The organism is Paenibacillus sp. AK002, from assembly GCF_053903045.1.
In genome coordinates this window covers 6,558,185-6,673,527 of sequence record NZ_CP096377.1, presented here as the reverse complement: position 1 = coordinate 6,673,527, position 115,343 = coordinate 6,558,185, and the positions used below count along the sequence as shown (strand labels likewise).

Sequence of the window (115,343 nt, the reverse complement as noted above, 5' to 3'; positions counted from 1 at the left end):
CAGCACTTTATATCAAGCGTGGCTGCAGTATGCGCCCATTAAGGACCGGGAGCTTGCTGCCGTGTACAGCCGGCTGTTAGGCACCGTGGTTGCGGATCTGCAGCAGTCGCGGGTGGCTAACGCTGCGATCCAGGAACTGAGGAATGCATGTCGATCCATGCTCGGCGTCGTACCGTCCATCACATCCGAGGCTAAAGCTTCATCCTATCTCGAGGTGCGAATTCATGCGGAAGACGCCGAAGAGGGCACGGGAGAAATTGGGGAAGATTCCATGGGAGCAGGGAGAGCCCGGCTGGGCGCAGAGGGTTTTCGGCTGGAGCATTCTGGCCATGGGCAGCAGGAGAAGCTGATCCTGACCGCCGGATCCGGGAAAGGCGTGTTATACGGGGTGTTTCATTTATTGAGATTGCTGGCATCCCACCACACGTTGACCGGTCTGAACGTAACCGAGCAGCCTGTGAACGGATTGCGGATGATAAATCAATGGGATAATGCCGACGGCTCAGTTGAACGGGGATACTCGGGCAACTCGATTTTTTACGAAAACGGACGGTTCACCGAAAATCTGGATCGCATAAGAGACTACGCCCGTCTGTTAGCTTCCGTGGGCCTGAATGCCATCTCCATTAATAACGTCAATGTGCATGAAATCGAGACGAAGTTCATTACCGCGGAATATTTGCCGACGATTGCAAAGATCGCGGATATCTTCCGGGAATATGGCATTATGCTGTACCTGAGCATAAACTTCGCCGCTCCGCTGCATATCGGCGGCGTACCCACGTCGGACCCGCTGAACGAAGAGGTTCGGCAGTGGTGGAAGGATACGGCGGATGAGATCTACGATCATATACCGGACTTCGGCGGCTTTGTGGTCAAGGCGGATTCGGAGCACCGGCCGGGGCCGTTCGCCTATGGCAGAGACCACGCCGATGGCGCCAATATGCTGGCCGAAGCGCTGGAACCGCATGGCGGGCTTGTCATCTGGCGCTGCTTCGTTTACAACTGCATGCAGGATTGGCGGGACCGCAGCACGGACCGCGCGCGGGCGGCCTATGATCATTTTACCCCGCTGGACGGACGGTTTAAGGACAATGTGCTGCTGCAGATCAAGAACGGACCGATGGATTTCCAAGTACGGGAGCCGGTATCCCCGCTGTTCGGCAGCATGAAACAGACCAATCAGGTGCTGGAGTTCCAGATCGCCCAGGAATATACCGGACAGCAGCGCCACGTATGCTATTTGGTGCCGCAGTGGAAAGAGGTGCTGGATTTCGATACCTACGCGAACGGAACGGGGTCCGAGGTTAAGAAGATCGTGGACGGTTCGCTGCACGGCATGAAATACAGCGGGATCGCCGCCGTTTCCAACATCGGGAATGATGAGAATTGGACGGGTCACACCTTGGCGCAGGCGAATCTGTATGGATTCGGCCGGCTGGTCTGGAACCCGGATATGTCCGCCGAAGGGATTGCGGAGGAATGGACGAGGCTGACCTTCGGCAATGATGAGACGGTGGTCGCCGTGGTGTGCGGCATGCTGATGCAATCGTGGCCGATCTATGAAAGCTACACCTCGCCGCTCGGGGTAGGCTGGATGATTACGCCGCATACGCATTACGGACCGGATGTGGACGGTTATGAATATTCAAGGTGGGGCACCTACCATTTCGCGGATCGGGACGGTATTGGGGTGGACCGCACGGTGGCGACGGGCACGGGGTACACCGCACAGTATTTCGAGCCGAATGCGGCCCGATATGATGCGCTGGAGGATTGTCCTGAAGAGCTGCTGCTGTTCTTTCATCATGCGCCGTACTCGCATGTGCTGAAATCCGGTAAAACGGTGATTCAGCATATCTATGACACGCACTTCGAAGGTGCGGAAGCTGCGGCCGGGCTCTTGAAAGCATGGACATCGCTCGAAGGCAAGGTCGATCTGGAGCGTTTAACCCAAGTCACCGAACGGTTAGCTGACCAGGCCGAGCATGCCAAGCACTGGCGGGATGTGATCAATACGTATTTTTACCGCAAATCCGGCGTGCCGGATGCGCAGGGGCGAACGATTTATTAAGGGAGCCCAGGTTTTTCCGCATGCGGAAATATAGGGGGTTGCCCCATCAGGCTGCTGACCTGATGGGGCAACCTTTTTCATGGGCCGAAAATTATCGCGGGTACAAGCATATACTGTAGATGACATGCCCCCACGGCAAAATGTTCCGCAATCTCATTCCATAAGCTGGGCTTTATAGGGTGGGGGGCTATATGATATACTAGGGTTAGAATAAGAAGAAGTAACGTGATCAAGGGGGGAATGGGTATGACAACCGAGAACCATGTACATGATGCATGCGCAGTAACCGGTGAACGGAAGAGCCATCATTCGGACAAAACGAAAAGCAATCTCATCAGCCGGTTGAACCGGATTGAAGGGCAGATCCGCGGCGTGAAGGGCTTAATTGAGAAGGATACGTACTGTGACGATGTGTTAAACCAGATTTCCTCGATCCAGTCGGCCTTGAACGGCGTCAGCAAATTGCTGCTCGAGCATCATATGAAGAGCTGTGTGGTGGAGCGCCTCCAGGAAGGCGACGATGAGGTCATTACCGAGCTGTTAACCACCATGAACAAGCTGATGAAGTAACGAAAGCTCCCTGCTGGGACTACCCGTTTGCGATGAATATCCATGGAGCTGCCACCTTTGGAAGGTGGCAGTAATGGTTTGGTGAAGTGAAGAAATACCCCACGGTTACGGGGTTTAATCATAGCGCGGCCATGTTTTTCAAAAAAAATGAGAAAACCCATTGACTAATTATAGGGTAGGGGGGTATACTAACATCAAGAAATGAGAACAAAGAGTTTGATAACTCTTCGGGGCTTGGCTGTTACAGAGCCCTAATAAATCCAATACCTAAAGGAGAGATTGATTATGGAACAGGTAACTATAAAAGTAGAAGGCATGTCCTGCATGCATTGCGTGAATTCCATCGAAGGAGCTTTAAAGAATGAGAACATCGAGGGACATGTGGATTTGAAGGCAGGCACGGTCTCCGTGAAATATGACGCAGGCAAAGTCAATTTGGATCAAATCAAAGAAATTATCGAGGAACAAGGATATAACGTAGTTTAACCAAACGGCACGAGGATGAAGAGGGGTGAGGAGAAGATGGGAGCAGAAGCAACAATGGAACAGAAGAAAACATCGCTGCAGTTAACGGGTATGACATGTGCCGCCTGTGCGAATCGGATTGAGAAGGGCCTTAGCAAAATGGAGGGCGTCCAGGAAGCGAATGTGAATTTTGCGCTGGAAAAAGCGTCGGTTACATTTGATCCGAATGTGGTTACCGTCCAGCAGATGGAAGAGAAAATCGAAAAGCTGGGTTACGGAACAGCAAAGGAAACGGTGGACCTTCAGCTGATTGGCATGTACTGTGCTGCCTGTGCTACGAAAATCGAGAAAGTGGTTAGCCGGATGCCAGGCGTGAATCAGGCCAACGTCAATTTTGCACTGGAGACGGCCCGGGTGGAATTCAATCCCGCCGAGGTCAGCCTTAGCGATATTCAACAGCGCGTGGAGAAGCTCGGGTATCAGGCGGTTTCCAAACAGGAAACGCTTGATCAGGAAGGTCACCGCAAGGAGGCCATCACCAAGCAAAAGCGGAAGCTGCTCCTGTCGGCGATTCTGTCGCTGCCGCTGCTCTGGGCCATGGTAAGCCATTTCTCCTTCACCTCCTGGATCTGGATGCCGGATCTGTTCATGAACCCTTGGTTCCAGCTGATCCTGGCAACGCCGGTACAGTTTTTTATCGGGAAACAGTTCTATGTGGGAGCTTATAAGGCCCTCCGCAACAAAAGCGCCAATATGGACGTTCTGGTCGCACTCGGTACCTCGGCAGCCTATTTCTACAGTCTGTATTTAACGATCGATTGGGCCGCTGCCGGAGCAAACGCACACCATGGGCCTGAAATGTACTATGAAACTAGTGCGGTGCTGATCACGCTGGTCATTATGGGGAAACTGTTCGAATCCCTGGCCAAAGGCCGTACCTCGGAGGCCATTAAAACCCTGATGGGTCTTCAAGCCAAAACGGCACTGGTCGTTCGTGACGGTCAGGAGATGACCATCCCGGTGGAACAGGTCCTGGTGGGTGATTTAGTACTGGTAAAGCCGGGTGAGAAAATCCCGGTGGACGGTAAAGTCGTGGAGGGCACGTCGGCGGTAGATGAGTCAATGCTGACAGGTGAAAGCATTCCGGTTGAGAAAAAAGCGGGCGATGCTGTTATCGGCGCCACCATAAACAAGAACGGACGCTTGACTTTGGAAGCGACGAAAGTGGGTAAGGAGACCGCTCTAGCCCAAATTATCAAGGTGGTTGAGGAAGCGCAAGGCTCCAAAGCTCCGATTCAGCGGGTAGCTGATGTCATCTCCGGCATTTTCGTTCCGATCGTGGTCGGCATTGCAATTGCTGCCTTCCTCGTGTGGTACTTCTGGGTAACGCCTGGTAATTTCGCGCAATCGTTAGAAATTGCCATTGCGATCCTGGTTATTGCTTGTCCGTGTGCGCTGGGTCTGGCTACGCCGACCTCGATCATGGCGGGTTCGGGCCGAGCTGCAGAGCTGGGCGTTCTGTTCAAGGGCGGGGAGCATCTGGAGTCCACGCACAAAATCGACGCGATTATTCTGGACAAAACAGGAACGGTCACGAAAGGCAAGCCCGAGCTGACCGATGTGGAAGTCGATAACATCGATCAGGAGCTGTTCCTGCGTTTGGTCGGAGCTGCCGAGAAGAGCTCCGAGCATCCGCTTGCCGAAGCGATCGTGGCCGGGATTGAGGCGAAAGGGACGAAGCTTCCGACTGCCGAGCATTTTGAGGCGATTCCAGGCTACGGCATCCAGGCCAGCGTGGAAGGACACGAAGTTCTGGTCGGTACTCGCAAGCTGATGGCACTGCATAACGTGCCGGTCGATGCGGTCCTGGCCAGAATGTCGGAGCTGGAAACCGAGGGTAAGACCGCTATGCTTACCGCGGTAGACGGCCGATATGCCGGTCTTGTGGCCGTAGCGGATACCATCAAGGAGACGTCTAAGGCTGCTGTAGCAAGGCTGAAGCAAATGGGTATTGAAGTGATCATGATTACCGGCGACAACGAACGCACGGCTCAGGCCATTGCCAAGCAGGTTGGTATTGACCATGTGCTTGCCGAGGTACTGCCGGAGGGCAAAGCGGATGAAGTGAAGAAACTCCAGCAGCAGGGCAAGAAGGTCGCCATGGTCGGCGATGGCATTAACGATGCGCCAGCCCTTGCGGTTGCCGATATCGGCATGGCCATCGGCACAGGCACGGATGTGGCCATGGAAGCCGCCGACGTTACGCTGATGAAGGGCGACCTGAACAGCATTCCGGACGCCATCTACATGAGCCGCAAGACGATGAGCAACATCCGTCAGAACCTGTTCTGGGCCTTGGGCTACAATTCGCTCGGCATTCCGATTGCCGCCATCGGGCTGCTGGCGCCTTGGGTGGCCGGGGCTGCCATGGCACTTAGCTCCGTATCGGTCGTGCTGAATGCCCTTCGTCTGCAGCGGATGAAGGTATAACGGGAGGCAGGCAGACCTTTTATATACAGTATGGTTTGTAACCAAGCAAGAAAACGATATTAGGGTGACTTGATGGGAGTGTAGACATTTGGCCATGCAAAAATTTGCTGTGACCCCCGGCTTTGAAGTGGGCGGAACGCTGTTCCGCCCGGATCAGCTGGCCGTATTGGGCTCCATCGTAGGCGAAGATGCCCGCATCGAGATGACAACCTTCAAGCAGCTGTACGTGGAGATGGATGAAGAGCGGGTGGAGGAAGCCAAGGCGAAGCTGGAAGCCGCCGGCCTTCAGGTACATCCCGCCGGCTTCGTCTCCAAGAGCCTGATTACCTGCAACTTTTGCCGGGGGGCGGAGGATTCGGGATTGGATATTGCCAAGATGCTGGATGAAGCCATCGCTGACCATCCCGTACCCAATCCGCTAAAGATCGGGTACGCAGGCTGCGCGCTTGGCACCAGCGAGCCGCTGCTGAAGGATATTGCCGTTATTAAGATGCGAAATACCTACGATATCTATGTAGGCGGGGAGCCGAGAGGCTTGAAGGCTTCGCTGGCGAAGCAGCTGCATGCGGATTTGACGCCGGAGCAGCTGGCTCCGATCATCTTGAAGCTGATCGCCATCTATCAGGAGCACGGCAAGAAAAAAGAGAAGTTCTCGCGTTTCGTTGAGCGCATGACACTGGATCATCTCCGCCAATCCACGGTGGCTGAGCGGATGGATACGGCAGGATGAATTAAGTACTACGAAAGGCATCACCTCAGGGTGGTGCCTTTTTTTGTGGGTGGAGGCTGGACCCTGGGGTTCCGCCCATTCGTCGGAGTCCAACTGGGCGCCACCATGACATCTTCTTTATTCTTCAAGGTAACATCTATAGTTCGGGGGGATACGCCGAAGCAACGATGGATATACTTTCAAGAGCACCTGCGGGTGCTCTTTTTCTATTTAGCAGATTTGTAGTGCAGCAGCATCTTTGTCCATCCTGGCCAAGCTGAATTATTTTTAATATAGACGGGTCTCCATCGGGCTCGAATGTGGGAATAACCACCAAATCGGGCATTTTATCGTGGTTGACGAGCCATGTGAAAGGGTATACAATTTGAATTGTTAAAAGCTTTTAACTATTTAAATTTGTAATATATAAGTGAGGGACTTCGTTAAGCATCGAGGTGATGAAACTGGATAAGCGGGAGCATTTATCTAACATGGTAGCCCGTCAGATGATGACGCTTGTGGCGAACTATGCCAAGATTCTGGACAATGATTTGACCGGCCCCCAGTATTACGTGCTTCAGACCTTGGCGTATGAGGGGCAGCAGACCAGCTCATATTTTGCCAATGCCCTGAATGTTACGCTGTCGGCTGTCACCAACTTGAGCAACAAGCTGGTAAGCAAGGGTTATATTGAACGGGTAGCGTCGAGCGAGGACAGGCGTCAAGTCTATCTTAGGATCACGGAGCAGGGACGCGAGGTGGAAGCCCGGATGATTGCGAAGTACCGTGAATTGAATGAAGGCTTATGGTCGGATTTCTCGGATCAGGAGATGGATGTCTTGATCGCTTCGTACGAGAAGATGATCGAGCATTTGCAGCTTAAGATCGGGCAGTCCCATATGGACAGCCAATCCAACGACTAACATTAGGAGGTATTTATATGGGGAGATTAGACAATAAAGTAGCGATTATTACGGGTGCGGCTGGAGGCATGGGTAAAGCTGATGCTCTTTTGTTTGTGCAAGAGGGGGCCAAGGTAGCGATTACGGACCTTCAGGAGGATAAAATCAAAGACGTCGTCGCTGAGATTGAAGCGCTCGGCGGCGAAGCGCTGGGGATCAAGCATAACGTTGCTTCCGAAGAAGATTGGGTCCGCGTCGTGGACGAAACGGTTCAAAAATTCGGCAAAATCGACATTCTGGTCAACAATGCCGGTGTCTCCAATGCAACGCCGTTCATGGATTTGACGGTCGAAGGCTGGGAGAAGACGATGTCGATCAACGTTACGAGCATATTCCTCGGCCAAAAATATGTCATTCCGCACATGATCGAAGCCGGCGGCGGTTCCATCGTCAACATCTCCTCCATTGCCGGCCTGACGGGCGGAAGCGGCGCCGGTCCTTACACGGCAAGCAAAGGCGCGGTACGCATGCTGACCAAAGCCACGGCCGTTGACTTTGCGAAGCATAACATCCGCTGCAACTCGGTACACCCGGGCTATATCGAAACGCCAATGACCGTGGATCTCTTCAAAGACGAAAAAATGATGCAGTGGTTCCAATCCCAGACGCCGTTGCCACGACTCGGCAAAGCGGAAGATATCGCGCGCGGCGTGCTGTTCTTGGCATCCGACGAGTCCTCTTACATTACGGGCGTCGAGCTGCCGATCGACGGCGGGTATTTCGCGAAGTAAGCCGGACATTCATTCGGCTTGTTCCTAAGCTGTCGATGTTTTGAATCATAAGGACACAAGCTCAGTCAGACGTTATATTTATTTTCATCAAGGGGAGTGTTGTTTCATGTCCGATAACCAACAGATTGCTGTCATTACCGGCGCGGCCAGCGGGATCGGCAGAGCCACCAGCCTGAAATTGGCTGAGAACGGTGCCGCGGTTGTGCTCGTGGATTTCAACAAGGAAGCCGGCGAAGAGACGCTGCGCTTGATTAAGGAGCAAGGCGGAGAGGGAATCTTCGTGCAGGCGGATGTGACAAAAACCGAGGATGTTCAGAACTATGTGAACAAGGCGGTTGAAGCTTACGGCCGAATCGATTTCTTCTTCAACAATGCAGGTATCGTGCAGAAGTTCTCCATGCTGGACGATATCGACGAGAACGAATTTGACCGTCAAATGTCCGTGAATGTGAAGGGCGCTTTCCTTGGCATGAAGTATGTTTTGAAGGTCATGAAGGAACAGGGCAGCGGACATATCGTGAACACGGCTTCCACGGCGGGCATCCGCAGTGAACACAGTGCCGCCGCATATTCGGCAAGCAAGCACGCGGTTGTGGGCTTGACCAAGGCAGCTGCGTTGGAATACGTGAAGCAGGGCATTCGCGTGAACGCCATCTGCCCTGGCGGCGTTCAGACGCCGCTGACCGCAGCGGTGGCCAAGTCCTTCATGGAAGGCGGCTATGTGCCTGAGGAAGTGGGCAACATGCGGATGGGCCGTCCGGCTGAGGCGGACGAAATCGCAAACGTGGTTGCCTTCCTGGCTTCCCCGGGCTCCAGTTACATGACAGGCTCGCTGGTTACGATTGATGGCGGGCTGACGCTGTAATATCCGGATTGAAAAAAAAGACCAGTCAGGCACCGGAGTTCCGGGTTTGACTGGTCTTTTTGGCATGGCATTTATTTGATGCCGACGGCTTCCGCCAGCAGCTCATATGAACGGAGGCGCGCCTGATGATCATAGATCGCGGCCGCGACAATGATTTCGTCCGCGTCCGTCGACTGCTGGAACTGCTCCAGCTGCGCGCGGACGGTTGCGGGACTGCCGATGGCGGAAAAACTGAGCTGGCGCTTCACGATGGCCTGCTCCTGCAGGTTCCACAGGTCATCCATGCTGTCCACCGGCGGACTCAGCTGGCCGGTGCGGCCCCGGATGATGTTCAGGAACTGCTGGTACGGCGAGGTAGCCAGGCGCTGCGCTTCCTCATCCGTGTCGGCGCAGATCACGTTCACGCCGATCATGGCATACGGCTGGCTCAGCTCGGATGAAGGGCGGAAGCTGGTCCGGTACAGATCGAGCGCCGCCATTAGATAGTCCGGAGCAAAGTGGCTCGCAAAAGAGAACGGAAGCCCCAGCTGCCCTGCCAGCTGCGCACTGAAACCGCTGGAGCCGAGCAGCCAGATCGGAACATGCAGGCCTTCCCCCGGAATCGCCCGGATGCGCATGGACGAGCCGGAGGTAGGCTGGAAGTAATTCCGCAGCTCGCCGAGGCGGTCCGGGAAGTCCTGGCCGTCGCTGCCAGGGCCGCGGCGGAGCGCCCGGGAGGTCAGCTGATCCGAACCCGGCGCACGGCCAAGACCGAGATCGATCCGGCCGGGATACAAGGATTCGAGGGTGCCGAACTGTTCGGCAATGACAAGCGGAGCATGGTTCGGCAGCATAATGCCGCCGGAACCGACGCGAATCTTGCTGGTGCCCCCGGCCACATGGCCTATGACCACCGAAGTGGCCGAGCTGGCGATCCCCGGCATGTTGTGATGTTCGGCAAGCCAGTAGCGGTTATAACCCCACTTCTCGGCATGTTGAGCGAGATCGAGCGTATTCCGCAGCGACTGTGCAGCTGTGCTGCCCGCTGTAATCGGCGCCAGATCGAGGATGGAAATCGGGATATCGCGAAGCGTTTTGGACGCTGTATGGTCAAGATTTGCTTCTGTCATACGGAATGACCTCCTTATTCGTGCACGGCACGGTAAGTATTCTATATAGAGACGGGTACCCGGTCGAACGGACGCCGGACATGAAATCCATCTATCGAAAATGGTATCTCTATATAACGAACATTATATACCTACTTAATCCATAAGAAAAATGTACATCGAAGAATCCCCAGAGAAGCCAGACCGCGTTTAGCGGAAATTTTTCTTGCGATGATCGAATGGTCCAGCTTTGGGGAAGCTTGCAGAGTCGGCATACAGCTCATCCATATAGTATATGCTTTTTAAGCTGGTCTAAGTATCGCTAAACTCTCTTCTTGCATTTTTTAATGAAGGAGCGGGGGTGCAAAGCTTCTCTTAAAATATGAGTTCCAAAACCACAACAACGCAGCCATTCAATGGCTGCGTTGTTGAACGTTAGATAATAAATTGATGGTATCCTTATTCCGTTCTGTTCTCCGTTCCGTTCGGAAGCTCAATTCGCTCCATCCCGTTCATGTAAGGCCTGAGCGCCTTCGGAATGAGGATCGAGCCGTCGGGCTGCTGATGGTTCTCCAGCAGCGGGATAAGAATCCGCGGCGAAGCCACGGCCGTATTGTTCAAGGTGTGGCAGTAGCGCAGCTTGCCTTTCGCGTCCCGGTAGCGGATGTTCGAGCGGCGCGCCTGGAAGTCGAGCAGATTCGACGACGAGTGGGTCTCTCCATAAGCTCCGCGGCTTGGCATCCATGTCTCGATGTCGTATTGTTTGTACGTTTTCTGCGACATGTCCCCGGTACAGACGGCAACGACCCGGTAAGGCAATTCGAGCTTCTGCAGCAGCTCCTCGGCATTGGCCGTAATCTCTTGCAGAAGCAGCTCCGAGGCCTCCGTGCTGGCTTCGCAAAGAACGACCTGCTCCACCTTCGCGAACTGGTGCACCCGATAGAGGCCATGGACGTCCCGACCGCCCGAGCCAACCTCGCTCCGGAAGCAGAGCGACGCTGCTGCCAGGCGAATCGGCTCCGCTACATCGACAACTTCACCGCTATAGAACGATACCAACGGCACCTCCGAGGTACCGACGAGCCACTTATCTTGCTCCGTAATTTGAAAGGCCTGATCCTGACCGAGCGGGAAGAAGGCCGTATGCTGCATGGCCTCCGTCCTTACCGTCAACGGCACGTCCATGAGGGTGAAACCCTTGGCGACGAGCATATCCACCGCAAGCTGCTGAACGGCACGGTGGAGCATTGCGCCGATGCCGGTCAGGTAGTAGCTGCGCGTGCCTGCGGTTTTGACGCCACGGGGAATGTCGATCATGCGATGCAGCTCGCCGAGCGTGACATGGTCCCTGAATTGATAATCAAACACGGGGAGCTCGCCGACTCGTCTGATCTCCACATTGTCCTCATCCGAGGCCCCCACAGGCGTGTCCGGCGACACGATATTCGGCACGAGTATAAGCAGCTCGTTATAAGCTTCGTCAACCTCCCGATATAACGCTTCCTGCTGACCTAGCTCATCATTGATGGTTTTGACCTGCTGTTTTTGCCGTTCCGCTTCATCTGGTTTGCCTTGCCGCACCAGGTCACTGATCTCTTGCGAGATCGCATTGCGCTTCTGGCGCAATGCTTCCACGGCCAACAGCAGCGTACGCCGCTGGTCATCCAGCTTGACAAGCTCGGCAACCGAAAGGGCGATGCCTTTCCGGTCAGCCACCTGCTGCAATTCTTCCTGATGATCCGCGCTCTCCCGGATCCATTTCATATCTAACATAATCACCGCGCTCCTTTGCCCTATAAAAATAAAAAAGCGTCCTAGTCCATATGGGACGAGGGACGCTTATGCGCTCGCGGTGCCACCCAAATTGATTGAACCGTAACCTGACCAAGGAACATGTCGGCCCGCGTTCAATCCACTTTGATTCCGCGGTAACGGGCGGGTCCGGTTAACTTAGGGGGAAGGCTGATCGGGTGTAGATCGAATCCCCTTGACGAGAACGCCTCAAAGTTGGAAGCTCATCATCGGCCTGATACTGATATTGTTGTTCAGTATACCGCATGAGATGTCTTTTATACAAGGGGTTAACCGGATTTTTGTACGCGGTCACGTCGACGCCGCTTTCTTCGCGGATCCCTGCCTCCAGTTGACAGGCTGCTCTGCGTCCCCGCGGAAGGTCCATGCCGCCGCACCGAGAATGAGGATCGTAAAGCCGGCCAGGATGAGGAGCGGCATCCATATGCCGGCGATATTTGTCCAATATATATATCCAATGTTGGCTATAGACCGAAAATGAAAGCCGCAGCAGAAGCTGAGGCTTATTCTTGAACGATTGCAATGATCTTGTGGAGAAAGGCGATGTCTTGTTCCAAAATCGAAATCGCATTATCGAAGGTGGCAAGGGCGATCTTGGATAAGCCGTACTGGCCCTTGATTTCCTTGCCCGAACGCCACTGGGCCAGCGATTCCTCCACTTGCTTAAGATTTTGCTCCAGCAATTCCACCGCTTCTTCCTTCGGAATGTTCTCGATCCAGACCAAACCGAGCGAAAAGTCGGATTTAACGGTGTGGGGGGGAAGCGTCAACGTCTCGCGGATCATCTGCTGGAACAGCTTCTCGCCTTCATCCGTGATGCTGTAAATTTTGCGGAGTCTCGCGCCGGTTCGCTCTTCGGCAGTGGCTGCAATCAACCCCTCGCTTTCCATCTTGTTCAGCGCGTAATAGATCGAACCGGACAGGATATTCGTCCACAGGTCCATACGGCTGGCCTGAATGAGCTGCTGGATTTCATATCCGTGCATAGGACGCTGGCGAAGAAATGAAAGCAGGATGAGGTTGGTCATGTAGGATCACTTCCTTAGGATGTGTGTGAAGAATCGTGAGTTCCATTACTGGATATCCAACGTTGGTCATTATTGATTGTTATTATAAAGACGATGGAATCATTTGTCAACGATCCCCGATGAAATAGATATATGATATATGGATTGAATGAAAGCGATTTAACGTTTAGTCTAGTAGTGTGAACTAGTATGGCAGTTGGATGAGGAGGCTATAACGTCGATGAATTACAGACAATTGGGAAATACGGAGCTTCACATTAGCGAGGTCAGCTTCGGAACATGGGCGATCGGAGGCTCATGGGGGCAGACCGATGATCATGAAGCATTGAAGGGATTGGATCGCGCCATCGGCGAGGGCGTAAACTTCTTCGATACGGCCGACGTCTATGGAGACGGGCATGCCGAGGATCTGCTCGCGCGCGCAACCAAAGGGAAGGAAGATACCGTGCATGTGGCCACCAAGTTTTGCCGCGCCGGTGATATTCATGATCTTCAGACCTATTCCGAAGCGTCGATCCGCCGTTATTGCGAGGGCAGTCTGAAGCGGCTGCAGCGGGAGCGGATTGATCTCTATCAGGTTCACTGTCCTCCCTTCGAAGTATTAAAGGACGGACGGGTGTTTGAAGTGCTGGACAAGCTGCAGGCCGAGGGGAAAATCCGGCATTACGGCGTCAGCGTGGAGACGGTGGAGGAAGGACTGTTCTGTCTTGGGGTACCAGGGGTGAGGTCCCTGCAGGTGATCTTCAATCTGTTCCGCCAAAAACCGCTGGCCCAGCTGCTCCCGAAGGCCAAAGCATCGGGCGTCGGCATCTTGGTGCGCTTGCCGCTCGCGAGCGGTTTGCTAACCGGAAAATTTACGGAGAGCACTACCTTCAGCGAGGGGGATCACCGGAATTTCAACGCCAACGGCGAGCAGTTTAACGTAGGCGAGACTTTTGCCGGCCTCCGATTCGAAAAGGGTGTCGAGCTCGCCAGAGAGCTCGCCTGGATTGCCGAGGGCCGAGGCGACATGGCCCGTGCATCCATGCGCTGGATTCTGGATTGCCCGGAGGTCACTGCCGTGATTCCCGGCTTCCGCAACGTCCGCCAGATCGAAGACAACCTGGGCACGCTGGACGTGCCTTCGTTCAGCATGGAGGAGAAAGAACGCCTTGCGCTTTTCTATCAGGAGCAGGTAGCCATGCACATCCGCGGCGCCTATTAAGCCGATTTCGAGAATAAATAGCAGAGAAGCCTCCCGATCACCGGGAGGCTTTTTGTTGCGGGCGATGAGTTGGAATCAAACGAATGGAGGCTGCTGCAGCGCTGCTTTAAAGCATATCCTATGCTTTATCATGGAAATGATACTATAATATAGGCAAAGATTCTGAATCGGAATGTGTTCAGCAGGAGGATTGTCGATTTGAATGATTTGTTGAAGCGGGAGCATGACATTATCAAGGTCTGCTTGTTAGCAGGCAAAATCATGCTGCAGAGCGGCGCGGAGACCTATCGGGTCGAGGATACGATGATGCGGATCGCCGCGGCTTTTGGCGTGGAGAACAGCCACAGCTATATGACTCCGACGGGCATTATCTTCTCGGTGGAGGAGCCGCAGCATATTACGCGGCTTATTCGTATTTCGGATCGGACAACCAATCTCCATAAGATCGATCAGGTCAACAGCGTGTCCCGGAGCGTCAGTCTCGGCGAGCTGACGATGGAAGAGGCTTACCGGGCCCTGGAGCGAATCGAGCATGAGCAGGCCATTTATCCGACATGGGTGCTGATTCTACTGTCATCGATCGCAAGCGGGTGCTTTCTCATCATGTTTCGCGGCATCTGGCCGGATTTCGTACCGGCGGCCGTTGCGGGCGGCCTGGGCTTCTCCTGCTTCGTGTTCATGCATCGGGTCATTCCCGTCCGGTTCTTCGCCGAATTCTCGGGGGCGCTCGTCATCGGCATAACTTCCGTTTGGATGGTCAGATTCGGATTCGGCCATCAGCTGGATACGATCATCATCAGTTCCGTGATGCCGCTTGTACCGGGCTTGCTGATCACGAATGCCATTCGCGATCTGATGGCAGGGCATCTGATATCCGGCTTGTCCAAAGGGGCAGAGGCTTTTGTTACGTCCTTTGCCATCGGCGCGGGGATTGCGTTTACTTTGTCATTCTAAGAGATGAGAAGTATGGAGGGATAATGGTGGCAACCTTTTATATACAGCAGCTCATTACGAGTTTCGTTGCTTCGGCGGCATTCGGGATCATCTTTAACGTACCCAAAAAAGCACTGCTGCAGTGCGGGTTTGCCGGCATGGTGGGCTGGCTGCTCTACATCATGCTTCAGGATATGAGGGTTGAGCCGGTGACGGCCACGGTAGTCGCAGCATTTTGCGTGACGATGATCAGTCATTTTTTCGCCAAAAAATACAAAACTCCTATCATCGTGTTCAGCGTGTCGGGGATTATTCCGCTCGTACCGGGCGGTGTCGCCTATAATGCCCTTCGCCATGTGGCCCAGAATCAATTCGATCAGGCCGTCCAGCTGGGGGCCCAGGCGTTCATGATTTCAGGCGCCATCGCGCTGGGGTTGCTGCTGTCGGAGGTGACCAATCAGGTCATAAGGAAATGGTCGATAACCCGATAGCCCGATAAACCAGTAACCTTGAACATTGAAGCCCGGACCCCGACAACCCGAAGCGAACCCGTTTTTATGCGAGGCATGCGATCCAATCCGACGGGAAATGCCTTGCTCTGACTTGTTGTCATCCGGGGGAGGAGCTCCTATGCGTGTGTAATTGAATTGATGAACCAGCCGTATATACGCATTATGCGGGATACGGTTTTTTTGCGCGCTCGCCAAGCCGTGAATATCCTCCCCTCCTTCATGCATTTTTTTACATTAGTTTCATGTTATGCCTTTTTATTGTCCAAATCCACACCATGCTATATAATCTTTCTTGCAAAAATGAAACCGTATTCAAAGGTGTTCTTTCCGTATCTACAGCGTTACCGAACGTCAGATGAGGATTCGATTCGAAGTCCATCAAAAAAGAGGGATGTCCATGCAGGAGCTGACGCTGCATTTGTTCGAACGGATGGGCATGCTGCTCATCCTGACTTTTATACTGACGAGAATTCCGCTGTTCCGCCAATTGCTGGACCGCAAAGAGATGTCCGGCATGCGGATGTTCATCTATTCCGGCCTATTCGGGCTCTTCGGCATCCTGGGGACCTATGCTGGCGTTGTCGTGGAGAACGGCGAGTCCAGTTCCTCCTTCTGGCTGATGCGGCTGACCGGGGAGCAGGCGCTGGCCCACTCTGCCCTGGTCGGGGTGGTGATCGGCGGACTGATCGGCGGTCCCCGCGTTGGCATCGGGGGCGGGCTCCTGGCAGGAGCCCACCTCCTGTATATCGGCGGTGCCACGGGGCTGGCAGGCGCAATCGCCGTGCCGTTAACGGGAGCGCTCGCAGGAGGCGTGGCCCGATTCTTCTCGCAGGAGCGGGTCATCTCGCCGGCGAAAGCGTTATTTGTCGGCATGTTCGCTCCGATCCTGCTCATGGGGATGATTTTGATCTGTGCGGATGAGCCGGATCGTGCAGTGGAACTGGTCAACCTGATCGGCCTGCCGATGGTGCTGACGAACAGCATCTCCATTGCAATCTTTACGACGATGCTGAGGGTCGCGCTCACCGAGGAGGAACGTGCAGCCGCGTATGAGACGGAGAAGGCATTCCATATCGCGGAATCGGCGCTCCCGCATCTGAAGCAGGGACTGACGTACCGTACGGCTCAGGCCGTGGCGGCCTTGCTGCTGCGAGAGCTGAAAACAGCGGCCGTCGCCATTACCGATACGGAGCGGTTCCTGGCCCATGCCGGCACAGCAAGCCGTACCCTTGATCCCGGAGAAGAGATCCAATCGGACTTGACCAAGAGCGTCATCGCGACCGGCGAGCTTCGGATCATCGAGAATGCGGAAGAGATCCAGCCCCGGCATCCGGCGCTCGGCGCCGCCATCCTTGTCCCGATCATAGAGGCAGGCCAGGTCGTGGGCGTCATTCAATTCTACTTCAAGCGGCCGGAGGATATCCGGCGCGTCGAGCTGGTGATGGCCCAGGGGCTGGGACAGCTGATTTCCTATCAGCTCGGGGCCACCGCACACGAGAAGATGAGCCATTTAATGAAAGAGGCGGAGCTCAAGCTGCTGCAGGCCCAGATCAATCCGCACTTTCTATTCAATACCCTCAATGCGATTCATTCGTTGATCCGCACCGATCCGCTGCTGGCACGACATGCGACGATGCAGCTGGGGGCGTTCATGCGCCTGAACGTCAAGGTCATGGCTTCCCGCAGAACGACCATTCGCGAGGAGATGGAGCTGTTGAATGCCTATCTGGACATTATACAGATCCGGTTCGAGGATCAGTTCACGTTTGAGTGCCGGCTCGATCCCGCGCTTGGCGAGCTTATGATTCCGCCGGCGACGCTGCAAATGCTGGTGGAGAACAGCATCAAGCACGGCCTGCGCGACAAAGCGAGCGGAGGCGTCATTCGGCTGACCCTAAGCCGGGCCGGTGATATGGCGGTTATTCAACTGCGGGACAACGGGATCGGCATTTCGCCGGAAGTGCTGGACAGCCTAGGCGATCAACCGATCATCGGCAGCGAGGGTACGGGAAACGGCATTTACAATATCAATCAGCGTTTAATCAGCATGTTTGGCAAGGAGGCCAGACTTATCGTGGAGAATCTTGCAGAGGGCGGCTGCAGCATATCCTTCAGCATCCCCTGCAGCTTGTCGGAAGGGAGCCGGTACCGTGAAGCGAATTAAAACGATGATAGCGGAAGACGAACGATTGGCAAGGGAGGAGCTGGCTTACCTGCTGGAACAGGAGCCCGATATCGAGCTGCTTCCGCATGCCGCGAACGGACGGGAGCTGCTGGAGCTTGTCCCCTTGCGGCAGCCGGATGTCGTCTTTCTCGACGTTCATATGCCGGAGCTGGAAGGATTGCAGGCTGCGCGCATGCTGAAGGCCTCCCCGATCTCGCCCTTGATTGTGTTTACGACGGCCTACGACGAGTATGCCGTTGAAGCGTTTGGCCTGAACGCGATCGATTACCTGCTGAAGCCTTACAGCCATATGCGATTGAAGGAAACCCTGCAGCGAATTCGAAGCAGGATTCAGGAAGGGAAAGCCTTCCCGAAACAGGAGGCTCAAGATGCTATTCAGGCCGCTTCCTATCCATCCACGGAGGCTGCCGCCCGCAGCATGCGCGGCAAACTTCTGTTCGACGACGGGGATAAACATGTGCTGGTTGATCCCGAGACGATCCTGTACGCGGTGCGCGAGGAACGTGTCATTCGCGTATGGACGGCGGAAGGCCAGCGGATTACGATCAAAAGCACCCTGCAGGAGCTGGAGGAGAAGCTTGCGGGTTACTCATTCTTTCGCCCTCATCGCAGTTATCTGGTTAACGTGAACTGGATCGCGGAGCTCTCCCCTTGGCAGAATGGGGCTTATAATATCGTGCTGAAGGATGAGCAGCGGTCGATGATTCCATTGTCCCGGGAGGCTGCACGGGATTTGTTCCGGTTGCTTAGGGAGGTTTGAAAAAGGACAAAGAATAGCGTTCAAGTATGGCGGTTGCCTCCCGGTTCGGGCGGCATATCCGCCCTTTCGCGCACCCTGCCGGACGTTTCGCGCAGGAGCTGTGGTCGATGTCGATCCTCCCGTATATAATCATTATAAAGCGCTTTCATTGATGAAAGACGCAATAGATCCTGATCGTTAATGGAGGGAAAGGCAATGGAAGAAAAAAGCTATACCGAAGTATGGCATTCCGAAAAATTCAAAACGCTGCTCTCCCGCAAGAAACGGTTCATTATTCCGATGACCGTCTTTTTTCTTCTGTTTTATTTTGCGCTGCCGATCCTTACTTCGTACACCGACGTGTTGAATCACCCGGCGATCGGCCCGATCACCTGGGCATGGGTATTTGCCTTCGCCCAATTCGTCATGACATGGGTTCTGTGCATTCTCTACTCCCGCAAGGCGGCCCAGTTTGACCGAATGGTAGACGATATCAAAAAGGATATGGGGGCGTAATCGACATGGCTATTGCGTTGTTTTGCGGAATTGTACTGCTTACGCTGATCATTACGTATTACGCTGCCAAGAAAACGACCAACACGAGCGATTTCTATACGGCAGGCGGAGGACTCAAGGGCTGGCAGAACGGGACAGCCATTGCCGGCGACTATATGTCTGCGGCCTCCTTCCTCGGGATCGCAGGCTCGATCGCGTTAGTCGGCTTTGACGGCTTCTTCTACAGCATCGGTTTCCTCGTGGCTTACCTGGTGGTGCTGTACCTTGTCGCCGAGCCGCTGCGGAACCTCGGCAAGTATACAGTGGCGGACATGATTGCCGCCCGTTTCTCCGATAAGAAGGTGCGGGGCGTGGCAGCATTGAACACGATTTCCATCTCCATCTTCTACATGATCGCGCAGCTGGTTGGAGCGGGCGCGCTGATTAAGCTGTTGTTAGGCCTGGACTATGTCACGTCCGTATTGATTGTGGGCGTGCTCATGACCATCTACGTTGTCTTCGGCGGCATGCATGCGACAAGCTGGGTTCAAATCTCGAAAGCTGTGCTGCTCATGGCCGGCACGTTCATCATCTCGCTGATCGTATTCGCCAAATTCGATTTCAGCCTGACCCAGATGTTCCACCATATGAAGACGGCCACCCCGCTGCAGGAGGCCTTCCTGAACCCGGGGAATAAATACAAAATCCCGCTCGAGACGCTGTCCCTCAACCTTGCCCTGGTACTCGGCACGGCAGGTCTGCCGCATATTTTGACCCGTTTCTTTACCGTTAAGGATGCGAAGACGGCGCGCAGCTCCGTGGTATACGCCACCTGGATTATCGGCATCTTCTATGTGATGACGATCTTTCTCGGGTTCGGGGCAGCCGCCTTCGTAGGCGCGGCCGATATTACCGAGGTCGATAAAGCGGGCAACATGGCAGCGCCGCTCCTGGCCAAAGCGATCGGCGGCGATTTCCTGTTCGCGCTCATCTCGGCGGTTGCTTTCGCGACGATCCTCGCGGTGGTTACGGGGCTTGTGCTGTCCGCCGCATCGGCCTTCGCCCATGATTTCTACGGCCAAATCGTGCGCCGCGGCGAATCGTCCGAGAAGGAGCAGCTGAAGATGGCGCGCTACGCTTCGATCGGCGTATCCGTCGTCTCGATCCTGCTTGCGTTGTTCGCCCAGAAGATGAACGTGGCGTTTCTGGTCTCGCTGGCCTTCGCCGTTGCAGCCAGCGCGAATTTACCGGTCATTCTCTTCACAGTGTTCTGGAAGAGATTTAATACGACGGGCGCAGTCACAGGGATGCTGACGGGTTTGATCAGCACGGTGATTCTCGTGGCCCTTAGCCCGAATATATGGGATCCGGCCGGGAAAGCGATTTTGGTAGGCGATCCGATCTTCCCGATGAGCAACCCGGGCATCGTCTCCATTCCGCTTGGCTTCCTGGCAGCCTATGTCGGCACGCTGCTCTCTTCTTCCAAGGATGAGGCGAAGTATGCCGAAGTGTTGGTTAAAGCGAATACGGGCGCGTAAACCCAACAACGGCTTCTTATGGAAAAAAGGGTGTACTCCGCTGGTTAACAGCGAAGGGAGTCGCCCTTTTTTTGCCATTTTATCGTAAAATAAAAGCAATAGCATTTTGGGGCCATGGCGGAAGGAGGCAGACAAGTGAACATATCCGGCATCGTTTTTTTTCTGGCGATTGTGGTCGGCACGTTAATGATTACGTATTATGCCGCCAAGCGAACAACAAACACGAATGATTTCTATGCAGCGGGCAATCGCCTGAGCGGGCTGCAAAACGGCTTGGCCATTTCCGGTGACTATATGAGCGCGGCTTCCTTCCTTGGCATCGCGGGCTCCATTGCGGTGTACGGCTTCGACGGCTTCTTCTATTCGATCGGCTTCCTTGCCTCCTATGTGATCGTGCAGTACATCATCGCCGAGCCCCTTCATAACCTGGGCAGGTATACGATGGCGGATGCGGTGGCGGTCCGGTTCGGCGAGAAACGGCTTCGCGGATGCATCGCCGTCAATAACATGATGATCACCGTCTTCTATATGATCGCCCAGCTCGTCGGCGCCGGGTGGCTCGTCCATTTGCTGTTCGGGCTGGAGACGTCGCTCGCCATCGTGCTGGTCGGCGGCTTAATGACCGTCTACGTGACGTTTGGCGGCATGCTCGCGACTTCCTGGGTGCAGATCGTCAAATCCATTTTGCTGGTGAGCAGCACCTTTATCGTGAGCCTCATCGTGCTGGCAAGGTTCGATTGGGATCTGCTTGGTTTATTTGAATCCATGAAGAGGGCGACCCCATTGCAGGAGCGGTTTCTGATGGCGGGCAACATGTTTGACCATCCGCTGGACATGCTGTCGTTTAATATGGCGCTGGTGTTAGGGACAGCGGGACTGCCGCATATTATTGCACGCTTTTACACGGTAAGGGACCCGCGTACGGTCCGTGCTTCGGTCAGAACGGCGACGTTTACGATCGGCGTCTTTTACGCCATGACGATTTTTCTTGGCTTTGGGGCGGCTGCCTTCGTTGATTGGTCCATATTGTCCGAGCGGGTGGAGCTGGCGGCCCCGCTGCTCGCAAGCGAGCTGGGCGGCGAATTCCTAATGGCCTTTGTATCCGCCGTTGCCTTCGCTACGATACTGGCCGTGATCTCCGGGCTTGTGCTGACGGCCTCCTCGGCGTTTGCCCATGACGTCTACAGCAGCATCTTCCGCAGCGGACGGGCGACCGAGGCGCAGCAGATGAGGGTGGCCAAGCTTTCGGCCATCGTCGTTGGCGCGGCTTCGATCGTGCTTGCGCTCGGGGCGCAGACGCTGAACGTGGCGTTCCTCGTGTCGTTTGCTTTCGCGGTTGCCGCCTCGGCTAACCTGCCGGTGCTGCTGTTCACGCTATTTTGGCGAAGATTTAATACGCAAGGCGCCATATCGAGCATTACGGCCGGCCTCTCGTCTTCTTTGCTGCTCATGGCTGTCGGGCCCAATGTAATGGACCCTGTGGCAGGCTGGATTCGGGCGGAAGCGATCTTCCCGCTTAAGCATCCGGGCATCGTCTCCATTCCGATTGGGTTCGCCGGCGGCATCGTCGGCACTCTGCTATCGCGTAAACGGGGTTCGAGCGGCCATTTCGAGCATATGCAGGCCGTTGCCCATGTCGCGCCGGGTGAAAACCGTTCCCGCGAATTGGGGTGACGGGTGTATACATAAAATGATGAAGGAAGGCAGGGGATAACGATGAAGCAGGATTATGTGATTGTACTGGCGCCCGATTCATTTAAAGAGAGCATGACTGCCAAAGAAGTCTGCGAAGCGATGGAAAGCGGCATCAAGAAGGGAAACCCGCATGTGACCTGTATCCATGTGCCCATGGCCGACGGCGGTGAGGGCACGATGCAATCGCTCGTTGACGCCACGGGCGGTACGGTACATACCGTAAAGGTGACGGGACCACTGGGTAATGAGGTGGAGGCATCCTACGGCATTTCGGGCGATGGCAGCACCGGAGTGCTGGAAATGGCCAGCGCAAGCGGGATTCATTTGGTCCCGCCGGCCCAGCGCAATCCGCTGGTGACAACAACCTATGGAACGGGCGAACTGATCAAGGCCTGTCTGGACCATGGCGTGAACCGACTGCTGATCGGCATTGGCGGCAGCGCGACAAACGATGGCGGAGCCGGGGTTGTTCAGGCGCTCGGCGGCAGACTGCTGGATGCGGAAGGGAAGGAGCTTGCTTTTGGTGGTGGGGAGCTCTGTCGTCTTGCAAGCTTTGACTTAAGCGGCTTGGATTCGCGGCTGCATCACGTCGAGGTCGAGGTCGCTTGCGATGTGACCAATCCCCTCTGCGGGAAGACGGGAGCCTCTCATGTATTTGGATCGCAAAAGGGGGCAACGCCGGAGATAATCGAGCAGCTGGATCGCAATCTTCGGAATTACGCCGGAGTGATCAAGCAGCAGTTAGGCAAAGATATCGCCGATTACCCCGGCGCCGGCGCGGCAGGCGGTCTTGGCGGGGGCCTTATGGTATTCCTGAACGGGACGCTGAAAAAGGGCATTGAACTGGTCATCGACTATACGGGACTTGAGGAGAAAGTGCGCATGGCGGATATGGTGTGGACCGGCGAAGGCGGGATGGACTTTCAGACGCAGTACGGCAAAACCCCGCTGGGTGTTGCGATGGTGGCGAAAAAGCACGGCAAGCCTGTTATCGCGCTTACCGGGCGGATCGGTGACGGAATCGACGTTCTGTATGATCAGGGGATAGACGCTATTTTTGGCATCGTGCCAGGCGCTGTTACGCTATCGGAGGCGCTTCACAACGGACGGCAGAACGTGGAGAGAACGTCGGAGAATATCATCCGGCTCATGACTTCCTTGTTTAGGAGTGAGTCGTCTAGGGAATAGGATGAGCTGACGATTCGCTAATGAAAAAGGCGCTCTGAGATGGTTCGGGTGAAACCCCAACCGCTCAGCCGCGCCCGTGATATTTCAAATCCCTCCCCGCAGGATGCTCGAGGACCTCGGGATTATCTCTTCGATGCTTCTTGTTTTATTTAATGCCAAGCCGCATGCGGTAGCTGAGCATCACGGGAAGCGTCCGCCCCTGGAAATGCTCCTCGACCAGCGCATGGAACTGCGCGATGTTGTCGTTCAATTCGTTTGGTTTCAGCTTGAATACGGTCTGGATGCCGCCTTGGCTGACGGCAAGGCCGGTATACCGGTCGGCGGTGAACGGCTCCATATGGTGGAACACGATCTCTTTGGAGAACCGGAACAGTCCGCTTTCCCGGATATGCTTCAGATGCTCGTTCTTATTTCCTTTATTGGCCTGCTCCTGAGGCTCCACATGGTCGTCGATGATGGCCTCTGCCCGTTCAATCAGCCCATGATAGGCTTGCTCCACTTTCCAGGTCAGGCTCGGCGGCCAATCGCAATCATATACCGCGAATATCCCTTCGTCACGCAGAACGCGGGAGACCTCCTTCAATGTGCTGGCCGGGTCCATCCAGTGAAAGGATTGGGAACAGGTGATGATGTCGGCGGACTGATCCTTCAGCGCCAATTGGTTGGAATAGCCGGAGACGAACTTGATGTCGGCGATATCCGCGCCGCTGCTGCGTGCTTCCTGTTCCAGCGTTTGCAATTTGGCGACGGCTTTGCCGCGCATATCATCATTCGGCTCAACCCCGATGACTTGATCCGCCGCGTCTTTCCATGCAAAGGAGGAAAGCCCCGTTCCGCATCCCAAGTCGACGACGACAGAGGGCTTGCGTTCCAAATACCCTGTCAGCAGGGCGACAACCTCCTGGGGGGCTTCGGGGCGATGCTGGTCGTAGGTATCCTCAAAGCCGGTAAAACGATCCACGTTGCTGGCACGGTTTCCCTCCGGAACAAAATCCTTGCTCCACACTTCGGTCATATCCTTGGTCATCGTTACTCATCTCCTTATCCGGGTACATGAATCAGGCATCAGGCATAACAAAAGGTGCTTTCTTGGCTTGCGCAATTACGGACGAAGGCTCCAATCGCCGGTTTCTGCCGCTGTAATGCCATCATATCATAGGAAAGGAACTTATTAACAGACGGGCTTGACCCGGGTAATGCCGATGCGGGTACAATAGAGGAATCGAATGAGGAAGAGGGATGAACATGAAGACACCAACAGCACCGAAGGGGATCTTCTTCGATGTGGATGATACATTGTATGACCATCTGGCGCCTTTTCGCGAGGCCGTGCAGGAGATTGCCAGTCCCGATGAGGCGTTTCCTTATGAAGCCGCCTACCACCGGATGCGCTATTACAGCGACAAGCTGTCCGTCGAGCTGGGAGGAGCCGGAACGGCAGCTTACGGGGATGCGGTCGAGGATATGCGCAGACGCCGGTTCCAGTTAGCGCTGGCCGAATTCGGCGTACGACTGACTCTTGAGGAGGCCGAAGCGGTACAGCAGACGTATCTGGACCTGCAGTATAACATCACGATGTTTGAGGGCGCCCGGGAGCTTCTGATGAAACTGGCGGATGCCGGGCATGTCGTAGGCCTGATTACCAATGGCCCGGCCGAACACCAGATGAACAAAATCGCGGCGATGAAGCTGGGCGGCCTGATACCGGAGGATCGGCTATTCGTATCCGGTGCCGTCGGCTGGGACAAGCCCGATCCGCGGATCTTCCACCATGTGAACAGGCAGACCGGGACGAAGCCGGAGAACTCTTATTACGTCGGGGACTCATGGCGCAATGACGTGGTCGGAGCCCTGGCTGCAGGCTGGCATGTAATTTGGTTCAATCACCGGAGCGTGGGGCCGGAATCGGAGCATCGGCCGCAGCATACCGTTGCGAGTTACGGAGAGCTCGAGCGGCTGCTGGAAGAGATTATCGGATAAAAAAATGGGCAGTCCCCCTGATCCGCTGCCCAAGCGGGCTGCTGACGCATTATTCGAATGGCTATGGTCAGGCTCTTTATACGAAGGGCTTGGCTTTTTTTGTTCTATATTCAACCGAATGGTTGACTTTATGAAATTTGCCCATTATAGTTAACCATATGGTTGAACAAAATAATGAAGAACAACTGGATCAGATCTTCCATGCTCTAGCTGACCCGACCCGAAGAGAGATGGTGCGCATGATCGCATCGCAGGAATGGACGGTATCTGAGCTGGCTGAACCGTTTGACATGTCGCTTGCGGCAGCCTCCAAGCATATCAAGGTGCTGGAGCGCTCCGGCCTGCTCGAACGGTCCATCCATGGACGGACGCATACCTGTCGTCTGAATCCGGGCGTCATGTCAAGAGCGATGGAATGGCTGCGATTCTACGAACGATTCTGGAACCGACAATTTGATGCGCTTGAACGCGAGCTGAACAAAGCGAAGAGGGAGGAGCACTAGAAGAATCCTTAGGAATACCGCTGAACATCCTGGACAACGATGAGTAACGCAGGGAAATAGACGCAATACCACTTTTGATAAGAGAAGGATGATTAACATTGGATAACGCCTCCACTACCACGCTGATCATGAAACGTCGATTTGAGGCAGCACCGGAAAGAGTATTTGATGCTTGGTTAAATCCCGACATGATGAGGAAATGGTTGTTTACGATGGAAACAACGAACAAAATCGCCCGCAACGACCCGCGCGTGGGCGGAAGCTGGGAGATTGTTGACGTGAGGGAAGGCAAGGAGTACCGGGCCATTGGAGAGTATCTGGTCATAGACCGGCCGCGCAAGCTGGTGCTCACCTTCAAGATGCCCCAGTTCAGCGACACCGTGGACCGCATTACGGTGGAGTTCAAAGCCGTGGACGCGGGATGCGAAATGACGTTCTCCCAGGAGATCGTTGTCCCTCATGAGGAAGACTGGACCGCAGAGGATATTGAAAAAGCGCTGACAGAATACCATGACCAAACCGAACATGGTTGGGGTTATATGTTTGAGGGGCTGAAGCAGCTGTTAGAGACAGGAACGATAAACTACCCATCTTAAACCGATGAATAAGGGAGCGTGTGTTATCGATGAAGAGTGTGACCCCGTTTTTAATGTTTCAGGGCAACGCGGAAGAAGCCATGAACCATTACATTTCCATAATTGAGGATTCCGAAATCATCAGCATTGCCCGTTATGGACCCAATCAGCCGGGAGCCGAGGGAAGCGTCATGCATGCGGCCTTTTCGTTGAAGGGACAAACGTTCATGTGCATCGACAGCAACGTGAAGCATGAGTTTACGTTCACGCCTTCCTTCTCCATCTATCTGACTTGCGAATCCGAAGCCGAGATCGAGAAGGTGTACGGTGCTTTGATCGATGGCGGAGGTGCGATGATGCCGCTGGATAACTATGGATTCAGCCAAAAGTTCGGCTGGATCGCGGACAAGTTCGGCGTATCCTGGCAGCTTAATCTGCCAAGCGAAGCGTAGCCTTTAGCAGTTGATTAATCTAGGGACGGGCCCGGAAGGGGCTTGTCCCTTTTTGCGCTGCAAGGAAGGCATTGCGCGGCTCGATGCTCTCGATCAAGAGCCGTGCTGTCCCTCACCGCTAATCCAACGAAAGAATATAACAATGTGCAGCCCCCAAATCCCATGAGGCTGCTTATGCTGCTTATTCCGTGTACTGCTTTCGAAATTGCAGCGGCGACAGGCCGAAACGCGCGGAGAAGCGGCGGGAGAAATAGGGAGGATATTGAAACCCCACATGCTCCGCGATCCGCGCCATGGACCACTGGGTGGTCAGGAGCAGCCGCTTCGCCTGGTCCAGGCGGTACTGCAGCAAGTATTCCGTTGGCGTCACGCCGTGCGATGCCTTCATGCAGCGCGTCAGGTAATTGTAGTGGAAATGAAGGTCAGTCGATAAACGTGCGTTGCTGATGGGCTCGCGGTAATGCATTTTGATATAGGATTCCACCTGCTCCGCGACTTTGCGCACCCGTGATTGCTCCTGATCGGACCGCGACGGATCCAGCAGCTCCAGCAGCTCGATAAACAGGGTCTGCTCACGCCAAAATGCCGTAGATCTCGGCTCCGTTGCCTGAAGGTGCAAGGAATCGAACAGCTGATAGGCTTGCTCCGGATAAGGGATATGACCTTGTCTGGGCAGCTTGATATTGTGTGAGATCGTCGCATGATCGCCAGTGCTCGGTGCCGCCGACTGAAAATGCAGCCAATAAAAGGAGGTTTCCTCCCGGCACTCTTGCACAGCGTAGTGGTGCGCGTCCGGCATCAATACGGCCATATCCCCGGCACGTAGTGCCCATTGCAGGTCCTCCTCGCCCAGAAACAAGCAGCCGCGTTGAACGAGGATGAGGTCGAAGACGCCAAGGTTTCTCCGGTTCGGATGCGATTCGCCCGGCATGTAGTGCGTTTTACCGGATTCAAGGAAGTAGGGCAGCGGCAGCGAGGGGAAGGAAAGCACGCTTTGTTCCGACATGGTAACACCTCCAAGGAAGTGTGAAATCGTATAAGAAATTAGGTCGATTCTGTTATCGTTTTCATCCTATCATAGATCGTAGAATGGGAAGTGTCGAGGCTTTATCCTATTCGAACCCCAAAAGGAGTGTATATCCGAGATGATGACTCTTACTACGCGTTCAGCTGCCGTACCTCTTAAGCAAGTGAAACTGACCGACCCTTTCTGGTCGAGTTACATAGAACTGGTAAGGGAAGTGGTGATTCCCTACCAATACGAGGCCCTGCATGATCGGATCCCGGGCATTGAGCCGAGCCATGGCGTATCCAATTTTCGCATTGCTGCCGGCAGGGGCGAGGGTGAATACGGGGGCATGGTGTTTCAGGACAGCGATGTCGCCAAATGGCTTGAGGCCGCGGCTTATTCGCTGGCCACTCATCCGGATCCGAAGCTGGAAGAACAGGTGGATGAGCTGATTGATCTGGTTGCCGACGCCCAGCAGCCGGATGGCTATCTGAATACGTATTTTACGGTGAAGGAGCCGGAAAAACGCTGGACCAATCTGACGGACTGCCATGAGCTGTACTGCGCCGGTCATATGATTGAAGCCGGAGTTGCTCACTACAGGGCGACGGGCAAGCGGAAACTGCTGGACGTGGTGTGCCGCTTGGCGGATCATATCGATACCGTTTTTGGACCCGAAGATGGGAAAATCCATGGGTTTGACGGCCATCAGGAGATTGAGCTGGCCCTGGTGAAATTGTATGAGGTGACTCAAGAGCCGAGATATTTGAGCCTGAGCCAATATTTCATCGATGAGCGCGGGACGGAACCCCACTTCTTCCTCCAGGAGTGGGAACAGCGCGGGAAGAAATCCTTCTATCGCTCGGTGCTGCACGCTCCGCATTTGGCTTATCATCAGAGCCATCTGCCCGTTAGGGAGCAGAAGGAGGCCGTCGGGCACTCGGTCCGGGCCGTATATATGTACACGGCGATGGCGGATCTGGCCGCCAGAACGAAGGACCCGGCTCTGCTTGAGGCTTGCGATACCTTGTGGCGCAACATGGTCCATAAACAGATGTACATTACCGGAGGGATCGGCTCCACTCATCACGGCGAGGCGTTTACGACGGATTATGATCTCCCGAACGATACCGTATACTCGGAAACCTGCGCATCCATTGGGCTGATCTTTTTTGCCCAGCGCATGCTGCAGCTGTCGCCCAAATCGGAGTATGCGGACGTGATGGAGCGCGCGCTGTTTAACACGGTCATTGGCAGCATGGCTCAGGACGGGCGGCATTTCTTCTATGTAAACCCGCTTGAGGTATGGCCTGCGGCCTGCCGCCATAATCCGGGCAAGGCCCATGTGAAGCCGGTTCGGCCGGGATGGTTCGCCTGCGCCTGCTGCCCGCCGAACGTGGCAAGGCTGCTGTCATCGCTGGGCGAATACGTGTATACGATGAATGACGATACGCTGTATGCCCATCTCTACATCGGCGGCGAAGCGGAGGTGCGGTTCGGGGACGTGCCTGTGAAGGTAATGCAGAACAGCGCGCTGCCATGGGACGGGGACGTTACGCTTACGCTTCAGCCTGAGCAGGCTGTCGAGTGGACGGTGGCCCTTCGCATTCCGGATTGGTCGCGCGGCAAAGCCAGCTTGCGCGTGAACGGGCAAGAAATGAACGTGGAGGATATTACTCAAGACGGCTATGCTTGCGTGAAGAGAGTATGGGCGCCGGGAGACACCGTGGAGTTGGCATTCTCCATGGAGATCCATCAGGTCAGAGCCAATCCGAATATACGGGGGAATGCCGGCAAGGCCGCGATTCAGCGCGGGCCGCTCGTATATTGCCTGGAAAGCGTCGATCATGGAGTGCCTGTATCCTCGCTATCGCTCGCGGGCGATCCGAAGCTTCGTTCGCGATTTGATCCGAATCTTCTCGGCGGAGCGGTTGTCATTGAAGGGGCCGGGTGGCTTGAAGAGTCTGACGATTGGGGCGATGAGCAGTTGTATCGTGCTTCTCCCAAAAAGATGCTTCCCGCATCATTAAAGGCTATTCCCTATTATTTATGGGGCAACCGCGGCGAAAATGAAATGGCCGTCTGGGTGCGCGAGCTGCCGCGCACGTTATAAGGCTGATATTGGCGGCCCATCCGGATAGCGATTGGAAACACAGCCGGACAATGCTGCATACCATAACCATGACGATGCCAAGCATCATAACATAAAGGGCTAGCCCAAGGTCGATGGACCTCGGGCTAGCCCTTTTTAGGTGAAAAGCAAACGGAGAATGGATCCTGTCCTGCATCCGTTTACAGCAGCTTCTTGATATCCTCTTCCATCTTCTCTGGAGTGTCCGTCGGTGCAAAGCGCTTGATCACCTTGCCGCTGCGGTCCACCAGAAATTTGGTGAAGTTCCATTTGATCGCCTTGATGCCCAGTGCGCCGGGGGCTTCACTGGTCAGGTATTTGTAAAGCGGATGAGCGTTCGTGCCGTTCACATCGATCTTGGAAAACAGCGGGAAGGTGACGCCGTGATTGAGCTTGCAGGCCTCTTCTATCGCGGCATCCTCCTCCAGCTCTTGATTCATGAATTGGCTGCTGGGGAAGCCGAGAACGGCCAATCCCTGGTCGCGGTAGGTTTGGTGCAGCTTCTCCAGACCGTCGAATTGAGGGGCAAAGCCGCATTTGGTCGCCGTATTGACGATCAGCATGACATCGCCTTTATAAGATTCCAGCGTTTGGGATTCGCCGCGTATCGTTTTTACTTCATATTCATAGATCGACATCGCCGTAGAAACCTCCTCCAATGAGATGTATTAAGTTCAGAGTATATCCTTTTACGGCGGATTGCAATTTGATAGGGCGACATCCAGGGTTTATGAGTGCAGGTACATGGCCATATATGAATTTCAATACCTGATGCGGAAATATCAAAAGTAAAATTTTGTATTTTCATCTGGACTTATTCAGGAGATGTATGATAGTAGTAGAATAAGTGCTTAATCGAATGAACCAAGAGGGGTACTACTGAAATCATGTGTGGGAGGACGGTATGAGATTAAAAACGCAAATGCTCAAAACGACGGTGACCAGCCTGCTGGCTTTTATGTTCATCGTCCTCATCGTCCTGGTTCCAAGGGATCTGAATCTGTCGCTGGACAGCAATTTATGGGTGACAAATTATTCCTTTGATCTGGGTGAGTATGTAACGCATATCCGGGATTATTTTGCAGCGGCGATTCAGAACGGGACGCTAGGGGAATCGCGATATAACGGCCAGTCTTCGGAAGCGGCCGCTTTCGGAGCCGTCGGCAAAAGCCTGCTCGTTATTGTATCCGCTTTATTCATAGGATTCGTGTTCGGCATTCTGAAGGGAGTCCTGGACTACAAATTGTCCAAGACCAAATTTAGCGCGCTGGGGCACTGGACGACATGGCTGTTCCAGTCCATTCCGGATTTTTTCCTGATGCTGATCGCACAGTGGGTGCTCATTAAGCATGTTCCGGCTATCCGTTATTTTGCGGTTGACGGCTGGGAGGCCTTCGTGCTGCCTTCGCTGCTTGTCTCGATTTACCCGATTTTCTTCATTGCCCGAATCACGTCGGCCTCGCTGCTCGCACAGGAAGGCAAGATGTACATACTGCTGGCTAAAGCCAAAGGTCTGAGCGACCGAAAGGTTGTCTACAAACATATGCTGCGCAACGGCATCGCGACCATCCTGACCCATCTTCCGGGCCTGCTTGTCTTCATCTTGTCCAACCTGCTCGTGGTGGAATATTACCGCAACTATCCAGGGGCGGCGTGGAGATTGTTTCTGGCACTGGATTTCAATACGTTCAGCGGCACCGGCGGCAATTATGAACCGGGTGTCATTATTTATATCGCATTTTCCTTCATGGTGCTGTTCATGATCGTCCAATGGATCAGTCATTCGGCACGCAAGTACTTTGATCCACGATAAAGATATGAGGTGAGTCGTCTTGAAGAACTTTCCTTTATGGATAGGCGGTATTTTGCTTGCTTTCTTTGTTTTCGTCATGCTGGCGGGGCCTTACATGCCCTTCATCGATAAGGATTTGAAGAATGAACCCTCCAGATGGGTGATGAAGGACGGGAAGCAGAAGCTGACCCTTCCGCCCTATAAGCCTTCCTCAAAGAATTGGCTTGGATCGGACAAGAGGGGGGTCGATAACCTGAGCAAGCTGGTTGTGACCGCCAAGGATACGATCCTGCTGGTGCTCGCGATTACGGCTGTCCGATATGCGATTGGGGTTCCCCTGGGATTGATTGCCCGCAAGAAAAAGGGGTTCACCCACCGGCTCATCACCTTTTGGAACCAGTTGTGCTCCTATTTGCCGCCGGTCTTTGCATCCGCGCTGCTGCTTGCGCTTCCGTTCTTTCTCTTCTCCCAGCAGCGGATGGGCTGGGCCATTCTGATTCTGGCTAGCGTCGAGGCCGGGCGAGTGGCCATCACGATTCAGCAGCAGGCCCACAAGATGGCAAGCGAGCCTTATATGGAGGCCGGAACCGCGTTAGGTCTTCGCACGAGGACGCTGACGAAGAATTACTATATCCCGGTCATGTTCCCCGAAGTGATCGTCAACTTCTGTTTGGATATGGGAAAGGTCATGCTCCTGCTCGGCCAGCTTGCGATCGTGAACATCTTCCTTGGTCATGAGTGGAAGGAAGTTAATTATTACGTCATGGAATTCGTGGAGACCGGGTATAACTGGGCGACGATTCTGTCCAAGCATCGGGCAGACATCTGGCTAGGGAAGTTCCAATTCGTGGTCTATCCGGCATTTGCCATGATGCTGCTGATCATCACGTTCAACCTGTTAGGCGAGGGTCTGCGCCGCCGTTTTCAGGTTAAGGGCTGATTAGGGGGCTCTGGCTGTTAACGCAAAAAACCGGAAGAATGAAAGCTTCTGCAGGTGCTTCCCATAAGGAGGCAAGCTTCTGCGGAAGCCGATTTCTTCCGGTCTTTTTATATCCATGCCTAATGCGGTTTGTCACGCTTCTACGGGGCTATCCGGGTGAGCCCAGACGGACACGCTGCCGCCGTTCACCGGGAACAGCCCGAAGCCGTCCTCGCCGATCGTTACGCGATCCTTCCGGGTGCGGGTCAGATCCACCCATACCTCTCCGGCGCGATGCTCGCCGACAAACATACGCTTATCCCCGGCTTCGCCGTTGGCGATGACCACCGCGCAGCCGGAGTGCTCGATTTCCTGAATGCCGCGGCGGACCCAACCTATCGTATTCGGGTGGTCAAAATAATCATCCTGCTCGCCGTACGCCCGATTCGCCCTGGCATACAACAACGGATCAATCGCTTCCCGTTTGCCGGGAATGGGGTTCTCGCCGCCGATTCCGTAATAATCGCCGTAGAAGACCGAAGGATAACCGTCCTTCCGCAGCAGAATCAACGCATAAGCGCTCTGCTTGAACCAATCCTCCACCCAGGATTCCAGCGATTCCTGCGGCTGCGAATCGTGATTGTCCACAAACGTGACGGCATTCATCGGATGTGATTGCACGAGCGTATCGTCGAAAATCGTCCGCAGATCGAAGGAGCGGCCGGCTTTCGAAGCCGCTTGGAGTTTATAGTGAAGAGACACGTCGAACAGATCGATTTTATAATCCACCGTATCCAGGAAATTCCGGCAGTCTTGAAGCTCGGGGTTCCAGAACTCCCCCACGATGTAAAAATCATCGCCGCGCTTTTTTTTCAGGGCTGCCGCAAATTCTTTGATGAAGTCATGATTGATGTGCTTGATCGCATCCAGCCGGAATCCGCTGCATTGCAGCGTATCCACCAGCCATTTTCCCCATGCAATCATTTCCTTGCGCACATCCGGATGGCTGTAATCAATGTTGGCAAACATCAGGTAGTCGTAATTGCCGAATTCATTATCCACCTTGTCGCTCCACGATTTATTCTCGCCGACGATGCGGTAAATGCCGGAACGTTTGTTGATTTCGTCGTAATCGGTCCCATTGAAATGAGTGAAGTTCCATTGGAAGTCAGAGTATTGATTCCCCCGGCCGGGGAACGTGAATTTGGTCCATCCCTCAATCTCGAACGGCTTCGATATATCCTTGGTCCGATCCATCTCGTCGACCTGTACCACCCGGAAACGCTCGGTCTCATCGGCGCCCGCCTTATGGTTCATCACCAGATCCACATAGACCGCGATCCCGTTCTTCTGGCAGGCCGCGATGGCATCGACCAATTCCTGCTTGGTTCCGTACTTCGTGCGAACCGTTCCCTTCTGATCGAATTCTCCCAGATCATACAGGTCGTAAACGCCGTAACCATTGTCCTCGGCGGACGATGCCTTTGTCACCGGAGGAATCCAAACCGCGTCGATCCCTGCCTTGCTCAGCTCCGGCGCTGCGTTCTTGAGCCGGTTCCAGTGGGAGCCGTCGGCTGCCACATGCCATTCGAAGAATTGCATAATCGTATGATTTCGCTGCATACTTCCATCTCCTCTATCCTGATCGATCTGCATGATGACTGCATACTAAGCTCAAATACCCAAGAAAGCGGGGGAGCTAAACCGTCCCCCCGGATCGGGCAGACCCCGCCCTTTTAGTTTTACCCTAAAATGGAAAGAAAAAGACGGGGCTGACCATGCTGCAAAAACCGGAGTGGGTCTAAATCCAACGCGAGGAGGATGGAAAGGGATTGGAGGCTTTCACCGCCAAAAAGCCATCCCCCGCGAGCAGGGAATGGCTTTTCGTTTCGTGCACTGGGCCGGTACCTGATTGCTTATGCCATGGCATAAGTCAGCAGGATCAGCAGCACGGTGGTGATGGACATGGCCAGCAGCGGCCGCCAGGCGCCGCGTATGTCCTTCAAGTGGACATTCAGGCCAAGTCCCACCATCGCCATGGCAAGGATGAAGGAGGCTGCCTGGGATATCGTATCCTTGATCGGCAGGGGAATGATCGGTTGTCCGGTAAATTCCCAGCTTCCCAGCAAGCTCGCTGCGATGAAGCCAAGCAGGAACCAGGGAAACTCCATCCGCGTTTGGCTCTGTAGACGTCCGGTCCGCTTCATCCAGACCATTAGCACGATGCTGAGCGGCACGAGCAGAAATACGCGGCCAAGCTTGGCAAGCAGGCTGATGGCAAGAGCATCTTCGCCTGCCGGAGCGGCTGCGAGTGCCACATGGGCGATCTCATGAAGACTTACGCCCGACCAGACGCCGTATTGGGTATCCGATAAGGGAAGCAGCGGCTGGATGAGGGTATAACCGATCGCGACGATGGTTCCGAGAAAGGCAATAAGCCCTGCTCCAAGCGCGGTGTCCTTTTCCTTGGCTTTCACGATCGGGGACACGGCGGCGATGGCCGCCGCGCCGCATACACCTGTTCCAATCCCGAGCAGAAGGGACAGGGACATATCGGCCTTCAGCCATTTGGCAATCAGCAGTGTAAGCCCGATCGCAAATACGACGCTGATGACATCTCTCAGCATTAAACCCAAGCCTTGCTGGAATACGACGCCGATATTCAGCTTTAGGCCATATAGAATGATCGCTAGGCGCAGCAGACGCTTGGCCGTGAATTGGATCCCGATGCGCAGTCTCTCCGGGTAACCGCGCAGCTGCCGGTATACAGCGGCGATCAGAATTGCCCAGGCTAGCTGGCCAAGATAGCCAAGGCCCGGCACGCTGGCTAATCCGTAACCGGTAAGGGCGATGACAAAGGTAAAGGCAATACCGCCTGCGGCGGCGGGCAGCGAATGCTGCGTCCATCGAACCAGACGACGGACATGCTCTTGAGATTTGGAATATGCGGGTTCAGCCATAAGACATAACCTCCGATTCGTTCGGTTGGTCTGAACCCATCGTATCCCATTGCTTAGAATAAGAAAAATAAATCATTATGATGATCATCATAAGTAATTTATTATGGTAGTATAACGCATAACCAAATATAGATCTGGAGCGAAGGGGGATAAAAGCGTGGATCAAGCACTGGAAGTATTCGTAGCCGTTGTAGACAAGGGGAATTTTACCCGCGCGGCCGAGGAACTGCTCATGACACAGCCGGCGGTAAGCCAGTATATCCAGGCGCTGGAGCGTTCCGTTGGCACCAAGCTGCTGGAGAGAACCAATAAATACGTCCGGCTTACGAAAGCGGGAGAGATCGTATACCATCATGCGAAGGACATTTTGGGCCTGTACACCCGCATGAATGCCCTTGTGGACGATTTGATGCATCGGGCAAGCGGCCATCTGTCCATCGGCTCCAGCTATACTTTCGGGGAGTACATGCTGCCGCATTTGATCGCATATATGAGGGAGCGTTATCCCTTGATCCGCCCGTCGATTACGATCGGGAACACCAAGGAGGTGGCGGAGATGATATTGCGACATGAGGCGGATATCGGGATCGTCGAGGGCGACTATCAGGATGAGAAGCTGCATATCGAGGCTTTCGCGGAGGATGAAATGGTGGTGATGGTCCCCCGTGACGGGCGGTACGACCATCTGCAGGAGGTGCCGCTGTCCGAGCTAGCGGATGAGACCTGGATTGTCAGGGAAGCCGGTTCGGGCACCCGCGAGGCAACAGAGCGGATGTTCTCCCGGTATCATGTTCATCCTAAGCATATCGTGGAGTTCGGAAGCACCCAGCTGATCAAGGAATCCGTGGAGGCAGGCCTTGGCGTCACGCTGTTGTCGAGGTGGGCGGTGCGCAAGGAGATTCGACTCGGAACGCTGCATATGCTGGTACCGGATGGCAAGCCGGTGGCGCGCCAGTTCTCATGGATTACGCAGAAGACGCCTTATCATACCAAGGCTGTTGAGATCCTTCTGGAGCTTCTGCGTCAACAGCGCGGATTTCCTAATGAAGTGTAGGGGAAGAAGGCAATTTCGTATCGAGTATCAAGGACATCCCGCTTAGGGATGTTTTTTTGTCCGACCATGATTATAAATGCAATTGTTGGTTAAAAATAGTTACCAGAATCTTTTTGAATAAACCATATAAGAAATGACGTGAAAAAAAGGGCGTAAGGAGGGTTAAACGATGAGAACATTTAATACCATCGCATTGCTGTTATTGATTATCGGAGGCATCAACTGGCTGCTCGTGGGTCTGTTTCAATACGACCTGGTCGCTGCATTGTTTGGTGGGCAGAGCTCTGTAGGCTCTCGCATCATCTATACGATTGTCGGACTGTGTGCACTGTACTCGATCCGCTTCTTCGGTGATGTTACGAATGACGACCGTTCAACAGCAAAGTAGGTTATATTTAGTGACATAAACATAACGCGAATGACGAGAAATGCCCATGTTTGCATAAGCCAAAAAGCCGGCCCCTATTGGGGACCGGCTTTTTTTGCTGTCCAAAACTCGAAACTGTCCGAGTGACGGCATGCTCATGTGAGGTGCAAAATCAACATATGCAGTATGAAATTCTCAGTATAAATAAGGGTTTTCGTGCTCTATAGCTATAGATAAAAACGACATATTTACGGAATTCGGAAGGAACTCATAGAATAAAGCCAAGTCATTGCAGCGCAAGAAGATGAAGTCAATTGCATGTTATAAAAAATAACGTGAGTCTCGTCTATCATCAGCTTTTCTAAGACATGTTGAAGGGAGTGAACCTGCTGCAGCTCGGGCAAGCCCGAATCCGATTAAGAATAAAAGGCTTTGTGCATGGCATTCAAAAGGCTGTGCGTTGCATCGCAGCTGTATTCCCAGAACATGATGCCGGCCAGCCCCTGCTCCTGTATGTATTTGCATTTATGAGTCAGGGATTCGGCGTCATCGTATGTGATGAAGCTGCTGCCGTCGAACAAGTAAGGCGCTTTGGCTTCGTCGTCCCAGTACCTCTTATAGGAAGGATTGCTTAAATACTCGGCAGCGAGCTGGGTATAGGTCGGGCCGTAACCTCCGGAGGAGGGAGCGACCTGGAGGTAGCCGTTGTTCACGTCCGGCACATTGTTCCACTTCCTGGAGTAGAATCCGGCGCCGATCACGATTTTTTCGCGCGGCACACCAGCCTGAGTAAACAGGCGGACGGATGCATCGACGCTGATTCGGAACAGATCGCCGGTGGAGGTGTACAGATTGGTGTGGTGGCCCGTCATCGTCTGGAATCCGCCGCGCATGTCGTACGTCATCAGCTGAATGAAGTCGAGATAGGGGTGGATGTCATTGATTTCGGTGCCGTCGATATAATATTGATCGGCGCCGGCCGCGATCGTGAGCAGATAGTGTGTCTCGCCCCGCCCGTACTGATCCAGCGTTTCCCGGAGCTCCTTTAGCAGCAGCGTAAAGTTCTCCTTGTCGTTTGGCGATGCCGCCGTTCCGGCGATCGAGTAGCATGGATACTCCCAGTCCAGGTCAATGCCGTCGAAGGGAAACTCTTGCAGCAGCTTGATCGCCGATTCGCACACGCTTTGTCTTCCTTCAGACGTGGCTGCCGCTTTCGAGAATCCGTCGGAGCCCCAGCCGCCAACGGACAACAATATGGTTAGTTCGGGATTGATGGATTTCAGGCGTTGGATCTCATGAATGGTGTTCGAATCGGTATACGTGATCTTGTCTTCTTGGATATGGGCAAAAGCGATGTTCAAGTGAGTGAGCCGCCGGGCATCTTCGGCCGTGATCTCGGATAAGACTTTGCGCCCTGCATAGCCGGCTAAAATCCAGGGTGATGGCTGCATGCGTAATACCTCATTTCTTTTAGAATATGTCAGTTTTGCTTTTACGGTTTATTTTTCCAACTTACGGTCAGATATGACATCTGTCAAGGATCATCCCGTTAGCGAGGATGACAATTTACCTTAGAAGGAGGGGTCAAAAACCACATGTTTTCCTGCCCGAAAACGACAATGACAAGACTGGCAAGGACGTGAAAAGCCCGTCATACCAATGGATGGCGCCGTTACAACCGGACGATTGAAAATGACATATTTACGGATGATGCCTTGATCCATACACTTGGGATGTAAGCGTTAACATTTCTGAAGCGGGCGAAAGCCGCACGCTAAAGGGTGGTCAGGAAGGCTCTTTCTTATACATTGAACAGGGATGCTTTTCCAAAAAAAATGGCCGGATTTTTCATTAGAGAAGGAGGGAGAAACCGATGCAGCAAAGTGGTAAGTCCGCCCTGTCGCCAAACTTATCGGTGAATACGATTCCGAATCGTAAAAAAAATACATTATGGAGGAGGATGATTCGAAACTGGGAGCTGTATTTGTTTATCGCCCCGGCATTTCTGTATTTTGTCATTTTCCATTATGGCCCGATGTACGGGATCCAGATCGCCTTCAAAAACTTCATCCCGACGTTGGGAATAACGGGAAGTCCGTGGGTCGGATTCGACCACTTCGAACGCTTCTTCAACTCTTATTACTTCTGGGACTTGCTCTGGAATACCCTCAGCATCAGCTTGTATGAGCTGGCGATCGGCTTTCCGCTTCCCATCATTCTGGCATTAGCCTTCAATGAAGTGAAGGATTCATTCTTCAAGCGTACGGTACAGACCGTCACGTATGCGCCGCATTTTATATCCGTTGTCGTTATGTCCGGCATGATCATTACCTTCTTGTCCCCTTCGTCGGGCATGATCGTTAATTTTGTGGAAATGCTCGGTTTCCAGCCGCCGCAATTCTTGACGGACCCTGCCTGGTTTAAGACCGTATACGTGCTGTCCGGCGTGTGGCAGAGTGCGGGCTGGGGTACCATCATCTATCTGGCCGCATTGTCGGGCGTCGATCCGCAGCTGCATGAGGCAGCCGTCGTGGACGGTGCGAGTCGGTTCAAGCGCATTCTGCACATCAATATTCCGGCGATCGTACCTACGATCACCATCCTGTTGATTCTGAATATGGGCAGCATTTTAGGAGTTGGATTCGAAAAAATCCTGCTGCTGCAAAACCCGCTGAACATGAGTTCTTCCGATGTCATCTCGACCTTCGTCTACCGGTCCGGTCTGGTCGATGCCCAGTACAGCTTCTCCACGGCCGTCGGATTGTTCAACTCGGTAATTAATGCGATACTGCTGATCGCGGTGAACCAAATTGCACGCCGCACCAGTGAAAACAGCCTGTGGTAGAAGGAGGGGAAACACATGTCATCCGCAGTTAAGGAAAGCAAAGGGGATAAAATATTCCTGCTATGCAACTACATCTATCTGACGATTGCACTGATCATCGTACTGTACCCGCTGCTGTACATTGTCAGTGCCTCCATCAGCGATCCGAAGTACGTAAGCTCAGGCGAAATGTGGCTGATCCCCAAAGGGATCACCTTCGACGGATATGCCCGCGTCTTTGAGAACGCCAATATATGGATCGGTTACAAGAACACGATTATTTATACGGTGATCGGCACGATCGTAAACCTCATTGTCACGCTGCCGGCAGCCTATGCGCTCAGCCGCTCGGACTTCGTGGGCAGGGGATTCTTCATGGCGATATTCCTGGTGACGATGTTCTTTGGCGGGGGGCTGGTTCCGAGCTACCTGCTTGTGAAGGATCTCGGCATGGTGAACAGCATGTGGGCGCTGATTCTTCCCGGAGCTGCATCGATCTGGAATATTATCGTGTCCCGGACATTCTTTCAATCCACCATTCCGAAGGAGCTGCAAGAAGCGGCCCATATCGATGGGTGTACCAACTTCCGGCTGTTCATCAAAATCGTTCTGCCGCTTTCGATGCCGATTATTGCGGTCATGGCCCTCTTCTACGGAGTCGGTCACTGGAACAGCTATTTCAGCGCGATGATTTATCTGAACGATGCGGCGAAGTATCCGCTGCAGCTCTTCCTGCGTCAAATCCTGGTGCTTCAGGAAATGGCGGCGCAGGGCGGCGGGGCGATTGATGCCTCCTCGGCGGCGGCGATGAATACCAAGGCGGAAATTGCCGCACTGGTCAAATATGCCGTCATTATCGTCGCAACCTTGCCAGTTATTGCCATCTATCCGTTTCTTCAGCGTTACTTTGTGCAGGGTGTTATGATTGGTTCCGTTAAGGGCTGATCTTAAACCATACAATCCACACCAAAAAAGGGGAGTTGTTGTAATGAAAAAGCTTCGTAAAGCATCATCCATTTTACTCTGCCTCACCCTCTCGGCATCACTGTTGGCCGCTTGCGGTTCCTCCAAAGGAGAAGGAGGGACGGCGTCTCCCGGGACGCCTAGCACGGAAGGCGTCAAAAAAGAAGGATTTCCGATCGTGGATGAACCGATCACGCTGAAGGTCATGTCACAGGACGCAGGTGTGGCGGACTGGAACACGATGCCGGTCCTCCAAGAAATGGAGAAATTAACAGGCATCAAACTGGAGTATCAGCTTTCGCCGATCGACAGCTTTGAAACGAAAAAGAATCTGGTGTTCGCGAGCGGTGACTTGCCGGATATGTTTTACGCGGCCGATCTGAAGCCTGCTGAGCAGGTAACCTACGGCAGCCAAGGCATCCTCATTCCGCTGGAGAAGTACATTGACGAAGGCTATGCACCGAACATCAAAAAGATATTGGATGAGAATCCGGATGTCCGCAAGTCCTTTACGACCCCGGACGGGCATATGTATGCGCTGCCGTTCGTCGACAAGGCCGCCGTATGGTACAGAGGCCCGATGTGGTACAACGGCAAGTTCCTAAAAGCGTTAAACGTGTCCGAACCTAAGACTACCGAGGAATTATATACGTTCTTGAAGCGCGTCAAGGAAGAAGATCCTAACGGAAACGGTAAGCAGGACGAGATTCCGCTGACTTCGGTGAAGCTGGATGACCTGCGCATGTACTTCTTCGGCTTCTGGGGCATGTACAACGAAGGCATCTATTCCGACAAGGACGGGAAAGTACACTATCCTTACCAAGAAGAAGGCTACAAGGGCTACCTGACGTTCATGAACCGTCTGTGGAAGGAAGAATTGCTGGATCATGAAACCTTCTCGCAAACGGGCGATCAGAAAAAAGCCAAGGGAGAAAACAACCAGCTGGCCTTGTTTAACGATTATCATGCGTACTTCACCCTGGGCGGCGAGCCTAGCAGCGAGCATCCGCTCATGACGCCGGTGAAGAGTGAAATCGCCGATTCTCCGGTATATGGCATGCATCCTGGCATGTCGGCAAGAGGCACATTCGCCATTTCAAGCAGCAACCCGAATCCGGAAGCTACCATGCGCTGGATCGATTACCTGTACAGCTATGAAGGCGCAACGCTGTTTAACCAAGGACCTGAAGGCACCCTGTGGAAATTCAAGGATGAGGCAAACCGCGTGAAAGAATGGCTCCCGGTACCAGGCGGCGGCGACCGTGAGGAATATCGCGGCAAAATCACGCCGAACTTCGGCATTCTGACGCCTGGCGTCAATGATCCGGAAGTTACGAAAGGTCTTCGCACCGAATTCGATGAGTGGATCGACCAGCAGAACCAAGAAAAGCTTGTGCCGATCGGTAAATCGCCGTTCCCTAACGTCTACTTGACGAATGAAGAGCAAAGCGAAGCTACCGCATTGTTGTCCGATTTGGAAACGTACGTGAAACAGATGGAAGCCAAATTCGTGACAGGCCAAGAGCCGCTTGAAAACTGGGATAAATATGTTGCACAAGTCAAGAAAATGGGCAGCGACCGTCTCGTCGAGCTGTATCAAGGCGCATACGACCGCTGGAACGCCGAGCAATAATCAGATGCATAGTTGAACAACAAAGGGCCAACGTATCCCGGTCGATTCTTGACCGGGGGTTGGCTATTGTTTTTAAGGGGCAGGCAAGGCTATTCAAACGGTCTTCCTAGTGCCGTTATCACAAATGAAATATGGAGGTACACCATGTCGGAGAACAAGCTGGTAGAGGAAGAGCAAGCGGTAGTGGAGCAGGGCGTGCATAATTTCAGCAGCGAGGACAAATGGGTCAAGCCGGAGGATCCGCTGCTCCTGGAGCGCCTGGAGTGGTTCAAGGACCAGAAGCTGGGCCTGATGATGCATTGGGGACCGTATTCCCAGCTGGGCCTGGTAGAATCATGGGCGCTCAGCGATAAAGACGCGGACTGGTCGCGTGACGGCATTGACTGGGATATCGATGCGGAGGAGCTTAAGCGGCAGTATTTCGATCTGAACAAGACGTTCAACCCGCTCCGCTTTCAGCCTGATCTATGGGCTGACCTGGCAGCGGATAACGGCTTCAAATATTTGAACTTTACGACCAAGCATCATGACGGGTTCTGCATGTGGGATACGCATACGACCGACTACCGCGTCACGGGACCGGACTGTCCGTTCCATACCCATAAGTACGCTGATATCACGAAGGAGCTATTCGATGCATTCCGTGCTAAAGGGCTCGGTATATCCGCCTATTTCTCCAAGGCCGACTGGCATACGCCGTACTACTGGGCGCCGGGAATGGAGGCGGGAAGCTTTACGTCTCGCGGACCCAGCTACGATCCGAAGAAATACCCATGGCTGTGGGAACAGTTCGTCCAGTTTACCCATGAGCAGATCATGGAATTGATGACCCGTTACGGCCGCATCGATGTGCTGTGGCTCGATGCGGGCTGGGTGAACGATTACCGGGACCAGAACATTCGATTGGGCGAAGCGGTGGAGAAGGCGCGCAAAATCCAGCCTTGGCTCCTCTCGGCGGACCGGACGGTCGGCGGGCCTTACGAGAATCTGATCACGCCGGAGCAGACCCTCCCTGAACGTGCTCTTCACGTGCCTTGGGAAAGCTGCATCACGATGGGAACCTCCTTCTCTTTCCGTTACGAAGATCGTTACAAATCGGTTCGTCAGCTCATCCATCTGCTGGTCGAGATCGTGGCCAAAGGCGGCAATCTCGCGCTGAACATAGGCCCGCAGCCGGATGGAAGACTGTCCGAGACGGCCATTTCAAGAATGAAGGGCATGGGCGCGTGGCTGAAGGTCTACGGAGAGGCCATCTATGGAACGCGTGTCTGCGAGCCGTATTCCTCCGGCGCGGTCCAGTTTACCCAAAAAGACGATACGACCTATGCCATCTATCTGTATCGTAATGAGCAAGAAGCCGCCCCTGAGGAGCTGTTCATTCCGATTCAGACGGCGTTCGGCCGCGTTGATCTGGTCGGGGGTCAGGAGGCACTGGATTATCGCCGCACGGACGATGGTGTCGCGGTCCGTCTTCCGGATCAGGAGCGTCAGGGAACGGCGCCGATCGCGCATGTACTGCGGTTTCGGTAAGAGGCGGGCTGCATAAACGATATCTCACGTATAACGACTTCAAGAAGAGGTGTGGACAGATATGCGGAAATGGTTCGAAGAAGCCAAGCTGGGGATCTTCATTCACTACGGCATCTATGCCGTGGACGGGGTCTCGGAATCCTGGTCCTTCTATAACGGGAGGATCACGTACGACGAGTACATGAAGCAGCTGGACGGTTTTACGGCATCGAAATTCAATGCGGAGAAATGGGCGGACTTGATCGAGAAATCCGGCGCCCGTTATGCCGTGCTGACAACGAAGCACCATGACGGCGTTGCCCTGTGGGATACGCAGTACAGCGATCTCAACGTGGTCAAGCGGACTCCGGCCAATCGGGACATCGTGCGGGAGTATGCGGAAGCGATCAGGGAGAAGGGGATTCGCCTGGGCATGTATTTCTCCCTGATCGACTGGTCGCATCCGGATTATCCGAGCGTGTTCGAAGGAGGCAGGGTGCCGGAGGATCTCAGCGGCGTCAACCCGCACACCAGTCCCGTGGACGGCGTTCAGGATCAGGAGAAGTGGCAGAAATTCCTGGAGTTCAACAACAACCAGCTGCGGGAGATCCTGACGAATTACGGGAAGGTGGATCTGCTGTGGTTCGACGGCGATTGGGAACGCAGCGCCGAGCAGTGGAATCTGCCGGAGTTCAAGCATTATCTGCAATCCTTCAATCCGGATATCATCATCAACTCGCGGCTTCAGGGCCACGGCGATTATAAAACGCCGGAGCAGGGCATTCCGATCACGAGGCCGGAGGGACCGTGGGAATTTTGCACCACGATCAACACTTCATGGGGTTATGTGCCGACAGACCATAAATACAAATCATTAAACCAGATCATTCGGATGTTCTGCGACTGCATCTCCATGGGCGGCAATATGCTCTTGGATATCGGTCCCCGCGAGGACGGCACCATCGATCCAAGGCAGGAGGACATTCTGCTTGGGTTGGGAGCTTGGATCCGAACTCATGAGGAGGCCGTATTCGGAACGGGCGAAGGCATAATGACCCGCTATTATCTGGGAGGAAGCACGATCTCCGAGGATCGAAAGACATTGTACTTATTTGTCTATGACGACCCGAAGGAGAATGTGTGCATCAAGGGACTGTGCAATCCGATCAAGAAAATTACCGTGCTGCACTCGGGCAAAGAGCTTGAACATGAAATCCATGGAGGCGTGCCTTGGTTCAACATCCCGGGGACGACGTGGATCAAGATGACGCCGGAAGACACGCATGAGCAGGTGACTGTCCTTAAGCTGGAGTTTGACGAAGAGCTGGAGATGTACGGCGGCTCGGGAGCCGTCGTCACCCATAACTAACCATATCACGGGGAGATAAACGCTAGATAGGCGCTTTAGCCTCCCTCACGAAGCGGAGAGAATGACATGAACAGAAGTGGAGTGCCGGAGCCGAGGATTGAGTATGCTCCCAAGCATTACATATGCAGGCGTGCGGGACAGCCGCTCGTGCTGGACGGGCGCGTGGATAAGGCATTCTGGGATGCGGCGGAATGGACCGACGATTTCGTTGATATCGAAGGGGATCTTCGCCCGAAGCCGGCCAAACGGACCCGGGTTAAAATGCTATGGGATGACGCCTATTTTTATTTTGCCGCCGAGCTGATCGAGGATCAGATTTGGGCGACCTTGACGGAACGCGATTCGGTTATTTTCTATGATAATGACTTTGAAATATTCATTGATCCGGACGGGGACAGCCATCAATATTACGAATTCGAGATCAACGCACTGAATACGGTATGGGACCTGCTGCTGGTGAAACCGTACCGGGATGGCGGGCCGCCGGTTAACGGCTGGGATATCAGCGGTCTCAAGACAGCGGTGTTTATCGATGGGGAGCTGAATCGGCCTGGCGCCGATAACCGGAAATGGAGCGTGGAGGTCGCGATTCCTTGGAACAGTCTGAAGGAATGCGCCGAAGACGGCCGCCCGCCGTTGCCGGGGGAGTTCTGGCGCGTCAACTTCTCGCGCGTCGAATGGCAGACCGAAGTGCAGGACGGGGAGTATCGCAAGGTGGTGAATCCGGAGACAGGCAAGCCTTTCCCGGAGGACAACTGGGTATGGTCGCCCATGGGCATCATCAATATGCATTATCCGGAGCTGTGGGGTTATGTCGTATTCGCCGACGGCGAGGAGGGGCATCAAGCGTTCACGCTTCCGGAAGACGAGCGGATCAAATGGGAGCTGCGCAGGCTCTATTACCGGCAGCGTAACCACTATGAAGCCCACGGTGAATTTGCGCGGGAAATGAAGGAGCTCATGGGCGAGGATTCGTGGAGCATCCAACCCGTGATTGAAACGACCCGCAGCCTGTTCCAGATGAGCGCGCCTTCTTCCGACGGCACGGCTCTGATCTGCATTCGGGAAGACGGAAAGCTATGGAGGGAGTGAACGGAGGATGACCAGCCAAACCATGGTGTTCTCGCTGGATTCGCAAACGCTGGAGCGGATCGAGCAGAAGTTTCAGGAGAAAATCGCTTTCGCGGAGGCCCGCAAGGATCAGCTGTTTCACGTATTTGAGCAGGAACTGACGGAAGAAGAGGCTTGGGCCTTGAAATATTTGTTTGCTTACATGCCGGTGAACGACTTGGCCGACTACGATGGTGCATTGTTCTTAAGCCATGTGCGCCAAGCCTTGGACATCCGTAAGCGCGTGCCTTGGGGCGAGCGTGTGCCGGATCATCTGTTCTTGCATTTTGTGCTTCCATATCGGGTCAATACGGAAAATATTGAGGATTTCCGCGGTATCCTTTACAACGAGCTGGCCGAACGGACGGCGCGGTTATCGATGGCAGACGCCATTCTGGAGACCAATTACTGGTGCCATGAGAAGGCCACCTACATCGGCAGCGATCTGCGAACGATTTCGCCGCTGACGTTGATCCGGAATGCGCGCGGACGCTGCGGCGAGGAGTCTACTTTGGCGGTGGCCGCGCTGCGAAGCATCGGCATTCCCGCGCGTCAGGTGTATACGCCGCGCTGGGCCCATTGCGACAGCAATCATGCCTGGGTGGAAGCATGGGCGGACGGCCAGTGGTATTACATCGGGGCATGCGAACCGGAAGCCCGATTGAACCAAGGTTGGTTCAGTCCACCGGCGCGCAGGGCCATGCTGATCAACACGCGAATTTTTGCCGATTACCCGGGGCCGGAGGATATTACCCTGAATGAGAAGGGATTTACGGAAATCAACTTGCTGGAGAACTATGCGCCGGCGCGTACCCTTGACGTGATCGTGAGGAACGAGCAGGGAGAGCCCGTATCCGGTGCAAGCGTCCGGTTTGAGCTGTACAATATGGCCGAATTTTATCCCATTGCCGAGATCAGGACCGATGAACGGGGAGTGGCTTCCTTCAAGACGGGTTATGGCGATCTCTTGATTCGCGCGGTCAGCGAAGGCAAGTGGAGCGAAATCTTATATAAGGCCAACGACAACGAACGTATTGAGCTTGTGCTTACTTCGTCCGAACAGCCGGCAGGAATCGTGGATTTCGATATGGTTCCTCCACCGGAAGGAGAAGGAGATGCCGCATCGGCGCTGCCGGAAGAGATCATCCGGGCTCATAACCGCCGTCTGGAGGAAGGGTCAAAGATCCGAACCGACTACGAGGGGACATTCCTGAGCGAGGAAAAGGCATTCGCGGTGGCCAAGACGCTAGGGCTGCCACCTGGACGGGTGTGGGACGTTCTGCAAAAAGCCAGGGGCAACAGCCGTGAAATCGCCGCTTTCCTGGAGGAGCGATCGGGCGAATATGGCGAGTGGCCGCTGCGGCTGCTGGAGTCGCTGAACGAAAAGGATTTGATTGATACCTTCCGGCAAACGCTGGATGATCATCTGATGGGCGCGATCTCCCGGCGCGGATCGTGGGATGAGGATACCTTCGTGAAGTACATCCTGTGCCCGCGGGTCTCTTATGAAATGCTGGTTCCGTATCGACGCGTATTCGACCATGCCTTTACGGCCGCGGAGGCAGAAGCGTTCAGGGAAAATCCATCGAAGCTTGCCGGTCATTTGGAGCAAGGCTATGCGTATCATGAAGATCTTCCCAACTTGAAGGGCAAGGGGAATCCGGCCGGCACGTACAGCCTGATGAAGGGAGACCAGCAGTCGCTGGATATTCTGTTCGTGGCGGTATGCCGCAGTCTGGGAATTCCTGCCCGGCTGCATCCGAGCGAGCAGAAGCCGCAGTACCTAGGTGATGGCGGTTGGGAAGATGCGGTATTCCGTCTGGCTTCCCATCGGAATCAGGAGGGATCAAGCTGGGGGATGCTGCAGCTCCTTAGGGACCCGAAGGTCTCGAAGGACGCGCCAACCGCATCCTATGCCGAGAATTTTACCTTCGCCCGCTTGGAAGATGGTGTGTACAAGACGCTGGTATACCCTTATGGCATGACCGATGTTTACGATGGGCCGTATGAGGTGGAGCCAGGTTCTTACCGCTTGACTTCGGGCGTCCGGCTGAAGGACGGAACGGTAAGCGTGCGCTTCACGTACTTTACCGTGCGAGCGGATGATACCGTAGAGGTAGCTCTGACTTATCGGGAAACGGCGGTCGACATTCCCGTGCTGGGCAAGCTCGAGACGGGCGGCGTTTTGACCCGGCTGGATGGAACCGGGGTCGTTCTGAAGGGGCTGTTGGGGTCAGAAGGAGCCGTCGCTGCCTGGATCGAACCGGAGCGGGAGCCGACCAAGCATCTGCTTCGCGAGCTGAGCGAGCTGGCTGAGCCGCTCAACAAGCTGGGATTGCCGATTGTGCTGGCAATCGGAGATGCGGAATGGACGGCTTCCTTTGATCCGGCCGGCTATCCCAAGCTGCCGGCACGCACGGTATTCGTGCGGGATTCCGGTTATGCTTCCTTATCGGGCTTCATCCCGGATCCTGCCGCGCATGAAGCCGGTTACCCTCATTTGTTCGTCCTGGACGGCCAGGACCAGATCCGTTATGCGGCTTCGGGATACAAGATCGGCACCGGGAAAGAAGCGCTGCAGATTGCAGCCGCGATATCACAACCCTAGAATGGATCGGAGTGAAGTGTAATGACGAAGTACATTGCGGCGGGATACGCCGTCGATTCGGCTCTTCCCGACATGACGCATGAGGATTTGACGAAGCTGACGCATCTGAACGTGGCCTTCGGCCATGTCAAGAACGATGAGATCACGACCGAGCATCTGAAGAATGGCGAGGTTGTCCGGAACATCAAACGGGATCACCCGGATCTTACGGTGCTGCTGTCCGTTGGCGGCTGGAGTGCGGGCGGTTTCTCGGAAGCCGCCTCAACTGAAGGGGGAAGGGGCCGCATGGCCGCATCCGCCATACGGGTGCTGGAGGAATACCCTTTTGACGGGATCGATCTGGACTGGGAATATCCTTGCTACGGGGAGGCCGGCATAGCGTCAAGTCCGGACGATAAACGGAATTTCACCCTGCTGCTCAAGACGATCCGGGAGGCTCTTGATGCCAAGGGCTCGCAAGACGGGCGTCACTACCTGCTTACGATAGCTGCAGGGGCCGACCAGTACTATGTAGACGGCACGGAGATGGCGGAGGTGCAGCAGTACCTGGATTTTGTGCAATTGATGACCTATGACATGCGCGGCGGGTTTCAGATCCTGACCGGGCATCATACGAATCTGTACACGCCCACCGGCGATCTGTTCCGAATCAGCACGGATGCTTCCGTGAACCTGTTCGTCCAAGCCGGCGTCCCGAAGGAGAAGATCGTCATCGGTGCCGCATTCTATTCCCGCGTATGGAATGAAGTGCCGGACCGGAACAACGGCCTTCACCAAATGGCCGGCAGCACGGGCGGTTATGGTCCGGCGTTCGCGGAGCTGGCTGCCGAGTACATCAACAAGAACGGCTACATCCGTTATTGGGATGAGGAGGCTTGTGCGCCGTATCTGTTTAATGGCACCAGCCTGATTTCTTATGACGATGAGGAATCGATTCAGTGCAAATGCCAATACGTGAAGGAGCAAGGCTTGGCCGGGATCATGTTCTGGGAATACGGATGCGACCCGACCCGTCGCCTGCTGACGGCCATGCATCAAGGACTTCAGAGCATCCCGGCCGGGAAATAGAAGATGCTGGCGGATGGATGGCTGATAGCGCCTTAAAACATACGAAAACCTCCCTTGGACCCTAGGGCCCAAGGGAGGTTTTCATTTAACCGGCCAAACCGTTACTCGACGCATTCCTTGACGTCATCGTCTGAGTCCGTTCTCTGATGCGCTTCTCGGCGCGACGTATGAAACCATAATCCGACGGCCTCCTCGGCGCCGACGTCCGAAACCGTTACCCGATGCACTCCTCGTCGTCATCGTCCGTGGAATCGGCTGCGTTGGGACTGTGCATTTTACGGTATTGGCCCGGCGTGTAACCCGTCTCTTTCTTGAATTTGCGGATGAAGTTCGGTGTATCCAGGTAACCGACCCGCGTAATGATATCCTTTAACGGGTCGGATGTGTGGAGCAGCTGCCGGATGACCTCGTCCATCCGTTTCTGCCAGATGTACTGCGTAAAGTTCATGCCGATCTTCTCTTTGAAGGAGCGGCTGAAATACGACGAGGAGATGGAGAACTTGGACGAAATCGTGCCGAGACTCAGGTCATAATCCGTGAAATTGGCATCGATGTAAGCGACGATTTCGTCCATCAGGGAGCTTTCTTCCGTCTCGCTCTTCGCCTCGACATGGGCGCAGATTTCGGCGGCAAGGCCTGCCAGCTTCTTCTCCAAATCCTCCAGCGAGTCATAGGAAGTAACGCGCGGCAGCTGATTGACCACATGATGGATGCCGAGCTCCGAAGCCGTCTTCAGCATCGTGTTGAGAATATCAAAGCATATGCAGCGCAGCAGCGGTACGGACGGCATTTCCGCCTTCAGGTTATTCAATGCGGTGGATACCATCTGAACCGCCACGTCGTAGCTGCCCTGCTTCAAGCTTTGTACCAGCTTCAGCAGCACATCCTTAGGGACCCAGAAGGAGGAATCCTGCGCACCGGAGCCTGAAAGAGCGTTAAAGAAGGTGCTGCTCCCCTGTCCATGCAGCATGGATGCTTCCAGGGCGGTCGTTGCCTCGATGAAGGACTGATTCAGCTGTTCCGGATAGCTGTAGCGGTTGCCTACCCCGATCGCGGGAGAGACGCCCGTGTGCTCGGCCGCGATCGATTGCAGCGCCAGGGCGATGGGCTCCATGCGGGCGTTAAGGCTCGCTTCATGGCCGGTTTCCGCATCGAATCCGACGATGAGGGCCAACTGATCGGGCTGCGGCAGCTCCACCCCATAAGCATAGGCGGAAAAAGCGGTCAGCTCCACATCGTTCATCAGCTGCATGACAGGCCGCCGTTCCGGATTGTCGCCGATGGGAAGGGCATGCGACTCCCAGCCCATGGTCACGACGAAATAGTGGGATCGGCTGAAGCGGATGCCCAGCTTCTCCGTATACTCGGCGGGGAATTCCCCGGTATGACCGTGCTTCAGCAGCATGAGCAGAATGTGATTTCGCGCATAGGGCTCTTGAAGGTCGACGCGCTGGCTGTAATCATGCAGCGTCTTCTTGATCCATTCCAGCTCGTTGCTGGGGGTGGACGGTTCGGGATCATTCTTCAATCGAATGAACTCCATCAAATCCGAAATCGGATGGTATTGCCTGCGGGCCAGCATGATCGCCAGAATGGTGCCCATCATCACCACGAAGGAGAATACCAGAACGATAAAAGTGCGAATATGCACGATGCGGCCGAAAAATTGGTTGCTTGGCATCGCGGTGACGTAAGTCCAGCCCGCATCGGATTTGACGGATACAACCGAATGGGGCTCCTGGTTCAACGAAAGGCTGTGCGTTCCCGGCTCAAGCGAGAACAGCGCGTTGACCTCCTGCTCGGTAATGGTCTCGCCTTTGTAATTGGCTGCCAGCACTTGTCCGTAATTATCGAAAATATAAGTCATCCCATGATAATCGCTGAGGATGGAGTCGATCAATCCCGTCAGATTGGATTCATGGATGAAGTACATGACGGTGCCGTGAGCCGGCGTATTGTTGGGTGCGATCGGCACAAGGTATGCCAGCATGGAATTCTGGGTTTTGGTCCCTTGCACGACTTGTTCCGCCGGACGCATGGTCGGGATCTGAACGGAGTTTAAATCCCGGACCATCTCCGTTTCGTTCCAGCTGTTGAATTTGTAGCGGTCGGTAAAGACGTTCAGGTTCTCAAAGCCTTGAGACGAGTAAATGCTGTTATCTCCGCGGAAGAAGAGGAACAGTTCATCGATGATGGAGCTAGTGGCTTTGTATTTGACCAAGGCCCCGATGGATTCCCGGCTGTAGTACGGATGGTGGGTCCAATAGCGGGTCAGCTGCTCGTCGTAGGCAATCCGAAACGCGATGTCCTGCAGCTCCTTCATGCGCTCATCGATGACGGTTTTGGCCTGGGTCAGTTGATTGACGTTGGTCTGCTCGATCTCGGAACGGAGCGTATCCACGGCATTGTGGTAAATGATGATGGTTAATATAACAAGAGGTATCAGGAAAATGGATATGTAGGACAGTGTGTATTTAAGCAGAAGCTTGGACTTGAAGTGATTCCATTTCATATCTGCAACCTCCCGGTATTTTAAGATTATGGAATGATACGTTTACAGCAAAGCTGAACCATTCGATAATCGCAAGAAAATCTCCTCTGGGCATAAGTCTATCATCTGCGAAGGTACGTCGATAGACGTTTGACCTTTTCCGCCATCTGATAGCGCTATCATAAATAAAGGCAAGGCTGTAGCTTTCATGATTACCCGCCGGATGTTCCTAATGAAAATACTAGGAGAACTTGACTAATAAATCAATGGATCATTACTAAAATTAATTGGAAACATGCCAAAAATTCAAAATCGCAATGTAAATAACGAAGGTAATGGATGCTTATAGGCCATTGGCGGGCTTCTATGGACGCGCATGTCTTATCATTGCAACGTAGCTTGAAAAAACCGGAGCCGCTGCGGCTCCGGTTGATTTGGGCTGGGCTGATCAGGCAGGTATTAAGGCTTGGCGACAAGCGTTGTGGCAACGCGATGCTTCGTTGCCTGCTCGTAGTCGTAGGCCATGCCGAGCAAGTCGGCTTCGCTCCACATTTTGCCGACAAAGGCGATGGAGAACGGAGAACCGCTCTTATAATATCCAGCCGGCACCGTGACGAGAGGAACGCCCGCGATGTTGATCTCGGGAACGGTAGTGTCGGCGATTTTGTCTTCGCTGTGAAGCAGCGGCGTTTCCTTATACATCTGAGGGAAGACGAGTGCATCCAGCTTGTGTTGATCCAGCACGTCGTTAAAAATATGGAGATACTTCGTTCGGATATCCGTGAATGTTGAGAGATCAGGGACGGCGCCAGGATTACTCAAGGCTTCCGGGTACCTGGCGAGCGCCGATGGGGTCTCGCCCGTCTTCTCGATCAGTTCATCCACCGACTGAATGGCGGCATTCGGACCCAGGCGCTTCAGATACTGCTCCATATCGTACACGATCGATTCAATGCCGATGGAGCCTGACGACTTGGCGAATTCGGCGAATTCCGTATCGGCGAACGGATCGGTAACCACGATGGCTCCCTGACTCTCCAGTTCCTTCACGGCCCGGTCATATAGTTTCTGGGTCTCCGCCGTCAGCTCTTCGCCAAGCCACCCCGGGCCATAGAGACCGATGCGTTTGTTCTTGAGGGCCAACGGATTCAGCTTGGAGGTGTAGCCTTTCTTGGGAATGTTGCCGATCGATGCAACGGTCTTGGCATCCTCGGCCGTATAGCCTGCGATGACGTCCAGCATGACGGCGGCGTCGTGAACCGTACGGGCATGCGGGCCGACAACGTCTCTGGTGCTTCCGGCGAGAGGCACGACCCCGGCATTCGGCACCAATCCGAAGGTTGGCTTGATGCCGACCAGCGCTTGGGCAGCCGCCGGATTCTGGATCGATCCGCCGGTTTCTTCGGCAATGCCGAGCACGGCAAAGTTGCCCGATATGGACATCGCCGTGCCGGAGCTGCTGGCGCCCGGAACCAGCTTTCGATCGATGGCGTTATAGGTGTCGCCAGCCCAGCTGGAGCTGGCGCGCGTACCGTCGGAGCTGAATGCCGGGATATTGGTCTTGCCCAGTATAATGGCGCCAGCCGCCTTCAAGCGGGCAACGACGGGGGCGTCCTTCTCCGGAATCAGCTCGATTCCGCCGAGCTCTTTGCTGAGCGGGGCCCAGCCGAAGGTGGACGGGAAGCCGGCGACGTCGACGGCTTCCTTGATGACAATCGGCACACCTGCAAGGGGGCCGAGCTTCTCGCCGGCCGACCGGCGCCGGTCAACCTCGCGGGCTTCCTGAAGCGCGCCCGCATTCATCATGGTGAACGCATTGTAATTGGATTCATAGATGCCGATCCGGTCGAGGTAGGCCTTCACAACCTCCTCGGTCTTGAACGTTCCTTCCGCGTAACCCTTCTCAAGCTCCTTCAATGTAATTTCCTCATAGGCAAACCGTTCAGCTGCCGCAGCGGTTATGCTGTTCATGGCCAATCCTAGCAGGAGTGCCATGGACAACACGCGTTTGAATATCTTGGTTTGTTTTTTCATCATTCATCATTTCCCCCATTCGTCGTTTTTTCGCATCTCCCATGCGATCTTAGAGACTATCAAGGAACTGAACCGTAATAACGTGAGTATTAATAACATGAATATGACAATCCCTAAGTGATTTAGAACATTCCACCTCCTGATTCATAACATTTAAATGACAAATTGGTGTTGAATTCGTTGTTAATTAGTAAAGTTAATGGTTTTTTTTGAAGGTGTCAATGATTTCATGAGATTTCAACAAAAAATAATGTAAGATAATCTTACACAAAAAAGAACCCGTGGTCACGACAACCTGCTTGCTTAGGCTGTCTGGTCACGGGTTCTTGAAGGTTCCGTCCAACTTCGGGGGAAACGGACGTGGATTAGGTTGCGCTGCCCTCCGCTTGAGCTAGCTGCAGCTGCTTGCGATAGATGAATCTGGAGATCGAAACGCTGATTTCGTACAGCAGGAACAGCGGGACGATCACGATCAGATCGGACATGATATCCGGCGGCGTAATGGTCACGGCCACGATGCAGAGCAGGAAGTAGGCTGATTTGCGCATCTTGGCCAGCCGGTGCGGATTCACGATGCCGAGCTTCGTCAGAAAAACGACGATGGCGGGCATTTCGAACAGAAATCCGAACGGTACGGTCATATGAATCATGAACGTGAAGTATTTTTGCGCGGTATACATCGTTTGGAAGGCTCCTTCGGCCATGCGCTGCATGAACTGCAGCACCATCGGGAACAGCACGAAGTATCCGAAGCAGATGCCGGCGATGAATAACACGCTGATGACGGGAATGAGCAGCATGGCGGAGCGGTGGGTTCCGTCCGGCAGCGCCGGCTGCACGAACCGCCATATTTGGTAAGCGGCAATGGGAAGCGTGACGGTAACGGCCACCACGCCTGCAATGATCATATACACCCACATCACTTCGGAGGGACCGAGCAGAACGAGCTGCTCGTCCATCCCGCGTACCAGCCAGTGATAGATCTTCTCGACGTAGATGAAGGCGGCCACCATCGCGACCAGAAACGCAATCAGCGTGCGGATCAGGCGCTTCCGCATTTCTTCCAGATGCTCGATCGCGCTTTGGTCGTTCGGATTAGCTGTGCTGCTTATCGACCGCTGCAGCAGTCTGCGGAGCATCGTCTTTTTTCCCATTCTCGTCCTCTCCGTTCATCAAGCCGCGGGTTGCGCCCTTAAATTCGCTTAAGGTTCGCCCGAAAGCGCGACCGAGCTCGGGAAGCTTGGAGGGACCGAATATGATGAGTGCGATAATCAAAATAAGAATTAAACCACCGATTCCAATGTTGCCAAACGGCATGATCCTCGCTCCTTTCGATTGGTATTATTCCAGTTTGAAGCCGCTAATCGCCACGACTGCGCAGCGTGCCATCTTTTCGCCGGAGCGGTGAGGCCATGTACTGGTTGGTTTGCTGAGGTCTTCCGTATTCTCGCCCGGGTGTTGAACGGACAGGAAGAGCGTCTGCTCGTCGGGAGTGAAGAAAGGGCCTGTCAGCTCGGACTCTACCGGCCCGGAAGCGAATTGCAGCGCAGTTCCTTGTTCCGGCCCGCTTGTTGGGATCACGAACAGTCCGTTGTTCATAAAGGATTTGTGAACGCCTTTGTTCTGGCTGCTGCTGGAGATGTCCGTCACGACCCACAGGTCGCCGTTCGAGTCGAACGCCAGGTTGTCCGGCGAGCTGAATCCGGATTGGCGTCCGCCGGCAGCAAAAATTTCGAAATCGAACTCCATGGCGGCCAGATCGTTGCCTGCTTCAAAGATACGCGTAATGTGACCATGGATGTTGCCGTGATTGTCGTTGTTCGTATGGCAGACAAACACGGTGTTATCGAATGGCGAGATTTCGATGTCTTCCGGACGGTCCGTCGGCGTTCCGCCGACAAGACGCGCAGCTTCCTGGCAGTAAGTCACAACGTCACCTTGGGACTTGAATTTGGCCTGGAGCTCTTTATCTTCTGCAGTGGCCTTGGCTACGGCTTCAAGGGTGACCGGCTGCCACTTACCCGATTTGAGGTTGGCGACGTACAGGGTTCCGTCTTCCAGAAGCGCAGAGTTGGCGCGCCCTTTGCTCTTATCGTATTTGTGCTTGCTGATGAATTTATAGACGCAGGCATCCTTCTTGTCGTCGCCCATATAGACAACGACCCGGCCGTCTGCGGCAAGGCCCATGGCGGTGTTTTCATGATTGAATCTGCCGAGGGCGGTATGCTTTTTCAAGAAGGATTTATCGAACGGATCTACCTCAACCACCCAGCCGTAATGGGTATCCGGAAGGTTCGAGACTGCCGCGGTGTCCTCGAAGTTCTCCTCGCAAGATAAAACCGTGTTCCACAGCGTCACGCCGCCGGAGCAGTTGGCAAACGTGCCGGTTGCCGTCGTGGCGCCCTTCAAAGCAGGGATGCCCTTAGCCGGACCGGTGATATCGAATTTGCTGAAGCCGTTGATGCGGCGGGCATGGGTGGAGGTGGTGTCCATTTTCCATACGCCCTTCTCGTCGCGGTATACCTCAATGACCGACATGCCTTGGTAATACAGGTTTTTATGGATTTGATCCGCCGTCATTTTCCCGTCCTTCACAGGTCCGATCGAGAAGATGGTGGAATACTCATGATTGTTGACCAGGAGGCCGCGGACATTGGAGCCCTTAAGCGGGAAAAATGCGTTGTAATCGCAGCCGGAGCCGAATTTTTCGCCAGCCGGATTGATTACGTCGTCGAATGCCGCAATGACATCATATTTAAAATTTTTAGGCAGGACGAGCTGGTCTGCTTTGGTTGGTTCGATTGGCTCGAAGTAGCCGCTGACCCGATTCGTTTTGAATCCGAACAGATGATTTGCGGTTCCGGACATGGCCGAAGCCTTTCCTTCCAATACGCCTAAGCCTGCAGAAGCGGCTGCCAATGCGGTTGCGCCCGTACCCAGATAAGACAGAAACGTTTTGCGGTCCATCGTTTTATTCAAGCTTATCCACCCCTAATGTATAAATTGCCATCAGGACAAGTTTATAGGGGAAATGTTATGGGAATATCATCGGTGAATGGTGGAAATGTAAAAATAAAGTAATCTAGGTATGGTACACGATTCTAGTTTTAATAACTTGGCCTAACTGCCAGTTGATGGTGCCAAAATGAACAGATTCAGTTATTTGGGCTTTAGGGTGAATTGATGGATTGCATTGATGGATTGTGTGGATCGACCGACCGTCCGACCGATTTGTAACGATTAACCTACTGTGTCGAACGGATAGAATGAATCGAAGGACGCGAATGGATTGATGGACGTATTGTATCGATAGGGCGAGGTTTGTTTGTCCGCGGAATACCAGGCGCTGCATGAGCGTGTTGACTGTTGTCATGATTTGAGGACAGAGGTTCCGCTATTACGTCTCGATTGGTTGGTTTGGGGTTAAATGAGGACACCAGATCCGTTATTACATAGAGTATGGCTGTTAATCGTGGTATTTATAGTAGATAGCGGATTCTGAGTCCGGAAGTACGGGGAAAGTTGCTTTTTTTTCGAAATAACGGATCTAGTGTCCATTAGTTTGTTTATTCGTCTCTTGGATATCTGCATGAACTGCAAGAACTGTTGCGTGCTCCCGGCAGTACTGCAATACAAGCGGAGTTTATAGGTACGGGCTTGTGTTGGACTGGTGCAACGTTTTGAGGATGGAGGATCCACACTTAGTGAGGATCAAGATATAGCAAGAAAGGGGTTCCCCTTTCAGTATAAAGAACCATATGGACTGATTCATCAGCTTATATGGTTCTTTATTATGTTTAATTAAGGTTATACCGCTGACGCATCTGATCAGCCATAAAGCGGATATCCTCGTCCCCAGGCATCGTAAACCTGGAAGCTGCTTCGGCCAAATCCTTGCCTGCTTGCCATCCTCGAATGACTTTTTTGACGGCTGACGTAAATTGGCGCACTGCTTCGAAGCCGCTGCCGATGTTGGTCAGCTCTTCGAGGCTGGCCGTGCTGTCGGCCTCTACCAGAGGGTACTGCTTGGGATCGGCTCCTTCAGCTGCGATATCATAGAAGGAACGAACCAGTCGGGCGCGCTCGCTGCCCGAACCCTCGGCAATGATGAAAGCCTGGATGATGAAGGCTTTCCGCTGCCGCCGCTGGGCAATACCGCAAAATTTGAGGCCGCCGATGCTTAGATCAAACGTTCCGGGGCAGAAGGCGCCGGCGATCTCGCCGGTATCCACCATTTGCCCGGTGTCCCGGAGGGCTTCCCGGATGAGCTCCACCATGATCTCAAAGTCTTGATGAAAATCTGGCGCCGGTCCGGCGGAGGAAAAGGGGAGGATGAGGGACAGGTTCACCACGCCGGCGTCCAAGGGTACCGCGGCACCGCCCGAATGGCGCACGGCGGTGTCATAGCCGAGGTAGCGAAGGTTGGCTTCCCCTTGAGGCGCCTCGGGCAGACGACTGTCGCGCACGCCCATGACAAAGGCGCGCGGATGCCGCCATAGATGGCAGATGGCGGGCCCGCCTTCTCCGGTTAGCCTGCATAATAGCTCGTCCAGCGCAAAATGATACAGCACGTCCTGATGCGATAAATTATCGGTCCGGTCGAGCAGCAGGACGGGTTGGTCTTCAGGTAGTATCAGCGGAATGTTCACGCTTGTTGCGCCTCCTTGAAATAGGGATAGGGTAAGGTAAAGCCCGATCAAATCATTTCCATGAACAGCATACCATAAATTCATAATGAAGCGGCGAGCCTAACCTGGCAGTGAGAGGGCTTCGCTCCTTGAGCTAGCATCCGGCAATCGGCGGCGTCAGCCTGACAGCTAATAGCATTTAACGAGGGTTCAATCTTAGTAAGCGGGGAACCCCCGTCGATCTCTGTCATCTGCGAATGTACGTCGATCAACGTTTTTGTTTAGATATCAGAAAGTATAAACTTCGAAGCATGATCTTCCTGATATCGCAAGAAAAACTTCATCTAACTGCGGTCTGTCATCTGTGAATGTACGACGATCAACGTTTTTGTTTAGATATCAGAAAGTATAAACTTCGAAGCATGATCTTCCTGATATCGCAAGAAAAACTTCATCTAACCGCGGTCTTTCATCTGTGAATGTACGTCGATCAACGTTTTTGTTTAGATATCAGAAAGTATAAACTTCGAAGCATGATCTTCCTGATATCGCAAGAAAAACATCATCTAACCGCGGTCTGTCATCTGCGAATGTACGTGGATCGACGTTTTTGTTATAATCCGAGTAAGCTTATTGTCTTTGTGAGTCATATGGTTTAGCGAGAATGACTTCACTTCATATATAAAAGGAGAAGATCAACATTATGGAGATCTATAATAGTGTGGTTGATATGATCGGTCAGACGCCAATGGTGAAACTTCGGCGGTTGGTGCCGGAAGGATCAGCAGACGTCTATGTAAAGCTTGAGAGATTCAATCCTTCCGGCAGCGTGAAGGACCGTGCGGCCTACAATCTGATTCATACCGCGGAGGAGCAGGGCCTGCTCCAACCGGGGGGCACCATTATCGAGCCGACGAGCGGGAATACCGGCATCGGCTTGGCGATGATTGCAGCCGCCAAGGGCTATCGGGCCATCTTGATTATGCCGGACAACATGTCCAAGGAACGGATTAATATCCTGAAGGCCTACGGTGCGGAGGTCGTGCTGACACCGAGCAGCGAACGCATGCCGGGCTCGATTGCCAAGGCGCTCGAGCTTAGGGAGCAGATTCCGGGCAGCTTCATTCCGCAGCAGTTCGAGAATGCGGCCAACCCGGACATTCACAGGGTGACGACAGCGCCGGAAATAATGGATCAGATGGAAGGGCGGCTGGATGCCTTCGTGGCGACGGCAGGAACGGGCGGCACCGTAACCGGAACCGGGGAAGAGCTGAGGAAGTCTCTGCCGAACCTGCATATCGCGGTGGTCGAGCCGCAGGGCTCGCCCGTGCTCTCCGGCGGACAGCCGGGACCGCACAAGCTCGTGGGCACAAGCCCGGGCTTCGTACCGAAGATTCTGAATACGGGCGTATATGACGAGATTATCCAGATCGCCGACGAGGATGCACTGCAGACCATCCGGCATTTGGCCCGTAAGGAAGGAATACTGGTAGGGCCATCCTCCGGCGCATCGGTATTCGCGGCCCTTCGCGTAGCGAAGCGGCTGGGGGAAGGGAAGCGGGTTGTCTGCATTGCCCCGGATACGGGAGAGCGGTATCTCAGCATGGATATTTTCTAAGAGGGAAGGACCTCCGGTTAACCGGAGGTCCTTTCTTGGTGTTCTAAGGAGGGGATCCCCTGCTTAAGCTCCTGCATGAGTTGTTCATGGCTCTTCACGACGACCACTTTGCCGGGATAATCCGCAAGCGTGTCCTGAATCTGATATCTGCCCTCCCGCTGATAGGCGGCGCTCCATTCGAACATTTTTTTGAACATGTCCCAAGTAGGGGTATAGTGCGCCTGTTCAAGTCGCAGTCGCTGCTTGATGAACCTTGTGATGATCCGGTAGGTTATTGTGGAGTAAGACGGGTTCAGAAAAACGATAAGATCCGCATGGCGGAAGCTGGGGCTGACCCATTTCAGATGAGCGCCCTCGATGATCCAGCCATTCGTGTTCACGATGCTTAGCAATAGCGCGTCCCGATCTGCCTCACACCTTCTAATATCGTCCGGCTCAGCCCGCTCCCATACGACATTGTCGAGCTCGTAATAGGGGAGGTTAAGCTGGGCGGACAGCTTCCGGGCAAGCGTTGTTTTGCCGCTGCCGACGGAGCCGATAATATGGATCCGGTTCGGGATCTTAGCGTCCATAAGAGATCACCGCATTCATGAGAAATGGTAGCTAATCATTTCGGTACCGAAGCGGGGATGTCCTTGTTTCGTTAGTCGGAAAATTATAGTGCCTTCTGCGGCGTATCGCAAGGCTGCTTGTAGAAGGCCGTGATTTGCTCGGCAAGGGAGCCTAGCGAAGTCCATGGGATGGACTGACTGCCATAGGAAGGGGATTGGATTAGGATCATCGCCCCTCCATCGACCAATCAAGCGTTTGCCTTGATCGGTCTTTTTTTCGTGGAGCCGAATGTTTTCAACAGGAATACACGGTCCAATAACGAAATGGTTGTTACTTATTATTTTTTTATTGAAAAATGTGGAGCGTTTGTCGATTAGGGGAAACTCTATTCGTTGGTTAAGCATAGGACGAAAAATTTAAGCGAAAGCAACGATACCAGGAGGGGAAAACATGAGATTTATGATGATCGTGAAAGCAACCGAGGATTCCGAGGCAGGCGTGCTGCCAAGCGCAGAGCAATTGGATGCCATGATGAGGTACAACATGGAGCTGGCCAGGGCGGGCGTGCTGCTTGCTGCGGATGGGCTTCACCCAAGCTCGGGCGCCATCCGGATTTCTTATCCGGAGCCGGGAGGCAAGCCGAAAATCACCGATGGTCCCTTTACGGAAGCGAAGGAGCTGATCGCGGGGTATACCTTGATCGAAGTGAAAACGAGGGAAGAAGCGATCGAGTGGGCCAAACGCATGCCTGATCCGCACGGCTTCGGTGCGGGGCAGATCGAGCTCCGTCAGGTATTCGAACCGACAGAGCTAACGCAGGACCCGGAAGCGCAGGCCAAACAATATGAAATGCGCGAACACATCCAAAGGCAGAATCCGTAATGTCGGCGGCCGATACCCATCGTACGATCGAGGCCATCTGGAGAATCGAATCTTCCAAAATCATTGCCTACCTGACCCGGATGGTCCGTGACATCAGCCTCGCTGAGGATCTGGCTCAGGATGCGCTCATTGCAGCGCTGGAACGGTGGCCGAATGACGGAATACCGGATAACCCCGGCGGATGGCTTATGACCGCGGCAAAGCGCAAAGCGCTGGACCTGCTGCGCCGGAATAAGGTGCGCGATCGGAAGTATGAGCTGTTGGGACGCGAAATGGATTCCCGGATGGATTCGGAAATGGAGGTGCCGGAGGCGGGAGAAGTGAACGACGATCTTCTGCGGCTGATCTTCATGACCTGCCATCCGGTTCTGTCCCCCGAGGCGCGAGTAGCCCTGACGCTGCGCCTGCTCGGCGGGTTGACGACAGCGGAGATCGCCCGCGCTTATCTTGTGCCGGAACCGACGATCGCGCAGCGAATCGTTCGTGCCAAACGGACGTTGTCCGCGACCCGGGTTGCATTCGAGATTCCCCAGGGAACCGAACTGAAGCCGCGATTAGCATCAGTCCTCGAGGTTATCTACCTCATGTTTAATGAGGGATACGCCGCCTCATCGGGCAGCCAGTGGATTCGTCCGCTGCTGTGCCAGGAAGCGCTTCGGATCGGACGGGTGCTGGCGGAGATCGCGCCGACGGAGGCCGAGGTGCACGGATTGGTCGCGTTGATGGAATTTCAGTCCTCCCGGTTCAAGTCACGGGTCAATGCGCAGGGCGAGCCTGTGCTGCTCATGGACCAGAATCGGGCATTATGGGATTATTTATTGATCCGGCGCGGTTTTGCCGCTCTGGAGCGAATCGAGCGGTTGGGCGGAATGACCGGGCCTTACGCTATTCAGGCAGCCATCTCCGCATGCCATGCCGGAGCGCCCAGTGCCGCAGAGACCGACTGGATTCGGATCTCCGCGCTGTATGAGGCATTGGCGCAGGTGTCTCCCTCGCCGATCGTGGAATTGAACCGGGCCGTGGCCCTTTCCATGGCTTTCGGCCCGGAGATCGGGCTTGAGATCGTGGACGTTTTGCGAGGCGAGCCTGCCTTGAAGGGGTATCATCTTCTCCCTAGCGTGAGGGGTGACATGCTCTTTAAGCTGGGTCGCATGGACGAAGCCTGCGCGGAGTTCAAGCTGGCCGCATCGCTGACGGATAATCAGAGGGAGCGGGCGCTGCTCCTTGACCGTGCGGCAGAATGCCTGCGAGCGGCCCCTTGAGATACGCTTTTGGCAGCATTTTTTAAAGAAATCCGAAAAAAATATGAAAGTCGTGTCGATTACGCCAAATCCCGTTCGTCATTTAGATATAAAACAAAAAAATCGAACCGAGAGGAAGATGAACATGCAAGCACAAATGGTACCTTTTATTATTTCCGAGGATGCAAGAGGCCAGGCCGAATTCTACATGCAGGCGATTGGCGGAGAGATCGGTGTATTGACTACATTCAAAGACATGCCTGGAATACCGGAAGCCCATCAGGATAAAGTCATGCACATGTCGTTAACGCTGGCCGGCGGCAATCAGCTGATTCTCTCCGACGCTTTTCAAGAAACCGGCAAGAGCACGAGCATGGGGCTGGCCATCACGTTCGATCACGAGGAAGACGCCCGCGCTGCTTATCGCCGTCTCAGCGACGGGGGGACCGAGAAGTATCCTTTTGCCCTGCAGCCTTGGGGAGCCTATTACGGCGAAGTGGTAGATCGGTACGGCATGACTTGGCAGATGGTTCATCAGGCTTGAGCCTCGAGCTGCCGGAACCGGGCAATCCGGAATTGAATTCCATGTAACATTTGAGAAAACACCATACTACGATACAGAGGGAGCTAATAAGATGAATCAAGAAGTAACGGATTACATGGCAGCCATCAGCGATACCTGGAAGGTCGAAGTCAGCGAGCAGCTTCGGGAGCTCGTGCACAGCACGATCCCGGACGCTACGGAACGGCTTCAATATAAAAAGCCGCATTTTCTGAAAAACGGAAAATACGCGGCGGTGATCAGCGTCGCGAAGAGCGCCGTGAGCTTTACGATTTTCAATGCGGAAGGGCTGGACTGGCCCGAGACGCTGTTCGAGGGGCCGCCTGAGCGAAAGACCATCAAAATATCGGCCGGGCAGCAGGTCGACTATGCTGCACTGGCTTCCTTGCTGAAGCAGGCGTCCGAAGGCCTGTAATCCATGTGTAGTAGGGGGTGCGACACGGGTAACAATACCGCGGGAGCGCCCCGGCGTCTAAAGCCGCGATCCTAGGAGGATCGCGGTAAACGTCATTCTATTTCTTGGTGCCGTGCTGCTTGGTTGGCAGCTTGTCGCTTGGCGTTCCTTTGCCGTGATTCTCTTTGTTGCGACGGGCTTTCTCCGCGTTCTCGTTCATTTTTTCCACGAAATCATGCGTGCTTTCCATAGGATATAGACTCCTTTCGTTTAGAATGTTGCTTGCCTGATCGTGCTTAATATAACCATTTCGTTGTTATCCTATTTTGAAGATTTTGAAGACTTTGGAACCAGGGGTTGTGAGATTTTCGTATTGGGGGGATGAGGGATGTCCAGTAAACTCGTATTGATCATGGTGGTGGGAATGCTCGTTGTTCTGGGTATCGCCGGCTGCAGCGGAATTTACGAGGAAACCGAATCTGCGGACCAACGACTGTATTCGGTCAAGAAATTGATGAAGCTGGATACAGCGAGGGTACAGGCCATTCAAGTCGTGTATGGGGATGGCACGCGGATGGTACTCGACCAGGAACAGGACATTGAGCCGATCATGAAGCGGGTGGATACCCTTCAAGCCAAACGGATGGCGGGTAACGAGGAACCGGGGTTCTTGTTCTTTATGGATGTCGTGCAGGGCGAGCAGCAGATTCGCGTGGCGAGCGAGTTTGAGGTGGATGGGGAGTCGTATATATTGGCAGGCCCGGAGCTCCCCGAACTGAACGCGTACATGGTGGAGCTGGGACGCTCCCATAACCCCGAATTGCTGCCGGGATTAACGTTTAACGAGTAACTTCCCTGTGGGGAGCTTTGCCGTGAATCCGTCAGCATGCGTAATGGATGCCAAACGGTCAATTATACGCAAAAAAAGATCCAGCCGGGCCAATGCCCGGGCTGCATCTTGTTCGCAGGAGTCTAAAGACAGCCTGAATCCGGCTGCCGGATTCAATGTCTCGCTTACTTCTTATGACTGATCAGCAGCTCGTATTTGTTCAAGGATGCACCCAAAATATTCTCGTTGCGGCCCTGACCGTGGGATTGCCGGAACGATTCGCTGGAAGTCCAGCGCTTGAACGCCTCCTCGTCTTCCCATACCGTCGAGACCTTCAGCTCCTCGGCCTCTGCGCCTTCCTTGGCTTCATGCCATACTTCCATCCGCACGAACCCTTCAATTTCCTGAACGCCCTTCGCTTCAGCGAACCGCTGCGTGATTTCTTGCCCGAAGCCCGGTTTGACCTTGATCGAGTTTGTAACAACCAGCATATACGTAATCCTCCTTCGGTTTATGAGCGGAATAATTCCCGACATGTCTTGCTCTTTCTTGTACGTCCATTATACATGAACGAAAGAACCGATTTCATCTCAGGGACCGGGATATCCCTGGCTTCATGCCCGAAGAGAAGGAAAACTCAGGTCGCGGGGGGACCTTCAGCCGAGAGCTCTGCCGCAGGTACGGCGGAAGCCGGTGCTCCCGCTTTAGGTTTTGCCCTTCCGCTCCACGACCAGTAGGTGCCTATACGGAGCAGCCGTTCAACCGGTCCGCTGCGGAACCGTTTCAACCAGAGCAGGCTGGCCGTTGCCAGTACGGCATAGATGAGGATCGCCAGCAGCGCTCCCTGCAGCACGCCGAGTTTGCCGAACATGCCCAATCCGAAACCGTAAAATATCAATACGCATACAACGCTTTGCGTCAGATAGTTCGTTAACGACATTCGCCCCACCGCTTCGAACGCCCGAATCACCACCGATTGTTTGGACGAGAAGGCGTACAGGGACGCGAACAGGTGGAGATACCCCAGTGCGAGCAGGGGGCCGCCGAGCATCATTAGGACGCCGCTCCAGTTGTTCGTGGATTCGAGCATAACGCCTGCGGTTTTCAGTCCAAGCCCGACCGGAATGAGCAGCGACCATCTTAAATACAGCCTGATCTCCATGGACGGATGGAGGAAGCGCCCGCGTTTCGCGGCGACCATGCCGAACAGGAACATCGGCGCGCTCATCAGGGGGGCAATCAGGATCACCAGCAGCATCAGCCAGTCCGGGAGGTCGATGGGCATTTCCTCGGTTGACCGGAAATTTAGGATCTCGCTATACGTGCCGCTGCCGTAGACTTCGATGGACTGCTTCACATAGTTCTCCATGCGCTCCGCTTCGCCTGCCGCAGGCTCCATGGAGCCGTACCCCAAGACGGCCATCAGCGCGAGCAAGAGAATGCCCCAGATCAAAATCGTTTTGGCCTTCCGTTTCACAAACAGCACCAGGAAGAGGCCGATCCCCCCATAGAACAGCAGAATATCGCCTTCCCAGATGAATATGGAATGCAGCAGGCCGAGTACGATCAGAAGAACCGACCTGCGGAAGAAGCTGCGCCCGTATTTAAGCCCCTTGCCGATCAGGCTTTCCCGCATCTTGATCATGCTGTAGCCGAACAGGAACGTAAAGATAGGCATGAAGCTGCCCTCTACGAACACCTTGAGCATGTCATGGCTGATCAGGTCCAGCGTGGAGGGCTGGAAGAAATGCAGCTCGTCTTTGCCGAACATGCCGTACTGGAAAATAAGCATATTGGCCATCAGGATGCCGAGCAAGCTCAAGCCGCGGATTGCATCCACGGCGGTCGAACGTTTATTTGAATTCATGTCAATCACCTCTGACACCAAGTATAAAGCTCCAAACGAAATATCTCGGAAACGGCATCCTAACTTTTTCTTAACACTTCCAGCATTTGTTTAACTCCTGTTAAGGTTGCTGTGCTAGCATAAATGTCGGGTGAGGATAAAATGGATCAAACACGAATTCTAATCGTAGACGACGAACCTTCCATTGTGAAAATGCTGCAGATGGTGCTGCGCAAGGAAGGCTTTAACCGAATATACACGGCTTCCAGCTGCAAGGAAGCGCTCAGCGAAATCGCTGCGCACGGTGCGGATATCGTGCTGCTGGATGTCATGCTGCCGGACGGCACGGGATTTGACCTCTGTCCGCAGATCCGTTCCTATGGCAGTCCGCACATCCTGTTCCTGACGGCCAAGGCGTCGGATCTGGATGTGCTGACCGGTTTTGCGATGGGCGGGGACGATTATGTCACCAAGCCCTTTAATCCGCTGGAGATCGCTGCGAGGATCAAGGCGCGTCTGCGCCGGGGCGGATTTGGACCGGCGGCTGCGGCAGAGCAGCAGGCGATTCAGCGCGCATGGGATTTCGGCCGGTTCAAGGTCGACGAATCCGCAGGCGAGCTGACGGTGCTGGGAGAGCCCGTGCCTTGTCCGGCGCAGGTCTTTCAGCTGCTGCTGTATTTTTGCAAGCATCCCGGGGTCGTATTCTCCAAGTCGCAGCTGTACGAAGCGGTGTGGGGCATCGACGGGATGGGCGAGGACAACACCGTTATGGTGCATATCCGCCGCATCCGCGAGCGCATCGAGGAGGACCCGAGCAACCCGCAGTATCTGCTGACGGTCCGGGGACTTGGGTACAAGCTGGTCAAGGAGAAAGCGCGATGAGGCTGCGCAGAAGGCTCGCCTTCCATTTTACATACCAATTAATTGCATTCTCGGCGTTTATGTTTTGCTTTCTGATCGTGCTCTTATTCTTCCTGATCAAACATATCAGCGACGATGAGATCAAGCGCAACTTTCCGACAGGCGTCTTGAACAGCATCGTGACCGAGACGGTGACGGAGAATGGCGAGGTGCAGCTGGAGGAATATTGGAAGCTTCTGCTCCAGGAGAAGGATATGTGGCTTCAGGTGGTGGATATGGAGGGAAACGTGATTCACTCCACCAACACGGCTTCGGATGTTCCGTTGGCGTACTCGGTGAGCACCTTGCTTGAGATCAAGGAGAAGCGCCGCCTCGGCGAGTACACGATGGATTGGCAGATGGATCTGACCTATGAGGAGCCGCTATTGTTTCTGATCGGACGCATCGATGAGAGCTCGGATCATCTTCGGGAATGGGTCGTCCGTTATCAGGACGGCGGCAGAGTGAGGCCGGAGGATGAGGCTCCGCTTCGCCGCGATTTAGCCGGTCTGGGTGGATATTTGCATGTCATTGACCGGGAGGGCCGCGTTGTCCAAGCGATTGGGACGGGTTCCGACAACAAGGAAAGCTACCATCCGCTGGAGATCATCACCATGCAGGAGCAGCCTGGCACGTATTCCACGCATATCGCGGTCTACCGCGATGCGGTCAGCGGCAACACCTGGGTGTATCATACGCCGCAGGACGGGGTGCTGGAGAAACGGCCAATGATGAACGAGCTGATCCGCGTGGCGCTCTGGACGATGATCTGCGTGCTTGTGCTGTCGCTTGGAGTGGCGATATGGCATGGATACCGGTACAGCCGTCCGCTGCTGCTGTTTACCGGATGGTTCGAGCGGATGGGCAGGGGAGCGTACGAGGAAGTGCTGACGCCGAAGGACCGGAAGCGGGTCTTCCGCAAGAACGGGAAGCTCCGCACGCGTTACAGGCTGTACAAGGAAGTGATCCATTCCTTTTATAGGATGGCGGAGCAGCTGGCCGAAACCGAACGGGAACGGGAGCGGCTGGATCGAAATCGGGAAGAATGGATGTCCGGGATATCGCATGATTTGCGTACGCCGTTGTCTTCCATTCAAGGGTACGGCTATATGCTTGAGAATGCACCGCAGGATTGGAGCCAGGAGGAATTGCGGGAGATGGGGACCGTAATTCGGGAAAAAGGCGACTACATGCTGGAGCTGATCAACGATTTCTCGCTCGTCTTCCGTCTGAGAAGCGAAATCCGCCCTAAGGAGCGGACCCGGCTTGACCTGAATGAGCTGGTGCGCCGCTGCGTCCTGAAATACGTCAATGATGCCACGCTGGATGCGAATTTCAACTATATCGGCGGCGAAGAGGTGCTGCCCGTCGACGGCAATGCCAAGTGGCTGCAGCGGTTGATGGATAACCTGATCACGAATGCCGTGAAGCATAATCCGGATGGGGTTAACGTCGAGGTTCGGGTGGAGAGTCGCCCCGGCGGCGCGGCGATCGTGGTTGCGGATCAAGGCGTGGGGATGGACGAAGAGACCCGCTGCAATCTGTTCGAGCGTTACTACCGGGGAACGAATACCGAAGAGAGCATGGACGGCTCCGGACTCGGGATGAGCATCGCGAAGGCGATAGTCGAAGCGCATCGGGGGCGGGTAAGCGTCTGGTCGGAATTGGGGAGGGGAACCACCATTACCGTATTTTTGCCTGAGGCCGCTGCGCAAGAAGGCGAGGGGGCAAGTATGCGCGGGAAGGAGTAGTCCTGCTGCTTGGATCCGCATATTCGAAATCGCTTCAAAAATCCTGCAACTTTCCTATCCTGCTCCCGCCCCGGGTGCGCTATAATGGCTAGGCAACGATTATACTTCATGTCCGGAGGATATTATGGGTTCAACTTCGTTTCGGCAATTGACCGGCAATGCGCGGGGCTGCCTCGTTTACGAGCCGCTGTTTCTAATCCCTTACAGCATGTTCACGACGTACACCTCGATCTACATGTACCAACTCGGAGTTACGGAGACGGGAATCGGCTGGATTACCTCGATCGGTCTGCTTGTGCAGGTGCTGTCCTCGTTTCTCAGCGGGTATTTAACGGACCGTTTGGGCCGCAAAAAAGCGCTCCTTTACTTCGACGTGCTGAGCTGGAGCGTGGCCACGCTGCTCTGGGCAGTCTCCCAGAACTTCTGGTTTTTTGTGATCGCCGCCGTCATCAACGGCTTTCAGAAGGTGCCGCATACCGCCTTTTACTGCTTGCTGGTGGAGGATACGGCGCCGAAGGAGCGTACCTATGTCTTTACGCTGCTGCAGCTGATAAGCGTCATCGGCGGATTGTTTGCACCGCTCGGCGGGCTGCTGGTGTATCATTTCTCGCTTGTGCCCGGGGTGCGCATCATGTTCGTCCTTGCCTGCATCCTGATGACGATCCAGTTCATCGGACGCCATTATGCGACAAGGGAGACGGAGATCGGGTACCGCAAAATGAAGGAAACGAAGGCGATGGGCCTGCGGGAAGGGATGTCAGACTATGTCCAGGTGATGAAGAGCATGCTGGGAAATCCGCTGCTGCTAATGATCTTCGGCGTATATATCCTGTTTAATTTTCAGATGACGGTGAAGACAACCTACGTCTCCATCTTCATGGTGGAATATTTGCATTTGGGCAGCGGCCTGATCTCCGTTTTTCCAGCCTTCTCCTCCGTCATTATGCTGATATTCATGCGGTGGATCATGCCCCGGATCGGGGAGCGGCACGTGCACCGGACGATGGTATGGGGCTTTGTCATCTCGGTATTGTCCAATGTCATGCTGGTGTTTGCACCGCAAGGAGATCTGCTGGTACTGAGCCTGAGCACCGTCATTGCCGCATTCGGCACGATGATGACGTATCCGTATCTGGAGACGGCGGTGGCCAATGCCATCGACGACGAGAACCGCGCCAAAATATTCGCGCTGCTCCAGGTGCTCATCCTCATCGTCATTTCACCTTCCGGCATCATTGGCGGCTGGGCGTACGGCATCGATCCAAGAATTCCGTTCCTGCTTGTGGCCGGCGCATTTGTCATCAGCATTCCGCTCATGCTGCTGTACAGCAACAAGGTAAAGGCCGCTCCCATCGAAGCGGGGGTTTAGCTTGGACAGGAGGGCCGAGCCCAAGACTGGCATGCGATTTTAGCGATATATACGAAACGTAAAGAGTACGTACGAGTACGAAGAGAGGCGCCTTAAGTCTTGGGGGGCCTTTTTTTGTGCCCTTATTGCAATTTGGTTAGTGTTCACTTATGATATGAGCATGAAAAAGAAACCTCATTTCGACAGCAAGAAGAAGGAAATTTTGCAGGCAGCCATGAAGCTCTTTGCCGAGAAGGGCGTGGACGGCGTATCGGTGAAGGAAATCGGCGCGGCGGCAGGCGTGACGGATGCGGCGATTTATAAGCATTTTACGAATAAGGATGCCGTTGCCGCGGAGGCGTTCGACGAATATTGCGGCAGTTATACGCGCTTGGTGGATGAATATGCTACCCGGCCCGGACCGTTCCCGGAGAGGCTATCGGCTCTCGTAACCCGCGTACTGGAATCGTATGACGAGGATAAATACGGCTTGCTGCTATTGTCCCAGCATCACGAGCTGTTTACGGAGGTGGTCAAGAGCAGGGGGCGCCAACCGCTTGATGCTTTGGAGGATCTGCTCGAGCAAGCGGTGCTGCAGCGGGATATTCCGCCGCAGAATACGCGGTTAACCGCTATTCTGATCATCGGTGCATTCAGTCAGCTTGCGATATCCGCGATGCAGGGGGAGCTGGAAGAACCGCTGTCTCCGCTGGCACCTGAAGTAACGGCGCATTTATTGGCATTAACCGGTTTGGAAAAAGGTCAGGCGTGACCTTTTCTTTTTGCCATGAGGTTAGTGATTATTAACCAAATTATTAGGGGGAGGACGCATATGAAAAAGGTTTTAATCATCCAAGGCAATCCCATTGAAAACAGCTATGGCCGTCACCTGGCGGAGGCCTATGCAAGGGGGGCGGGCGAATCCGGTGCGGAGGTGAGGAAGCTGGTGCTTGCGGAGATGGAGTTTGACCTGAACCTGTCCGGCGGTTATAAGGGCAAGCAACCGCTCGAACCCGATCTGCAAGAAGCGCAGGAGCTGATTGCCTGGGCGGACCATCTGGTGTTTGTGTATCCGAATTGGTGGGGCGGCATGCCGGCGCTGCTCAAAGGGTTCATCGATAGGGTTTTTCTGCCGGGATTCGCCTTTAAGTACCGCAGGAACTCGCCTTTGCCGGAGCAGCTGCTCAAAGGGAAGACGGCTCGTCTGATCGTCACGATGGATTCGCCGTACGTCTACTACCGATTCTATCTCGGACAGCCGGGACATCAGATGATGAAGCATTCCATTCTGAAGTTCTGCGGCGTGGGCACCGTCCGTGCCACGAACATTACCCAGCTTCGCAAAATGCCCGATACCGCAAGAAACCAATGGCTCGAGCGTGTGCAGAGAATGGGACGGAAATTGGCGTGATCGGGTAATAGGGGCGATGTGCAGTTCCTTCCAATGGCTTGACTTCTCGGGCAGGAGGATTATAATTCATACAACAAATGAAACGACCAAAGAAATTGAATGGGTCATGTGTTCAAAATCAAATCTTGATGTATATGCCGGGGAATAGGGCCCAGGCGTTTCTACCAGGTTACCGTAAATGACTTGACTACATGAAGGTTGAGAATCCGCTCCCCAAGCCCGGCTTCGCTTAAACATCGAAACCGGGCTGCAAGATCGCCTGAAATGGGATCTAAGCACGTTTTAACGGATGGGGTGATGTGCAGACTATTAACAATGCATGGCTGCCGCGCGGACTTCTCTTCCTCAATGGATATAGTTGCAGGCAACCCGGGCAGATACGCTGTCCGGGTTGTTTTGCGTGTTACGCAAGATCGATTTTGTGCTTTTACCGATTCATTATAAGAAAAAAAGTCTATCGACGACCGCAGTTAGAAGAAGTTTTTATTGCGATATCAGGAAGTCACAAGCTTCAGAGTTTATACTTTTCTGATATCTAAAAAAAGGGGAGCGTGCAATCATCATGAGTTCAATCCAGAGACAGAAACGATACGAGGTCAGCCGGCAGCTGGGGAAGGTTGCCATGGGACAAAAGCCAGCCGATCTGGTCATCAAAAACGGCACGCTGGTGAATGTGTTTACAGGTGAACTTCAGGAGCGGGTAGACGTGGCCATGGCGCATGGGCGCATCGCCTATATCGGCAGCGCCGATCATACGATCGGAGAGGGGACGCAGGTGATCGAAGCGAATGGGCGCTTCATCTCGCCGGGTCTGCTGGACGGTCATATGCATGTGGAAAGCACGATGCTGACCGTAACGGAGTTTGCCAAAGCGGCCATCGTTACGGGAACGACCGGGGTTTATATGGACCCCCATGAGATCGCCAACGTGTTCGGCATGGAAGGCGTGCGCTGGATGCACGAGGAAGGGCAGCAGCTGCCGATGAAGGTGTTCACCACCATTCCTTCCTGCGTACCGGCGACGTTCGATCTGGAAGATGCGGGGGCGCAGCTGGGCGTAGCCGATATCGAGGAAGGGCTGACCTGGCCCGGCGTCGCCGGGCTTGGCGAAGTGATGAACTTCCCGGGCGTCGTATACGGCGATCCGACCATGAGCGGAGAGATCGAAGCCACGCTGCGTGCCGGCAAGACGGTGACGGGGCATTTTCCGGCCGAGGACGACCGGATGCTTCAAGCCTATTTGGCAACCGGCGTCAGCTCCGATCATGAGACGGTAACGAGAGAGCAGGCTTTGGAAAAGGTTCGCCTTGGTATGCATCTGATGATCCGCGAAGGTTCGGCTTGGCAGGATGTGAAGGAAGTGATTAAGGTAGTAACGGAGGACAAGGTACGTACCGACAATATCTCCTTGGTCACGGATGATGTGTATCCGCAGACGCTGCTGCGGCTCGGCCATATGAACCATGTGGTCCGCCGCGCCATGGAGGAGGGCGTGGACCCGGTTACGGCGATCCAGATGGGCACGATCAACGTGGCTCGATATTTCGGCATGGACATGGAGCTCGGCAGCATTTCACCGGGCAAAACGGCTGATATTTTGCTCATTGACGATCTGAAGAGCATGGTGCCTTCGGTGGTGATCACGGACGGCGAAGTGGTCGCGGAGAACGGCCGCCTCGTGAAGGCGTTCCCGGCGTATTCGTATCCGGAAAAAGCCTTTCAGTCGGTTCGGCTGCAGCGTTCGCTTACCGCCGACGACTTTCTGCTGCGCAGCAAGTTCGATGCGGCGCGTACGGAAGTGAACGTGGTGCGCGTCATCGAGAACAGTGCCCGTACCGCCAAAATGACCGCGGTGCTCGCCGTGGAGCAGGGCGTCATCCAGCCGGACCTGGGCCAAGACGTGGTTCAGCTGGCATGCATCGAGCGCCACGGCGCTACCGGGCAGATCTCGCTCGGCTTTGCGAGCGGCTTCGGACTTCAATCCGGCGCGGTTGCTTCCACGGTGGCGCACGATAGCCACAACCTGCTCGTGATGGGCACGAATGCCGAGGATATGGCGCTTGCGGCGAACGAGCTGGCAGCATGCGGAGGCGGCATGATCGTGGTACAGAACGGCCAGGTGCTGGCGAAGGTGGCGATGCCGATTGCGGGCTTGCTGGCGGACCGACCGGTTGAGGTCGTGGCCGAGGAGGTCGCTGCCCTGGAGGAAGCCTGGAAACAGCTCGGCTGCTCCATCCATGCGCCGTTCATGACGTTCTCGCTCATTGCGCTGCCGGTGATTCCGGAGATCCGTATCACCAATCGCGGGATCGCGGACGTGACGGAATTCAAGCTCATCCAGACGGAGATCGGCGCGGTTCAATAAGGTGGCGGCATACGTTAAAGCAGGTTGGCCTACATGGCTAACCTGCTTTTTTAGTGCGTAAATACCGGGCTTGGCCTGTGAGTGGATGCCGCAAGCCACGCTCTCACGGATAATCCTCACATAATCCATTGCCTACTTAGTGATTTCCGTCACAAATTGATAACTTTTTCACCTATTTCGGCCTTTATATTGTGACGTTTATCACAATCCTTAAGGGCGGGGTCTGCGACAATACAAAAAGAATCAAATTTGAAGTGATCACGTGAGCTAAAGGAAGGGGTATCTTTTATGGATCCGGTTATGCTGGCGCGAATTCAATTCGCATCGACAACCATTTTTCACTTTATTTTCGTACCGTTATCCATCGGATTGGCGTTTCTGATCGCCATCATGGAGACGATGTATGTTGTCAAGGGCCAGGAAGTCTACAAGAAAATGGCCAAGTTCTGGGGAAAGCTGTTCCTGATCAACTTTGCGGTCGGGGTTGTGACAGGGATTCTGCAGGAATTCCAGTTCGGGATGAACTGGTCGGATTACTCGCGCTTTGTCGGGGACGTGTTCGGCGCACCGCTTGCGATCGAAGCCCTGCTGGCGTTTTTCCTTGAGTCGACGTTTATCGGGCTGTGGATATTCGGGTGGGACCGGTTATCCAAGAAGGTCCATCTGCTCAGCATCTGGCTGGTATCCTTCGGCACCCTGATGTCCGCCTTCTGGATCCTGGCAGCGAACTCGTTCATGCAGCGTCCGGTCGGTTTTGAGATCAACAATGGACGGGCTGAGATGAACGATTTCTTCGCGCTGATCACGAACGGTCAGCTGCTGGTGGAATTCCCGCACACGATTTTCGGGGCGCTGGCAACCGGGGCTTTCCTGGTAGCGGGGGTAAGCGCGTATAAGCTGCTGAAGAAGCAGGATTTGGATTTCTTCAAAAAATCATTCCACATCGCCATCGTGGTGGGTCTCATCACCTCCATTCTGGTTGCGGTATTCGGCCACCAGCAAGCGCAGTATCTGGTGGATACGCAGCCGATGAAGATGGCCGCCGCCGAGAGCTTGTGGGAAACGAGCGACGATCCCGCGCCTTGGACGGTCATCGCCGCCATCGATCCGGATAAGCAGGAGAACACGATGGAGTTCAAAATCCCGTATTTGCTCAGCTTTTTGTCCTACAGCAAATTTTCCGGCGAAGTCATCGGAATGAAGGAGCTGCAAGCCCAATATGAGCAGGAATACGGTCCTGGAGACTATATTCCCCCGGTCCGCACCACCTTCTGGAGCTTCCGGATTATGGTGGCTGCCGGCAGCGTCATGATTCTGCTGGGATTGTACGGAGCGTGGCTGATGCTGCGCAAAAAAGTCGAGAAGGCCGGCAAATGGTTCCTCAGACTGATGCTGTTCGGCATTTCCCTGCCGTTCATCGCCAACACATCGGGATGGATCATGACGGAGATCGGACGCCAGCCTTGGACGGTATTCGGGCTGATCACCACGGAGAACAGCGTTTCGCCGAACGTAAGCGCAGGCTCGATCCTGTTCTCGCTTATCATGTTTACCGCCATTTATGCAGTGCTGGCAGCCGTGATGGCCTATCTGTTCATCAAAGTCATTAAGAAAGGACCGTATGCGGCGGAGGAAGACGATCACCACGCAAGCGATCCGTTTAATAAGGAGGACTACAATGCTGTCTCTTAACGAACTGTGGTTTGTGCTCGTCGCCGTATTGTTTATCGGGTTCTTCTTCCTGGAGGGCTTCGATTTCGGAGTCGGGATGTCCACGCAGCTGCTGGCCAAAAACGATACCCAGCGCCGGGTGCTGATCAACTCGATCGGCCCGTTCTGGGACGCCAACGAGGTCTGGCTGCTGACGGCGGGCGGCGCGATGTTCGCGGCCTTCCCGAACTGGTATGCCACGCTGTTCAGCGGGTTCTACATTCCGCTTGTCTTTCTTCTGCTGGCCTTGATCGGGCGCGGCGTGGCATTTGAATTCCGCGGCAAGGTGGGCGATGTCCGCTGGAAACGGGTATGGGACGGAGCGATCTTCACCGGAAGCGTGCTTCCGCCATTCCTGCTCGGCGTTGTTTTTGCCTGCCTGATCCAGGGGCTCCCGATTAACGAAGAGATGCAGCTGCACGCCGGATTCTTCGATGTCGTGAATCTTTATACCATAGTCGGCGGGTTGACGATGGTGATGCTCTGCCTGCTGCATGGCTTGATGTTCACGACGCTGCGCACGCTGGGGGATCTCCAGGAACGGGCGCGCCGCATGGCCCGGAGACTCCTGATTCCTGTTGCGGCCCTGTTCGTGGCGTTCGGGGTGATGACGTATTTCATGACCGATATCTTCGAGAAGCGCGGGGTGGCGTTAACCGTCCTGCTTGTGCTGGCTCTGCTTGCATTCCTGCTGGGCGGATATTTCATGAACGTCAAGCGGGACGGCTGGGCTTTCGGGATGACCGGCGCGGTCATCGCACTCTTGGTCACGTCCGTGTTCGTGGGCTTGTTCCCGCGCGTGATGGTCAGCTCCATCAACGCTGCATTTGACCTGACCATTTATAATGCGGCCTCCGGACCGTATTCCCTCAAGATTATGACGATTGTGGCCGTATCGCTGCTGCCGTTTGTTTTAGGCTATCAAATTTGGAGTTACTTCGTTTTCCACAAACGGGTACATGAGAAGGAGCATCTGGAGTACTGATGGGAAAAGATCTGCTGGGATACAAAGGCGCCAAGACGGTATTCCTCCTTGTCGCCGTATGTGCCCTGGCACAGAGCATGGCCATCCTTCTGCAAGCCAAATGGCTGGCGGAAGCCGTATCCGCCCTGTTTGCGGGATCAACGCTGCAGGAGCAGGGGGAGACCATTGCCTTGTTCCTGCTTGCATTTCTGGCACGCCACGGGATCTCGGTCGTGCAGCAAGGAATCGCGCAGCGCTTTGCCGAGGAGACGGGCACGAGCCTGAGAAAGCAGCTGCTGGAGGAGCTGTTTCGGAACGGGCCGTCCTTTGTCCGGTCGGAAGGAACAGGCAATGTGGTTACGCTTGTGCTGGAGGGCATCGGCAAGTTCCGCAAATATGCGGAGCTGACCATACCTCGCATGATGGGGGCGGGCATTACCCCTGCCCTGGTGTGGCTGTACGTATTCATGACGGACCGGATCTCGGGCATTATTCTGCTGGTGACCATGCCGATCCTGATCGTGTTTCTCATCCTCGTGGGACTTGCCGCGAAAAAGCAGACCGAGCGGCAGCTGGATTCCTACCGGATGCTGTCCAATCATTTCGTGGATTCGCTGAGAGGGCTGACCACCCTGAAGTTTCTGGGACAGAGCCGCAAGCACGGCGCGAGCATACAGCAGGTCAGCGAGGGGTATCGTGCAGCTACCATGCGGACGCTGCGCGTGGCGTTTCTGTCCTCTTTTGCGCTGGATTTCTTTACGATGCTGTCCGTGGCGTCGGTTGCGGTAAACCTGGGTCTGCGCCTCATTAACGGCAGCCTGGAGCTGCTGCCCGCGCTGCTTATCCTGATCCTGGCACCGGAGTATTTCCTGCCGGTGCGCATGGTTGGAGCGGACTTTCACGCCACGCTGGACGGCAAGCAGGCAGGGGAAGCGATGCAATCCATCATCCGGGAAGCCCGGAAGGGGCATTCGGGCGGTAGCTCAAGTCCTGTTGCTGCGGAGGGTTCGACTAACAGCGAGGGTCCATTCGAGCCAACGGGAGCGCTTGAAGCCACGGCGGCAGAAACGATGGAACGAACCTCAACGGGCCTAACATTTAAAATTCAAAATAATTTCTCGGGTCTCAGCCGCAAGCCGCAGCCACCATTCCGATGGGAAAAGGACAGCGTGCTGGAGCTCTCCGGCATCGGCCTCAGACACGAAGAACAAGGGCCGGCTTCATTGGACGATGTTTCCTTCCGAATACCGGGACAACGCAGGATCGGCATCGTCGGGGAGAGCGGAGCCGGCAAATCCACGCTGATCGAGCTGTTAGGCGGATTCATGGCGCCAACCTCCGGAGCAATGGCGCTGAACGGTGTGAAGCTGGAGGAGTCGAACCGGCCCGAGTGGCGGTCGGAGGTCACTTACATGCCGCAGCAGCCGTATTTGTTCGGGGCAACCTTGGAGGAGAACGTGCGCTTTTATGCGCCGGAGGCGTCCAGAGCTCAAGTGGAAGCGGCGGTAAAGGCAGCCGGTCTGTCGGAGCTGGTAAAAAGCTTGCCGGGCGGCCTTGCGCAGATGATCGGCGGCGGCGGACGCGCTTTAAGCGGCGGCCAGGCACAGCGCGTGGCTTTGGCCAGGGCGCTGCTCGGCGGCCGGCAGGTTCTGCTGCTGGATGAGCCGACGGCGCATCTGGATATTGAGACGGAATATGAGCTGAAGGAGACGATGCTGTCCCTTTTTCAAGACAAGTGGATATTTCTAGCGACGCACAGGCTTCACTGGATGCAGGATATGGATTATATCATCGTTCTGCACCAGGGGCGCGTTGCGGAAACGGGCACCCATGAGGAGCTTATGGCACGACAAGGCGTCTATTACGGATTGATGACATCGCAGATGGAGGGAGTACAATGAAGCAGGAATCGTGGTTTCGACCCTATGTAACGGCAAATTTCTGGCGCTTTCTGCTCATTGTCACGCTGGGCGTGCTCACCATTTTGTTTGCCGGGATGCTGATGTTCACATCCGGTTATTTGATCTCCAAATCCGCCCTGCGTCCGGAAAACATTCTGATGGTGTACGTGCCGACCGTAGGGGTTCGCACCTTCGGCATCGGACGTGCGGTGATCCATTACGTGGAGCGCCTGGTGGGGCATGATACGATTCTTCGCATCCTGTCCCGCATAAGGCTACGGCTGTACCGGATTCTGGAACCGCAAGCCCTCCGTTTATCCTCCCGGTATCGCACCGGGGATCTGCTGGGGGTGCTCTCCGATGACATCGAGTATTTGCAGGACGTTTACATCCGAACCGTCTTTCCATCGATTGTTGCGCTTGTATTATATGCCGGGGTCATTCTGGCCGTCGGTCTGTTTGATCCGGCATTCGCCCTTCTGCTCGCGCTGTATATAGCGGTGCTGGTTCTGGTGCTGCCGCTGATCTCGCTGCTGCTCACCAAACGGAAGAATCGGGAAGTGAAACAGGCCCGCAGCCACCTCTACCGGAAGCTGACCGACGCGGTGCTGGGCATTCATGAATGGTACGTCAGCGGCCGGCAGGCGGAATTCTTGACCGGTTATGAGGCGGATGAAGCCGAGGTGGACCGGACCGACCGCTCGCTTAAGCGCTGGTCGCGCTTGCGTGCCTTTATCGGTCAAGGCGTGGTTGCCGTGACGGTGGTATCGGTGGTGTATTGGTCGGGACGGCAGTATGCGGACGGTTCGATCGACGTTACGCTGATCGCGGCTTTTGTGCTGGTTGTGTTCCCGTTGATGGATGCATTTCTGCCGGTGTCCGAAGCCGTTGAGCGGATTCCGCAGTACGGCCAATCGGTCGCAAGGCTTCGGGCGATTGAAGGCGCGGATGCCTCCGAAGCGCGGCATAACCTGCCGAAGATGCTGGATAAAGCAGAGGTCGAATCCGTCATAAGCCGCGGCGTTCATGTGAAGGCGGACGGCATCAGCTTCCGTTATGATCAGGAGGCAGACGGCCCATCGGGGCTGGAGCCATCCGGCGAGAACAGGGGATCTTCTGCATTAACCGATGTGTCGCTGGATATTGCTCCCGGCGCCAAGGTAGCTATCATCGGGCGCTCCGGTGCCGGCAAATCGACCCTGCTGCAGCTGATCCAGGGCGTGCTGGCGCCATCGGGAGGAAGCCTTACCCTAGGCGGCGTGGAGTCAGCGCGTTTCGGCGATGAGATCTCTTTCGTAATTTCGGTATTGAACCAGAGTCCGCACTTGTTCGACACAACGCTTGCGAACAATATTCGGCTTGGCTCCCCGGACGCCACGGAGGCTGAAATCCGGGACGCCGCCGCCATGGCACGGCTTGAACCGTTGGTAGCCTCCCTTCCGGAAGGACTTGGCACCCGCATGCAGGAAGCCGGGCAGCGTTTCTCCGGAGGAGAGCGCCAGCGCGTGGCTTTGGCCCGAATCCTGCTGCAGAAGACGCCCGTTGTCATTCTGGATGAGCCCACGGTCGGGCTGGATCCCAAAACCGAGCGGGAACTGCTGTCCACCATATTCGCCAGCCTGCAGGACCGCACCTTGATTTGGGTGACGCATCATCTGGTCGGCGTGGAGCGCATGGATGAGATCCTTTTCATGGAGAACGGCCGAATCGTAATGCGGGGCACTCACGATGAGCTGATGGAGCGATATCCGCGGTATCGGAACTTGTACCGTTTGGATCGTCCGGCGGTATAGACGGCCGAGGCGATTTACCAGCAGAAGAACCGGCCTTTCAGGAGGCTGGTTCTTCTTTTTTTGCCCTCTTTTTCTTATAAGCCCGATAAAAGATCGGAATCCACGCGCCTTCTGGAAAGATGTAACATTAGTCTTAAGCAGGATCAAGGGTTCATTACAACGTTAGGGGTGTGGTATAGGGTGGATTCGAAACGGTTGGTGAACGTATTTCGTCATTTTGCCGAGCGGGAATGTCCGGGTTCCAGCGTGTTTTATGAGTATTTGGCCCGGCATATTGCCGATGATGAAGAGGTGCTGCAGGTCGCTGCGTTGGTTCCGTTCGGCCAGCCCGTGCCCAATATGCTGTTCGGTGCGGTTCAATACTTGCTGCTTCAGGGCGAGGGTCCGGAGCTGAGGGCGTATTACCCCGGCCTTGCGGAGCATCCGAAGGAGATGGCCTCCTGTTATCCCCATTTTCGGGCATTCGTGCTGGAGCATGAAGCAGCCATTATCGGGATCCTGAAGCACAAACGGGTACAGACGAACGAGGTCCGTCGCTGCGCGTACCTGTATCCGGTGTTCTGCTCCATTTATGACAAGGTCCGGAGGCCGCTTGCCCTGGTGGAGCTTGGAACGAGTGCCGGATTGCAGCTGCTGTGGGATCAATACAGTTATTCCTATGGAGGCACGGCGAGTTACGGCCTTACGGAATCGAAGGTGCGCATTACATCGGAGATCAGGGGTGACCGCAAGCCGTTCCTGCTGGACTCCAGTCCGCCGGTTGTTTACCGGATGGGGGTCGATCTGCATGTGAATGATGTACGGAATCCGGAGCATTTCATATGGCTGCGAGCTTTGATTTGGCCGGGCAATCACGATCGGGTGTCCATGCTGGAGCATGCGGCGGAGGCGTTGAAGCAGCAGTCAGACGTAAGTTTCCGGGAGGGGGATGGGACGGAGCTGCTGCCTGACATCGTGAAGGAGATTCCGGATGAGGCTGTGATCTGCGTGTTTCATACGCATGTTGCCAACCAAATTCCGGAGGCGTCCAAGCAAAGATTGCTGCGGCATCTGAGCGAGATAGGAAGCGAGCGCGATATTGTGCATGTCTACAACAATATGCAGGATGAGCAGCTCCATGCCGATTATATACTCGGAGGCGTGCCAAGCGAGTTTACGGCGGCACGCACGGATGGGCATGCGCGCTGGTTCGAGTGGCTGTTATAAGGCCGGGAGATGATTGACTCAGCCTGAATAAGGACGGCGAACGGAACGGTGACGGCCGTTCGTTACAAGCCATATGCCCGTGACCGACCGCGAGCCCGGAAGGCAGCCGGGCTGAGACTTAGAGAATAACAGCCGCAGCCTTCATCGCGTATATTTTTTTATTGGGCAAGTCTGTGTCATAATAGGAGAGATGGAATATAAAGCGCTTTATGCTATGCGATTGAACCCGAGGATCGGGCTCTTCCATGGTGGGAGGGATCTCGTTCAGGGCATGGCAGCATTCAAGGAGACCAAAGGAGGAAGTTGGGATGGATTATCGTATTGAAAAGGATACCCTGGGTGAGATTAAAGTGCCTGCGGATAAGTTATGGGCAGCGCAGACACAGCGCAGTTCCGAGAATTTCCGGATTGGAACCGAAACGATGCCGAAGGAAATCATTCGGGCGTTCGCGATATTGAAGAAGAGCGCGGCCATCGTCAACGGCAAGCTCGGCAAGCTGGATGCAGATAAGGTGGATGCGATCACAACCGCGGCCGACGAGATCGTGGACGGCAAGTGGGATGAGCATTTTCCGCTGGTGGTTTGGCAGACCGGCAGCGGCACGCAGTCCAACATGAACGTGAACGAAGTCATTGCGAATCGGGCCAATCAGCTGCTCGAGCGAAAAGACAGCACGCTGCGCGTTCATCCCAACGATGACGTCAACAAATCCCAAAGCTCCAACGATACGTTTCCGACGGCGATGCACATGGCTGCGGTCGTGGCCATGGAAGATCAAGTGATGCCTGCGCTCCGCCGTTTGAAGAAAACGTTCGAGAAGAAAAGCGATGAATATAAGGACCTGATCAAAATCGGCCGTACGCACCTTCAGGATGCAACGCCGCTGACGCTCGGACAGGAAATCAGCGGCTGGCACCGGATGCTGGAGAAGTGCGAATTGATGCTGGCTTCGGCCGTAGAACCGCTGCGCGAGCTGGCTATTGGCGGCACCGCCGTGGGTACCGGCATTAACGCGCATCCGAAATTCGGAGAAATGACGGCGGCCGAAATCAGCCTGCAGATCGGAAAAAGCTACACCTCCGCCAGCAACAAGTTCCATTCGTTGACCAGCCATGACGAGATCGTATTTGCCCATGGGGCGCTGAAGGCGCTGGCTGCCGATCTGATGAAGATCGCCAACGACGTTCGCTGGCTTGCAAGCGGTCCCCGTTCCGGCATCGGCGAGCTCACGATCCCTGCCAACGAACCGGGAAGCTCCATCATGCCGGGGAAAGTAAATCCAACCCAGAGCGAAGCGCTGACGATGGTGGTCTGCCAAGTGATGGGCAACGATGCCACGATCGGTTTTGCGGCAAGCCAGGGCAATTTTGAGCTGAACGTCTTCAAGCCGGTCATCATTTATAACTTCTTGCAGTCCGTTCGTCTGCTGTCGGATGCCATGGATTCGTTCGACCAGAATTGCGCCATCGGCATCGAAGCCAATCTGGACGTGATCCGCGCGAACATGGAACGGTCGCTGATGCTGGTGACGGCGCTGAATCCGCATATCGGATACGAGAATGCCGCCGCCATCGCGAAACGTGCGCATCAAGAAGGGACAACGCTTCGCGAAGCGGCGCTGGCAAGCGGTCTGCTTAGCGGAGAGGATTTTGACCGGATCGTCCGTCCGGAAGAAATGATACATCCGAAGGAATAAGGGAGTTTTCTTTTGAGCTTTATTTCAAGGCAGGTTTCCCGTTGAACCAAGAGCCCATTTCACCACGGTGATGTGGGCTTTTGTTGATTAGAAGATCGTTAATTGCCGAGCCGAACGCATTCGATCCTCGCAAGAAAAACATCACGGAGCGCCGCTCGTCTGCTGCGAAAGTGCTTCGATCGTTTATCTCCGGCTTCGAAGCGGTTATAATATGGTGACAGCATCTGACAATGCTTCACAAACCATTTGCATGAAGGACGGATGATAACTTGAAGAAACATCAATGGATGGCTACGCTGCTCTCTCTGATATGCACCGGGCTCGGGATGTTTTATATCGGGACGCCGGGCATGATCATAGGCGGCATGCTGCTCATGGCGCTGCAGGGAGCGGCTTTGTTTATTTTTTTCATGACACTGGGATATTTGGGCTTGATTATCGGTCCGCTTGCTATTGGGCTTCATATTATAGGTTTGATCATACCGGTCATCTACTTCAGCTACCGATCGCCAAGGAAACCGATGTTCGACGAGAAGCGGCGGCGTCAGCTCGCCTCCCCTTGGAAAATCGTCGTGCGGACGATCATCGGACTTGCCTTGTTCGCAGGGTCGATTTACGCCGGGTACACCTGGGGATCCGCCCCGTTCATGAAGACGGCTGCGGAGAAACGCGAGGTTCAGGAAGCGGCGGAGTCCTATCTGGAACAGAAGTACAACGAACCCTTTAAGGTCACGGACGTGGATTATACCTGGGCCATAGGCTCGTATAATCTCACGGCCCATCCGGAGCAGGCGCCAGAGCTTGAATTTACGCTGAGCAGCAATGAAGCCAGCCCTCCCGTCATATCGAATGATACCTATCTGAACCAGCTCTGGGGACAGCAGCTGAGGGACCGGCTGAAACCTCTGCTGGATGAGCTTTATCCGGACCAGGCGTTTGGGGAGGCGTATGTCTTCGCCGGTGCCGACACGGTAGAGCGTGATTATAGCCAGCTGTCGAATAACGCCGATGGTGATGTCAGTCAGAACATAAGACTGATCGTATTCGCGGATTTGACGGCGGATAACTTGGCGCAGGAGAAGGAACGGGTGCTGGAGCTGATTCGGCGGCTGCCTTCGGTGACGGTGCCGGGGGAGACGGATCTTACCATCGATTATTATGCCGCGGATTTGAAGACGCCGGAGAGCGTGAAGAAGGTGGAGCAGGATATCGATTATATGAAGGGGAAAACCAGTACCTACAGCTTCAGGGTGTTCGACATTTCGGACATTACGTCCACGGATGACATCGAGATCCAAGGGCTGGAATGAGGATTTTGCTGGAGTATACATTGATTCTAGATTCAGAAGCCAGGCGGAGTGGATAACTCCGCCTGGCTTTTTGTTGATGAAGCATGATCCAACATGTGAAGGGAGCCTTCGTTAATGCAGGGACAGCTGGATACTGCGTCCTTTCGGCGTCTTCGTCACGGTCAGCTTTAGATTCAAGGCCTTGGCCATGTCGCGGACAGGGACGTAGAGGGTGTTCTTTATGAACAGGGGACCGTCGTACTTGCTCTTGTCCAGCTTGCAGTGGTCCGATTCTTCGGCACACAGCCTCGCCGGTTTATAAATGTCGATATCGTTCACGCTCATCTCTTGCGTAGCCCGCCGTACGATCGTATATCCCCAGCTGTCGTTTCCCCATACCGATATCGGGGGACCGCTTGCCGCTTTCAGGTCATATTGATGGAAGTTGTCCAGCTCCTCCTGCAGCGTATAAGAGATTTCGTATCCCATTGCATCGGCTAAGGATTTGAGCGGAACGTACGCCTTGCCTTTGCGAACATGGACGTCCTTGATATGGGTGCCGCCGACGTTTACGTAATAGCCTTCCGCTTTGTTAGCGGCTGCTTGCTCGCCCTGCCAGATGAGGGAAGCGGCTAACAGCACGCTGGTCAGCGCGAAGAGCGATATCCTTCTGAATTTCTCGATCGTCATAACCTCCTTGCATACCGAATGGGTGGTAGGCAGCCGAATGGGGAGCCTATCTACTATATAGACTCTTTTTCCGATCCATTGGTTAGCCCGTTTTCGTAAGAAAATAAGGACAAGCCTGCGAATGTAAGCTCTTTAGGAACCTTGATTCAGGCTGGCCCGCAGCTGTCAGCAAGGAATCCAGAACCCAAAGAATCCGGTATTGACGCCATTATGGGGAAGCCGATGGGGGAGGCAGATAGCATGCATGAAAAAAGGACGGATCAAGCTGATGCGCTTGATCCGTCCTTTTATAGAGGGGGCTTCTTATGTCATGGAGAAGCACCTATGCTTAGGGTGGAACCGGCTTTGCATTACATGCTCACGGTATTCCGGGCATCCCGGTAGCCCGACAGCTTGTTAACGAAGAAGGTGATCAGGAACGAACAGAGCAGGCTGGCTGCCATCGAGATCAGGAAACCCATTGTGTTATTCGATGTAATGGGCCCGATGAAGGAGGGCACATAGGCCGTCCCCCGGACCCCGAACAAACCGACGAGCATGCCGCCAAGTCCAGCCGAGGCAATCGCTCCGGCAAATACAAGCTTGTTCGAAAACATGAACGGATAGGCGGCTTCAACGAAGGTGCCAAATCCCATGTTGATGGCGAATCCGGGGGCTGCGACGGCGGCTTCTCCCTTATCCCGCGGAGCGATAATATTGGCTAGCGTGATGCCTGCGGATACCATCACCAAGCCGACCATATCGACCGCGCCGAGGAAGCTGTTGCTGGTTGTCTCCATCTCCAGCAGCACAATCGGCAGGATGGCCGCATGATAGACGCCGCCGATGATGGCGGGCCAGATCAGCAGGCCGGCAATCAATCCGGCCATGGCGGGGCTCCAGGAGACAAGGGTCTCGATCAGGAAGCGGATGCCTTGCCCTGCGCTCAGCGCAATCGGCGCAATGAGGAAGTAGACCAGCAAACCGGCAATCAGTCCCGACACGCCGCCGGCAACAATGTTGACCGTCGTAGCGGGGAAACGCCACTCCACGCATTGACGGAATATGTAATGGACGATAATGCCTGCGCCGATCCCGCCGATGATGCCGCCGATAATGCCTCCTTCGACGGACAGAACGCCTGCCACGATGCCCGCCACGATGGACACCTCGTCCAACTCGGAGACCTGTTTGGCCGCAATGACCGCAACGATGACCGGCAGCGCTTTAATCAGCAGGTCAAACACTTCGGTCAACGAAGATAACCCCGGGATTTTGCTGACCGCCAGGATCAGGGCCATGCCGATGAAACCGGGGAGGGACGCCATCATGATGCCCCGAATATTGATTCTTCGCCATGGAGATGAGCTGCCGGACGCCGCATGGATATTTGCGGACGCATTCCCGATGACCGGCCGGTACGTAAGCCGCCAATGCTTGCTGAGGGAAGTGACAAAGGTGACCGCGCGCGTTCTGTTGGTGGTTCCGGTTGTGCCCGAAGCCGCAATGACATGCGCGCCTTTGGTTTGGATGATGGCCATGGAGGTTCCGCCCGTACCGGTCACCGGCAGGCGGAATTTGGCAGCCGCCTCAATGGCATGCCGATTGCTGCCCTCCGGGTCGGCGCTCATGACGATGATGCCGTCAATTTCGCCGAGTTCAATCTGCTCGGCAATCTCCCGGTCCAGCCGCTCGGCCGCCTGATTGACCTGTTGAAGGGTGCCTTCAGCGACAATGACGGGCTCTCCTTGGGAAGAGCTCCAGCTGTAAAGAGCCGCAGGCGTCGTATCCTTGGCTGCGTCCATGGAGACCTGGGCAGCGATAAACTGCAGGGCCCCGCAGGACAGGCCGGCGCTATCGAGCTGCATCAATATCTCTTCCAGCAGTTTGCGCGGGTCTTTGCCGCCGAGATTGTACAGATTGCCGCCGCTGCTTCCGATGATGGCGATTTGACGATTCATGACTTGCTGCCCCCAATACGTTAGAAATTAGATAATTTCTATATTACAGCAGAGTTATAACTTGTTAAAGTGTTAAAATGCGATCCCCCAAATCAAAAGCCGCCATGCATACCCGGTAAGGGCTGCATGACGGCTTGGTCATCTTGTTTTTTATTCGTTGCTTTCGCTGGCTGCCGCAACGGCAGAGGCTTCCTCCGCCGCTTCTTCAGGCGTTTCTTTGACGATTTGCAGCTTCGTATAGCGGTGGGTCTTCTTCTCGATGACGGTGAACGTCAGGTCATTGTAACTCCACGTATCGCCTTTGGCGAGTTCGGAGTTATGACCGTACAGCCAGCCGCCGATCGTATCCAGGTCATCGGTGCTCAGGTCCGTATGAAGCAGGTCGTTGATCCGGTTAATGGATACCTTGCCGTCTGCGATGATGCGGTTCGGCTCAGGCTGGGTCAGCTCGCGTTCTTCATCCTCGTCGAATTCGTCGCGGATTTCGCCGACGATCTCCTCCAAAATATCCTCGATGGTGATCATGCCGGACGTACCGCCGTATTCGTCGATCAGGATGGCCATATGCGTGCCTTCCTGCTGCATTTTTCGAAGCAGCTTCTTGATCGGGATCGCTTCGGATACCGTCATGGCCGGATGAATCAGCTTGGTCAAGTCGATATTGGAATTGTCATCGAACTCCAGGAAGAACTGTTTGGTGTTCACCATGCCGACGATCTGATCCTTGTCTCCGCGGACAACCGGGAACCGGGTGTACTGCTCGCGCTTGATAATCTGCAGGTTGGCGGCAAGCGGCTTGTCAACATACAGACAGATCATGTCGGTACGAGGTACCATAATCTCTTTGGCAAGCATATCGTCAAAAGCAAAAATTCGGCTTACATAACCGTATTCGGCTTGGTTGATCTTTCCGCTCTCATAGCTGTCGCTGAGAATCATGCGGAGCTCTTCTTCCGAGTGAGCCTCTTCATGTTCACTTGCCGGATGCATGCCGAACAGGCGAACGATCTTGTTGGCCGATCCGTTCAAGAGCCAGATGAACGGGTACATAATCCGGTTGAACCATATGATCGGCGTCGCGCAGAGGAACGACACGGCTTCAGCTTTATTGATAGCAATCGTTTTCGGTGCAAGTTCACCGATAACGACGTGAATGTAAGTCATGATAATAAATGCAAGCAGGAATGAAATCAGCGATGCGATAGCCGCAGGAATGCTAAGGCTGTCAAACACCGGGTGCAGGATCTTCTCGATGGTCGGTTCCCCGAGCCAACCGAGACCGAGCGCCGTGATGGTAATCCCAAGCTGACACGCGGACAGATATCCGTCGAGATTCGAAGTTACCTTTTTAACGGCTAGAGCGCCTTTGCGCCCTTCCATCACCAATTGGTCTACCCGGCTGGGACGAAGTCTTATGATAGCAAATTCCGTCATAACGAAAAAAGCGGTAGCTGCGATAAGTACAGCGACTAGGAATAAATTCAAGCCTATATTGTCGTCCAAACAAAACACATCCTTTTTGTTATCTGATCTGAATTAGTTTTTTAATAACCAACGTTTACTATGCATGGCTGTCAACATAATTCGATCGAAACTTCAAAGGTTCTAGCAGCATGTGCTTGAGGAGGAGAAACATATCGGTATCCGTGTTGCATGTAACGTTATGCAAGGAAAGCAGAGACACATGGCGTTTCGACTCCAGCATCAACCGAACGGGTTCCGGACTTTTGGGTACCGGCGTCGGCGCGGGCAGAGTGCCTTCAGACGCTTCCATGCCCTGCGTGGCCGCGGCGGAATCGGTGATATCCACCAGGGGAACATGCGCAACGGAAGCAATCAGCAGAAAGCCTAGTGCTAAACATATCCATCTGTTTATCCTTCGTATGGGGTCCAAGTCGGATCGTCACTCCTACAATTCGTAATCGATTTGCTCTAAAAAATATATGGCTTAATTGTCAGCGTATGAATATGAAGTGATTTGAGTAGTTGTACGTAATTTCACCACGAACGCGGTCTTCAAAACAAGGTATATTGCTATTAATCATAAGAAAAAGTAAGCCACTATGTCAAATAACAGTCGCCCTCGGCTATATAAATCCTTATATATCAAGGGTTTCTGATGATCGTCAAGCATACAAAAAAAGACAACTCTCCAAGATTTCCGGAGAGTTGTCCCATGCGGCAACGGCCTATTTATGGTATGGCAGCTGTCTGATATAACTATCGGACAGATGAAGCAGCTGGAGCGCGCGTTCGAATTCTTCCTTGGTAGCCTGAGTCTTCTTCACGTCCGAATTCGGAAGCGGATGCTTGGTTCCGTCCTCAAAGCCGATGCCTGGAATGTACAGGGTCGTATTGTTGATGAACGTACCCGAAGGCAGATAATACCGCTCCGGCAGCAAATTATTATCGGTGTGGTTCAGCAGATCCTGGCCGAAATGAAGCTGATTGTCGATCGATACGCCAAGCAGGTTGGACACCGTCGGCAAGAGGTCGATTTGTCCGCCGACCTGCTCCTTCATTTCAGGCTGAATTCCCTCGCCATGGATGATAAGCGGAATGTTGATCATATCTCCGGAGGTATATTCGCGGCCGTAAATTTCGTGCATCAGCTCTTTATCCTTGTGGTCCAGGGAGTAAATCGGCAGTCCAAGATGATCGCCGTAAAGAACGATCAAGCTGTTATCCCATACGCCGTCTTTCTTCAGCTGCTCGATGAATTTGCCGAGTGCGTCATCGGCATAATTCTGGGCACGGATGTAGTCGCCGACGAAGGTGCCTTCATACCGCTCCGGCAGGGTCATCCGATATTTATCCTCAGGAATCGTGAACGGATGGTGAGCCGACATGGAAATGACCTGGGTATAGAAAGGTTTACCGGCATCGTTCATTTTCTTCAGCTCGGCAGCCGTTTTGGAGTACAGGGCGTCATCCGAGGCGCCGAAGAACAGCTTATCGTCTTCGCCGAAGAACGCTTTATCGTAATAACGGTTGAAACCGAGCGCCTTGTACAGCTCTCCGCGGTTCCAGAACTCCACGACGTTGGTGTGGAAGGTTGCCGTATCATATCCTTCCCCTTGCAGCAGTCTCGGCAGGCTTGGCAGAACCCTGTCCGCATAATGCTGCGTAGCCGCACCCCGCGGCGGGATGTAGAAGGAAGTATTCACAACAAACTCGGCATCCGAGGTATTGCCTTGACCGACGTTCTGGTAGAAGTTCGGAAAGTAATTGCTCTCGCGGGCCAGCTTGTTGATGTTAGGCGTAATTTCCTTGCCGTCAATCTTGAGGTCGACCAAGAACTTCTGGAACGACTCCATCTGGATGATGATCAGATTCTTCCCTTTGGCGACACCTGTAAGGAGAGCCTCCTTATCCGAGGCTTCCAGGCCTTTCAATGCGTTGACTTTATCCTGGGTAATGGTTTTGGCATCCACGAGCTCTTTATTCTCCTGTTGGAAAATCGTATAGGCCTCGTAGTTCAGAATCCCCATTTCCTGCGCCTTCACGATTTCGTTCATGCTTGCGCGGTTCGGCATGATCTGGAACAGGCACAGCATTAAAGAGACAACAAAAACAATCGGGATGATTTTGCGTTTTTCCTTTTTCGCATGCCGAATCTTCCAATTTTTAACGCGGTTGCTGCGCCACAACAGAACAAACATCACGATGATATCCGTGAAGATCAGCAGATAGTAAGGGTCCATCAAGGAGAATACGCTGTTGCTTACCGCCGTTACCTGGTTCACCTGCTCTAACGCGTGATAGGTAACGATGACACCGTAATATTTATAATACATAATGGCTGCAAAGAAGATGGCGGTCAGCAGCAGGTTAACGCTCATATAGGCCGTCAGCTTTCGCTTGGAAGCAAACCATTCGATCAAGCTGAACACAAGCCAGATAAAAGGAATTTCCGTAATCAGCGGTTTCCATGGCATGACATCATCAAAAATGACCGTCCAGGCCAGGTAGCTTTTGAGCAGCATAATAACAGAGAAAAATATAAATGGCTTCGTAATCGTTAACCGAAACCGCGAGGTGGAGAACACCTGTATCGCCTTCCTTTCAGGGCCGCCACAGACCTGTTCGCAAAACGTCGGCGGCTATTCGTTTTTTAAGAATACATAGACGTTATTCTTACTGTAGATTTACGTTCCGTATACCATTTATTTAACAAAACTAATGAACAGAATTTATTATGACCTCTTCGGAGGAGGTTGTCAAAGAGTTAAAGTAAGTCCCAAAGTTTCCTATAACAACACAAAAAGACAACGAAAAAACCGGTCATCGCCGGTTTTGTCAGAGTTTTAGCAAATATTAATAAAGAAAGGACATGATCAGCGGTGCGGTTCCGAGGGTGAAGAGCGCGGCGACGATCATCGAAATGCTGGATATGGTTCCCGAGAGGGAACTGAATTCGAATGCTTTGGACGTGCCGGTTCCGTGGGCGCTGGTCCCAAACAGAACCCCTCTCGCGATATCGCCCCGGATCCGGAAGATCCGCATGACGGCAGGTCCGATCATGGACCCGAGAATCCCGGTCATAATGACGAAGACGGCGGTCATGTTCGGCACGCCCCCGATCACCTCGGATACGTTCATGGCGATAGGCGTCGTAATGGAGCGCGGCACCAGGCTGGTAGCCAGAGAGCTGTTCAGGTGCATCCACTTTGCGAGAAACGCGGAGGATAACATCGCCAGCACCGATCCCGTCAGCACGCTGAGCATAATCTCGGCCGCGTGTTTCTTCAAGGTTTGGAAGTTCTTGTACAGCGGCACGGCAAAAGCGATCGTGGCTGGTCCGAGCAGCTTGCTGATCCACTGCGCACCTTCATTGTATGATTCATAGGATACGCCCGTTTGTGTCAATATCACAACAATCAGCACCGGCGTGATCAGGAGTGGCGATAAATAAACCTTCGGCAGGCGGCGATACAGCCTTTTGGCTCCCCCGTAAATCCCGATCGTTAACAGCAGGCCGAGGATGACGGTCAGCAGGATATTCATGGCGTTTTACGCCCCTTTCTGGATGAGATGAAGCCGGCCGTCAGCCCAGAGCTCACCATCACGATGACGGTGCTGAACAAAACAACGGCCAGAATCTGGAGCCCTTCGGCCTCCAGCATCGGGAAATATTTCATGATCCCGACCGCGGCGGGGATAAAGAACAGCAGCAGTTCGGCGAGAAGCCAATTGGCGCCGAGCTCGATCCACTCCAGACGGAGGATCTTGGTTTCGAGAAGGATAAACACAACAACGATTCCGAGAATGCTGCCCGGAATTCCGATATTCAGCCAGGCGGCCAGTTGATCCATCCCTAAGGAAAGAAGCATGAAACCGGCCACTTGAAGCGTTCCTTTCAACATGTTGACCATGACCGGCCTCCTTATTTTCATTGGTAATGAAATTTTACAACGATAGTTTTCATAGGTAAAATGCATATATCGAATGATAAGTATTCCATTTATCTATGCATAGCCAAAAAGTGAAAGGAGCATCGGGAATGGACATACGGCACCTGGAGTATTTTCTTGAGGTCGCGAGGAACCAGAGCTTCACCAAGGCCGCAGAGAAGCTGTACATTACGCAGCCGACGATCAGCAAAACGATCCGCAACATGGAGGACGAGTGGGGCGTTACCTTGTTCTATCGTCAGGGCAAACGGATTGAGCTGACCGACGCCGGCCAAATCATGTATCAGCAAGCCCAGCAGATGGTCGAATCCTTCCAGCGGGTATCGGCCGAACTGGAAGATCTCATGAACCTGAAGCGCGGCCATCTGCGCATCGGGCTTCCGCCCATGGTGGGCTCAAGCTTTTTTCCGGAAGTAATCGGGCAGTTCCACCGGGAATATCCGAAGATTACCATTCAGCTGATCGAGGACGGCGCCAAGAAGGTGGAGGCGGACGTGGAGAGCGGCCAGACCGACATCGGCGTCGCCGTGCTGCCTGTCAATGAAGACGTATTCCATTATTATTCCTTCGTGAAAGAGAAGCTGAATCTGCTTCTGCATCCGTCCCATCGGTTGGCGGGAAGGGAGCATGTACATCTGAGTGAGCTTGCTGACGAGGCGTTTGTGTTGTTCCGCGAGGACTTTACGCTCCATGACCGGATTATCCGCGAGTGCGTCAGCGCCGGCTTCGAGCCGCGGGTGGTCTACGAAAGCTCGCAGTGGGATCTCATCAGCGGCATGGTTGCCGCCAATCTGGGGATCGCGCTGCTTCCCGAAACGATATGCAAAGAGATCGATTCTTCGCGCGTGACGATACTGCCGCTGGACAATCCATCGATCCCGTGGCAGCTCGGGATGATCTGGAGGAAGGACCGCTACCTGTCCTTTGCCGTCAGGGAATGGATCAGCTTTACGCGCTCCCTTCTGGGCGAGCATGAGTAAGTTTGTTATAAATTGAAGGGCATTTCATACATTTTCACTCCTTGGACATAATATCCATAGTAAAGAGAACCCATTTACAAGCCTTATATCCAAGGAGGAATGACATTCATGAGTGGCCAAGATCATGATGCTAATAACGGAGTAAACCAAGAACGGGCGGGATACGCCGAGAATCGGGGCGAGACGGAGCGGGAGGATACGCTGACTAACCGGCAGGGCCATCCGATTTCGGATAATCAGAATGTGCGAACGGTTGGGAATCGGGGTCCGATGACCCTGGAGAACTATCATTTTTTGGAGAAAATCACGCATTTTGACCGCGAACGCATTCCGGAACGCGTCGTGCATGCCAGAGGTGCGGGAGCGCACGGATATTTCGAAGCCTATGGAAAAGTAGGCGACGAGCCGGTTTCGAAGTATACCCGGGCCAAGCTGTTCCAGGTCGAAGGCAAGCGCACGCCGGTATTTGTCAGGTTCTCAACCGTAATCCACGGTTCCGGCTCGCCTGAAACGCTTCGGGATCCGCGCGGGTTCGCCGTGAAATTCTACACCGAGGAAGGCAACTGGGATCTGGTCGGCAACAACCTGAAAATATTCTTTATCCGCGATCCGCTTAAATTTCCGGATATGGTCCATGCGTTCAAGCCGGATCCGGTATCCAACGTTCCGGGTCCCGTAGGCATGTTCGATTTTGTCTCCCGTTCCCCGGAAGCGACGCATATGATCACGTTTGTGTATTCCCCTTGGGGCATCCCCGCCAACTACCGCCAAATGCAGGGCTCCGGTGTGAATACATATAAATGGGTCAATGCAGAAGGCACCGGCGTGCTCGTCAAATATCATTGGGAGCCGCTGAAGCAGGGGATCAAGAATCTTACGCAAGAAGAAGCGAACAAGATTCAGGGCATGAATGACAGCCATGCGACGCAGGATCTGTACGAAGCCATTGAACGCGGGGATTACCCGGAGTGGGAGCTGTGCGTGCAGATTATGAGCGACGACGAGCATCCCGAGCTGGAATTCGATCCGCTGGATCCGACGAAGCTGTGGCCGGAGGATCAATTCCCGTTCCTGAAGGTAGGCAAAATGGTGCTGAACAAAAATCCGGAGAACTACTACAACGAAGTGGAGCAGGCGGCCTTCGGCACGGGCGTGCTGGTTGACGGGCTTGATTTCTCGGACGACAAGCTGCTGCAGGGGCGTACCTTCTCCTACTCGGATACCCAGCGGCACCGCGTAGGAACGAACTACCTGCAGCTGCCGATCAATGCGCCGAAGAAACGGGTCGCTACCAATCAGCGGGGCGGGCAGATGTCCTTTTTCGTGGATAAGGCGCCTGGTCAAAGCCCGCATGTGGATTACGAGCCGTCCATGACGGATGGGCTGGTGGAAGCATCGCAGACGGCGAAGCCGCATCAGCCGCATTACGATGCCAACCTCGTGCGGCAGAAGCTGGATCGCACGCTGGATTTCAAGCAGGCCGGGGATACGTACCGAGCGTTTGAGGATTGGGAGCGAAACGACCTGATCAACAACCTCGTGGGTGCGCTGATCCAATGCGATATCCGGATTCAAGACAAGATGGTGGAATATTTCACGAATGCGGACGAGGACTATGGGCGCCGCGTACGGGAAGGACTCGAGCAGGCAAGGAAGGGCTCGAACGAGACCGTCCGGGAGCAGGCCGTAGAGGATGCAGACCGTATGGGCCACGAGGCAGACCCTTATTAATGCTTTGCCGGCCCTAGAGGCGTCGACCCGCAAATGCGGACAGCACGGAATAGCGAAGCCGCCTGCACAAGAACGACGTGCAGGCGGCTTTCCCTTATAAGGTTGTAAAATATTTGCGGAATGTTAAGATGTTGCAAGGAAACCAAGCGATACATATCGAATCATCATAGAACCATGGGAAGAGGAGGCTTGCGTTATGGCAATACAAGCGGGGATCATCGGCTACGGCCTGTCCGGGTCGGTGTTTCATGCACCTATTCTTAGAAGCGTGCCGGATTACAGGGTGCACACGGTTGTATCATCGGATCCGGACAAGGTCCACCAGGATATGCCCGATACGGCCGTTGTCGACAGCGTGGATGAGCTCTTGTCCATTCCGGATATCGATGTTGTCATCATTACGAGTCCGAATGCAACGCATTATGAATATACCCGGTTAGCCATCGAGGCCGGAAAGCATGTGGTCGTCGAGAAGCCGTTTACCGTAACATCCGCCGAAGCGGACGAGCTGATTGATCTGGCCAAGCAGAAGGGCGTGCTGCTGACGGTGTACCACAACCGCCGCTGGGACAATGATTTTCTGACCGTCCGCAATCTGCTGGAGACGGGAGCCTTAGGCAAGCTTTCCATCTATCAGTCGCAGTTCTGCCGCTACCGTCCGGAAGTTCAGTCGGAGCGGTGGAGGGAGCAAGGGATTGCCGGATCCGGGATCTTGTATGACTTAGGTTCGCATTTGATCGATCAGGCGCTGTTCCTGTTCGGCCTGCCGGAGACGCTCTGGGCGGACTTGAGAACGGAGCGCAAAGGGGCCAAAGCCCATGATTATTTTCATCTGGTGCTGGGTTATAAGACGTTTCGCGTCATTCTGCATTCCGGTTCGCTGGTACGGCAGGCGGGGCCGAAATTCGAGCTGCATGGCGATAAGGGAAGCTTCCTGAAATATGGAACGGATCCGCAGGAAGGCCAGCTGAAGCAGGGCATGCATCCCGGGGACGCGGGCTGGGGCGAAGACCAGCCGGACCAATACGGGGAGCTGGCTACCGAGCTGAGCGGGCTGGCGGTGCAAGGGGAGATTGAGACGCTGCCGGGACGCTATCAAGCTTTTTACCAGGGATTGGCCGAAGCGATCCTTAAAGGAGGTTCGCTGCCTGTCCAGCCTGAAGAAGCCCGCAATGTCATTCGGATGATCGAATATGCGCTGCAGAGCCATCAGAAGGGCCGGTTGATCAAGATCACGTAAACATGCCGCCCCATCCGAAACTAGGACTGTCCTGGATTGACACATAGTTTGCTCCGATTTGTGGGATATTAGGTGATACCACCCTTGGTACGTCTTTCATCAAGGGAGTCGATCCATATCACAACAATGAAGGAGAGAGAACGGATATGAAGAAACGTGGTATCCTTCGGCCGGCCCTTATGCTTCTTGTGAGCTTGGCGGTAATGCTGTCCATCACCGGAGCGGCTTTGGCGGGCGGAAGCGGTCCGTTTCACTTTGGATTTAAGAAAAGCGTCAACGGCCAGCTGCCCTCGATCAACGAGGAGGGCTTCAAGGAGCTTCTGCAAAAATACGATGCTATCTTCATGGGAGATGCCGAGCAGAAGGAGCTTTATCTTACCTTTGATAACGGATACGAGAATGGGTATACCTCCCGTATTCTGGATACGCTTAAAGAGAAAAAGGTGCCCGCCACCTTTTTCGTGACCGGACATTATGTGAAGACACAGGAAGATCTGCTGAAACGGATGACGGCGGAAGGCCATATTATCGGCAACCATTCCTGGAATCATCCGGACGTGACCACGATCTCGGCAGAGAAGCTGACCGAGGAGCTGGAACGGGTGAAGAAGGAGGTTATGCGCATCACCGGCCAGCCGGACATGAAATATTTGCGCACGCCGCGCGGCATCTTCGATGAGCGGTCCCTGGCGACCAGCAAGCAGCTGGGGTACACCAATGTCTTCTGGTCGCTCGCGTATATGGATTGGGACGTAAAGTCCCAGCGCGGCGCGCAGTATGCTTACGATAAAGTGACCGCGCAGCTTCACCCCGGCGCCGTCATCCTGCTGCACTCCATCTCCAAGGACAACACGGAGGCGCTGGGACGGATCATTGACGAAGCAAGGAACCGGGGGTACGAGTTCAAGAGTTTGGATCAGATGCAGAAGAAAGCCCCGTAAGCATGAGTTGAATACAGCGTGCAGAACGCCATCCTGTCAGGATGCCTTCTGCACGTTTTTTTTGTTATCGAATGCCCGCGGATGCTTCGCATTCCGGAACGAATGTTTGGTATAATACCCTTCATAGAACTTGAACGAAGGAGACCATCATGCCTCATACTATCCAAATATCCGTCAGGCCGCTGGTGGAATACGTCTTTCGCAGCGGCAGCATTACCTCGGGTTTTCGCACGGCGACATCCCTGACCGAGGGGACCCGTGCGCATCAACAGGTACAGCGCGACTATGGCGAGAATGATCAGAAGGAAGTTCAGCTTGAAGCGGAGATTCCTTACGAGGATCTGCTGTTTGTGGTGGAAGGCCGCTGCGACGGTCTGATTCAAGAGGAAGGGCGGATCATGATTGACGAGATCAAGTCGACCTCCGGCGATTTGGGCGAGATTACGGAGCACACGTACCCGGTTCATTGGGCACAGGCCAAAATGTATGCCTATATGTACGCGAGGTTGCATGAGATTCCGACGATGGCCGTGAGACTGACCTACTTCCAGGTCCCGAGCGGAGAGCGGAAGCAGTTCGTGCAGGAATGGAGCTTCGCTCAGCTGGAATCCTTTGTGCTCGAGGTTGTGGCGGCCTACGCGCCTTATGCCAACCTGCTGCGGGAGCATGGCGAGCGGAGGGACCGGAGCATCCGTGAACTGAAGTTTCCGTTTCCCGCCTACCGCGAGGGACAGCGAAAGCTGGCCGGAGCCGTGTATAAAAGCATCGGGGAAGGACGAAGATTGTTTGCCAAAGCCCCTACGGGCATCGGCAAAACCATATCCACGCTGTTTCCTTCGGTCAAAGCGATCGGCGAGGGCCTGTTGTCCCGGATTTTTTACCTGACGGCCAAGACGATTACCCGTACCACCGCGGAGGAAGCCATGGCGCGCATGGAGCGTCAAGGGCTCTGCATGCACACGGTCACGCTGACGGCGAAGGACAAGATCTGTTTCAGCGAAGCGGAAGGCTGCAGCCAGATGGGCTGCGCGTTCTCGGAGGGCTACTATGACCGGATTAATGACGCCATACTGGATTTGCTCTCGAATGAAACGTTGATCACGAGGCCGGTCGTCGAAGCGTATGCCCGCAAGCATACGGTGTGCCCGTTTGAATTCTCGCTGGATGCCGCGTACGCCGCCGATGCCGTCATCTGCGATTACAACTACGTATTCGACCCGCGCGTCTCCTTCAAGCGGATGCCGGAGGACGTGAAGAAGCGCAGCGTGCTGCTCATTGACGAGGCGCACAACCTGGTCGACCGGGCAAGGGGGATGTTCTCGGCCGAGCTGAATAAGTCCGCGTTCTTGGAGCTGCAAAGGGCGTACAAAGAGAGCAATCCCGGGCTTTACAACACGGCGAAGCGGGTGAATAACCGCTTTAAGGTGCTGCGCAAGGTCAGCGAGGAGGAAGAGCGAATCGTCGGGTCTCAGCAGCCGGAGATGATGGTCGAGCTGCTGGAGGATTTCTCGCTCCAGGCAGAGGCCGAACTGATGACCGGCAAGAGCGGGGATGAGGCCGATGCGCTTTTGGAATGCTATTTTGCCGTGCAGGGGTATCTGCGCATCTCCAAGCTGTATGACGACCGCTTTGTCACGTATGCGGAGATGAGCGGAAGCGAGGTGTTTCTCAAGCTGTTCTGCCTGGACCCCTCTTATTTGCTTCAGCAAGCGGGAAAAAACTACCGTTCCAGCGTATTCTTCTCGGCAACACTCATGCCGCTTGGATATTACCGCGACATGCTCGGAGCCGAGGAAGAGGATTACAGCCTCTCGATTCCCTCGCCCTTCTCCTCTGAGCAATTGGATGTTCGGATCTTGCCGTTATCGACGAGATTCAAGGATCGGGAGCGCAATAGCGAAGCCATCGTCCGGATGCTGAGTGCACTGGTTCAGGAAAAACCGGTGAATACCTTGATCTTTCTGCCGTCCTATCCCTACATGCAGGATATTCATGAGGCGTTTGCCAGAATGAACCCGGAAGCCCGTACCTTGCTCCAAGGGCATGGAATGAGCGAGGAGGAGCGGGAGGCGTTCCTGAATGCATTCCAGGCGGATGCGGAAGATCCGCTGATCGGATTTGCCGTGATGGGCGGTATTTTCTCCGAAGGCATCGATTTGAAGGGAGAACGGCTTTCGAGCGTGGTGGTCATCGGTGTAGGATTGCCGCAGCTTTCCTTCGAGAATGATATCATCAAGGATTATTTTGAACGTACCGGCAAGAGGGGATACGATTATGCCTACGTGTACCCCGGCATGAACAAAGTGCTGCAGGCCGGAGGACGCTTGATCCGATCGGAGCAGGACAGCGGGACGCTGACGCTCGTTGATGACCGCTTCCTGAATCGACAGTACGGGATGCTGCTGCCGGAGGAGTGGAGGCATTACAGGCGCATCTAATTTTTTCATGGGATGTTGACACCTGGAAATACGAATCCTATAATACGGATATACTAATTAAGCTGAAGGAGGCTGATGTCAAATGGTTATGATGCATAGTGGATGGGTCGCATTGACGTTGGTCTCTTTGGACGGGAAATTCTAATGGTACCCGGGGTGTAAGGCATTTGGTTTATCATGTCTTCACCTCCGTACCTAAGAACCCGCAGGAGACCGTGCTTGGTATCCTGCGGGTTTTTTGTGTCTATGCAAGGCTTCGGTATGATCTTTGGCGGTTTGGCTGCCGAGGATCGATGCCTTCTTCCTGCATAGTTTCAGATCAGCCGCGGATACAAATCTGCGGTTTTTTTATGTTTGATCATTTGTTAACAACCAATCCAACAACGATAAGGGGATATCACGAATTTGACTAAACAAGACATGACAACGTTGCAAGCCTATGGATGGAATGAACATTGGCGTTTGATGGCCGCTCAGATCCCGAAGCAGGACAAGGCGCTGGTGCCGGCCCGCATTACGGCCCAATTCTCGAAGCAGTATCGCATTATCACCCAAGAGGGTGAGCAGACGGCCATTGTCACAGGCAAGTATGAATACGAAGCGGGCAGCAAAAGCGACTTTCCCGCAGTCGGCGATTGGGTCATGGTGGAGCCGCTGCAGGGCGAATCCCGTGCCGTCATTCATCATCTGCTGCCCCGTCAATCCGCCGTCACGCGCAGGGAAGCAGGAAGCGTGCCGGATGAGCAGATCATTGCGGCCAACATGGATACCGTGTTTATCATTAACGCGCTCAACAAGGATTTTAATGTTCGCCGGATTGAACGCTATCTGATTGCGGTCTGGGAGAGCGGAGCCGCACCGGTCGTGCTGCTCACCAAGGCGGACCTATGCGAATCGCCGGAAGCGTACGTCGCGGAGGTAGAGGCTGTTGCTCCAGGCGTGCCGGTCCATGCGGTAAGCTCTTTGATGGATCAAGGAAAGGAGCAGCTTGGGGAGTATCTGGTGCAAGGGAAAACGGTTGCCATTACGGGTACCTCCGGTGCCGGCAAATCGACGCTGCTGAACTGGCTGTCCGGCCAGGAGATGCAGCGGGTTCAAGGGATACGCGAGGAGGACGCAAGAGGACGGCACACCACGACGCACCGGGAGCTGTTCGTGCTGCCGGGAGGCGCGATCATGGTGGATACGCCGGGCATGCGGGAGCTGCAGCTGTGGGATTCGGAGGAAGGGTTCGAGGCGACCTTCGCGGATATTTCCGCGCTGGCGCAGCAGTGCCGGTTCCATGATTGCCGGCATGAAACGGAGGCCGGCTGTGCGGTCCGGGAAGCGCTGCAGGATGGAACGCTGGATGCAAAGCGATATGCAAACTATAAGAAGACGGAGCGGGAGCTGGCCCATATCGCCCGCAAAGAGAGGGTAAGCACCCGCCGTCAAAACAAGAGCTCGGGCAAGTCGTCCCGCAAGAACGACCGAGGCCGCAAAGGGGTATATCAGCAGCAGCTGTACGATGATGAATAATGGAGGCTAAGGGAAGGCCGGAGTCGATTTGACTTCGGTCATCTTCCGGGTATATAGTTAGGTAACCAAATAAATAGGCAATCTATCTATTTATTCGAGCTGTTGCCGAAAAGAGGTGGACCATGGCAGAGGATCAACATCCAGATTTACATAAAGAAATGAAAGGCAACGAGGACCAACATTCGCGGGAAGGACCATGCATGAAGGGCGGCAGGCGGGAGGACAGCGTCGCCGGCAGGCTCTTGTACAGCATACGCATGTTCCACAAGCAGGAGTGGGATCAGCACTTGATTTCAGGGTATACACCAGGTGAGATTCGCGTTCTGATGGGACTTAAACATCATATCGAGCCTGCTGGTCCCGGCATGAAAGTGTCCGAAATCAGCAGCATGATGAATGTTACGTCGCCGACGATCACGCAATTCATTAATGCACTGGAGAGCAAGGGGCTGGTGGAGCGGGTGATGGATGCCCAGGATCGGCGAGCGGTCCGAGTGCAGCTGACGGAGGAAGGGAACCGCGTTGTCCAGCAAACCTATCAGAACGTCAAGAACAGCTTTAACGAGCTGGTGGATTTCCTCGGGGAAGAGGACAGCGTCAAACTGACGGAGCTGCTGACGAAGGTATATCATTTTCATGAACAAAAACGCATATCGAACGAAACGACTTTTGACAACGAGTAGGGGTGGGGGATTTGTTAAAGCTGTTTCACTATATGAAACCGTACCGGACAGCGGTCATTTTGGTCCTGCTGTTCACGTTTTTCCAGTGTCTGTCTGATCTGTACTTGCCTACCTTGATGGCGGACATCGTGGATATCGGCATCGTGAAGGGAGACGTCCCTTATATTTGGCGCGTGGGCGGCTTTATGCTGCTGGTTGCGGCGGGGGGCATGATTTGCTCAATAGCCGCGAGTTATCTCGCATCCAAATCGGCTACCGGATTCGGGAAGATTCTTCGCGGGCGCGTATTCTCCCATGTCGAGAATTTCACGCTGCAGGAGTTCGACAAGATCGGAACGGCCTCGCTGATTACCCGTACGACAAACGACATTACGCAGGTGCAGCAGGTTACGATCATGATCCTTCGCATGATGGCGATTGCGCCGATGATGTGTATCGGGGGCATCGTAATGGCCGTGTCGAGAGATCCCGGACTGACGACGGTGCTGTTGGTTGTCCTGCCGATTCTGGCACTCGCTATTTTCCTCATCGCCAAAAAAGGCATACCGCTCTTCAAAGCGATCCAGGTGAAGATCGATACGCTGAGCCGCGTGCTGCGGGAGAATCTGACCGGAATCCGGGTCATTCGCTCCTTTAACCGGATGGACCATGAAACGGTCCGCTTTAACGATGCGAACGAGGACCTGACGGCCACTTCGATCAAAGTCAATAAAATCATGGGGGCGATGATGCCGGTCATGATGCTGGTCATGAACTTTGCCACGCTGGCGATCGTCTGGTTCGGAGCCCACCGCATAGACGCCGAACATATGAAGGTCGGCGACCTCATGGCGTTTCTCCAATACGCGATGATGATCATGTTCTCGCTGATCATGCTATCCGTCATGTTTGTCATGATTCCGCGTGCGCAGGCATCGGCGGTCCGGATCAATGAAGTATTAAACATGATACCCGAGATCCATGATCCGAAACAGCCGCGCGATGCCGGCGTGTTGCAGGGATCGATCGAATTTCAGGATGTGACCTTCTATTACCCTGGCGCGGAGGAGCCTGCCATATCCGATATCTCCTTCCATGCCGGGCCGGGTGAAGTTACGGCGATCATCGGCGGAACCGGCTCGGGCAAATCCACCCTGATCAGCCTGATCCCGCGTTTCTATGATGTGACGTCGGGACGGATTCTCGTCAACGGTACCGATATCCGCGACATGATGCAGGAGGATCTGCGGAACCGGATCGGATTCGTGCCGCAGAAGGCGCTGCTCTTCACTGGCACCATCGCGGAGAATATCCGCTACGGCAAAGAGGATGCAACGGACGAGGAGATCCGGCATGCAGCGAAGGTTGCCCAGGCCGCCGACTTTATCTCCTCCATGGAAGGCGGTTACGATGCCGAGATTTCGCAGGGCGGCAGCAACGTATCCGGCGGCCAGAAGCAGCGGCTCTCGATTGCAAGGGCATTGGTTCGCAGACCCGAGATTTATGTGTTTGACGACAGCTTCTCGGCGCTGGATTTCAAGACGGACGCCAATCTTCGCGCAGCGCTTCGCGAGGAAACGACGGACGCCACCGTTCTGATCGTCGCTCAGCGGGTCAGCACCGTCATGGACGCCGATCGGATTATCGTGCTGGACGAGGGACGCATTGCCGGTATCGGCACGCATGAGGAGCTCATGGCTTCCAGCGATGTTTACCGCGAAATCGTCACCTCGCAGCTGTCAGAGGAGGAGATCGCATGAGTGAGAAGAAACGGGGAGGACATCCCCGGGGACCGGGCGGTCCCTTTGGCGGCGGCCCGCACGGGCCCGGGATGGCAGGGGAGAAAGCCAAGGACTTCAAAGGCACGTTTCGCCGGTTAACGCGATATCTCAAGCCGCATACCGGCAAGCTGCTGATCGTCTTGATCGCAGCTATCCTCAGTACGATATTCAGCATCGTGAGCCCGAAAATATTGGGGGATGCCACCACGATCCTGTTCAAAGGCTTCATGGCTAAGATGCAAGGCGTGCCGGGTGCCGGAATCGATTTTGACGCCATTCGGACGATTATGCTCTGGCTAGCAGGACTATATCTCTTAAGCTCGCTGTTTGCGTACATCCAGCAGTATGTCATGGCCGGCGTGGCCCAGCGCACCGTCTATGATTTGCGCAAGGACGTGTACAACAAACTCGGCCGATTGCCGCTGAAATATTTCGACGCCCGCACGCATGGGGAAACGCTGAGCCGGGTGACCAACGATATGGACAATATCAGCGGCACGCTTCAGCAGAGCTTGACCCAGATGATTACTTCCGTGGTGACGCTGGTCGGCGTCATCATCATGATGCTCACGATCAGCCCGCTGCTGACGTTGGTGGTCATCCTGACCCTGCCGCTCAGCGTGGTGGTGACCATTATGGTCGCCAAGCGCTCGCAGAAGCATTTTGTGGCTCAGCAGAAGCATTTGGGTGAGCTGAACGGACATGTGGAAGAAATGTACACGGGTCATAAAGTGGTGAAGGCCTTTGGCCGGGAACGACAGTCCATGGAGCAATTTGATGAGGTCAACGACAAACTCTACGATGCCGGTTGGAGAGCCCAATTTATATCGGGTACCATTATGCCACTGATGGGTTTTGTCGGAAATATCGGTTATGTGATTGTCAGTGTCGTCGGCGGGGTGTTGGTTACCCGCAGAGCGATTGAGATCGGGGACATTCAGGCATTCATCCAATATTCGCGCCAATTCACGCAGCCGATTACCCAGCTTGCGAATATCGCGAACGTCATTCAATCCACCATCGCATCGGCAGAGCGCGTATTTGAAGTGCTGGATGAGGAAGAGGAAGTGTCAGAGCATACAGCTCCGGCGGCGCTCAAGAAGCCGCTTGGCGATGTGTCTTTCGAGCATGTGAGCTTCGGCTATAAAGCGGACCAGCTTCTCATCGAAGATATGAATGTAGACGTGAAGCACGGGCAAACGGTCGCCATCGTCGGTCCGACCGGTGCAGGGAAGACCACGCTCATCAATCTGCTGATGCGGTTCTATGAGCTGAATCAGGGCAAGATTACGATAGACGGCACGGATATTACGGCTCTTCGGCGCAGTGAACTGCGCAGCCTGTTCGGGATGGTGCTGCAGGATACCTGGCTCTTTAACGGGACGATCCGGGATAATATCGGATACGGAAGGGAAGGCGCCACAGAACAAGAGATCATCCGGGCGGCGGAAGCGGCCCACGCGGATCATTTCATCCGGACGCTGCCGGAGGGCTATGATACCGTTCTGAACGAGGAAGCCTCTAATATATCGCAAGGGCAGAAACAGCTTCTGACGATTGCGCGGGCCATTCTCGCCAACCCGTCGATTCTCATCCTTGATGAAGCCACCAGCAGCGTGGATACGCGGACGGAGCTTTATATTCAGAAAGCGATGAATGAGCTGATGAAGGACCGGACCAGCTTTGTCATCGCGCATCGGTTGTCCACGATCCGGGATGCGGACCTGATTCTGGTCATGAACAAGGGCAGCATCATCGAGCAGGGAACCCATGAAGAGCTGCTGTCCCAAGGCGGCTTCTACGCGGACCTGTATAACAGCCAATTCAGCGAACAGCATGAAGCCGGATAACGAGGCAAGGAAAGCTATGACAAGAAGACCTCTTCGATTGCTTCGATCAAGCTGATAACGGATGGGCCCATGAAGGCCGACACGGACGGGGAGATATATATGGAGACGCCTGCGGCCGTATCCGTCAAGCCGCGCCGCTTAAGGTTTTTGACAGGCTCGGAGTAAGCCGGCAGGCATATTTGATATTGCAATTTCATATGGTTCTTTTATAATGATGTTTATGTTTATATCTTTAAAGGGAGCCATGATCATTATTGAATAAGTCCGAACTGAACCGAATTACGCAAGAGCTTCTACGTCGGTCGGGCAGCAGTGTCACCGTGGAGATGGAGGCGTATTTTCCAGGGGGCCGGTTAATCGGCGGAAAATATGTGATGCATTCGCACAGCGTGACGATGTATACCGAAGTCATACGCCAGCAGTGCTTGCAGCTGTTTGGCACGCTTGAGCCGTTCCATGCCTATTTTACGGTGGTATTCGCACATGAGCTGGGCCATTCAATGGACATGACCCTGACGGAGCTGTGCGACCGGATGGATCGAACGGTGGATGAATGGGATCAGAGGCAGCTCGCGCTTCAAATCGAGGAAAATGCTTGGAATAACGCCATGCCTTGGATCCAGGATATCGATCCCGATTTCATACAGGTCATCGTGGATCAGTCGCTTGCGGCATACCGCGAGGAGCTGGCGCCGGAAATCGCTTAGGCTGGCGTGCAAAGATCATCTTCGCCATATCAAGACACAGGCACCCGTCAGGGTGCCTTTTTGAATGAAGGAATAAATCTTTAGAGATTAGCCGTCCGAATCTCGCAGGTGCTGCTAATATCGCAGGTGATGTATAAAAAGAAGTGAAGCCCGGTGGCTTCACTTCTTTTTGGTTTGGGGTCCTCTTAAGGATCGGTGGGCCGGGATCAGCTCTCCGGGTCCAATTGCTTCAACGGCTCAATAGCCGGTCCTTCCAGCACCTCGCCGTTATGGCGGAAGCGTGATCCGTGGCAAGGGCAATCCCATGAGCGTTCGCCCTCGTTCCATTCCACCTCGCAGCCGAGATGGGTACAGGTGGTATCCACAAGATAGAGGTTTCCTTGATCATCCTTGTAGGCCCCGGCACGCTGCCCGTTATGGCGGACGACGGCGCCTTCGCCTGGCTTCAGCTCGGTTATGTCGGCGTGGGCCATTTCGAACTTGCCGGCAACGAAATCCTTCGCAACCATGGCATTTTGCGCGACGAACGTTTTGATGCTCGGGTCTGCCTTGAAGCGGGACGGGCTAAAGACGTCGGCATAACGGTTATCCTTCTCCAGTATTTGATCGCAAATGATCTTCGCGGCCAATGTTCCCGTTGTCATCCCCCATTTCCGGAAGCCTGTCGCGACAAAGATCCGGTCCTGATTGGACGTGATCGGCCCGATATAAGGCATGTTGTCCAGGGTGATCAGGTCCTGGGTCGACCAGCGATAAGGAATGGCGGAGGCGCCCAGCAGATTTCCTGAAAAAAGCTCCAGGTTTTCGTAATGCTGATGGGTGCAGATGCTGCGTCCCGTCGGATGGTTCTCGCCGCCGACGATAACCAACTCCTCGCCGTTATAGGTAGCTGACCGCAGGGAACGGGTCGGCTGATCCACGCTCAGGAACATCCCGCCGGGATAAGCGGTTTCGGGTTTGACGGCAACCGCATAGGAACGTTCCACATGCAGCCGCGTGAAGAACAGCCCTTTCCCGTCATAGAACGGAAAATGAGACGCGGATACGGCGTGGTTGCAAGTAATCCGGTGGCCGCCCCGTTTGGTGAGCAGTGTGATCGGTCCGTCGGTTTCGACTTTTTCATCCATGGTCGTATTCTCATAGATTCGTCCACCAAGCTTCAGAAATTGTTCCGTCAGATGCTTAAGGTATTGCAGGGGATGGAACTGATATTGCCCCGGCATCTTGATCGCTCCACGGACGGACATAGGCAGAGGAAGGCTTTCCTGCCATTCTCCCGGGATGCCGAGCTTCTCGTAGGCTTTGATTTCGTCCTCCAGCTTGGAGAGGTATTTGTCTTCCGTTTGAGCGTAAATATAGGCATCCTCCAGCTTTAGCCCAAACTTCTCCTCGTCTCCGCCAACAATGTCCCTAATGAATTCAATCGCTTCCCGATTCCCTTCGTAATAGAGCCTTGTCTTCTCATCCCCGAAATGATTCAGGAATTCATGATAAATCAGCCCATGCTGGGCCGTGACCTTGGCTGTTGTATGGCCGGTGGTCCCGTTCAGGATTTGCCCTGCCTCGATCAGCACGACATCTTTGCCTGCCTTGGCTAGCAGATAAGCGGTCGTGATGCCGGTTATACCGGCCCCGACTACGGCCACATCCGTCTCAATATCTTCGGCCAAGCGGGAAAAGGTAGGCAGTTCGGTTGTCGCTACCCACAGCGACTCCGGAAATTGCGGCAGTTCCTGATGCGATGAATTGGATGGGTTCATTCACGATTCCTCCTTGGTTACTATGGGTATCCCCCATAAACTCAGTCTCTTGTTCTTCATTATTACCACATGGGAATGATTAGAAACTATGCTGCTCGGAATGATGCTCTTCGAAGTTTTCTGGAGGAATGTAAATATTTTGGGACATTTGTGCAGAACCTAGGGAGACAAGAGGGAGTTCTCGGAAATATAAGAAAATGGGGGGACGGTATCATGACCAGCGAACAGTATTTGAACGCGGACCAAGCCAAGAACTGCCTGAAGGAGCAGCTTAACCGCATCGGTGATATCGAGCAGCGCGAGCTGAAGAACGAGGCTGAGCACGCGCTGCTGGTCTATTTAAAGAGCATGTGCGATCCTGTCATGATCAACGATAATTTGATTAATCGCTTTTATGAGCTGAATTCCTTGGACTTATACGAGCAATTCATCCGCTCCTTTCCATCGAGCATGGAGCCGAAAGATGAACAGGAATTGCTCCGCAATATACTGAGGGGCTGCGTTGCCATATTCATACGGGACACCGTGCTTCTTTTTGACGCCGTCTTGGTTAATGCCAGTTTTATCCAACCCGCCAGTACGGAGAACGTCATCCAGGGACCCGATGATTCGTTTACGGAGAATATCGAGGTGAACCTGAACCTGGTTCGCCATCGATACCAAACCACCGACTTGAAGACGGAATTCATGACCGTCGGCAAAATATCGCAGACCCGGATCATCATTATGTACGATGCGCTCAAAGTCGAAGAAACGGTGCTGCAGGAGCTTAAAAAGCGACTGTCCGAGCTCAAAGCGGATATTGTGCAGTCGGCATCCGAAATCGAGAGACACACGATGCACCCCAAATTTCGGCTGTACCCGACGCTGATGCTGACCGAACGCCCAGACCGGACTGTCCTGAATATATCGCAGGGAAAGATCGCCGTGTTGATGGATTCAACGGGGTATGCCCTTCTGCTGCCGGCCATATTCAATGATTTCTTTACCGCGATGGACGATAAAATCCAGCTTCCTCCGATCGGCTGGTTTCTCAAGGCAGTTCGGTATATCGCCTTGTTTGTAACCGTGCTGATGCCAAGTCTGTACGTGGCATTCACTTCGTATAACCCGGAAATATTGAGGATGCAAGTTACGCTTCTCATTGCAGGAAGCCGGGCCACGGTACCGTACCCGTCCTTCTTCGAAGTGATCTTTATGCTGCTCGCGATGGAATTTCTGACGGAGGCCAGCGTTCGGCTGCCCAAAGCGATTGGCCAGACAGCAACCACGGTCGGGGGTCTCATTCTGGGAACCGCCGCTACGGAGGCCGGACTGGTCAGCAACATCATGATCATTCTGGTGTCCGCGGTTGCCATTACCAACTTCGTCATCCCGATCACGATGATGAGCTCCGGCATCCGCGTTACGAAGTATCTGTTCATCGTGCTTGCGACCTTCTTCGGCTTGGTTGGCATCGTGCTGGGTGTGGTGGCCATGATCATGTACCTCACGAGCCTACGGTCCTTCGGCAAACCTTACTTGAAGATGTTTGCCGTGGATCGGAACAAGAAAGGGGACCAGCGAAGTGGTTAGAAACAAATATTTTTATTACCTCTTCCTGCTCAACGCAACCATCAACCTGATTAATTATGTCCCCCGCATCTTGATTACGGATCGCTTTGACGGTGCGATGATGTCGATCCTCGTATCCATCCCGATCGGGACCCTGATTATGTTCGGCTTCATCAAACTGATTCAGAAATTTCCGGGACAAGGGCTGCCGGAGATTTTCCAATCGGTGATGCCGAAAGGGATATCCGGCATCCTGCTTGTGTTATACGGACTTGCGTGGTATTTCTCCAGCGTCATTACCTTGACCAGCTTCGTGGATATTACCAACCGTTACATCAGTCCGGACGTGTCTCCCTATATCGTTCTGATGGGCTTTCTGGTGGTTGTGGCGCTTAGCGCCAGGCTCGATTCCGAGTCGATTCTTTATGGGTTGGAGATGATTTTGTACATCACCGTTCCCCTGATTGCTTATATGTCATGGCGCGTCTTCAGCAATCCGTATTTCAGCTGGGATGCCGTGAGGCAGATCATTACCTATGCCTGGAATTTACCCAATTACGGGACGGTTGCGGCAGCAACCTATATTTTTACGGGGTACGTGAACATGGTGGTATTCAACCGGATCTTTCACCGATTCCGAGTCCGCCATATTTGGGCGATCGTGGTAGTCAGCATCCTGACCCTTCTCGTTTCGATGTTCGCGCCCATCGGGATATTGGGAGCCGCAGGAGCCGGAGGACACGTGTATCCGGCCTTTTCGACGATAGACGCACTCCGGATTCGTTATTTCATCGTTGAACGGATGATTTACGTCTTCTACGTGGCCTATATGTGCCTTTCCCTCGTGAATTCCATCATACACTGGCATGTCGGGAAGGAATTGATCCTGGGGGGCTTCGGTTTAACGGGGGATCAGGGCAAATCGATAGATAAAAAGCGAAAAATCGAATGGTGGGTCCTGTTGCTCTTTTCCCTTATCACCTTCGGAACGTCGTTAATTGTGAATCAATACATATTGAACGATATGGCGATCGTATTCCTGGATGTCCGGTTTGGGGGCGAGTTCCTGCTTATTGCCATGTTAATCTATGCGGTATGGAAGAAAAGGAGGAAGAGAGCATGAATGGCCTGAAACGAGGGCTGCTCTGTATCATGTGCTGCTCTTTTTTGTTTCTGTCGGGCTGCGAATTTCGGGATATCGATCTCAGGCTATTCGTAGTATCCATAGGCATCGATGTCTCGGAGAAAAATCCCGGGATGCACCGTTTTAGCTTCAAAATCGCCATTCCTTCGGGTGATCCGAAGACCGGGGACAAAAAGTCCCTGCTCATTACGCAGGAATCAACAAGTATTGCGGAGGCGATCCGGGAGGTCAAATCCAAGGTGGATAAGGAGCTTGACTTCGGACATTGCAAGGGTGTGATGTACGGCGAGGCTTTCGCGCGGACAGATATCAGCAAAATCCAGGACTGGACCGTTCGGAGACGGGACATGCAGCTGCTCATGTATCCGGCTGTTGCCGTACCTACCGCAGAAGCCGTATTGAAAGCGGAACCCCCTACGGAGCGGATCGCCGGGAACGCCATATTTCTGGCACTCAGCGAGGATGGCACCGAATCCCCTTTCATCACGAAGACCTATTCCTTCGATCTGAGCCGCCGAATGATGGAGGAGGGGGAGGACCCGGTTATGCCCGTCGTGGAAACGACTGAGGACGACGTTCTGAATATCGATAAGGTAGCCTTGATGGACAAGAACAAAGTGAAGTACATCCTGACCCGGGATGAAACCAGGCTGTATAATCTGCTGGACCTCCGGAATTTAAGCACGAATTTCGGAACGAAGATTGGCGGCAAGCTGCTTGAAGTGAACACGGACAGAACCCGGGCCAGATACAAGATCGTAACGGATAAACGGGGGGAAGAAACGATTGATTATAAGATAAGGATCACGGCGATATTGGAGGAGAAAGAGGATCCCGCGCAGCTGGATCCGAGGGATCTGGACAACATCGAAGCGCAATTCGGCAAGGAATTATCCCAAGCGGTCAAAAGCGTTCTGGAAAAAATTCAAAAAACAGGACTGGATCCGCTGGGTTTCGGCCTCCGGTATGGCGGCACGCATTGGAACAACCGGACGGAGATGGAGGAGTGGGCTGCCATTTATCCGCATGCCAAATTTAATGTATCGGTCAAGGTAAAAATAAAGTCTACCGGCTACAAACGCTAGGCGGGGGATATCTGTTTATCGTACAGGAAGATGTTACAATAAGGATAAGCATCTATCTTGTATGAAGGAGGTTTCACATATGGAATTCAGAAGATTGGGCGGAAGCGGACTGAAGGTTAGCGATATCAGTCTCGGGAGCTGGCTGACCTACGGGGGATACGTGGAACGGGAAAATGCGGTCAAGTCGATTCAGACCGCCTATGGACTCGGCGTCAACTTTTTCGATACGGCGAACGTCTACGCTCAAGGAGCGGCCGAAGTCGTTGTGGGCGAGACGTTAAGGGCATTTCCGAGGGAATCCTATGTGCTGGCCACAAAGGTGTTTGGCAAGATGGGAGACGGACCGAATGATCAGGGGCTGTCACGCAAGCATATCAAAGAGCAGTGCGATGCCAGTCTGAAGCGGCTGGGCACCGATTACGTCGACATCTACTACTGCCATCGATATCATGAGGAAACGCCGCTTGAGGAGACGCTTCGCGCGCTGGATGATCTTGTCCGGCAAGGCAAGGTGCTCTATGTCGGCGTCAGCATGTGGACCGCAGCCCAGATGGAAGCGGCCTTGGCCGTTGCGGACCGGTATTTGCTGGACCGCATCGTGGTGAATCAGCCGCTGTACAACATGTTCGAGCGCAAGATCGAGGAGGAGATTATCCCGCTTGGCGAGAAGAAGGGGATTGGACAGGTCGTATACTCCCCGCTCGCTCAAGGGCTCCTGACCGGCAAGTACGCCTCGAAGCAGGACGTGCCGGAGAACAGCCGCGCGTCGAAGCTTGGAGCCGACCGGCTCAAAATAAACGAAGACCGCATACAGAAAGTACAGGCGCTGGGCCTTGTCGCAAGCGAGCTGGACATGACCGTCGGCCAATTGGCCTTGGCCTGGATTCTGCGCCAGAACAACGTAGCCAGCGCGCTGGTGGGCGCCAGCCGTCCGGAACAGGTGGAAGAGAACGTGAAGGCTTCCGGTATGAAATTGTCCTCGGATACGCTGGCTGCCATTGAGGACATCCTGAAGGCGGATCCGAATTAGGAGAGAATCAGGTCATTGATTTCGGGTGCGGAGCATACGCGGTTGCGCCCGCTTTCCTTCGCGCGGTACAGCTCGCGGTCCGCTTGCTGGAGCAGCTCCTTGGCATTTTTGGACCGGATCGTATCGGGATGCACGGCAGCGCCGATGGACACGGTGATTCGAAGCTTGGCTCCGTCTTCGAGGGTGAAGACGTGGTCCTCTACCGCGGCTCGGATTCGTTCCGCGATCGCGGCCGTCTCGTCGATGGTCGCTTCCGGGACCAGCACCGAGAATTCCTCCCCGCCGTTGCGGGATACCTCATCAAAAGAACGGGAATGATCCCTCAGCACTTTGCTGAGCTGCTGCAAAACGACATCTCCGGCCGCATGGCCGTAGGTGTCGTTTATTTGTTTGAAATGATCGATGTCCACGACCAGGACACCCAGCCGCTCGCTGAAATGCTGGGCTTCGAGGAAGCGTTCCGACAACAGCTGCTCGAACTGGCGCAAATTGTGCAGGCTGGTCAGGTAATCCGTTTCCGCGTTCTTTTTCATCTGCAGGAACAGTTTATTCGAGGTGTTGATATACTCGGTCAGCATGTAGATGACCACCGTGGCCAGCACCGATATGACAAGCTGCTGCGTGAAGACGGTAAACACCTTTTGGTGGTTCGGGATGTTCATCCCCATAATGAACAAGATGACCAGCATGCTGGATACGCTCATTAGCAGCATTTTGCTCAGACGATTCCAATGGGTGCGGGAGAGAATTCCGCAGACGACGCTGATCAGCAGCATGCCGGCTCCTGCAATGGCCGAGGAAGCGGACATGCCGAACAGGATTAGCCGTCCGAGTGCAATCAGCATGCCGGCAATCAAGGACGGAAGCCATCCCAGGTAGGTGGCGATCACCATAATGGCCAGATGCCGCAAATCGGCAAAAAACCGCGGGTCGATGGGGAACGAGTAGTACATCAAAATAATCCCATAGATGCCAAAGAGCAGTCCGGCGTTGACCTTGACGGTGAAGGAGGGCGCCACGACACCTGCGACATATTTTTGGGACAGCAGTCCGGATAAGTATAAGAACGTTACAAATATACAAAAGTTGGTAAATAGTATATTAGTCATAGGGGGATCATTCCTTTCACGTGCCCTGCGGTAAGAACGACAGAGCGATGAAGACATTCACCCCCTATTTTATCGGAAAATGGAATTGTATGTCGAATGACAAACGTAATTTTTGTTAATTTTCTGGGGCCTGCAATGGTAGGCGAACCTCGAACATCGTCAGCTCTGTCGTACTGGTCACCTGGATCGTGCCATGATGGGCATCGACGATGGTTTTTACGATGGCCAAGCCAAGCCCCGAGCCGCCG

General features: G+C 54.2%; 99 protein-coding genes and 1 riboswitch (2 of these 100 running past the window's edge). Of the genes, 68 read left to right on the top strand and 31 right to left on the bottom strand.

Annotated features, from left to right (window positions below):
• From M1D70_RS30125 to M1D70_RS30090, 8 genes are all read left to right on the top strand, one after another.
• Positions 1–2,074, top strand: the 3' portion of a protein-coding gene (locus M1D70_RS30125; RefSeq protein WP_456288682.1) for an alpha-glucuronidase family glycosyl hydrolase. 5 nt of this gene lie to the left of the window's left edge; only the last 2,074 of its 2,079 coding nucleotides appear in the window; its start codon lies off the left edge, out of view; its stop codon occupies positions 2,072–2,074.
• A gap of 246 nt (positions 2,075–2,320) precedes the next feature.
• Complete coding sequence (locus M1D70_RS30120) at positions 2,321–2,644, top strand: metal-sensitive transcriptional regulator (protein ID WP_009592707.1); 324 nt, start codon at positions 2,321–2,323, stop codon at positions 2,642–2,644.
• Positions 2,645–2,929: 285 nt separating this feature from the next.
• Positions 2,930–3,130 carry a cation transporter gene (locus tag M1D70_RS30115; protein ID WP_009592700.1) on the top strand — a complete coding sequence of 67 codons (201 nt, stop codon included), beginning with the start codon at positions 2,930–2,932 and terminating at the stop codon, positions 3,128–3,130.
• Between the two features lie 36 nt (positions 3,131–3,166).
• Positions 3,167–5,599, top strand: coding sequence for a heavy metal translocating P-type ATPase (locus tag M1D70_RS30110; RefSeq protein WP_456288681.1), 2,433 nt, complete (start codon positions 3,167–3,169; stop codon positions 5,597–5,599).
• Positions 5,600–5,687: 88 nt separating this feature from the next.
• Entirely contained in the window at positions 5,688–6,329 is a 642-nt protein-coding gene (locus M1D70_RS30105) for a nitrite reductase (RefSeq protein ID WP_009592695.1), read from the top strand.
• Positions 6,330–6,799: 470 nt separating this feature from the next.
• Entirely contained in the window at positions 6,800–7,231 is a 432-nt protein-coding gene (locus tag M1D70_RS30100; RefSeq protein WP_009592716.1) for a MarR family winged helix-turn-helix transcriptional regulator, read from the top strand.
• Positions 7,232–7,248: 17 nt separating this feature from the next.
• Complete coding sequence (locus M1D70_RS30095; RefSeq protein ID WP_009592684.1) at positions 7,249–8,001, top strand: SDR family NAD(P)-dependent oxidoreductase; 753 nt, start codon at positions 7,249–7,251, stop codon at positions 7,999–8,001.
• Between the two features lie 106 nt (positions 8,002–8,107).
• Positions 8,108–8,866: an SDR family NAD(P)-dependent oxidoreductase gene (locus M1D70_RS30090; RefSeq protein WP_456288680.1), complete on the top strand. Its 759-nt coding sequence runs from the start codon at positions 8,108–8,110 to the stop codon at positions 8,864–8,866.
• Positions 8,867–8,937: 71 nt separating this feature from the next.
• On the opposite strand, the gene M1D70_RS30085 is transcribed toward M1D70_RS30090, so the two are convergent.
• The 4 genes from M1D70_RS30085 to M1D70_RS30070 all read right to left on the bottom strand — a co-directional run bounded on the left by M1D70_RS30085 (position 8,938) and on the right by M1D70_RS30070 (position 12,794).
• The gene (locus M1D70_RS30085) at positions 8,938–9,975 is read right to left on the bottom strand and encodes an LLM class flavin-dependent oxidoreductase (RefSeq protein ID WP_009592702.1); all 1,038 of its coding nucleotides are present in this window, start codon (positions 9,973–9,975) and stop codon (positions 8,938–8,940) included.
• Positions 9,976–10,413: 438 nt separating this feature from the next.
• Positions 10,414–11,727, bottom strand: coding sequence for a serine--tRNA ligase (gene serS, locus M1D70_RS30080; protein WP_456288679.1), 1,314 nt, complete (start codon positions 11,725–11,727; stop codon positions 10,414–10,416).
• Positions 11,728–12,057: 330 nt separating this feature from the next.
• Positions 12,058–12,186, bottom strand: coding sequence for a hypothetical protein (locus tag M1D70_RS30075; protein ID WP_456288678.1), 129 nt, complete (start codon positions 12,184–12,186; stop codon positions 12,058–12,060).
• Positions 12,187–12,269: 83 nt separating this feature from the next.
• The gene (locus M1D70_RS30070) at positions 12,270–12,794 is read right to left on the bottom strand and encodes a PadR family transcriptional regulator (protein ID WP_456288677.1); all 525 of its coding nucleotides are present in this window, start codon (positions 12,792–12,794) and stop codon (positions 12,270–12,272) included.
• A 220-nt stretch (positions 12,795–13,014) separates the two neighbouring features.
• On the opposite strand from M1D70_RS30070, the gene M1D70_RS30065 reads away from it, so the two are divergent.
• The 9 genes from M1D70_RS30065 (at position 13,015) to M1D70_RS30025 (ending at position 23,283) form a co-directional block, all read left to right on the top strand.
• Entirely contained in the window at positions 13,015–13,998 is a 984-nt protein-coding gene (locus tag M1D70_RS30065) for an aldo/keto reductase (protein ID WP_009592989.1), read from the top strand.
• A gap of 198 nt (positions 13,999–14,196) precedes the next feature.
• Positions 14,197–14,952 (top strand): threonine/serine exporter family protein, encoded by a 756-nt coding sequence (locus tag M1D70_RS30060; RefSeq protein WP_332294939.1) that lies wholly within the window; start codon positions 14,197–14,199, stop codon positions 14,950–14,952.
• A gap of 23 nt (positions 14,953–14,975) precedes the next feature.
• Complete coding sequence (locus M1D70_RS30055; protein WP_009592993.1) at positions 14,976–15,422, top strand: threonine/serine exporter family protein; 447 nt, start codon at positions 14,976–14,978, stop codon at positions 15,420–15,422.
• A gap of 418 nt (positions 15,423–15,840) precedes the next feature.
• Complete coding sequence (locus tag M1D70_RS30050) at positions 15,841–17,607, top strand: LytS/YhcK type 5TM receptor domain-containing protein (RefSeq protein ID WP_009593019.1); 1,767 nt, start codon at positions 15,841–15,843, stop codon at positions 17,605–17,607.
• Positions 17,594–18,388: a LytR/AlgR family response regulator transcription factor gene (locus M1D70_RS30045; protein WP_456288676.1), complete on the top strand. Its 795-nt coding sequence runs from the start codon at positions 17,594–17,596 to the stop codon at positions 18,386–18,388. The genes M1D70_RS30050 and M1D70_RS30045 overlap by 14 nt, the downstream gene beginning before the upstream one ends.
• Before the next feature lie 195 nt (positions 18,389–18,583).
• Positions 18,584–18,883 (top strand): DUF485 domain-containing protein, encoded by a 300-nt coding sequence (locus M1D70_RS30040; protein WP_009593006.1) that lies wholly within the window; start codon positions 18,584–18,586, stop codon positions 18,881–18,883.
• A gap of 5 nt (positions 18,884–18,888) precedes the next feature.
• The gene (locus M1D70_RS30035; RefSeq protein WP_009593011.1) at positions 18,889–20,400 is read left to right on the top strand and encodes a solute symporter family protein; all 1,512 of its coding nucleotides are present in this window, start codon (positions 18,889–18,891) and stop codon (positions 20,398–20,400) included.
• A gap of 135 nt (positions 20,401–20,535) precedes the next feature.
• Complete coding sequence (locus M1D70_RS30030) at positions 20,536–22,074, top strand: solute symporter family protein (protein WP_009593026.1); 1,539 nt, start codon at positions 20,536–20,538, stop codon at positions 22,072–22,074.
• Between the two features lie 42 nt (positions 22,075–22,116).
• Positions 22,117–23,283: a glycerate kinase family protein gene (locus M1D70_RS30025; protein ID WP_456288675.1), complete on the top strand. Its 1,167-nt coding sequence runs from the start codon at positions 22,117–22,119 to the stop codon at positions 23,281–23,283.
• A gap of 145 nt (positions 23,284–23,428) precedes the next feature.
• Here the strand turns inward: M1D70_RS30025 and M1D70_RS30020 are convergent, their stop codons facing one another.
• Complete coding sequence (locus M1D70_RS30020) at positions 23,429–24,310, bottom strand: class I SAM-dependent methyltransferase (RefSeq protein ID WP_456288674.1); 882 nt, start codon at positions 24,308–24,310, stop codon at positions 23,429–23,431.
• Positions 24,311–24,522: 212 nt separating this feature from the next.
• Here M1D70_RS30020 and M1D70_RS30015 point away from each other — a divergent pair, with 212 nt between their 5' ends.
• The 4 genes from M1D70_RS30015 to M1D70_RS30000 all read left to right on the top strand — a co-directional run bounded on the left by M1D70_RS30015 (position 24,523) and on the right by M1D70_RS30000 (position 26,793).
• Positions 24,523–25,263 carry an HAD family hydrolase gene (locus tag M1D70_RS30015; RefSeq protein WP_009593002.1) on the top strand — a complete coding sequence of 247 codons (741 nt, stop codon included), beginning with the start codon at positions 24,523–24,525 and terminating at the stop codon, positions 25,261–25,263.
• 158 nt (positions 25,264–25,421) lie between these two features.
• The gene (locus tag M1D70_RS30010) at positions 25,422–25,766 is read left to right on the top strand and encodes an ArsR/SmtB family transcription factor (protein WP_456288673.1); all 345 of its coding nucleotides are present in this window, start codon (positions 25,422–25,424) and stop codon (positions 25,764–25,766) included.
• A 98-nt stretch (positions 25,767–25,864) separates the two neighbouring features.
• Positions 25,865–26,362, top strand: coding sequence for an SRPBCC domain-containing protein (locus M1D70_RS30005; RefSeq protein ID WP_433941731.1), 498 nt, complete (start codon positions 25,865–25,867; stop codon positions 26,360–26,362).
• A 29-nt stretch (positions 26,363–26,391) separates the two neighbouring features.
• Positions 26,392–26,793 carry a VOC family protein gene (locus tag M1D70_RS30000; protein ID WP_456288672.1) on the top strand — a complete coding sequence of 134 codons (402 nt, stop codon included), beginning with the start codon at positions 26,392–26,394 and terminating at the stop codon, positions 26,791–26,793.
• A 181-nt stretch (positions 26,794–26,974) separates the two neighbouring features.
• Here M1D70_RS30000 and M1D70_RS29995 read toward each other — a convergent pair whose 3' ends face one another.
• Complete coding sequence (locus M1D70_RS29995) at positions 26,975–27,799, bottom strand: helix-turn-helix domain-containing protein (RefSeq protein ID WP_456288671.1); 825 nt, start codon at positions 27,797–27,799, stop codon at positions 26,975–26,977.
• A gap of 139 nt (positions 27,800–27,938) precedes the next feature.
• Here M1D70_RS29995 and M1D70_RS29990 point away from each other — a divergent pair, with 139 nt between their 5' ends.
• Positions 27,939–29,915 (top strand): glycoside hydrolase family 127 protein, encoded by a 1,977-nt coding sequence (locus tag M1D70_RS29990; RefSeq protein ID WP_456288670.1) that lies wholly within the window; start codon positions 27,939–27,941, stop codon positions 29,913–29,915.
• Between the two features lie 179 nt (positions 29,916–30,094).
• Here the strand turns inward: M1D70_RS29990 and M1D70_RS29985 are convergent, their stop codons facing one another.
• Complete coding sequence (locus M1D70_RS29985; RefSeq protein WP_009592987.1) at positions 30,095–30,571, bottom strand: glutathione peroxidase; 477 nt, start codon at positions 30,569–30,571, stop codon at positions 30,095–30,097.
• 266 nt (positions 30,572–30,837) lie between these two features.
• Here M1D70_RS29985 and M1D70_RS29980 point away from each other — a divergent pair, with 266 nt between their 5' ends.
• A complete protein-coding gene (locus tag M1D70_RS29980) occupies positions 30,838–31,746 on the top strand; it encodes an ABC transporter permease subunit (RefSeq protein ID WP_009593013.1) in 909 nt (302 codons plus the stop codon).
• 19 nt (positions 31,747–31,765) lie between these two features.
• Positions 31,766–32,665: an ABC transporter permease subunit gene (locus M1D70_RS29975; RefSeq protein ID WP_456288669.1), complete on the top strand. Its 900-nt coding sequence runs from the start codon at positions 31,766–31,768 to the stop codon at positions 32,663–32,665.
• Positions 32,666–32,797: 132 nt separating this feature from the next.
• On the opposite strand, the gene M1D70_RS29970 is transcribed toward M1D70_RS29975, so the two are convergent.
• Positions 32,798–34,267, bottom strand: coding sequence for an alpha-amylase (locus M1D70_RS29970; RefSeq protein WP_456288668.1), 1,470 nt, complete (start codon positions 34,265–34,267; stop codon positions 32,798–32,800).
• A gap of 293 nt (positions 34,268–34,560) precedes the next feature.
• Complete coding sequence (locus M1D70_RS29965) at positions 34,561–35,604, bottom strand: YeiH family protein (RefSeq protein ID WP_456288667.1); 1,044 nt, start codon at positions 35,602–35,604, stop codon at positions 34,561–34,563.
• A gap of 157 nt (positions 35,605–35,761) precedes the next feature.
• On the opposite strand from M1D70_RS29965, the gene M1D70_RS29960 reads away from it, so the two are divergent.
• Positions 35,762–36,658 (top strand): LysR family transcriptional regulator, encoded by an 897-nt coding sequence (locus M1D70_RS29960; protein WP_009593001.1) that lies wholly within the window; start codon positions 35,762–35,764, stop codon positions 36,656–36,658.
• 169 nt (positions 36,659–36,827) lie between these two features.
• The gene (locus M1D70_RS29955) at positions 36,828–37,046 is read left to right on the top strand and encodes a DUF378 domain-containing protein (RefSeq protein WP_009593023.1); all 219 of its coding nucleotides are present in this window, start codon (positions 36,828–36,830) and stop codon (positions 37,044–37,046) included.
• Positions 37,047–37,441: 395 nt separating this feature from the next.
• On the opposite strand, the gene M1D70_RS29950 is transcribed toward M1D70_RS29955, so the two are convergent.
• Positions 37,442–38,476 (bottom strand): glycoside hydrolase family 18 protein, encoded by a 1,035-nt coding sequence (locus tag M1D70_RS29950; protein WP_456288666.1) that lies wholly within the window; start codon positions 38,474–38,476, stop codon positions 37,442–37,444.
• Between the two features lie 422 nt (positions 38,477–38,898).
• On the opposite strand from M1D70_RS29950, the gene M1D70_RS29945 reads away from it, so the two are divergent.
• The 8 genes from M1D70_RS29945 to M1D70_RS29910 all read left to right on the top strand — a co-directional run bounded on the left by M1D70_RS29945 (position 38,899) and on the right by M1D70_RS29910 (position 50,109).
• Positions 38,899–39,870, top strand: a complete 972-nt coding sequence (locus M1D70_RS29945) for an ABC transporter permease (RefSeq protein WP_009593016.1) — start codon at positions 38,899–38,901, stop codon at positions 39,868–39,870.
• Positions 39,871–39,885: 15 nt separating this feature from the next.
• The gene (locus tag M1D70_RS29940; RefSeq protein ID WP_009593009.1) at positions 39,886–40,794 is read left to right on the top strand and encodes a carbohydrate ABC transporter permease; all 909 of its coding nucleotides are present in this window, start codon (positions 39,886–39,888) and stop codon (positions 40,792–40,794) included.
• A gap of 43 nt (positions 40,795–40,837) precedes the next feature.
• Complete coding sequence (locus tag M1D70_RS29935; RefSeq protein ID WP_009592998.1) at positions 40,838–42,445, top strand: extracellular solute-binding protein; 1,608 nt, start codon at positions 40,838–40,840, stop codon at positions 42,443–42,445.
• A gap of 144 nt (positions 42,446–42,589) precedes the next feature.
• Complete coding sequence (locus tag M1D70_RS29930; RefSeq protein WP_456288665.1) at positions 42,590–43,975, top strand: alpha-L-fucosidase; 1,386 nt, start codon at positions 42,590–42,592, stop codon at positions 43,973–43,975.
• A gap of 61 nt (positions 43,976–44,036) precedes the next feature.
• Positions 44,037–45,323 carry an alpha-L-fucosidase gene (locus tag M1D70_RS29925; RefSeq protein ID WP_456288664.1) on the top strand — a complete coding sequence of 429 codons (1,287 nt, stop codon included), beginning with the start codon at positions 44,037–44,039 and terminating at the stop codon, positions 45,321–45,323.
• Positions 45,324–45,389: 66 nt separating this feature from the next.
• Positions 45,390–46,415 carry a carbohydrate-binding family 9-like protein gene (locus M1D70_RS29920; protein ID WP_456288663.1) on the top strand — a complete coding sequence of 342 codons (1,026 nt, stop codon included), beginning with the start codon at positions 45,390–45,392 and terminating at the stop codon, positions 46,413–46,415.
• 7 nt (positions 46,416–46,422) lie between these two features.
• Positions 46,423–49,041 (top strand): transglutaminase domain-containing protein, encoded by a 2,619-nt coding sequence (locus tag M1D70_RS29915; RefSeq protein ID WP_456288662.1) that lies wholly within the window; start codon positions 46,423–46,425, stop codon positions 49,039–49,041.
• 21 nt (positions 49,042–49,062) lie between these two features.
• Positions 49,063–50,109: a glycoside hydrolase family 18 protein gene (locus tag M1D70_RS29910; protein ID WP_009593022.1), complete on the top strand. Its 1,047-nt coding sequence runs from the start codon at positions 49,063–49,065 to the stop codon at positions 50,107–50,109.
• A 214-nt stretch (positions 50,110–50,323) separates the two neighbouring features.
• Here M1D70_RS29910 and M1D70_RS29905 read toward each other — a convergent pair whose 3' ends face one another.
• From M1D70_RS29905 to M1D70_RS29880, 6 genes are all read right to left on the bottom strand, one after another.
• Positions 50,324–52,621: a helix-turn-helix domain-containing protein gene (locus M1D70_RS29905; RefSeq protein ID WP_009592991.1), complete on the bottom strand. Its 2,298-nt coding sequence runs from the start codon at positions 52,619–52,621 to the stop codon at positions 50,324–50,326.
• Between the two features lie 438 nt (positions 52,622–53,059).
• Positions 53,060–54,637, bottom strand: coding sequence for an amidase (locus M1D70_RS29900; protein WP_456288661.1), 1,578 nt, complete (start codon positions 54,635–54,637; stop codon positions 53,060–53,062).
• 362 nt (positions 54,638–54,999) lie between these two features.
• A complete protein-coding gene (tatC, locus tag M1D70_RS29895) occupies positions 55,000–55,773 on the bottom strand; it encodes a twin-arginine translocase subunit TatC (protein ID WP_009592986.1) in 774 nt (257 codons plus the stop codon).
• Positions 55,730–55,951: a twin-arginine translocase TatA/TatE family subunit gene (gene tatA / locus M1D70_RS29890; protein WP_009592994.1), complete on the bottom strand. Its 222-nt coding sequence runs from the start codon at positions 55,949–55,951 to the stop codon at positions 55,730–55,732. The genes tatC and tatA overlap by 44 nt, the downstream gene beginning before the upstream one ends.
• A gap of 24 nt (positions 55,952–55,975) precedes the next feature.
• A complete protein-coding gene (locus M1D70_RS29885; protein ID WP_036672629.1) occupies positions 55,976–57,601 on the bottom strand; it encodes a PhoX family protein in 1,626 nt (541 codons plus the stop codon).
• 830 nt (positions 57,602–58,431) lie between these two features.
• Positions 58,432–59,283, bottom strand: a complete 852-nt coding sequence (locus tag M1D70_RS29880) for a lipoate--protein ligase family protein (protein WP_009593015.1) — start codon at positions 59,281–59,283, stop codon at positions 58,432–58,434.
• A 682-nt stretch (positions 59,284–59,965) separates the two neighbouring features.
• Here M1D70_RS29880 and cysK point away from each other — a divergent pair.
• Positions 59,966–60,880 (top strand): cysteine synthase A, encoded by a 915-nt coding sequence (gene cysK / locus M1D70_RS29875; RefSeq protein ID WP_009590402.1) that lies wholly within the window; start codon positions 59,966–59,968, stop codon positions 60,878–60,880.
• A 17-nt stretch (positions 60,881–60,897) separates the two neighbouring features.
• Here cysK and M1D70_RS29870 read toward each other — a convergent pair whose 3' ends face one another.
• Together M1D70_RS29870 and M1D70_RS29865 are read right to left on the bottom strand one after the other, a co-directional pair.
• Complete coding sequence (locus tag M1D70_RS29870; protein ID WP_009590397.1) at positions 60,898–61,452, bottom strand: shikimate kinase; 555 nt, start codon at positions 61,450–61,452, stop codon at positions 60,898–60,900.
• 83 nt (positions 61,453–61,535) lie between these two features.
• Complete coding sequence (locus tag M1D70_RS29865) at positions 61,536–61,661, bottom strand: hypothetical protein (RefSeq protein WP_456288660.1); 126 nt, start codon at positions 61,659–61,661, stop codon at positions 61,536–61,538.
• 221 nt (positions 61,662–61,882) lie between these two features.
• On the opposite strand from M1D70_RS29865, the gene M1D70_RS29860 reads away from it, so the two are divergent.
• The 4 genes from M1D70_RS29860 (at position 61,883) to M1D70_RS29845 (ending at position 64,532) form a co-directional block, all read left to right on the top strand.
• Positions 61,883–62,314: a YciI family protein gene (locus M1D70_RS29860; protein ID WP_009590355.1), complete on the top strand. Its 432-nt coding sequence runs from the start codon at positions 61,883–61,885 to the stop codon at positions 62,312–62,314.
• Positions 62,314–63,576, top strand: coding sequence for an RNA polymerase sigma factor (locus M1D70_RS29855; protein WP_456288659.1), 1,263 nt, complete (start codon positions 62,314–62,316; stop codon positions 63,574–63,576). The genes M1D70_RS29860 and M1D70_RS29855 overlap by 1 nt, the downstream gene beginning before the upstream one ends.
• Before the next feature lie 124 nt (positions 63,577–63,700).
• Positions 63,701–64,099 carry a VOC family protein gene (locus M1D70_RS29850; RefSeq protein WP_036671373.1) on the top strand — a complete coding sequence of 133 codons (399 nt, stop codon included), beginning with the start codon at positions 63,701–63,703 and terminating at the stop codon, positions 64,097–64,099.
• A gap of 91 nt (positions 64,100–64,190) precedes the next feature.
• Positions 64,191–64,532: a DUF1801 domain-containing protein gene (locus M1D70_RS29845; RefSeq protein WP_009590351.1), complete on the top strand. Its 342-nt coding sequence runs from the start codon at positions 64,191–64,193 to the stop codon at positions 64,530–64,532.
• Between the two features lie 97 nt (positions 64,533–64,629).
• On the opposite strand, the gene M1D70_RS29840 is transcribed toward M1D70_RS29845, so the two are convergent.
• Positions 64,630–64,761: a DUF4023 domain-containing protein gene (locus tag M1D70_RS29840; RefSeq protein WP_009590359.1), complete on the bottom strand. Its 132-nt coding sequence runs from the start codon at positions 64,759–64,761 to the stop codon at positions 64,630–64,632.
• 138 nt (positions 64,762–64,899) lie between these two features.
• On the opposite strand from M1D70_RS29840, the gene M1D70_RS29835 reads away from it, so the two are divergent.
• Positions 64,900–65,361, top strand: a complete 462-nt coding sequence (locus tag M1D70_RS29835; protein ID WP_456288658.1) for a hypothetical protein — start codon at positions 64,900–64,902, stop codon at positions 65,359–65,361.
• 164 nt (positions 65,362–65,525) lie between these two features.
• Here M1D70_RS29835 and M1D70_RS29830 read toward each other — a convergent pair whose 3' ends face one another.
• Positions 65,526–65,831 (bottom strand): antibiotic biosynthesis monooxygenase, encoded by a 306-nt coding sequence (locus M1D70_RS29830; RefSeq protein ID WP_456288657.1) that lies wholly within the window; start codon positions 65,829–65,831, stop codon positions 65,526–65,528.
• A gap of 146 nt (positions 65,832–65,977) precedes the next feature.
• Positions 65,978–67,207: a DUF418 domain-containing protein gene (locus tag M1D70_RS29825; RefSeq protein WP_456288656.1), complete on the bottom strand. Its 1,230-nt coding sequence runs from the start codon at positions 67,205–67,207 to the stop codon at positions 65,978–65,980.
• 141 nt (positions 67,208–67,348) lie between these two features.
• On the opposite strand from M1D70_RS29825, the gene M1D70_RS29820 reads away from it, so the two are divergent.
• The 13 genes from M1D70_RS29820 (at position 67,349) to M1D70_RS29760 (ending at position 85,542) form a co-directional block, all read left to right on the top strand.
• On the top strand, positions 67,349–68,068 hold the full coding sequence (locus M1D70_RS29820) for a response regulator transcription factor (RefSeq protein WP_009590370.1): 720 nt from the start codon (positions 67,349–67,351) through the stop codon (positions 68,066–68,068).
• A complete protein-coding gene (locus tag M1D70_RS29815) occupies positions 68,065–69,837 on the top strand; it encodes a sensor histidine kinase (RefSeq protein ID WP_456288655.1) in 1,773 nt (590 codons plus the stop codon). Before M1D70_RS29820 ends, M1D70_RS29815 begins: the two co-directional genes overlap by 4 nt.
• A 124-nt stretch (positions 69,838–69,961) precedes the next feature.
• Positions 69,962–71,206, top strand: coding sequence for an MFS transporter (locus tag M1D70_RS29810; protein ID WP_456288654.1), 1,245 nt, complete (start codon positions 69,962–69,964; stop codon positions 71,204–71,206).
• A 160-nt stretch (positions 71,207–71,366) separates the two neighbouring features.
• A complete protein-coding gene (locus M1D70_RS29805) occupies positions 71,367–71,957 on the top strand; it encodes a TetR/AcrR family transcriptional regulator (RefSeq protein ID WP_456288653.1) in 591 nt (196 codons plus the stop codon).
• Between the two features lie 60 nt (positions 71,958–72,017).
• Positions 72,018–72,596: an NAD(P)H-dependent oxidoreductase gene (locus M1D70_RS29800; RefSeq protein ID WP_456288652.1), complete on the top strand. Its 579-nt coding sequence runs from the start codon at positions 72,018–72,020 to the stop codon at positions 72,594–72,596.
• Between the two features lie 108 nt (positions 72,597–72,704).
• Positions 72,705–72,806: riboswitch (purine riboswitch) on the top strand.
• 352 nt (positions 72,807–73,158) lie between these two features.
• Positions 73,159–74,961 (top strand): adenine deaminase, encoded by a 1,803-nt coding sequence (ade, locus tag M1D70_RS29795; protein ID WP_456288651.1) that lies wholly within the window; start codon positions 73,159–73,161, stop codon positions 74,959–74,961.
• A 288-nt stretch (positions 74,962–75,249) separates the two neighbouring features.
• On the top strand, positions 75,250–76,653 hold the full coding sequence (locus M1D70_RS29790; protein WP_009590394.1) for a cytochrome ubiquinol oxidase subunit I: 1,404 nt from the start codon (positions 75,250–75,252) through the stop codon (positions 76,651–76,653).
• Positions 76,640–77,656 carry a cytochrome d ubiquinol oxidase subunit II gene (cydB, locus tag M1D70_RS29785; RefSeq protein WP_456288650.1) on the top strand — a complete coding sequence of 339 codons (1,017 nt, stop codon included), beginning with the start codon at positions 76,640–76,642 and terminating at the stop codon, positions 77,654–77,656. Before M1D70_RS29790 ends, cydB begins: the two co-directional genes overlap by 14 nt.
• Positions 77,656–79,536: a thiol reductant ABC exporter subunit CydD gene (gene cydD, locus M1D70_RS29780; RefSeq protein ID WP_456288649.1), complete on the top strand. Its 1,881-nt coding sequence runs from the start codon at positions 77,656–77,658 to the stop codon at positions 79,534–79,536. Before cydB ends, cydD begins: the two co-directional genes overlap by 1 nt.
• Positions 79,533–81,329: a thiol reductant ABC exporter subunit CydC gene (gene cydC / locus M1D70_RS29775; protein ID WP_456288648.1), complete on the top strand. Its 1,797-nt coding sequence runs from the start codon at positions 79,533–79,535 to the stop codon at positions 81,327–81,329. The genes cydD and cydC overlap by 4 nt, the downstream gene beginning before the upstream one ends.
• Positions 81,330–81,509: 180 nt before the next feature.
• Entirely contained in the window at positions 81,510–82,535 is a 1,026-nt protein-coding gene (locus M1D70_RS29770; protein ID WP_456288647.1) for a DUF2332 domain-containing protein, read from the top strand.
• Between the two features lie 308 nt (positions 82,536–82,843).
• Complete coding sequence (gene fumC, locus M1D70_RS29765) at positions 82,844–84,232, top strand: class II fumarate hydratase (RefSeq protein WP_009590318.1); 1,389 nt, start codon at positions 82,844–82,846, stop codon at positions 84,230–84,232.
• Between the two features lie 269 nt (positions 84,233–84,501).
• Positions 84,502–85,542, top strand: a complete 1,041-nt coding sequence (locus tag M1D70_RS29760) for a hypothetical protein (protein WP_456288646.1) — start codon at positions 84,502–84,504, stop codon at positions 85,540–85,542.
• A gap of 111 nt (positions 85,543–85,653) precedes the next feature.
• On the opposite strand, the gene M1D70_RS29755 is transcribed toward M1D70_RS29760, so the two are convergent.
• The 3 genes from M1D70_RS29755 to M1D70_RS29745 all read right to left on the bottom strand — a co-directional run bounded on the left by M1D70_RS29755 (position 85,654) and on the right by M1D70_RS29745 (position 89,654).
• Positions 85,654–86,211 (bottom strand): hypothetical protein, encoded by a 558-nt coding sequence (locus tag M1D70_RS29755; RefSeq protein ID WP_009590380.1) that lies wholly within the window; start codon positions 86,209–86,211, stop codon positions 85,654–85,656.
• A gap of 350 nt (positions 86,212–86,561) precedes the next feature.
• Entirely contained in the window at positions 86,562–88,151 is a 1,590-nt protein-coding gene (locus tag M1D70_RS29750; RefSeq protein ID WP_009590330.1) for a PTS sugar transporter, read from the bottom strand.
• A gap of 150 nt (positions 88,152–88,301) precedes the next feature.
• Complete coding sequence (locus M1D70_RS29745) at positions 88,302–89,654, bottom strand: hemolysin family protein (protein ID WP_009590338.1); 1,353 nt, start codon at positions 89,652–89,654, stop codon at positions 88,302–88,304.
• Between the two features lie 181 nt (positions 89,655–89,835).
• On the opposite strand from M1D70_RS29745, the gene M1D70_RS29740 reads away from it, so the two are divergent.
• Positions 89,836–90,003, top strand: coding sequence for a hypothetical protein (locus tag M1D70_RS29740; RefSeq protein WP_175320737.1), 168 nt, complete (start codon positions 89,836–89,838; stop codon positions 90,001–90,003).
• A gap of 337 nt (positions 90,004–90,340) precedes the next feature.
• On the opposite strand, the gene M1D70_RS29735 is transcribed toward M1D70_RS29740, so the two are convergent.
• The 3 genes from M1D70_RS29735 to M1D70_RS29725 form a co-directional block, all read right to left on the bottom strand.
• Positions 90,341–92,200, bottom strand: coding sequence for an LTA synthase family protein (locus tag M1D70_RS29735; RefSeq protein ID WP_456288645.1), 1,860 nt, complete (start codon positions 92,198–92,200; stop codon positions 90,341–90,343).
• A 268-nt stretch (positions 92,201–92,468) separates the two neighbouring features.
• The gene (locus M1D70_RS29730) at positions 92,469–93,158 is read right to left on the bottom strand and encodes a CidB/LrgB family autolysis modulator (RefSeq protein WP_009590333.1); all 690 of its coding nucleotides are present in this window, start codon (positions 93,156–93,158) and stop codon (positions 92,469–92,471) included.
• Positions 93,155–93,526 (bottom strand): CidA/LrgA family protein, encoded by a 372-nt coding sequence (locus tag M1D70_RS29725; protein WP_009590362.1) that lies wholly within the window; start codon positions 93,524–93,526, stop codon positions 93,155–93,157. The genes M1D70_RS29730 and M1D70_RS29725 overlap by 4 nt, the downstream gene beginning before the upstream one ends.
• Before the next feature lie 128 nt (positions 93,527–93,654).
• Between M1D70_RS29725 and cidR the strand changes: the two genes are divergently transcribed.
• The 9 genes from cidR to M1D70_RS29680 all read left to right on the top strand — a co-directional run bounded on the left by cidR (position 93,655) and on the right by M1D70_RS29680 (position 106,706).
• On the top strand, positions 93,655–94,545 hold the full coding sequence (gene cidR / locus M1D70_RS29720; protein ID WP_009590398.1) for a cidABC operon transcriptional activator CidR: 891 nt from the start codon (positions 93,655–93,657) through the stop codon (positions 94,543–94,545).
• 108 nt (positions 94,546–94,653) lie between these two features.
• Positions 94,654–96,276, top strand: coding sequence for a catalase (locus M1D70_RS29715; RefSeq protein WP_009590377.1), 1,623 nt, complete (start codon positions 94,654–94,656; stop codon positions 96,274–96,276).
• A gap of 196 nt (positions 96,277–96,472) precedes the next feature.
• Positions 96,473–97,516, top strand: coding sequence for an oxidoreductase (locus M1D70_RS29710; RefSeq protein WP_456288644.1), 1,044 nt, complete (start codon positions 96,473–96,475; stop codon positions 97,514–97,516).
• Between the two features lie 146 nt (positions 97,517–97,662).
• Positions 97,663–98,457 (top strand): delta-lactam-biosynthetic de-N-acetylase, encoded by a 795-nt coding sequence (gene pdaA / locus M1D70_RS29705; RefSeq protein WP_009590388.1) that lies wholly within the window; start codon positions 97,663–97,665, stop codon positions 98,455–98,457.
• 149 nt (positions 98,458–98,606) lie between these two features.
• Positions 98,607–100,895, top strand: coding sequence for an ATP-dependent DNA helicase (locus M1D70_RS29700; RefSeq protein WP_009590366.1), 2,289 nt, complete (start codon positions 98,607–98,609; stop codon positions 100,893–100,895).
• A 420-nt stretch (positions 100,896–101,315) separates the two neighbouring features.
• The gene (gene rsgA / locus M1D70_RS29695) at positions 101,316–102,413 is read left to right on the top strand and encodes a ribosome small subunit-dependent GTPase A (RefSeq protein ID WP_456288643.1); all 1,098 of its coding nucleotides are present in this window, start codon (positions 101,316–101,318) and stop codon (positions 102,411–102,413) included.
• Positions 102,414–102,535: 122 nt separating this feature from the next.
• Positions 102,536–103,096, top strand: a complete 561-nt coding sequence (locus M1D70_RS29690; RefSeq protein WP_456288642.1) for a MarR family winged helix-turn-helix transcriptional regulator — start codon at positions 102,536–102,538, stop codon at positions 103,094–103,096.
• Positions 103,097–103,107: 11 nt separating this feature from the next.
• A complete protein-coding gene (locus M1D70_RS29685; protein WP_036671365.1) occupies positions 103,108–104,835 on the top strand; it encodes an ABC transporter ATP-binding protein in 1,728 nt (575 codons plus the stop codon).
• Complete coding sequence (locus M1D70_RS29680; RefSeq protein ID WP_456288641.1) at positions 104,832–106,706, top strand: ABC transporter ATP-binding protein; 1,875 nt, start codon at positions 104,832–104,834, stop codon at positions 106,704–106,706. Before M1D70_RS29685 ends, M1D70_RS29680 begins: the two co-directional genes overlap by 4 nt.
• A 14-nt stretch (positions 106,707–106,720) precedes the next feature.
• Here M1D70_RS29680 and M1D70_RS29675 read toward each other — a convergent pair whose 3' ends face one another.
• Positions 106,721–106,903 carry a hypothetical protein gene (locus M1D70_RS29675; RefSeq protein WP_456288640.1) on the bottom strand — a complete coding sequence of 61 codons (183 nt, stop codon included), beginning with the start codon at positions 106,901–106,903 and terminating at the stop codon, positions 106,721–106,723.
• 57 nt (positions 106,904–106,960) lie between these two features.
• Here M1D70_RS29675 and M1D70_RS29670 point away from each other — a divergent pair, with 57 nt between their 5' ends.
• The gene (locus M1D70_RS29670) at positions 106,961–107,413 is read left to right on the top strand and encodes a hypothetical protein (RefSeq protein ID WP_036671362.1); all 453 of its coding nucleotides are present in this window, start codon (positions 106,961–106,963) and stop codon (positions 107,411–107,413) included.
• Positions 107,414–107,619: 206 nt separating this feature from the next.
• Here the strand turns inward: M1D70_RS29670 and M1D70_RS29665 are convergent, their stop codons facing one another.
• Positions 107,620–109,173, bottom strand: coding sequence for an FAD-dependent oxidoreductase (locus M1D70_RS29665; protein ID WP_456288639.1), 1,554 nt, complete (start codon positions 109,171–109,173; stop codon positions 107,620–107,622).
• Between the two features lie 213 nt (positions 109,174–109,386).
• Here M1D70_RS29665 and M1D70_RS29660 point away from each other — a divergent pair, with 213 nt between their 5' ends.
• The 4 genes from M1D70_RS29660 to M1D70_RS29645 all read left to right on the top strand — a co-directional run bounded on the left by M1D70_RS29660 (position 109,387) and on the right by M1D70_RS29645 (position 113,986).
• Positions 109,387–110,748, top strand: a complete 1,362-nt coding sequence (locus M1D70_RS29660; RefSeq protein WP_456288637.1) for a spore germination protein — start codon at positions 109,387–109,389, stop codon at positions 110,746–110,748.
• Entirely contained in the window at positions 110,741–111,850 is a 1,110-nt protein-coding gene (locus M1D70_RS29655; protein ID WP_009590395.1) for a GerAB/ArcD/ProY family transporter, read from the top strand. Before M1D70_RS29660 ends, M1D70_RS29655 begins: the two co-directional genes overlap by 8 nt.
• Positions 111,847–112,956: a Ger(x)C family spore germination protein gene (locus M1D70_RS29650; protein WP_009590384.1), complete on the top strand. Its 1,110-nt coding sequence runs from the start codon at positions 111,847–111,849 to the stop codon at positions 112,954–112,956. The genes M1D70_RS29655 and M1D70_RS29650 overlap by 4 nt, the downstream gene beginning before the upstream one ends.
• Positions 112,957–113,035: 79 nt before the next feature.
• Positions 113,036–113,986: an aldo/keto reductase family protein gene (locus tag M1D70_RS29645; RefSeq protein WP_456288636.1), complete on the top strand. Its 951-nt coding sequence runs from the start codon at positions 113,036–113,038 to the stop codon at positions 113,984–113,986.
• Here M1D70_RS29645 and M1D70_RS29640 read toward each other — a convergent pair.
• Positions 113,983–115,095, bottom strand: coding sequence for a GGDEF domain-containing protein (locus tag M1D70_RS29640; RefSeq protein WP_009590390.1), 1,113 nt, complete (start codon positions 115,093–115,095; stop codon positions 113,983–113,985). The two genes, M1D70_RS29645 and M1D70_RS29640, sit on opposite strands and share 4 nt — an antisense overlap.
• 115 nt (positions 115,096–115,210) lie before the next feature.
• Positions 115,211–115,343, bottom strand: the end of a protein-coding gene (locus M1D70_RS29635; RefSeq protein ID WP_456288635.1) for a sensor histidine kinase. It continues 965 nt past the right edge of the window; 133 of the gene's 1,098 nt are visible here — the last part of the coding sequence; its start codon lies beyond the right edge, outside the window — the gene reads right to left on this strand; its stop codon occupies positions 115,211–115,213.

What these genes read in the sequence shown, in the direction of transcription:
- M1D70_RS30065 (WP_009592989.1), top strand. Translation starts at nt 13,015, where the DNA reads ATGAATTACAGACAATTGGGAAATACGGAGCTTCACATTAGCGAGGTC.
- M1D70_RS30100 (WP_009592716.1), top strand. Translation starts at nt 6,800, where the DNA reads ATGGTAGCCCGTCAGATGATGACGCTTGTGGCGAACTATGCCAAGATT.
- M1D70_RS29865 (WP_456288660.1), bottom strand. Translation starts at nt 61,661, where the DNA reads ATGATCCTAATCCAATCCCCTTCCTATGGCAGTCAGTCCATCCCATGG.
- M1D70_RS29715 (WP_009590377.1), top strand. Translation starts at nt 94,654, where the DNA reads ATGAGTGGCCAAGATCATGATGCTAATAACGGAGTAAACCAAGAACGG.
- M1D70_RS29995 (WP_456288671.1), bottom strand. Translation starts at nt 27,799, where the DNA reads ATGTCGGAACAAAGCGTGCTTTCCTTCCCCTCGCTGCCGCTGCCCTAC.
- M1D70_RS30050 (WP_009593019.1), top strand. Translation starts at nt 15,841, where the DNA reads ATGCAGGAGCTGACGCTGCATTTGTTCGAACGGATGGGCATGCTGCTC.
- M1D70_RS29805 (WP_456288653.1), top strand. Translation starts at nt 71,367, where the DNA reads ATGAAAAAGAAACCTCATTTCGACAGCAAGAAGAAGGAAATTTTGCAG.
- M1D70_RS29755 (WP_009590380.1), bottom strand. Translation starts at nt 86,211, where the DNA reads ATGACGATCGAGAAATTCAGAAGGATATCGCTCTTCGCGCTGACCAGC.
- M1D70_RS29860 (WP_009590355.1), top strand. Translation starts at nt 61,883, where the DNA reads ATGAGATTTATGATGATCGTGAAAGCAACCGAGGATTCCGAGGCAGGC.
- cysK (WP_009590402.1), top strand. Translation starts at nt 59,966, where the DNA reads ATGGAGATCTATAATAGTGTGGTTGATATGATCGGTCAGACGCCAATG.
- M1D70_RS30035 (WP_009593011.1), top strand. Translation starts at nt 18,889, where the DNA reads ATGGCTATTGCGTTGTTTTGCGGAATTGTACTGCTTACGCTGATCATT.
- M1D70_RS29945 (WP_009593016.1), top strand. Translation starts at nt 38,899, where the DNA reads ATGCAGCAAAGTGGTAAGTCCGCCCTGTCGCCAAACTTATCGGTGAAT.
- M1D70_RS29710 (WP_456288644.1), top strand. Translation starts at nt 96,473, where the DNA reads ATGGCAATACAAGCGGGGATCATCGGCTACGGCCTGTCCGGGTCGGTG.
- M1D70_RS30010 (WP_456288673.1), top strand. Translation starts at nt 25,422, where the DNA reads ATGGTTGAACAAAATAATGAAGAACAACTGGATCAGATCTTCCATGCT.
- M1D70_RS29725 (WP_009590362.1), bottom strand. Translation starts at nt 93,526, where the DNA reads ATGGTCAACATGTTGAAAGGAACGCTTCAAGTGGCCGGTTTCATGCTT.
- M1D70_RS29660 (WP_456288637.1), top strand. Translation starts at nt 109,387, where the DNA reads ATGACCAGCGAACAGTATTTGAACGCGGACCAAGCCAAGAACTGCCTG.
- M1D70_RS29965 (WP_456288667.1), bottom strand. Translation starts at nt 35,604, where the DNA reads ATGGCTGAACCCGCATATTCCAAATCTCAAGAGCATGTCCGTCGTCTG.
- M1D70_RS29645 (WP_456288636.1), top strand. Translation starts at nt 113,036, where the DNA reads ATGGAATTCAGAAGATTGGGCGGAAGCGGACTGAAGGTTAGCGATATC.
- M1D70_RS29730 (WP_009590333.1), bottom strand. Translation starts at nt 93,158, where the DNA reads ATGAATATCCTGCTGACCGTCATCCTCGGCCTGCTGTTAACGATCGGG.
- M1D70_RS29800 (WP_456288652.1), top strand. Translation starts at nt 72,018, where the DNA reads ATGAAAAAGGTTTTAATCATCCAAGGCAATCCCATTGAAAACAGCTAT.
- M1D70_RS29950 (WP_456288666.1), bottom strand. Translation starts at nt 38,476, where the DNA reads ATGCAGCCATCACCCTGGATTTTAGCCGGCTATGCAGGGCGCAAAGTC.
- M1D70_RS29700 (WP_009590366.1), top strand. Translation starts at nt 98,607, where the DNA reads ATGCCTCATACTATCCAAATATCCGTCAGGCCGCTGGTGGAATACGTC.
- M1D70_RS29980 (WP_009593013.1), top strand. Translation starts at nt 30,838, where the DNA reads ATGAGATTAAAAACGCAAATGCTCAAAACGACGGTGACCAGCCTGCTG.
- M1D70_RS30110 (WP_456288681.1), top strand. Translation starts at nt 3,167, where the DNA reads ATGGGAGCAGAAGCAACAATGGAACAGAAGAAAACATCGCTGCAGTTA.
- M1D70_RS29835 (WP_456288658.1), top strand. Translation starts at nt 64,900, where the DNA reads ATGTCCAGTAAACTCGTATTGATCATGGTGGTGGGAATGCTCGTTGTT.
- M1D70_RS29940 (WP_009593009.1), top strand. Translation starts at nt 39,886, where the DNA reads ATGTCATCCGCAGTTAAGGAAAGCAAAGGGGATAAAATATTCCTGCTA.
- M1D70_RS29810 (WP_456288654.1), top strand. Translation starts at nt 69,962, where the DNA reads ATGGGTTCAACTTCGTTTCGGCAATTGACCGGCAATGCGCGGGGCTGC.
- ade (WP_456288651.1), top strand. Translation starts at nt 73,159, where the DNA reads ATGAGTTCAATCCAGAGACAGAAACGATACGAGGTCAGCCGGCAGCTG.
- serS (WP_456288679.1), bottom strand. Translation starts at nt 11,727, where the DNA reads ATGTTAGATATGAAATGGATCCGGGAGAGCGCGGATCATCAGGAAGAA.
- M1D70_RS29870 (WP_009590397.1), bottom strand. Translation starts at nt 61,452, where the DNA reads ATGGACGCTAAGATCCCGAACCGGATCCATATTATCGGCTCCGTCGGC.
- M1D70_RS29690 (WP_456288642.1), top strand. Translation starts at nt 102,536, where the DNA reads ATGGCAGAGGATCAACATCCAGATTTACATAAAGAAATGAAAGGCAAC.
- M1D70_RS30095 (WP_009592684.1), top strand. Translation starts at nt 7,249, where the DNA reads ATGGGGAGATTAGACAATAAAGTAGCGATTATTACGGGTGCGGCTGGA.
- M1D70_RS29900 (WP_456288661.1), bottom strand. Translation starts at nt 54,637, where the DNA reads ATGATGAAAAAACAAACCAAGATATTCAAACGCGTGTTGTCCATGGCA.
- M1D70_RS30020 (WP_456288674.1), bottom strand. Translation starts at nt 24,310, where the DNA reads ATGACCAAGGATATGACCGAAGTGTGGAGCAAGGATTTTGTTCCGGAG.
- tatA (WP_009592994.1), bottom strand. Translation starts at nt 55,951, where the DNA reads ATGCCGTTTGGCAACATTGGAATCGGTGGTTTAATTCTTATTTTGATT.
- M1D70_RS29650 (WP_009590384.1), top strand. Translation starts at nt 111,847, where the DNA reads ATGAATGGCCTGAAACGAGGGCTGCTCTGTATCATGTGCTGCTCTTTT.
- M1D70_RS30090 (WP_456288680.1), top strand. Translation starts at nt 8,108, where the DNA reads ATGTCCGATAACCAACAGATTGCTGTCATTACCGGCGCGGCCAGCGGG.
- M1D70_RS29750 (WP_009590330.1), bottom strand. Translation starts at nt 88,151, where the DNA reads ATGAATCGTCAAATCGCCATCATCGGAAGCAGCGGCGGCAATCTGTAC.
- M1D70_RS30075 (WP_456288678.1), bottom strand. Translation starts at nt 12,186, where the DNA reads ATGCCGCTCCTCATCCTGGCCGGCTTTACGATCCTCATTCTCGGTGCG.
- M1D70_RS29915 (WP_456288662.1), top strand. Translation starts at nt 46,423, where the DNA reads ATGACCAGCCAAACCATGGTGTTCTCGCTGGATTCGCAAACGCTGGAG.
- M1D70_RS30085 (WP_009592702.1), bottom strand. Translation starts at nt 9,975, where the DNA reads ATGACAGAAGCAAATCTTGACCATACAGCGTCCAAAACGCTTCGCGAT.
- M1D70_RS29820 (WP_009590370.1), top strand. Translation starts at nt 67,349, where the DNA reads ATGGATCAAACACGAATTCTAATCGTAGACGACGAACCTTCCATTGTG.
- M1D70_RS29990 (WP_456288670.1), top strand. Translation starts at nt 27,939, where the DNA reads ATGATGACTCTTACTACGCGTTCAGCTGCCGTACCTCTTAAGCAAGTG.
- M1D70_RS30040 (WP_009593006.1), top strand. Translation starts at nt 18,584, where the DNA reads ATGGAAGAAAAAAGCTATACCGAAGTATGGCATTCCGAAAAATTCAAA.
- M1D70_RS29825 (WP_456288656.1), bottom strand. Translation starts at nt 67,207, where the DNA reads ATGAATTCAAATAAACGTTCGACCGCCGTGGATGCAATCCGCGGCTTG.
- tatC (WP_009592986.1), bottom strand. Translation starts at nt 55,773, where the DNA reads ATGCTCCGCAGACTGCTGCAGCGGTCGATAAGCAGCACAGCTAATCCG.
- fumC (WP_009590318.1), top strand. Translation starts at nt 82,844, where the DNA reads ATGGATTATCGTATTGAAAAGGATACCCTGGGTGAGATTAAAGTGCCT.
- M1D70_RS29845 (WP_009590351.1), top strand. Translation starts at nt 64,191, where the DNA reads ATGAATCAAGAAGTAACGGATTACATGGCAGCCATCAGCGATACCTGG.
- M1D70_RS30025 (WP_456288675.1), top strand. Translation starts at nt 22,117, where the DNA reads ATGAAGCAGGATTATGTGATTGTACTGGCGCCCGATTCATTTAAAGAG.
- M1D70_RS30120 (WP_009592707.1), top strand. Translation starts at nt 2,321, where the DNA reads ATGACAACCGAGAACCATGTACATGATGCATGCGCAGTAACCGGTGAA.
- cydC (WP_456288648.1), top strand. Translation starts at nt 79,533, where the DNA reads ATGAAGCAGGAATCGTGGTTTCGACCCTATGTAACGGCAAATTTCTGG.
- M1D70_RS29665 (WP_456288639.1), bottom strand. Translation starts at nt 109,173, where the DNA reads ATGAACCCATCCAATTCATCGCATCAGGAACTGCCGCAATTTCCGGAG.
- M1D70_RS29905 (WP_009592991.1), bottom strand. Translation starts at nt 52,621, where the DNA reads ATGAAATGGAATCACTTCAAGTCCAAGCTTCTGCTTAAATACACACTG.
- rsgA (WP_456288643.1), top strand. Translation starts at nt 101,316, where the DNA reads ATGACAACGTTGCAAGCCTATGGATGGAATGAACATTGGCGTTTGATG.
- cydB (WP_456288650.1), top strand. Translation starts at nt 76,640, where the DNA reads ATGCTGTCTCTTAACGAACTGTGGTTTGTGCTCGTCGCCGTATTGTTT.
- M1D70_RS30115 (WP_009592700.1), top strand. Translation starts at nt 2,930, where the DNA reads ATGGAACAGGTAACTATAAAAGTAGAAGGCATGTCCTGCATGCATTGC.
- M1D70_RS29855 (WP_456288659.1), top strand. Translation starts at nt 62,314, where the DNA reads ATGTCGGCGGCCGATACCCATCGTACGATCGAGGCCATCTGGAGAATC.
- M1D70_RS29970 (WP_456288668.1), bottom strand. Translation starts at nt 34,267, where the DNA reads ATGCAGCGAAATCATACGATTATGCAATTCTTCGAATGGCATGTGGCA.
- M1D70_RS29680 (WP_456288641.1), top strand. Translation starts at nt 104,832, where the DNA reads ATGAGTGAGAAGAAACGGGGAGGACATCCCCGGGGACCGGGCGGTCCC.
- M1D70_RS29840 (WP_009590359.1), bottom strand. Translation starts at nt 64,761, where the DNA reads ATGGAAAGCACGCATGATTTCGTGGAAAAAATGAACGAGAACGCGGAG.
- M1D70_RS30055 (WP_009592993.1), top strand. Translation starts at nt 14,976, where the DNA reads ATGGTGGCAACCTTTTATATACAGCAGCTCATTACGAGTTTCGTTGCT.
- M1D70_RS29675 (WP_456288640.1), bottom strand. Translation starts at nt 106,903, where the DNA reads ATGAAATTGCAATATCAAATATGCCTGCCGGCTTACTCCGAGCCTGTC.
- cydD (WP_456288649.1), top strand. Translation starts at nt 77,656, where the DNA reads ATGGGAAAAGATCTGCTGGGATACAAAGGCGCCAAGACGGTATTCCTC.
- M1D70_RS29790 (WP_009590394.1), top strand. Translation starts at nt 75,250, where the DNA reads ATGGATCCGGTTATGCTGGCGCGAATTCAATTCGCATCGACAACCATT.
- M1D70_RS29925 (WP_456288664.1), top strand. Translation starts at nt 44,037, where the DNA reads ATGCGGAAATGGTTCGAAGAAGCCAAGCTGGGGATCTTCATTCACTAC.
- M1D70_RS29920 (WP_456288663.1), top strand. Translation starts at nt 45,390, where the DNA reads ATGAACAGAAGTGGAGTGCCGGAGCCGAGGATTGAGTATGCTCCCAAG.
- M1D70_RS29815 (WP_456288655.1), top strand. Translation starts at nt 68,065, where the DNA reads ATGAGGCTGCGCAGAAGGCTCGCCTTCCATTTTACATACCAATTAATT.
- M1D70_RS29850 (WP_036671373.1), top strand. Translation starts at nt 63,701, where the DNA reads ATGCAAGCACAAATGGTACCTTTTATTATTTCCGAGGATGCAAGAGGC.
- M1D70_RS29885 (WP_036672629.1), bottom strand. Translation starts at nt 57,601, where the DNA reads ATGGACCGCAAAACGTTTCTGTCTTATCTGGGTACGGGCGCAACCGCA.
- pdaA (WP_009590388.1), top strand. Translation starts at nt 97,663, where the DNA reads ATGAAGAAACGTGGTATCCTTCGGCCGGCCCTTATGCTTCTTGTGAGC.
- M1D70_RS30015 (WP_009593002.1), top strand. Translation starts at nt 24,523, where the DNA reads ATGAACATGAAGACACCAACAGCACCGAAGGGGATCTTCTTCGATGTG.
- M1D70_RS29930 (WP_456288665.1), top strand. Translation starts at nt 42,590, where the DNA reads ATGTCGGAGAACAAGCTGGTAGAGGAAGAGCAAGCGGTAGTGGAGCAG.
- cidR (WP_009590398.1), top strand. Translation starts at nt 93,655, where the DNA reads ATGGACATACGGCACCTGGAGTATTTTCTTGAGGTCGCGAGGAACCAG.
- M1D70_RS29640 (WP_009590390.1), bottom strand. Translation starts at nt 115,095, where the DNA reads ATGACTAATATACTATTTACCAACTTTTGTATATTTGTAACGTTCTTA.
- M1D70_RS30070 (WP_456288677.1), bottom strand. Translation starts at nt 12,794, where the DNA reads ATGACCAACCTCATCCTGCTTTCATTTCTTCGCCAGCGTCCTATGCAC.
- M1D70_RS29830 (WP_456288657.1), bottom strand. Translation starts at nt 65,831, where the DNA reads ATGCTGGTTGTTACAAACTCGATCAAGGTCAAACCGGGCTTCGGGCAA.
- M1D70_RS29910 (WP_009593022.1), top strand. Translation starts at nt 49,063, where the DNA reads ATGACGAAGTACATTGCGGCGGGATACGCCGTCGATTCGGCTCTTCCC.
- M1D70_RS29985 (WP_009592987.1), bottom strand. Translation starts at nt 30,571, where the DNA reads ATGTCGATCTATGAATATGAAGTAAAAACGATACGCGGCGAATCCCAA.
- M1D70_RS29740 (WP_175320737.1), top strand. Translation starts at nt 89,836, where the DNA reads ATGGCGTTTCGACTCCAGCATCAACCGAACGGGTTCCGGACTTTTGGG.
- M1D70_RS30000 (WP_456288672.1), top strand. Translation starts at nt 26,392, where the DNA reads ATGAAGAGTGTGACCCCGTTTTTAATGTTTCAGGGCAACGCGGAAGAA.
- M1D70_RS29935 (WP_009592998.1), top strand. Translation starts at nt 40,838, where the DNA reads ATGAAAAAGCTTCGTAAAGCATCATCCATTTTACTCTGCCTCACCCTC.
- M1D70_RS29955 (WP_009593023.1), top strand. Translation starts at nt 36,828, where the DNA reads ATGAGAACATTTAATACCATCGCATTGCTGTTATTGATTATCGGAGGC.